Origin of the sequence: Streptomyces sp. NBC_01450 (assembly GCF_036227505.1) — a bacterium.
Classification (GTDB): domain Bacteria; phylum Actinomycetota; class Actinomycetes; order Streptomycetales; family Streptomycetaceae; genus Streptomyces.
Window position 1 is genome coordinate 2,630,477 of record NZ_CP109480.1, and the last position, 114,197, is coordinate 2,744,673.

The following is a 114,197-nucleotide window of genomic DNA, read 5'->3' on the forward strand; positions in this document are numbered from 1 at the left end:
TAGTCGACCAGTCGGCTAGTGAGAACGGCGGTCGGCAACGAAGCCCCGCTTCATCTCGAACCCCAGAATCCCGGAACACGGAGAAGATCATCGTGAGCTCTCAGAACCAGAAGGTCGCAGTCGTCACCGGAGCCTCGCAGGGCCTCGGCGCAGGCATCGTGGAGGGCTACCGCAAGCTCGGGTACGCCGTCGTCGCCACCTCGCGCACGATCGCCCCCGGCAACGACGCGGGCATCGTGACCGTCCAGGGCGACATCTCCGACCCCGCCACCGCCGAGCGCGTCATCGCCGCCGCCATCGAGCGGTTCGGCCGTGTCGACACCCTGGTCAACAACGCGGGCATCTTCCTCGCCAAGCCCTTCCACCAGTACACCCAGGACGACTACGCCGCGGCGACCGGAGTGAACCTCACCGGCTTCTTCCGCATCACCCAGCTGGCCATCGAGCAGATGCTCGCCCAGGGCGGCGGACACATCGTCAACATCACCAGCAGCCTGGTCGACAACGCCGACGCCAACGTCCCCTCCGTACTCGCCTCGCTGACCAAGGGCGGCCTGCAGTCCGCCACCAAGTCCCTCGCCATCGAGTACGCCACGCGTGGCATCCGCACCAACGCCGTCTCTCCGGGCGTCATCAAGACCCCCATGCACCCCGTGGAGACCCACGAGATGCTCGCCGGACTGCACCCGGTCGGCCGGATCGGTGCGATCAGCGACATCGTCGACGCGGTGATCTACTTGGAGAACGCCCCGTTCGTCACCGGCGAGATCCTCCACGTCGACGGCGGCCAGAGCGCCGGCCACTGACGGAACACGACGACAGAACAGGACGACGGAGAACTTCCATGAGCAGTACGACGGACAACGAGGCGGCCCTGCGGGGCGTCCTCGACCGGTGGAAGGCCGCGGTCGACGCGCACGAACCGGAGCAGGTCGCCGCCCAGTTCACCGAGGACGCCATCTTCCAGGGGCTGCACCCCTACAACGTCGGAAGGCCGGGCGTCGCGGCCTACTACGCCTCCCAGCCCATCGGCATGGCCGCCGCGTACCGGATTCTCGAAACCAGGCGCCTCACCGACGACCTCGTCCTCGGATATCTGAGCGTCGACTTCTCCTTCACGGACCGCCCCACCCTCAACGTCAAACTCGGCGTACTGGTGCAGCGCGTGCAGGGGACCTGGTACATCGGCCACTACCAGGTGTCCCGGCTCGAGTAGTCCGGCTCCCTTACAGCGAGTTCCCCACAGGAAGTTCCCTACAGGAAGTTCCCTACAGGGAGTTCACCCAAGCCGCGGTGTCGCCCGGGCGGCCGAAGCGAAGCGTGTCGAGATGCGCGAAGCGGGGGTCGCCGGTGCGGCGGGCGATCTCGCGGCGCCGGTTCGCGTGCTGGGACCAGGACCACCACAAGGGGTGTTCCCGGCTCAGCCAGCCGGTCCAGGTTTCCCTGTTGCCGCCGAACAGCGGCTCACGTGTGACAGTGCGGCGAACGGAACGGCGCAGGACGCGGGGCAGGACGACGCGTTTGGGATAGTCCAGCCATATCACCGTGTCGGCCCGTTCCCACATCAGGTCACGGACCTCCGGATAGCCGATGGAGTCGATGACCCAGCGGGGTTCGGCGGTGATCCGGAGGACGTCCTCGCTCAACTTCTCGTTCACGGCCCACCCGGCACCGGTGAAGTACAGCGCGTCCATCTCGTGGTACGGCAGGCCGAGGCGACCGCTCAGACCCCGGGCGAGCGTGGACTTACCCGCACCCGTGCTCCCCACCACCAAGATCCGCCGCATCCGGGCATCCTAGGCCCTGTCCGGCGGATCATGCCGGACAGGCCCTGACCACGGGGCACCTACGAGATGCGGGAGATCGTCAACGCGCCGCCGCACGACCGCCCCACAGCGGTGGCAACGCATCCAGGAGGAACCCCGTGCGGCTCACCGTCACCCGGTGTACGGCTGTCGCCGTCGCCCTCGGTGCGGTATCCGCCCTCGCTCTCCAAGGCCTCGCCCTTCCCTCCGCCCACGCTTCGACCCCCGCGGCGTCATCGGCGCCTTCCGACTCCGCCACGGTGGGCGGCATCGAAGCCGCCACCGCACGCGCCGTGGCCCGCTCCCTCGGCAACGCCGACTGGCGGGCGCAGGTACGCACCGCCGCGCTGGGTTCTGAGCGCCGGGCGGACGCCGAAGCAGCCGGTGTACGTCGTCGACATCGACGTGTCGAAGGCCGTGTCCCTCGGCCTCGCGCAGGTGAACAGGGCCTTCGAGAGGGCGGGCCTGCGGGCGCCGATGAAGGCCGCGGCCGGCAATGCCGGGTAGTGGACCACCAAGGTCGATTCGGTCTACCGCAACGACGACGAAGAGCCCTGGGTCCTCGGGGACGCCGAGATCTACTCGATCGTCAGCGGATTCGGCCTGGACGGGAATGTGCGCGTCGACACGGTCACCATGCCGTATCCGGACGACGACCACACCGCCTATGACCCGAACCAGATCCTCGTCAACTGGTCCAACTACAAGTACAACGAAGCCGACGTCGTCATGATGGAGGACGACGGCGACACCAACTACGCGACCTTGGCGAAGGCCCTCGCCGACGCGCTGCCGACCATCACCGACCAGGGTACGTACATCCCGCTGGTGGACGCGATCCCCGCCGCGCTCCCCACGTCCTGGTACACCAACGACGCGGACTACGTGGACTCCTGGTACGCCCTCGCGCGGTCCTCGTCCGGCCGCGTGAACGGTGCCCGCGGCAACGGCTGGGGCGGAGATCCGTATCGCTACGCGGGCAGACGGGCCCCGACCGTCGTCAGCGGATCTGTCGGGCGAACGCCTCGTACGCCCGCTCGTCGAAGAGGACGAACCTGACCTCCTCGACCGACGTCCTCGCGGCCCGTACCGTCTCCACCGCGATCCGCGCCGCGTCGTCCATCGGCCATCCGTAGATGCCCGCGGAGACCGCCGGAAACGCGACCGTACGGGCGCCCAGCTCGTCCGCCACCCGCAACGACTCCCGGTAGCACGAAGCCAGCAGCTCGGAACGGTCCTCCTCGTGGGAGAACCGCGGGCCGACCGTGTGGATCACCCACCGTGCGTCCAACTCGCCCGCGGTGGTGGAGACCGCGCGGCCCGTGGGCAGGCCCTTGCCGTAGTGGGAGGCGCGGAGCCTGCGGCAGTCGGCGAGGACGGCGGGGCCACCACGACGGTGGATGGCCCCGTCCACACCTCCCCCGCCGAGCAGCGACGAGTTCGCCGCGTTGACGATCGCGTCGACGCTCTGGCGGGTGATGTCTCCCTGGACCAGGGTGATGGCGGTCATGACGGCCTCGGCTTCCTCGTGTGCGGTCTTCGATCCTCGCCGCATCGCGCTCCGGCCGCCACGCCGATATCCGACCGTCAGACGACCACTCCGTCGATCTCGAAGGTCTGCACCGATGCGGCGGAGAAGGCCGCCGTCAGTGTCTTGCCGCTCAGATAGGTGTCCGAGTGGGCCGTGTAGAGGTCGCCGCTGCCGGAGGTGACGGTGTTCCAGCGTCGTACGAGTCCGCCGCTGCCCCCGGTGACCTGGCTGAACTTGGACAGGTCGAAGGTGAGGTTCTGCGCGGCGCCGGTGTTGACGGCCACGATGACCAGGCGTTTCGCGCTCGCGTCGTAGGCCGCCGCGGCGTATCCGACACCGGTGTCGATGATGGTCATGCCGGGACGGATGTGCCGGCTGAACTGGGCCATCACGTAGTACTTGGTCTGGACGGTGGTCGGCTGGAGGGTGCTCTGGTCGTAGGCGATCATCGCCCAGCCGGTGCTGGGGTCCATCACCTGCCAGTAGACCCACGCGGTCGGGTGCAGCCAGCGGAAGTCCAGGCAGAGGTTGCTCGCCAGGGTGAGGCCGGTGGCGTCGGCGTCGCCGGTCTCGGAGTTCCACAGCCGCTTGCCCGCCGTGGTGACGACATCGGTGTAGAGGAGGTCGCGGCGGCCGCCGGAGCCCTGGTAACCGTGCACGTTGACCCGGTTGACCTGAGCCTTCGTCGTCGAGCTGAAGGAGCTCCAGGTCGTACGGGCCAAGTCGTAGCTCGTCTCGTCGGACGCGGAGATCAGGGTGCCGGTCAGGCCGCGTTTGTCGAGTTCGCTGCGCAGATACGGGAGGACGGCCGCCTGGACGGTGGCGTCCATGTGGCAGCCCTCCTGGGTGCCCGTCGCCGTCCACCAGCTGGAGGAGGGCTCGTTGAACGCGTCGACGGAGCTGAAGTTCACACCCCAGTTGTTCTTCGCGTAGAGCGCCACCGCGGCCAGGTGGGAGGCGTGCTGACGGTAGTTCCAGGACTGGAGGTTGTTGCCGCCGCCGGACGCGCCGGACGGGTTGTGGTTGAGGCACATCCACCACATCGGCGAGTTGGCGAACAGCTCGCTGACAGCGCCGCGTTGGGTCGCCTTGACCAGGGCCGCCCGCTGGTTGGCGTCGGCCGTCCAGTCCCAGGCGGAGGAGGTGGGGTCCTCGTTGTTCCAGTCCTGCCAGTACCCCTCGATCTGCTTGAACGCCGGGATGTTGGCGGAGGCGACCATGCTCTCGCCGCTCACGGTGTTCCAGCTGCACGCGCCCAGGTTGTAACGGGCGATGTTGAGGCCCAGGCCCGGCAGCGTCTTGCCGCCGTAGGCGACGGACTTGGTGGTGAAGAAGATGTCGGCGAAGTCGTCCCGGGCGCCGAACACGTTGGCCCACCATGCGAGGGAGGTGCCCCAGCCCTCCCAACTACCGTACGAGGTACCGGGGTTGACCCCGATCGTCGCGTCGGCCCGAGCGGTGCCCGTGGCCAGCGCACTGCCGAGCAACGCACCACCCGCCGCGGCCAGCACCGATCTGCGCTTGATCATGTGGAAGTCTCCTGTCACGGTCATGCCACGGCCCCATCGCATGATCGGGCCGCGGCGGAACGTTGTCGAGACGCGTGACAGCGCTTTCTTCCTGTGAAACGAGGTACGGATGTGAGGGCTTGCGCCGCCCCTGGTCAGAACGGGCGGCCACCCTTGGTCACGACTGGCGGCCGCCCCTGCTCAGGACTGGCGCAGGCGCCGCCACACGGCCTTCGCCGCGTTGTGCCCCGACATGCCGTGCACACCGGGGCCCGGCGGGGTGGCCGAGGAGCAGATGAAGACGGCCGGATGCGGCGTGCTGTACGGGAACAGGGAGAGCTTGGGGCGCAGCAGGAGCTGGAGTCCGGAGGCGGCGCCGCAGGCGATGTCGCCGCCCACGTAATTGGCGTTGCGCGCGGCGAGTTCGCGTGGGCCGGCGGTGGCGCGGGCCAGCACGCGGTCGCGGAAGCCGGGCGCGAACCGCTCCAACTGCCGCTCGATCGCATCCGTGAGGTCACCCGTCCAGCCGTTCGGCACGTGTCCGTACGCCCAGAAGACGTGCTTGCCTTCGGGGGCCCGGGAGGGGTCGACGACGCTGGGCTGCACCGTGATCAGGAAGGGTGCGTCCGGCGCCCGGCCCTCGCGCGAGGCCGCGTGCAGGGCGGTGGCGATCTCGGCGCGGCTCGCGCCCACCTGCACGGTCCCGGCGGTGCGTGCCTCCTCGGCCGTCCAGGGGACGGGGCCGTCCAGGGCGTAGTCGACCTTGAAGACCGCCGCCCCGTAGCGATAGTCCTCGTAGTACCGCCCGAAGCCCGCGATCCGGGACAGCGCGGTGGGTGAGGTGTCGAAGACGTAGGCGCGCGCGGGCGGCAGGTCGTCGAGACGCTTGACCTCGTAGTCGGTGTGGACGGTGCCGCCGAGGTCCTTGAGGTACGCGGTGAGCGCGTCGGAGATGGACTGGGAGCCGCCGCGGGGCACGGGCCAGCCGCGGGCGTGCGCGGCCAGCGCGAAGACCAGGCCGACGGCGCCGGTGGCGAGGCCGTCGAGCGGGGCGATGACGTGCGCGACGAGACCGGCGAACAGCGCCTGGGCCCGCTCGTCGCGGAAGCGCCGCATCAGCCAGGTCGAGGGCGGCAGCCCGGTCAGGCCGAAGCGGGCCAGGGTGACGGGGTCGCGGGGCAGCGCGGTCAGGGGCAGCGACATGAAGTCGTGGACCAGCGTGTCCCACTTGGGGAGGAAGGGGGCGACCAGCCTGCGGTACGCACCCGCGTCGCGGGGGCCGAACGAGGCCGCCGTCTCAGCCACGGAACGGGCGAGCACCGCCGCGGTGCCGTCGGGGAACGGGTGTGCCATCGGAAGCTTCGCGTGCAGCCACTCCAGGCCGTACCGCTCCAGGGGCATCGCTCGGAAGGCCGGTGAGTTGATGCCCAGGGGGTGGGCCGCGGAACAGGGGTCGTGCCGGAAGCCGGGGAGTGTCAGCTCTTCGGTGCGGGCGCCGCCGCCGACGGTGTCCCGTGCTTCGAACACGGCCACGGAGAAGCCGCGGCGCGCCAGCTCCACGGCAGCCGTCAGTCCGTTCGGCCCCGCACCCACCACGACCGCATCGAGCATCGACGGCACCTTCGGACTCCTTTGTCAGCCGACGGCCACTGGACATCAGGATATGCCGGGGGACTGACAGCCTTGATGGCGCGGGGGGTTGGGAACCGGGGAGTCGTCCGACGGACGGGGGCTTTCGCCAAGGCACCGTTGCCCGACAGCACCGGGCTTCGCCGGTGGCGGCCCGCACCGGGTTCCTGGAACCACGGGGGCGGCGGGGCCTCCGGTGGGGTCAGAGGCCGGCGGTCAGCAGTCCCCGTACCCGTCGGGCCGTGGTCTCGTCACGGGCCGCGGTGAAGGGCAGCGCGTTGCCTCCCGTGATGCGGAAGGGTTCGCCCGTGAGGGTCAGGTGGGCGCCGCCCGCCTCCTCGACCAGGAGAAGGCCCGCCGCGTGATCCCAGGCCGCCTCCCATGAGAAGGCCGTGGCATCCAACTCACCGCGGGCGATGTCCAGATACTCCAGGCCCGCCGAACCGCAGGGGCGCGGCCGCACGCCCTCGGTGCGCAGGCCGAGGAGGGCGCGCTTCTGCTCGTCGGTGGTGTAGTCCGGGTGGGAGGTGGCTATCTCGAGGTCGCGGCCCGGCATGGGCGGACCCGGGCGCAGCAGCTCGCCGTCGAGGCGGGCGCCCCGGCCGCGGACGGCGACGGCGAGCTGGTCGCGGGCCGGGGCATAGGTCCAGGACGCGTGGACGACTCCGCCCACCGCGAGCGCGACGAGCGTGCAGAAACCGGTGTCGCCGTGCACGAACTGGCGAGTGCCGTCGACCGGGTCGACGATCCAGACCGGGGCCTGGCCCTGGATCGCCTCGTACGTCGCCGGATTGGCGTGGACCGCCTCCTCGCCGACCACGACCGAGCCAGGCAGCAGCTTGGCGAGCGCCTCGGTGAGGTAGGCCTCGGCCTTGCGGTCGGCGTCCGTGACCAGGTCGTGCGGGCCGCTCTTCTCGTCGATCTCGTCCGCGGTCAGCTGCCTGAAGCGCGGCATGATCTCGGCGGCGGCCGCCTGCCGGACCGCTTCTTCGACGTCGGACGTGCGGTGCGCGAGAAACTCGTCGATGGTTTCGAATTCTTCGATCATGGCTCCATGACAGCACGCGCCACTGACAATCCCCACCCCTCCGGTGCACTCCGGGTGGAATCGCCGTGAATTCCCGGAGTGCGCTGCTCAGCGTCCCACCGCGTACCCCTGCATCCCCCGCGGGTTCGCCGCCGCCGACAGCACACCGGTCTGCGGATCCCGGGCGACCGCGCACAGCCGGCCCTCGGACCAGGCCTCGGCGACCTGGACGTCATGGCCGCGACGGCGCAGCTCCTCGACGACCGCCTCGTCCGTGCGGGACTCGACGGTGAGGCTGCCGGGCCGCATGCCGCGTGGGTGGAACGAGCCAGGGAAGCTGTCGTTGTGCCAGTTCGGGGCGTCGATCGCGCCTTGGAGGTCGAGCCCGCCGCGTACCTCGGCGCGCAACGCCACGGCGAGGAAGAAGTGGGTCTGCCACTGGTCCTGCTGGTCGCCGCCCGGGGTTCCGAACGCCATGACCGGCACTCCGTCACGCAGCGCCAGCGAGGGTGTCAGCGTCGTACGGGGACGCCGACCGGGGGTGAGGGAGTTGGGCAGCCCCTCGTCCAGCCAGGCCATCTGGAGCCGGGTGCCGAGCGGGAAGCCCAGCTCGGGGACGACCGGGTTGGACTGCAGCCAGCCGCCGCTGGGGGTGGCCGCGACCATGTTGCCCCAGCGGTCGACGACGTCGAGGTGGCAGGTGTCGCCCCGGGTGCCGCCGTCCCGGGCCACTTCGGGTTCCCCGGCGGTCCTGGCGACGGTGGGCTCGCCCGCGCCCGGCGCCGCCGGCGCGTCGAATCCGGGCTCCCCGGCGGCCACCCCGCGCGCGTGGCCGCTCAGCACGGGGGTGCGCCCTCCGGGGCTGCCGGGGCGCAGCTCGCAGGAGGCCTTGTGTCCGATGAGGGCGCGCCGCCCGGCGTTGTACTCCGGCGACAACAGCTCGTCGAGGGGCACCTCGGCCGCGTCGCCGTACCAGGCCTCCCGGTCGGCCATGGCGAGCTTGCAGCCCTCGACGAGCAGGTGGACGTACTCCGCGGAGCCGTACCGCGGCAGCTGGGGCGGGAGCAGGGCGAGCTGCTGGAGGAGGACCGGGCCCTGGCTCCAGGGGCCGGCCTTGCACAGGGTCCAGCCGCGCCAGTCGTACGTCGCGGGGGCCTCGTAGCTCGCGGACCAGGAGGCCAGGTCGGTGGCCGTCAGGGTGCCGGTGTGGTGCTTTCCGCTGGTGTCCATGGTGGGTCGCCGGGCCTGCCGCACCAGGGCCTCGGCGATGAAGCCCGAGCGCCAGACGCGGCGCGCGGCCTCGATCTGCGCGACGCGGCCGGCCTCTTTGGAGACCTCGTCGAGCAGTCGGCGCCAGGTCGCGGCGAGGGCGGGGTTGCGGAACAGTTCGCCGGGGCGCGGCGCCTTCCCGCCGGGCAGATACACCTCGGCCGACGAGGTCCACTCGGTCTCGAAGAGTTCACGCACCGACTCCACGGTCTCGCCGACCCGCTCGACGGGCGGGTGCCCGTCCTGCGCGTATCCGATGGCGTACTTCATGACGTCGGCGAGGGACCTCGTACCGTGGTCGCGCAGGAGCAGCATCCACGCGTCGAAGGCACCGGGCACGGCGGCGGCGAGCGGCCCGGTACCGGGTACGAGATCCAAACCGAGTCCCCTGTAGTGGGCGATCGTCGCCCCGGCGGGCGCGACGCCCTGCCCGCACAGCACCCGCACCTCGCCGCCCGCCGGGGCGAGGATGATCGGGACCTCGCCGGCGGGTCCGTTGAGGTGCGGCTCGACCACGTGCAGCACGAAGCCCGCGGCGACGGCGGCGTCGTAGGCGTTGCCGCCGTCCTCCAGCACGGCCATCGCCGACTGCGAGGCGAGCCAGTGCGTGGAGGACACCATGCCGAAGGTGCCCTGGAGGGTGGGACGGGTCGTGAACATACGGCCTCTCACCTCGCTGTTTGCGCTCATCGGACGAATCGGTCGGCGCTCGGGACCGGTCCTGGGGTGAATCCGGGGAGTTCGGGGTCGGAAGTCTCCCCCCTCCGCTCCCCCGGCAGGCTACCGATCGCCCCGCGCCCCCTGTTCCCCGCCTCCGGCACACGCGAGGGGCCCGGAGAATCCGCACAAGAGTGCCACACGGGCTGCACACAGGCTTTCGAAAGCCTCGTTAGGTTGCTGGCTGTTCGATTCCACGTACGGACGTGACCCTGCCCCCGCAGGGCGACGGCATGCCAACTCAGGAAGACCGCAAATGGACTACTGCTCCTCGTGTCGCCGGCATCTCAATGGCGCTCTGGTGTGTCCCGGGTGCGGTGCCTACGCACCGGACATCGCACCGGCCACCGCCGACGATGGCATCGTCCCGACCTGGGCCGGCATGGCGACGACGGGCACGACGGTGAGCGCATCGGTGCCGTGGGAGTACACGGCCTCGGACATGTGGCACGACGGCCGCTTCCGTGACGAGGCAGCGGGCGAGGCCGGCCTGGAGGAGGCGCCGCAGACCGACCCGTACGGCGACTTCGAGGGCGCGACGCCCGCACCGCCAGGGCGGGCGGCGCGGCGTCGCCAGATGGCCCGCTGGAAGAAGAACCAGCGCCGGGCCGTGGTCGCGACCGCCGTCGCACTCGTCGGAGGCGGCCTGACCGTCGCCGGGATGGACCGGCACTCCGCCGGCCGGGCAGAGGCGGCCACAGCGCCGGACATCACGACCATGGGCACCGCGGACGAACAGGCGAGCGAGCAGCCCCCGGCGTCGCCGGTACAACCCGAACGTCACCGGTCCTCGCCCACTCCCCCCGCGCAGTCGCCCGTGGCCGAGCTCACGCGCCGGCAGCCCGCCGCCGCCCTGCCCCACAGCACGTCGCAGAGCGCTCGGCCGTTCGCCGCCGCCTCTCCCGATCCAACGGCGACGTCGGCGACGTCGGTGACCTCTCAGCCTCGGACCGTCTCCCCGTCCTCCGTCGCAGCGGTGCCCGACCACGCCGGTACGGGGGCGAACCAGACGTCCACGTCTACCGGCGCGGATGACACGGCGCCGGGAACACCGCAGGCGAGCCCCTCGCCGGCAGCGACTTCACCCTCGCACCTCTGCCTGCTCGTGGTGTGCCTCGGCTGACCGCGTCGAGCCGCGCATGCGGACGGTGCCTACGGGGACCGTAGGCACCGTCCGCATGCGCGGCTCGAACTCGGGCTCCTCAGAGCTTCCCGCCGATCTCGCATGCCTGGCACGGCGGCCGGCCGCAGGTGCACTGCGTGATGGCTTCGAGGACGTCGCGATCGTGGTAGAGGCACTCGTCCTTGCAGGTGTGACGCGGGATGAATCCCGCCGGGATCTCACCGGGCCACGGCTCGTGACCGTCCCGGCAGCGGGCGAACCGCTCGGGGTCGGTGGAGTGCAGGTCGTGCATGCTCGACCGCGCCTCGTCCTCCAGCTTCCGCACCCGCTCCACCAGACTCTTCAGCTCGGTGGCGATGCTGGAGTACCGGTCGGCGCCGGTCCTTACGTGTGCGGCCCGCAGTGCCATCGCCGCGTTGCCCAAAAACCGGCCGGCGTCCTGAAGATCGGTCACGTGATGCAACTGAATGCCGTTCACGCCCCGGACCCATACGGCGTCCATGCTGCTCACTGATCCACCTTTCCGACGTTCGCCTTGATTATCTTGCGAAACAGTATGCGTGGCACCGATGCCTCCGCATAGAAAAAATTTGTCTATTTAGCAAACTAAAGGTCCCGGTCGCGTCCTGCCAGCAGATTCGGGGTGAGTCCGCTCACAGGAGTCATGGGCTCACAACAGGCATGACACAGCCGAAGGTCCATTGCCCACTCAGTGATGGATCTTCGGCCGCGTCTTCCAATTGATCTTCTGCTGATTTCCTGACCGCCGTCCGTTATTGAGCCGGAATTATCAGGCTGCCTGTCGGTAAGGCGCTGATCAGAGGCGTCGCTGTTACTGGCGGCAACCGCTCCGCTCCGGCTCAATATGCGTTATCCGGCGACCGTGTAGGAGCGCGCTCCCGTCCCGGCAAGCCCACCACCGTCGACGATCAGGTACTCCGGGCGGATGGGGCGCCCGTCGAACCAGCATTCCAGGATCTCCCGGGTACCGGCCGCGTAGCGGGCCTGCGCCGAGAGGGTCGAACCGGACACGTGCGGCGTCATCGCCTCGTACGGCATGGTGCGCCAGGGATGGTCGGGCGGCGGCGGCTGCGGATACCAGACGTCACCGGCGTAACCGGCCAGTTGGCCGCTGTTGAGGGCCCGCACCACGGCGTCCCGGTCGACGATGAGCGCGCGTGCGGTGTTGACGATGTACGCGCCGCGCTTCATGGCGCCGATCAGGTCGTCGTCGAAGAGGTTCTGCGTCTGGGGATGCAGCGGAGTGTGGATCGAGAGCACGTCGACCGAGGAGACCAGCGAACGCACGTCGGGATGCCAGGTCAGCTCCAGCTCCTCTTCGACCTCCTTGGGCAGCCGGTGCACGTCGTAGTAGTGCAGCTTGACCTCGAACGGCTTGAGGCGGCGCAGTACCGCCTGGCCGATGCGGCCGGAGCCGAGGACACCGACGTCCATGCCTTCGAGGTCGTAGGCGCGCGAGACGCTGTCGGCGATGTTCCAGCCCTTCTTGGCGGTCACCCAGTCGTGGGCCGGCATGTAGTTGTGCACCAGGGTGAGGATCTGCATGACGGCGTGCTCGGACACGCTGATGCTGTTGCTGTAGGTCACCTCCGCCACTGTCATGCCGTGGGCGATGGCGCTCGGCAGGTCGACATGGTCCGACCCGATCCCGGCTGTGATCGCGAGTTTGAGCCGGGGGGCGGAGGCGATCCGCTCGGGGGTCAGGTACGCGGGCCAGAAGGGCTGCGAGATCACCACGTCCGCGTCGGGCAGCTCGCGGTCCAGGGTGGAGTCCGGCGCTTCCTTGTCGCTGGTGACGACATAGGTGTCGCCTCGGTCCTCCAGGAACCGGCGTAGTCCCAGTTCTCCCGAGACGCAGCCGAGGAGCTGTCCCGGGGTGAAATCTTTGGTTTGTGGGGTCGGCGCTGTCTGACCGCCCGGATATCCGGTGATGGCCGGAATCTCGTCGCGGGCGTAGTCGGGAGGATAACCGCCCACGGGGTCGGGATAGAGCACCGCAAGGATCTTTGCCATGGCCGTCCTCCATCGGTGGGGCCGTCGCTCCGGCTGAACCGGTCGGGTACCGATGATCTTGAATTTTAGTTGAGCATCCGTTGCCGCGGCAATCCCCGCGGATATTATCGAGGTGAGCCAGTGGATAAGGATGCGGATATTCGGCGAGGCCTGCGGCAGGAGTTCGGGCGGCAGCGTGTACCGACCCGTGTTCTGTACGGAGGCTTCTGATGCGGGCGAACGAATCCGGGCCCGAGAGGGAATCCCGAGGGCCTCACGTCGCCGAGCCCCAGCCGGGAGGCGATCCCACACCGTCACGCGAGCCGTTCCGCTCACGTCTGCGCAAGGGCGTCGTGGCGGCGGTCGCGGTCGGCGGCGTTCTGGGCGGGTCGGCCCGTTACGTACTGGGACTGACGTTTCCCACACCTCGGGGGACGTTTCCGTTGACGACGTTCGCCATCAACGTGTCCGGTGCGTTCCTGTTGGCGCTGCTGCTCGTGTACGTACTCAAGATCTGGCCGCCGACCCGGTACGTGCGACCGTTCGCCGGCGTCGGGTTCCTCGGCGCCTTCACCACTTTCTCGACGTGGATGGTCGACACCGATCGCCTTCTGGGTCACGGCCACTACGTGGTCGCGGCGTTGAACGTCTTCGGCAGTCTGTTCGCCGGCCTGGCCGCCACCGTTCTGGGCCTGACGATCGGCAGAGTGGCCCTGGCCCGGCGGGTGCGGCTCACCGCGCGGCACGGCCACGCCCGCCGGTACGGCTGGTGGGTCCGGTGATCACCCTGCTCGCCGTCGGTGCCGCGGCCGCGGTCGGGGCAGTCGCACGCTACGTACTCGACCAGTACGTGCAGTACCGACGCCCGGGCCTGTTCCCGCGCGGCACGTGGCTGATCAACATCACCGGTTCGTACGTGCTGGGCATCGTGATGGGGCTCGGCGCACGGCACGGACTCTCGGATCAGGCCGTACACATTGCCGGCGTCGGATTCTGCGGCGCCTATACGACGTTCTCCACATTCAGTTACGAGTTGGTCCACCTGCGCGAGAAGGGACAGGTCAGAAAGTCCCTGCTGTACGGCGCTTCGAGCCTCGTGGTGGGTCTGTCGGCGGCAGCGGCGGGGCTCGCCATCGGATCGTTCTGAGAAAGGACAGGCCCAGCCGTCAGGGACTTGACACGTGGATCTACGAGACGTCTCCTTGAATGTAGGAAACATGCCGTGGCGTACGCCTATCCGGGCACGCCACAGGCGCTCGGGTCGGCCAGCCACCGACATCCGGAGGCTGCTGATGGCAACCTACGAATATCTATGCAGCCGCTGCGGGCCCTTCGATGTGAAGTTGGAAATCGGGACGGCGCCCAAAGCTTATGGTTGCCCTGTTTGCGCAGGCGCTGCGAGACGTGTGTATTCCTCGCCCGGTCTCTCGCTGACCCCGAACGCGGTCGCCGCCCTCCATGTCCGGGAGGAGCAGGCGCGTGAGGCCCCGGCAGTAGTCTCCCAAGTGCCGCCACGCAGAGGGGTGCCACGGCACCCGCACCCCGCACTCCCGCGGCTGCCGCGTCTCTGAGGGCGGTGGTCGACAAGGCGGAACGTCTCATGCGGGTTTCGGCATCGGAACACGACGTCGTTCCCGTAGCGGTGCGCGGAATGCGGAATCACGCGACGCGGGCCGGGAGCCGAGCCGCGCGCTCGGCAACTCATCGACGGCCAGGGCGCCACGCGATTACGTCCCCCACGCGGACTTAGGAGGTGTGTCCCCGTGGGAAACGTGGGACTGCTCTTTGTCGGTGCTGTGCTGTTCGTGAACGGGCTGTTGCTGCTGGGGAAGGTCGACGCCAAGTCCGCAGCAGTGTTCAACCTCTTCGTGGGCGGACTGCAGGTGCTGACGCCGACCTACCTCATCTTCACGGCCGGTGACGACCAGATGAAGATTCTGGCGGCATCCGGAATCTATCTGTTCGGATTCACCTACCTCTATGTAGGTATCGTCCTGCTCGCAGGAATCGACAACATCTGTGTCGGTTACTACTCCCTCTTCGTGGCGATCGTGGCCCTGGGCTATTCGTTCGTCAATTTCCACCTCTTCAAGGATTACCCGTTCGGAGTCATCTGGCTCTACTGGGCCTTCCTGTGGTTCCTGTTCTTCCTGCTGCTCGGTCTCAAGAAGACGGGGTTGTCCGAATATACGGGCTGGGTGACGGCGATCGAGGGCTGGGTCACGGGTGTCATTCCCGCAGCGCTGCTGCTTTCCGGTTACTGGAAGCACACCACGGAGATCGCCATCGCCCTCGGAGCCTTCGGTGTCGTCGTGTTCGCGGCGCTGTGGCCGCTCACCAGGAAACAGCGGCAGTCGGCCCCGACGGAATCGGCCGGAAGTACAGGCACAACGTCCTGACCGGATCAAAAATGAGAGGCTGTCATGCCTGAAATTCTCTTCACTGTGGACCACAGCAAGTCGATGCGTGACCAGGCCGTGCCCGGCCACAACAGGTGGCACCCGGACGTCCCCACCGTCGCCATGGTGAAGCCGGGAGCGGAGTTCCGCATGGAGTGCCGTGACTGGACCGACTGTCAGGTCGGCAACAACGACTCCGCCAACGACGTACGCGACATCGACCTGACCATCCCTCACATGCTCAGCGGCCCGATAGGCGTGGAGGGCGCCGAACCCGGCGACCTGCTCGTCGTCGACATCCTCGACCTCGGCCCCGTGCCGCAGCAGACCGGGGACGCGGCAGGACAGGGCTGGGGCTACACCGGCATCTTCGCCAAGGCCAACGGCGGAGGCTTCCTGACCGACTACTTCCCGGACGCCTACAAGGCGGTATGGGACTTCCACGGGCAGCAGGCCGTCTCCCGCCACCTTCCCGGGATCCGCTTCACCGGAATCACCCACCCCGGGCTGTTCGGAACCGCCCCGTCCGCCGAGATGCTCGCCCGCTGGAACACCCGCGAGCAGGCGCTGATCGACACCGACCCGAACCGGGTCCCCCCGCTCGCCGTACCGCCGGACGCCACCAACGCGCTCGCCGGCACAGCCACCGGAGACCTCGCACGGCGCATCGGCGAGGAAGGCGCACGCACCGTGCCGGCCCGCGAGAACGGAGGCAACCACGACATCAAGAACTTCACGCGGGGATCGAGAGTCTTCTACCCCGTACACGTCAAGGACGCGAAGCTGTCCGGAGGCGACCTGCACTTCAGCCAGGGCGACGGAGAGATCACCTTCTGCGGCGCCATCGAGATGGGCGGCTTCATCGACTTCCACGTCGACCTGATCAAGGGCGGCATGGAGACGTACGGCATCTCCACCAACCCCGTGTTCATTCCGGGCAACGTCGAGCCGAGGTACACGGAGTTCCTCACCTTCATCGGGATCTCCGTCGACCACGACACGGGCACGAACTACTACCTGGACGCGACGCTGGCCTACCGACGGGCCTGCCTCAACGCCGTCGAGTACTTCAAGAAGTTCGGCTACAGCGGAGAGCAGGCCTACCTGCTGCTCGGCTCCTCCCCCATAGAGGGACGCATCAGCGGCATCGTCGACATCCCCAACGCCTGCTGCTCGCTGTACGTACCCACCGCCATGTTCGACTTCGACGTCCGGCCGACCGCCGCCGGCCCGATGAAGGCCGATCGGGGCAAGTGCGCACTGTCCACGGCCTGAACCGGACAGCGGGGGAAAGCGGCCCTGCCGACCGACACATCAGGGGCGTCACCGAAACCTCCGGTGACGCCCCTTCCACTCGGCTCCGAGCTGATCCTTCATCCCGTCACTCCTTCGTGGTCCCGCGGCCCGCAGCATGGCGGCCATCTCGGCCCGGTGGGCGACCCGTTGTCCGGTGCCGTGATCGACCGGGGCAGGATCGTGCTGCCGGGCGACCCCGGACTGGGCGCCTGCCCGCGCCCCGACAGCGAGAACACCTGGGAGAAATGACATGCGATTCCGATGCGCCGTACTCGACGACTTCCAGAACGTGGCGAGCACATGTGCCGACTGGTCGACGCTGAGCGATCGGGTCGAGGTCGTCTCCTTCACCGAGCACTTCGCCACCGAGGGCGAACTCGTCGCGGCCCTCGTCGACTTCGACTTCGTGGTCACCCTGCGCGAGCGGGTGCCTTTCCCTGAGTCGCTGCTGGACCGGCTGCCCCGCCTGAAGCTGCTGATCGCCTCCGGCATGCGCAACTCGGTGATCGACTACGCGGCCGCGAAGGCGGGCGGCGTCACCGTGTGCGGCACCCAGAGCTCCTCGACGCCGCCGGTCGAACTCACCTGGGCCCTGCTGCTCGGACTCGCCCGCGGCATCGTCCAGGAGAACAACGCCCTGCGCGACGGCGGCCCCTGGCAGTCCACCGTCGGCGCCGACCTGCACGGCCGCACGCTCGGCCTGCTCGGTCTCGGCAAGATCGGCAGCCGGGTGGCCCAGGTCGGACTCGCCTTCGGCATGGAGGTCACCGCCTGGAGCCAGCACCTCACCAAGGAACGCGCTGACGAGGTCGGCGTCGAACTCGCCTCCTCCAAGGAGGAGTTGCTCACGAACAGCGACTTCGTCTCCGTCCACCTCGCGCTGAGCGACCGCACCCGGGGCCTGCTCGGCGCCGCCGAGCTCGCCCTGTTCAAGCCCACCGCCTACCTGATCAACACCTCGCGGGCCGCGATCGTCGACCAGGACGCCCTGCTCGCGGCATTGCACGAGGGCCGCATCGCCGGCGCCGGCGTCGACGTCTTCGACGTCGAACCGCTGCCGGACAACCACCCGATGCGCACCGCACCGCGGCTGCTCGCCACCCCGCATCTCGGCTATGTGTCCCGCGCCAACTACGCGCGCTACTACGGCCAGGCCGTGGAGGACATCCAGGCCTACCTCGACGGCGCTCCGGTCCGGGTCCTCGGCTGACGTGCCGTCGTGAGACCCGGCGGTGTGGCGGAGTCGGCCGGTCGACGTGCTCACGGGCTCCGGGGCGGAGGAGGACGAGGAGATTCTCGCGGCGGCTCGCGTCCTGCTCGGCGCGGACCAGACCCAGGTCCTCGAAGGACGGCGGCGAAGCGTGGCGGACGCGGATCACACTGGGGCAAGAACACGCCCGACGGCTACCGGACCGGGCTGTCGGAAGGCCGACTCGTCATCACCCCGTCGCACTGGAACTGCCGCATGTCCGGGTGAGGCCGCACCTGCCGAACGGCCTACCTGAGTGGCCTCCAGCAGGCGCGGGCCTCCCTTGCTGCATACCGTCGCCAGAGGAACAACTCCCGGTCTCGATCGTTCCGGGTCGGAGGGGTGGACCGAACAAAGCGTTCGAAGACGAGCGGCACCGCCATCGGAGAAGGGTTCCGGGTGCCAAGGAGGTCGGCGATGGTGACGCGCGAGCCGGGGGTCCGCCGGACCCGGAGAAGGACCCGTCGCGCCGTCGGAGCCTGCGTGCTCGCGGCGGGGTGTCTCTTCGCGAACTGCGTGCCGTCGGCCACGGCGAGTCCCCAAGGGGGCGCGTCCCGCCGGTGCGCGACGAAACCCTTCCCTCCATCGGAAAGTACTCCACCCCCGATCCTGTCGGGCAGCGACGTGTGGAGCTTCGTCTCCGAACCGGGCCTTCACCCCATGCGGGTGACCGTGACCGCGAACAAACCGGGAACGGCTCACGGAGACATCTTTGTCGCCCCGTTCAGCGCGGACCAGATGGTCGGCCAGACGGGGGCACTGGTCAACGACGACTCGGGGGATCCGGTCTGGTTCCGCCCACTGCCTTCCACGAACCTCCAGAACGCCGACTTCAAGGTCCAGACCTATTACGACGGCCGCGGAGGCCGGGGACAACCGGTGCTGACCTGGTGGCAGGGGACTCTCGCCCTTCCCCCGGCGTATACGAACCTGCCGGCCGGTGCGCCGGAACCGGGCGGGTGCTACTACATCTACGACACCCACTACCGTCTGCTCAAAACGGTCTTCGCGCATCACGGCTACTACCCGGACGAGCACGAATTCACCCTGACCCGCAGGGGCACCGCACTGTTCATCGCCTCCAAACCGGTGCCCATGGACCTCACACCCTATGGGGGTCCGAAGAACGGAGCCATCGAGAACAGCGAGATCCAGGAGGTCGACCTCGCCACGGGGAAACTCCTCTACTCATGGAACGCGTTGGAGCACATCGACCCCGCCGATTCCGAGGAGGAAGCCTCCAGCGCTTCGTCGTCCGGCGGAGTGTGGGATGCCTTTCACATCAACTCCGTCGACGAGGGCCCTGACGGCCGGCTGTTGATCTCGGCCCGGAACATGTGGGCGATCTACGACGTCACCAAGAAATCCGGGAAGGTCCGCTATCAGATCGGGGGAAAGAAGAGCGACTTCACCTTCGGTCCGAACGCGGACTTCTATTGGCAGCACGATGCCAGATTCCGGCCAGGAAACCGGATCAGCATGTTCGACGACGGCTGCTGCGACCTTCCCGACGGCTCCCCCGAACAGCGTTCGCACGGCCTGATCCTCAACCTTGATCTCCGCAGCCACAAAGCGACGGTGGACAAGACCTACTACCACCAGCCGCCGTTGGAGTCACCGACCCAGGGAAACACCCAGGCCCTCCCCAACGGCAACGAATTCATCGGGTGGGGTCAGAGCCCGTACTACTCGGAGTACGCGGGTGCGGGCAACACCGAGGGCGACGGCTCGCGGAACCTGCTCTACGACGCGAAACTGCCGGGCTCCGACATCTCTTACCGAGCCTTCCGCGACAAATGGATCGGCACGCCCTACTACCCACCGAGTGCGGCGGCACGGTCCGCCGGCGGGCACAGCGTCGTCTACGCCTCCTGGAACGGCTCGACACAGACCGAAGCATGGCAAGTACTCGCCGGATCCGACCCCAAATCCCTGTCGGTCGTCGTCGGACACGCCCCACGGTCCGGATTCGAGACCGCCGTCACCACGCCCACGCCAGGACCGTACTTCAAGGTCAGGGCGCTGGATGCGAAGGGCGGGGTCATCGGGGAATCCCGCGTGCTGAAACTCTCCGGCTGACCTTTGACGGGGGGGGACATGGAGGAGTCACGGCATGACGGAGGTGAGAGAACTGCGCCCGGACCCCGCTCGCCGGCCCCACCTGGGAATGCACGCCGGCGAACTCGACGGCAAGTGGTACGCCAAGTACTGGAACCCGGTGATGGCACCAATGCCGGAGCACATCAAGGAGGCGATCGGTCTCGGCCCTCAGGCGCCCCCCTTGTGCCTGAGTCCGGACGACGCGGCAACGCTGAGCGACACCAGCTATCAGGAGTTCGAGAACGGATACAGCCTCTTCAGCGACGGATCCATGCACGTCGCCACACTGACCCGCATGCCGAGAGTCTCTCCGGTCATGGTGGACTGGTGGTTCTGGTGGCACGCCACGGAGACCCAACGGTACAAGCTGTGGCATCCGCGTGCTCACCTGTACACGGAATGGTCCGGAGGCACGGTGGACCAGAGTGCTCCCTACCGCGACAGGTATATCGGGGGTACATCGTTCGTCGACGAGTACGTCGGCAGTTCGCTCGGCGAGCTCGCCATCCAGTTCGTCCATCCCGGCAGGCTGGGATTCAGCGACAACAGCCTCGATCCGGACCAAGCCACCGCGATCTGCGCCACGGTCGGGTTGTCCAGCGTTCCGCTCGACTGGGGCCACCTGGTCCACTACGTACGCCGGGTGAAGGGCGGCGCCGAGATGCGTTCGCGCTTTTGGATGGGCGGGAAATACGTCGCACTCCGCGCGGGAGCCTCCCTCACCGACGAACTCGAAACAGTAGCAGAGGGTCTGCGGCGTCTCGGGGACGGACACGCCCGCGCCATGGTCGTGCATTGCTCGCGGGAGATGAACCATCTCGCAGCGTTTCTCCCGGATATTTTCGAAGAGTTCCAAAGATCCGAATAGGCTCGGCGGTCCGCAGGGCCTGTCCTGCCGCTCGCCGCGGTTCGGTCGGGTGCCTCGAACCGTCGGCATCTGATCCTCGTCCGAATTCAGTCCGTCACGGTTGCGCCGGTTCACGAGGATTCCCGAAAGGAGAGGGCATGTCGACCCGGATCGAGGGCAGGGTGTTGCGGCGCGGTGACTACCGTTACGAGAGTCGGCGCCGTGAGGCGTGCTGGCACGCGGGCGTGCCGGACCGCTACCCAGAGGTGATCGTGCTGGCGAACAACGAGGACGATGTCGTCGCGGCGGTGCGGCTCGCCAGGGAGGAGGGCCTGCGGATCGCGGTGCGGTCCGGTGGCCACAGCTGGTCCGGGTCGCACCTGCGTGACGGCACGGTGCTGATCGACCTGTCGAACCTGCGGCACGTGGCGGTCGACAGGGAGGCGATGACCGGCACCGCCCAGCCCGGAATCAAGGGGTCGGAACTCAACGCGATGTTGGCCGAGCAGAACCTGTTCTTTCCTACTGGCCACTGCACGGGCGTCTCCATCGGCGGGTACCTGCTGCAAGGCGGGTTCGGCTGGGCCGGCCGGGACTACGGACCGGCGTGCATGTCGGTGACCGGCATCGACGTGGTCACGGTGAGCGGCGAACGGATCCACGCCGACGAGACGCGGAACGCCGACCTGTTCTGGGCGGCCCGCGGCGCCGGTCCCGGCTTCTTCGCCGTGGTGACCAGGTTCTACGTCAAGCTGTACCCGCGCATGCGGGTCACGATGAACAGCGGCTACTTCTGGCCGGCCTCGGCCGCACAAGACGTCTACCGGTTCGTCCACGAGATCGGCCGTCAGACCCCGACCGAGATCAATCTCTTGTGCTACCGCGACCCGATGACGGACGGCGAGCCTCTCATCTCACTCAACGCGACGGCCTTCACCGATACGGAGGAGGAGGCCAGGGAACAACTGTCGATCTTCGAGTCCTGTCCCGCACGCCCTCACGTGCTCACGACGCGGCTCAACAAGGTGACGGACATCGGAACCCTCAGCCGATACGGCACTGATCCACATTGCGACGAGACCAAGCGCTACCTGGCCGACAACATGTGGACCCATGCCTCCTTCGATGACCTGTGGCCCAACTTCGAGGCCATGCTGAAGACCTGGCCGCCGGCGCCGTCGCACCTGGTGGTGTTCAACTGGGGAGGATACGAGAGACAACCCGAACGTCCGTCGATGGCGTACTCGGTGGAGGACGAGCTGTACTACGGGCTGTATGCGGCCTGGACCGATCCGGTCGACAGCCGGACTTACACGAACTGGGTGACCAACCACATGCGAGCGTGGGAGCCGTATGCCAGCGGCATCCAGCTGGCTGACGAGAACCTGGTCAACCGCCCGTATCGCTTCGTGACCGATGAGAACCTCCTACGGCTCGACGCCCTCCGCACCGGATGGGACCCCGACGGGCTGTTCGTGTCCTGGCTGGGTCGGCCTGAACTGCGTACCGATGCCGCTGCCGCTGATACCGAGGAAAGCCCGGTCGCCGGCCCGAGCAAATGATCGGAGCGGAGACCAACGGTCCCGGGGCGGGCACCGACTGCTCGCCCGGCTCGGAGCCGGCGGCATGGGCACGGTCCATCTGGCCCGCGCCGCCGACGGGGCGGTCGTCGCCGTGAAGATGATCCGCGCCGAGTACGCGGCGGATCCCGTCTTCCGGGCCCGCTTCCGTCGCGAGGTACGGCTGGCCGGCGGGCTCACCGCCCGCTGGGTGGTACCGGTGACGGCCGCCGACACCGAGGCGCGCCCCGGCGGGCTCACCGCCCGCTGGGTGGTACCGGTGACGGCCGCCGACACCGAGGCGCGCGAGCCGTGGCTGGCCACCGCCTTCGTGCCCGGCCCGTCACTGGCCGAGACGGTCGACGGACACGGTCCGCTCCCCGCGCACACCGTCGTCGTACTCGGTGCGCGGCTGGCGCAGGCGCTGGCCGAGGTGCACGCGGCGGGCCTGGTCCACCGCGACGTCAAACCCGGCAACATCCTGCTCGCCCAGGACGGGCCCCGGCTGATCGACTTCGGCATGGCCCAAGGCACCGGCACCACCACGCTGACCGCCCCCGACGCGATCATCGGCACCCCCGGCTACCTCTCCCCCGAACAGGCCCAGCCCCATGAGGGCGAGGTGGGCCGCCCAGCGACGTCTTCTCCCTCGGCTGCGTGCTGGCGTACGCGGCCGCGGGCCGACGGCCGTTCGGGATCGGCGACGCGGCCGCGGTCCTGTACCGCACCGTCCACGAGGGCCTCGATCCCTCAGGTTCGTTCCCGACCGGCTAAAACCCCTGGCTGTCGGCCAACCAGTGGTGACAGTATCCGCTGCATGACCTATGGAATCGAGTCCTACCCCACCCGATGAGCGCCCAGGCAGGCGGTGGAGTCCCCGCCCCTCGGCCCTCCCTGTACGCGTACGCGTTGCGCCTGTACCAGTCGAAGCCCGACGGTCGACCGCCTCACGGCGGCTACCCCTTGCCTGACCCGCCACCGCTGCGTGCACGTCCAGGCCGGCGCGAGGCCCAAGCAGGTGTGCGGGATGCTCTCGCGCCCCTGCTGTCCCGTCCGGACACGGTCCGTGCCGCCGACGAGATCCACCGCAGACTGCACACGCTGGGTATTCGGGATCTTCACGTCCAGGCCGCGATGGCCGATCTGCCCCTGGAAGACACAGCGGCAGCCCGTGCTCTCGGCCGCCATCTGACACGCACCGGCACCAGCACACTGACCGTGAACGTCGGCATCGCTCTCCTGGCTCGCCTCGGTGAGCCGGAGGACGTGCCCTACCTCAAGGTTCTCGGCCTGCTGAGGGCTCTCGCCCGTCCCTCGGTCGACGCGCTCACCGCCCTCCACTGCCCGACAGCAGCCCTGGTCTGGCTCGCCGACCACACCGAGAACCGAGCCCTGCACCACCTGATCGACGCGATCGCCGCGCGCGATGACCACGAGGCCCGCACATGGCTGATCAACGCCCCTCTCCACTCGGGTGCTGTCGGACCTTCAACCGCCCGCAGAATCGCCGAGGCCGTCCGACTCGCCGACATTCTCCGCGAGGAGCAGTCCGACACCCAGGCCGTAGCCCAGGCCGGGCGTCTCCTCTCCCGTATGACGGGACTGCGCGACTACCAGCCCGAGATTCTCAGCTACCAGCAGGCCACCACCACCTACAGCGCGTTCGTCGCACGCGCCTCCCAACTGCCCCCGACGCCGGACCACTACGCCATCCTGCTGTCCGTCGCCCTGGACCTGCACAGTGGCCCCAGCGTGCTCCTCGACTGGCAGTCAGGGCAGCGGCAAGCCCTCCTGCGCGCCCTGGAAGCCGTCCTGAGCACGCGGTCCTGGGAAGCCGTCGCACAGAGCGAGCCCGAAGAGCCCGCCGAACGCCGCCGGGTCCATTGGATACGGCGCACGGCACGGCAGCCTTTCCACCACGCGGCGGTCTCCCGGTTCCGGGTGGAGGCCACCGTGCGGGACCCGGCAGACCCGGACACGGTCGAGGTACGGCTGTTGATCGACGGTCGGCCCCTGGTACCCGAAGCGTTCGGCAAGGGCGCGGCCAACTCCCCCGAGTACCTTCTCGACAGCGGTCGCCTACGGGCCGCGGCCGAGCCCCGAGAGGTACAGCTCGCCGAGGCATACTGCACCGAGGGCTGCTGCGGCGCGCTCTACGTGACCATCCGCAGAGAAGGCGACCAGGTCGTGTGGAGTGACTGGCGTCGCCCTCCGACGCGGCAACCCCAGGTGGAACTCCCCGAGTACCGCTTCGACGCGGCCGACTACGACACGGAGATCGAGCGTGCCGAGAACGACCGGTCCCGGGCCTGGCCGGCTCGAAACACCGCCCGCTCGATAGCCGCGGGGCTACGCGAGCAACCGGATCTCCTCACCCGCTGGGACGGCCAGGTCGACTGGATCGGCACCGACTTCCACGATCAGGACACGACCGTGGTCTCCTTCACGTACTGGCCGGGCCTCGCCGCCGGGCAGCGGGACAAGGACGGCCCCTGGTTGCAGTTCATCTGGAGTCTCCCCGACGACGGCACACCTCCCGAGAACCAGGCTGCCGCGGCGCTGCGGCAACTCGCCGAGCAGGACCCGAAGACCTACGCACAGGTCAGGGGAGGCAGCCCCTCACACGCCGAGGCACTCGGCTTCCCATGGCCCGAACCGGCGGACCCGGAAGAGAGCGCCTGACCGAGCCCCGTAGAGACCCCTGACCCGGCCTTCGCGGCAACGGAGTGCGCGGACAAGCGGCTACTCGGGCAGGGGGCGGTCGTGGACGACGTTCTTCATGACAAGGGTGGAGGTCAGGCGCTGGACCCCGGGCAGCCGCGCGAGCCGCTGGTCGTAGAGCTGCTGGAAGGCGGCCAGGTCGCTGGTGGCGACACGGAGCAGGTAGTCGGGTTCGCCGAACAGGCGCTGCGCCTGAAGCACGTGCGGGACAGCGCTCACGGCCTCTTCGAAGGCCGTGACGGTGTCGGGGTCCTCCCAGCGCAGGGTGGCGAAGACGAGCGCCTCGAAGTTCAGGCCGACGGCCGCCGGGTCAACCACCGCTCGGTAGCCGCGGATCGCGCCCTCGCGTTCGAGGTCGCGCAGGCGACGGTGGCAAGGCGAGACACTGAGCTGCACGCGCGCGGCCAGCTCGGTGACCGTGAGACGGCCGTCCAGCTGCAGCTCGGTAAGAATCTTCCGGTCCAGGGCGTCCATGGAGAAGATTCTCCCTCGTATCCCGCGATCATGGGGTAAAGACGCAAACACCTTCGGGCAAATCAGACCTAGCCTTCCCTCTCGGAGCAAGAAATGCGAGAGGGAACGATCGATGGATACGACGACGCTGGCGGCCTTCCTGGCGGTGGACCTGCTTCTGGTGTTCACCCCGGGCGCGGACTGGGCCTACGCGATCTCCGCCGGACTGCGGGAACGCTCGGTCGTCCCGGCCGTCACCGGGCTGATCGCCGGACACGCGGCCTATGCGCTGGTGGCCGTCGCGGGCCTGGCGGTGATCGTCGCGAGCTCCCCGGCCGCGCTCACCGCCCTGACCGTGGCGGGCGCCGGCTACCTGATGTGGCTGGGCCGGGGTGTTCTCAGGCAGCCGGCCACACCGGCGACCGTTGGAGCGAGCACGGACGCCTCCCGCGTGCGGGTCATGCTCAAAGGGGCCGGGATCAGCGGCCTGAACCCGAAGGCGCTGCTGCTGTACTTCGCGCTGTTTCCGCAGTTCATCGACACCGCCGGCGGCTGGCCGGTCGCCGCGCAGACCGGGCTGCTCAGCATGCTGCACCTGACCGCGTGCGCCGTCGTCTACCTCGCCGTCGGCGTCCTGGCCCGCACGGTCCTGAAGACCCGGCCCTCGGCCGCCCGGGTCGTCACCCGCATCAGCGGTGCCATGATGATTGCCATCGGCGCTTTCCTGCTGGTGGAACGTCTGGCCGGCTGAGGAACCCGTCCCACTCCACCCCCGACGCTGACCCGAAGGAGAGCAGGTACGTGGACGACCGGACGCAGCAGGAACAGGCGAGCCCCGCAGTCCGGAAGCGCGTCCAGGACAGCTTCGACCTGCAGGGCCTGATGTCCCACCTCGGCGCGCGCCTCACCCACATCGGCCCCGGCCGTGTCCACGTCGTGCTCCCGGCCCGTCCCGAGGTGACCCAGCAGCACGGCTACGTCCACGCCGGCGCCACCAGCGCCATCGCGGACAGTGCCGGCGGCTACGCGGCGCTCACGCTGTTCGACGAGGACTCCGACGTCCTCACCGTCGAGTACAAGATCAACCTCCTCGCGCCCGCCGCCGGCGACCACCTCGAAGCGATCGGCACCGTCCTGAAGTCCGGACGCACCCTGACCGTGTGCCAGTTGGAGGTGTACGGCGTCCGGGAAGGAGGCGAACGGAAGCTCGTCGCCAACGGCCAGCAGACACTGATCCGCGTGAACCGGCTCGCCGAGTGAGCCCCCAGCCGTCACCGCCTGCGTGAAGAAGCGGTCAGGCGGGCTGCCACAGCTCGACCCGATTGCCCTCGGGATCGGTGACCCAGCCGAATCGACCGACACCCTCCATGTCCTGCGTTTCCTCAGCCACGTCCGCACCCTTGGCGCGCAATTGCGCGAGCATCGCGTCCAGGTCGCGTACCCGGAAGTTGAGCATGGTCTGCTGGGCGCGGGACCCGAAGTAGTCGGTCTCGGACTCGAACGTCGCGAACACCGTCGGCCCGGCTCCCTGACGCCACAGGCCGTTCTCATCGGCGTCCAGGCCCAGGCAATCGCGATACCACGCGCCCAGGGACACCGGGTCGGCGGTCCGCATGAAGTATCCACCGATTCCAAGCACACGTTCCATGCCGCTATCTTGCCAGGACGGCGATCGGGCGGGCCGGCACCACACCATCGCCCGCTTCACACCCCGCCTCGATCGTGGGGGAACTCATTCCGACTTCGCGCGGATCCGTGGACCGCGCCGGTCAACGGGTGGGCGGGCCGGGGCCCTCACGACACGGACGCCCACGCCGTCGTCCCGAGCGTGTTCTCCGGGCCGATGTCGAGGGGCTCGGCGGGTCTTACGTTCTGGGCCTCGCGTCCCCGCTCCGGGACGACCCGGAGATAGGTGCCGTCCTCGGCGGCCATGCGCCAGTACAGACCCGCCCGCGCGCTCTCGCCCGGGTCGAGGGTGAGCGGCGCGGCGCCGGGGTCGTCCGGCGCCATGGGCACCTGGTCCGTCCCCTCGACGGTGCGTACGCCCGTGAGCGGGGTGCCCTTCGCGTCGAGGACGCGGACGGCCGGGTAGCCGCTCACCTCGTACGGTCGCTCGGAGCAGTTGGTGAGGGTGAGTGCCATGGCCCGCAGCCCCATGGCCCCGTCGACGGGGCCGGTGGCGAGCCGCACCCCGGACGGCGGGCAGCCGCGCGCCTGCTGGACCGTGACGGCGGGTGAGCGGGCCGCCCTGGGCCGGTGTTCCGGTTCGGTGAAGAAGCCGCAGCCGCTCACCGCGAGCGTCAGCACACCGGCGAGAACGGCGTTGCGGGACAGCCTGGGACGTAACACGATCATCCGCTGATCATTCCACGCCATCTCCGCCCTTCCTGTCGCCGCGACCACCTCCGACGCGTCGCTCAGATCGCACTCCCCCGCGCCGTCACCAAGCCCGACTCGTAGGCGAACACGACCAGTTGGGCCCGGTCGCGGGCGCCGAGCTTCGTCATCGCCCGGCTGATGTGCGTCTTGGCGGTGAACGGGCTGATGACCATGTGCGCGGCGATCTCCTCGTTGGTCAGACCGCGCGCGGCGAGCGCGGTGACCTCGCGTTCGCGGCGGGTGAGGCACTCCAGGCCGGGCGCCGTGGCCCGGTCCGGTGGCCGGGCGACGAACTCGCTGATCAGGGTGCGGGTCACGGACGGGGACAGCAGCGCCTCTCCGTGCGCGACGACCTCGATGGCCTGGAGCAGGTCGGCGGGCTCGGTGTCCTTGAGCAGGAAGCCGCTGGCCCCGGCGCGCAGCGCCTCGAAGACGTACTCGTCCAGGCCGTAGTTGGTGAGCATGATGACGCGTACGGCGGACAGCTCCGGGTCGGCGGCGATGCGGCGGGTGGCCTCGATGCCCGACATCACCGGCATCTGTACGTCGACGAGGGCGATGTCCGGCACACAGGCGCGCACGAGTGCGAGGCCCTGCTTCCCGTCGGGGGCCTCGCCCACGACCTCGATGCCGTCCTCGGCGTCGAGCAGGGCGCGGAAGCCTGCGCGCATCAGTGCCTGGTCGTCGACGAGCGCGATCCTGATCACGACACCTCCTCCGGTATGCCCAGCGGCAGTTCGGCGCGCACCGAGAAGCCGCCCTGCGTGCGCGGTGCGGCGTGCAGGGTGCCGCCGAGGGCCGTGACGCGTTCACGCATGCCGGTGAGGCCGATTCCGGGGGTGGGCGGACAGGACGGGTCAGCGCCGCCGTCGTCGTCGACCGATATCGTCAGCTCGTCGGGGCTGTAGTGGAGTTGGACGGCCACCTTGGCGGGGCCCGCGTGGCGCGCGGCGTTCGTCAGGGCCTCCTGGACGATGCGGTACGCGGCACGGTCCACGGTCGCCGTGAGGGGCCGCTCGTCGCCGTTCACCGTCAGCTCCACGGCGAGGCCGGCCGCGCGGGCCCGCTCCACGAGCAGCGCGGGGGTGCCGGTCGGCTCGTCGGTGCGCAACACCTCGAGGGTGGCCCGCAGTTCGCGCATCGCCTCGCCGCCCGCCTCCTGGATGGCGAGCAGCGCGGGCGACACCTCCTCACCGCGTTTGCGGGCGAGGTGGACGGCGACGCCGGCCTGGAGCTTGACGATCGAGATGCTGTGGGTGAGTGAGTCGTGCAACTCGCGTGCGATCCGCAGCCGTTCCTCGCCCGCGCGACGCAGGGCGGCCTCCTCGCGGGTGCGTTCCGCCTCCATCGCGCGTTGTTCCGTCTGGCGCAGATAGGCCTGCCAGTTGCGGTCGGCGAGACCTGTCACCAGGGCGCACAGGAACCACCCTGCGAGCAGGAGCGATCGTTCGGCGCTTCCTCGCGCCGCGAGGTCCGTGGTCACGAATCCCGCGAGGAACAGGGCGCTCGCGAGGGCCGCCACGCCTCGGTGGCCCGCTCGGGCCGCCGTGTGGACGGCGCTCAGCACGGGGAGGGCGGCGAGGGTGCCGGGGTGGGCGTGCAGGACGTACGCCGTCGTGGCGACCGTGCTGACCGCGAGTACCCGGCGCGGGGCGCGGCGGTAGGCCGCCAGGGCGAGGGAGCCGACGGCGATCAGGGCGTAGTCGGCGGGGGTCGCACGGTGGTCGATCGCGGCCGCGGTCATGACGAGGGCGCCGACCACGACCGCGAGGGTGGTGTCGGCCAGGTGTCTGCGGGCGACCTGGTCCAGCATCATGTTCCGCACGATAGACGGCCGTTCGGGCAGTGGCGTCAGACCTGTGGAGGGGGACCGGCGTACTCCGGCTGGAGTAGATCGCGGCGTGCGGGGGCCGGGCGGGGGTAGCTCGGATTGCCTTCGGGTGGACGACGTCCGTGGACGCCTTCCTGAAGGAGGGTGGCGACGGCGGCCGAGCGGTGGCCCCGTGCACATTTCCCACGAGGAGGCGTCCCATGCCCACTCCCTTCCGTTTCACCACCCCGTCTCCGCCCAAGTCGGCCACCGGCCGGGTCGCGGGCGTCTACGCCCAGCTCGCCGACGACTTCGGCATCGAGCGCGCGGTGACCTTCGTCGTGCTCTCGTCCGCACCCGATCTCATGGCCTCCGCCTGGGCGTTGATGCGCGAGTCGCTGATCGCGGGCGAGGGAAGCCGGACGGGGAAGGAACTCGCGGCGCTCGGGGTGTCCGTCGCCAATCGGTGCCCGTTCTGCGTGGACGCGCACACGATGTTGCTGCACGCGACCGGGGACCACCGGCTCGCGGAGACGGTGGCGCGCGGTGAGACGCCCGCCGACGAGGAGCACGCGCGGGTGCTGGCGTGGGGCGGGGCGACCCGGAGTCCGGGGGCGCCGGGGTTGACGCCGTACCCCTTCCCCGTCGCGCACGCCCCCGCCTACATCGGCACCGCCCTGTCCTTCCACTTCATCAACCGTGTGGTGTCGGCGCTGCTCACCGAGAGTCTGCTGCCCGGCAACATGCAACGGTTCCGGGCGGTGCGGAGTCTGGCCGGACGGTCCGTCGCCCGGACGGTGCGCCGGCGCCCCGCGCCGGGTGCGGGCCTGGAACTCCTCGACGACGCCGGGCCCGGTCCGCACTGGGCGCGCGGGACCACCGTCGGCCCGGCCTACGCCGCGCTGCGGGCCGCCGCCACCGAGGGGGAGGGTCTTCTCGACGAGGCCGACCGGTTCCTCGTACGGGAGACGCTCCGGGACTGGGACGGCTCGCATCCGCCGCTCGCGTGGGACGGGCTTCCCGGCCGTTCGCGGCCCGGGGCACGTCTCGCGCTGCTGGCCGCGCTGGCCCCGTACCGGATCACGGACGAGGACGTGACGGCCTGGCGCAAACCCATGCGTACCGACCACTGCCTGGTGCGTCTCGTGGCGTACGGCGCGTTCGCCGCCGTCGACCGGATCGAGAGCGCGCTGCCCGTCCGCACGACCGAGGAGACCTCATGACACGGATCGCCAACTTTGATCAGGCACGGGCCTGGAACGGCGCTCTCGGCAACCACTGGGCGAGTCATCACGAGCGCTATGACACGCTCGTGTCGGGTCTGAACGACGCGCTCTTCGACGCGGCGGCGATCACCGCGGGCGAGCGGGTCCTGGACGTCGGTTGCGGGGCCGGTGCGACGACCCGGATCGCGGGCCGGCTGGCGGCGCACGGGCATGCCGTCGGGGTCGACATCTCGGCACCCCTGCTCGACCTGGCCCGGGCCACGACCACCGCGCAGGGGGTCACCAACGTCGCGTACGAGTTCGCCGACGCGCAGACCCACCCCTTCCCGCCCGCCGGATACGACGTCCTGATCAGCCGGGGCGGGGTGATGTTCTTCGCGGACCACGTGACGGCGTTCCGGAACCTGGCGCGGGCGCTGCGGCCGGGCGGGCGGCTCGCGTTCGTCTGTCCGCAGCCCGCCGGTCCCGAGGTGGAGGAGTCACGCGCCCTGAGTCTTTTCGGACAACTCCTGGACGAACCGGACGCCGCGACGGTCGCCGTCCAGGCCGCCATGGCATCCCTGTCCGACCCGGCGCGCATCCGCGAGGTGCTGCACGGGTGGGACGACGTGACGGTGGCCGCGGTCGCGGCGGAGACGACATGGGGGCGCGACGCCGCGGACGCCGTCGGCTTCGTCCTCTCCCGCACGCCCGGCCGGACGGTCGACGCCGCCACGCGCGCGGCCCTGGAGGACACCTTGCGTCCTTATGAGACGGATCGCGGTGTTCGGCTCCGGGCGGCGGTGTGGCTGGTGACGGCGAAGTGGGGCGGGGGCCCTCACCGGTGAGCCACTGTCACCGCACAGCCACGGAGCGAGTTGGCACTTCCGCCCCACAGGGAGTCATGTGACACTGGCGTTCCGTCCACAGTGTGGACTCGCTCCCCACCGTCCCCCACGAGAAGTGCGCCGTGCATTCTCTTCCTCTGCCACTCGCTCTCACCGCACGCCTGTTGCCGGTCGCGGTGCTCGCCTGCACGGGCTGGGTCATGTCGTCCAGTCCCTCGACGACGACTCCGGCCGCCACCGCCCCCAAGTCGCCGCAGAAGACGCAGGAGGCCACCTCAGGACCCTCGGCGACCGCGGTCGCGAGGAAGTACACCGTGGCTCCCGCGCCCTGCACCGGCGTGACGGAGAAGACGGTCAAGGCCCTTGTCCCGGGCGCCAAGACGGCCGGGCAGGAGATTCCGTCGACGGACAAGTCGGTGCGCCGCACCTGCTCCTGGAACGCGCTCAAGGGCTTCGACTACCACTGGCTGGACGTCTCGTACGAGATCAAGGATTCAGCCGAAGCGGCACAGAAGACCTATACAGGGCGCGTCGCGGACAAGAGCGGCGGAGGGGTGGTTCCCGGCCTCGGCGACTCGGCCTACTCCGTCGTGAACCTCACCACCACGGACAAGCAGCAGACCCGCGAGGGGGTGGTGATCGTCCGCGCGTCCAACGCGCTGGTGGTCGTCACGTACAACGGCAGCGACTTCGAGACGAAGAAGGCGCCCAGTACGGACGAGATCAACAAGGGCGCCATCAAGGCCGCCAAGGATGTGGTGGCGACGCTGGAGAACGGCCAGAAGGGCTGACCGTTCTCCCACCGCCGCGCCGCTCCGGCGGCCACTGTCGATCCGCCGTTGTCCGGCGGCTGTCCTGCCGCACGGGTCAGACGGCGGTCTTCTCCTTGCCTCGCAGCAGCATCAGCACCAGGTACAGCACCATCGACGTACCGAGTCCGACCGCCCAGCCGTAGTCGGCGAGCGACTTCAGCGCCGGGATGGGCCGCCCGTCGATCAGCGGGTGGAAGTCGGCGCCGCCGACCGCCAGGACACCGCCGGTGAGGAAGGCGACGACGGCCCGCCAGTTCCAGCCGCCGTCGTACCAGTAGCGGCCGCCCGTGCGGTACAGGTCGGCGAGGTCGAGCTTGGTGCGGCGCAGGATCCAGTAGTCGGCGATGAGGATGCCGGCGACGGTGCCGAGCAGACCGCCGACGAGGCCGAGCCAGGTGAAGATGTAGCCCTGCGGGTCGGAGTACAGCTTCCAGGGGAAGATCAGCACGCCGAGGACGCAGGTGGCGAGTGCGCCGGTACGGAAGTTGATCTTCCGTGGTGCGAGGTTGGAGAAGTCGAAGGCCGGCGAGACCAGGTTGGCCGCGATGTTCACGGACAGGGTCGCGACCAGCACGGTGACCAGCGCGTAGAGGAGGCCGAAGACGTTGTCGGTCTTGGCGGCCAGCTGGACCGGGTCCCAGACGGCCTCGCCGTACACGGCCTGCGAGCCCGAGGTGACCATGACGGACAGGAACGCGAAGAGCGTCATCGTGGTGGGCAGACCGAGCGCCTGACCCCAGGTCTGCGCCTTCTGGCTCTTGCCGTACCGGGTGAAGTCGGGGATGTTCAGCGACAGCGTGGACCAGAAACCGATCATGCCCATGAGCGAGGGCCAGAACAGCTTCCAGAAGTCGCCGCCCCAGCCGAGCTTCGAGGGCTGGTCGAGCAGCGGGCCGAAGCCGCCCGCCTTGCTGCTCATCCACCACAGCATCGCACCGGCGCCGACGAGCACGAAGGGCGCCGCCCAGTTCTCGAAGCGCCGGATCGTCTCCATGCCCCGGTAGATGATGGCGACCTGGAGCACCCAGAAGATCGCGAACGACAGCCACATGGTCCACGCGTAGCCGCCGATGTGCGAGGCGTTCTTCCAGCCGTCGCCGAAGAGCTTCCCGGCCAGGAAGTAGATCGCCTCGCCGCCGATCCAGGTCTGGATGCCGAACCAGCCGCAGGCCACCAACGCCCGTACGACAGCGGGCAGGTTGGCGCCGCGGACGCCGAAGGAGGCGCGGGCGAAGACGGGGAAGGGTATGCCGTACTTGGGACCGGCATGCCCGGTGAGCAGCATCGGGACCAGCACGATCAGGTTGGCCAGGGCGATGGTGAGCACGGCCTGCTTCCAGTCCATGCCGACGGCAATCAGGCCGGAAGCCAGGGTCCAGGAAGCGGTGTTGTGGGCCATGCCGACCCAGAGCGCCGAGAAGTTGTACGTGGTCCACGTGCGCTTCTCGACCGGGACCGGCAGCAGGTCCTCGTTGGCGTAGGGGCCGGTGGGCGCGGGCGCGTCGGGCGCGATCTCCACCCGGCCGTCGGCGAGCGTGACTTGAGCGACGGGCGGGCCCTCGCTGGGGACGGTCTCGGTCATGGGCAGGCCAATCAAGTGAGGAGTGTCGGGAGAGGCCGTGCGGGTGACGCCGTGGGGGGTTGTGCGGGTGCGGTGGTGCGGTGATCCCCTTCCCCGGACGGGGGGGAAGGGGACGTATGGGGAGGGGGAGCGGAGGCCTGGGTGCGGCCGGTGGTGCGGTGGGCGGCCGGGGGTCGGCCGCCCGGGGCGGCGCTGTCAGCCGTTGACGGCCGGGATGACCTTCGACCCGTACGCGTCGATCACGGCCTCCTGCGCGTCGTGCATGTCGTACACCGCGAACTGGTCCACGCCCAGCGCGCGCAGCGCCTTCAGCTTCTCGATGTGCCGCTCGGCCGTGCCGATCAGACAGAACCGGTCGACGATCTCGTCCGGCACGAACTTGGTGTCGGGGTTGTCGCTGCGTCCGTGGTGGGAGTAGTCGTAGCCCTCGCGGGCCTTGATGTAGTCGGTGAGTTCCTCGGGCACGGCGGCGGAGTGCTCGCCGTACTTGGAGACCAGGTCGGCGACGTGGTTGCCGACCATGCCGCCGAACCAGCGGCACTGTTCACGCGCGTGGGCGAGCGCCTCCGGCGAGTCGTCCTCGGTGATGTACGCGGGCGCGGCCACGCAGATCTTCACCTCGGAGGGGTCGCGCCCCGCCTCGACGGCCGCGTCCTTCACGGCCTTGACCATGTACTCGGTGAGATAGAGGTCGGCGAGCTGGAGGATGAACCCGTCGGCCTCCTCACCGGTCATCTTCAGGGCCTTGGGACCGTACGCGGCCATCCAGACCGGGAGTTCGGCGCCCGGCTTGACCCAGGGGAACTTGACGACGGTGCCGCCGAGGTCGGCCTCGTCGCCACGGCCGAGGGCGCGGATGACCTTCATCGCACCGCTGATCCGGGCGAGGGTGTTGGGCTTGCGCCCGGCGACGCGCATCGCCGAGTCGCCGCGCCCGATGCCGCACACCGTGCGGTTGCCGTACATGTCGTTGAGCGTCGCGAAGGTGGAGGCGGTGACCTCCCAGGTGCGGGTGCCCGGGTTGGTGACCATCGGCCCGACCGTCAACTTCTCGGTGTTCGCGAGGATCTGACTGTAGATCACGAAGGGTTCCTGCCACAGCACGGCCGAGTCGAAGGTCCAGCCGTACGTGAAGCCGTTGCCCTCGGCGCGCTTCATCAGGTCGATGACGCGGGAGGCCGGGGGGTCGGTCTGCAGGACGAGTCCGAAGTCCATGGCGCCACTCCTAGTCGCTCAGAGAAGGTACTGACAGGTGGAGCGGGGGGTGTAGACGCCGTGACCCGCGCGTCCGGTGAACTCCCGCTCGGTGATGACCGGTTCGCCGCGCGAGAGCACGGTCTCGACCTGCCCGGTGACGCGCTTGCCCTCGTACGCCGAGTAGTCGACGTTCATGTGGTGGGTCTCGACCGACATGACCTGCTCGGCGTGCGGGTCGTAGATGACGATGTCGGCGTCGGCGCCCGGCGCGATGGTGCCCTTCTTCGGGTACAGGCCGAACATCCGGGCCGGGGTGGCGCAGGCGATCTCGATCCAGCGGCGACGCGAGATGTGCCCGTCGACGACGGCCTGGTGGAGCAGGTCCATGCGGTTCTCGACGCCCGGGAGGCCGTTGGGGATCTTCGAGAAGTCGCCCCGGCCCAGCTCCTTCTGGCCCACGAAGCAGAAGGGGCAGTGGTCCGTCGACACGACCTGGAGGTCGTTGGTGCGCAGGCCCCGCCACAGGGCGGCCTGGTGCTCCTTGGGCCGAAGGGGCGTGCTGCACACGTACTTCGAGCCCTCGAAGTCCGGTTCCGCGAGGTTGTCGGTCGACAGGAAAAGGTACTGCGGGCAGGTCTCGCCGAAGACGTTCAGGCCCTCGTCACGCGCCCGTGCGATCTCGGCGACCGCCTCCTGCGCCGAGACGTGCACGACGTACAGCGGAGCACCCGCGACCTGGGCGAGCTTGATGGCCCGGTGGGTGGCCTCGGCCTCCAGGAGCGCCTTGCGCACCTCGCCGTGGAAGCGCGGGTCGGTCTCGCCGCGCGCCAGCGCCTGTTCCACGAGGACGTCGATCGCGATGCCGTTCTCCGCGTGCATCATGATCAGGCCGCCGTTCTCGGCGGAGCGCTGCATGGCGCGCAGGATCTGGCCGTCGTCGCTGTAGAAGACGCCGGGGTAGGCCATGAACTGCTTGAAGGAGGTGACGCCCTCCTGGACCAGCAGGTCCATCTCCTTGAGCGTCTCCTGGTTGACGTCGGAGACGATCATGTGGAAGGCGTAGTCGATGGCGCAGTTGCCGTCGGCCTTGGCGTTCCAGGTGTCGAGGCCCTCGCGCAGCGAGTGGCCGACGCTCTGCACCGCGAAGTCGACGATGGTGGTGGTGCCGCCCCAGGCCGCGGCCCGGGTGCCCGTCTCGAAGGTGTCCGAGGCGAAGGTGCCTCCGAAGGGCAGCTCCATGTGGGTGTGGGCGTCGACGCCGCCCGGGATGACGTACTTGCCGGTGGCGTCGATGGTCTTCTCGGCCGTCCACGACTCGGCCGCCGGGGTGCCGGTCGCGGCGAGGGCGACGACCCGGCCGTCCTCGATCAGGACGTCGGCGTGGATCTCGTCGGACGCGGTGATGACGAGGCCATTACGGATGACGGTACGGCTGCTCATGCTCCCTCTCTCTCCTGCCGTGCGCTGAAAACTGCGGGTCACTCGTGGCCGGTCGCGCCCACGCGGCGGAGCCGCGTAATGCCACAGCCCCGCGCCCCGTCCGGGGCGCGGGAAGCCCGGCGGACTCCAGAGCCCCGCCGGGCTACGGCGCGGTCAGCGGCTCGTACGCGTCGGGACGGCGGTCCCGGTAGAACTGCCAGCGGTCGCGTACCTCGCGCAGCTTGGCCATGTCGAGGTCGCGGACGACGAGTTCGGTCTCCTTGTCGCTGGCCACCTCCCCGACGAACTGGGCCTCCGGGTCGACGAAGTACGACGTTCCGTAGAAGTCGTTGTCGCCCAGCTCCTCCACGCCCACGCGGTTGATGGCACCCACGAAGTACTCGTTCGCGACGGCCGCCGCGGGCTGCTCCAACTGCCAGATGTAGGAGGACAGTCCGCGCGAGGTGGCCGACGGGTTGAACACGATCTCGGCGCCCGCGAGGCCCAACGCACGCCAGCCCTCCGGGAAGTGCCGGTCGTAGCAGATGTAGACGCCGATCTTGCCGACGGCGGTGTCGAAGACCGGCCAGTCGGCGTTGCCGGGACGGAAGTAGAACTTCTCCCAGAAGCCCTCGACCTGCGGGATGTGGTGCTTGCGATACTTGCCGAGGTACGAGCCGTCCGCGTCGATCACGGCGGCCGTGTTGTAGAGGACGCCGGGCTGCTCCTCCTCGTACATCGGCAGCACGAGGACGATGCCCAGTTCCTTGGCGAGCGCCTGGAAGCGCCGGACGATCGGGCCTTCGGGGATCTGCTCGGCGTACTCGTAGAACGCCTTGTCCTGGACCTGGCAGAAATAGGGCCCGTAGAAGAGCTCCTGGAAGCACAGCACCTGTGCGCCCTGCGCGGCCGCGTCGCGGGCCGCCTGCTCGTGCACCTGGATCATCGACTCCTTGTCGCCGGTCCAGGCAGTCTGGAAGACGGCGGCGCGGATCACTCTGCTCATCGGGACCTCCGGTCGCTCGGTGTGCTGGGGCGGGCGCCGGAAGTGCCGTCGTCCGCCCGGAGGGCGGGCCCTGCGGCGTCCGGTGCGTGCTCTCGGCGTGCCGGGCGCAAGTCCTCGTACTGGATGTACTTGGGCTTGTGCCCGGTGCGGCGAGAGTGCGTGCCGGGCGTCGTGGGGCAGACGGCACTTCCGGCGCCCGCCCCAGGAGCCTAGGAAGCCCGGACCACGGCTTTGAGTTGCACCGTGTCACGTCTGAGGCGCTGTGCCGTTCCACGGTGTCACCCCCGCGTTGTCGCATGTTTCACCTGAGTCGTCCCGTGTTTCACCGTTGTTGCGCGTCGTGTGCGAGCAGTGCGATGTGTACGGAGGCGGCCTGCTCGAAGTCGTCGAGGTCGACGCCGAGCCGGGCCTCTATGGCCTCCAGCCGGCGGTAGAGCGCGGGCCTGCTGACGTGATGGAGCTGTGCGGTGCGGGACTTGTTGCGGCCGGTCGCGAGATAGGTCCGCAGCACGGGCAGCAGCTCCGACTCGGCGTCGGCTCCGCACAGCAGTCCGTCCAGCTCCCGTTCGGCGAAGGACTGGACGTTCGGGTCGTCGCGCAACAGCCGTATCAGGCCCCGCAGATGGACGTCACGCAGCCGTACGAGCACCGGCTGGTCCTGGTCGGCGGGTGCGTCGGCGGCGGCCTCGGCGACGTGCAGGGCCTCGCGCAGGCCGCCGGGGACGTCGTCCCAGGCGGTACGGGGCGAGGCCGCCGCCACGGTCGCACGGATGCCGGTCTCATGGCGCAGCCGCAGCGCGAAGTGGGCGGCCAGCGCCTCCGCGTCCAGATCGCGGGCGAGGCTGAGCAGCACGGCGGTGGCCCCGTCGGCGAGCTCGGCGACCAGCCCAGGGAGCCCCAACAGACGGAGTACGCGATCGATTTGGCTCGGTTCGCCGTCCCGTACCACCAGCGGCACGAAGGCCCGTCGGTTGACGGGCAGCCCGGCCGCCCTGGCCCTCGGAAGCAGCTGCCGCGCCGGTACGACCCCGCTCACCAGGTCCGTCAGCAGACTCTGCGCGGACTCCTCCTCCCAGGTGTGCACGGAGCCGCCCAGCATCCTGTGCAGGACCAGGGCCTCGGCGGCGCGGTCGGCGAGCAGCCGCCCGGTGGCGGCGTCGCCCCGGTAGCCGCACAGCACGATGCGGCCCCATCGCTCGCCGCGCCCGCCCAGTTCGGCGCGGATCCAGCCGTCGCCCTCGCTGCCGCCCGCCTGCCGGGCGATGCGCTCCCAGTCACGCAGCACGTCGTCGACCGCGGACCGCTCCCCCGCCGTGGCGAGGACGCGGTGGGCGAGGTTGGTGACGACGACCGGGCAGGCGGCGTGCACGGCGATCTCGTCGAGCATCCGCTGCAGGGGCGCGCCCGTGGTGATGAGCCCGGTGAGCGCGGTCCGTACGGCCTCGGAGAGGCTCACGGCCGCGAACTTGCTGCTGACCAGCCGGCACTGGACCTCCTCCGTCAGCTCGGCGAACGGGAAGGGCCGGTGGAGCACCACCATGGGCAGTCCGCAGCGCTCGGCGGCCCGGCGCATCACGTCCGGCGGGGTCGGGAAGGCCCGGCCGAGTCCGAGGACCACGGCCGCCGCCTCCGCGCGGTGCAGCGACCGGATGTACTCGGCCTGCGCGTCCGGGTCGCCGGCGAGCAGGACCCCGGTGGTGAGCACCATCTCGCCGCCGCTGAGCATCACGCCCACGTCGGCGGCCTCGGCGACGTGCACCCAGCGCACGGACCGGTCGAGGTGGCCCGCACCGGCCACCACCTCGGGCTCTCCGGCGAGCACCCGGTCCAGGGCGAGGACCTGGCGTACCGACAGGGCGGGTTCCAAGGCGGTGGCGGTGGTCATGACACGTTCCCTTGCTCAGAACTTCTTACTGGAGACACCTCAGCGCGTGCTCGAGGATCGCCGCGCCCTCCTCCGCCTCCGCGACGGTGAGGGAGAGCGGCGGTGCGAGGCGCAGCACGCTGGTGTTGTGACCGCCGCCCTTGCCGATCAACAGGCCTTCCTGGCGGGCCGCTTCGAGCACGGCGGCGGCACCTTCGGGGTTCGCCTCGTCGGTGCCGGGCTTGACCAGCTCGACGCCGATCATCAACCCGCGCCCGCGTACCTCCCGTACGTGGTCGAGCGGTACGGAGATCGCCCGCAGCCGCTCGCCGAGCAGGCCGCCGACGCGCCGGGCGTTGCCCTGGAGGTCGTGTTCGAGGAGGTACGTGAGGTTCGCCAGGCCCGCGGCCATCGTGACCGGCGAGCCGCCGAAGGTCGAGATGGAGTTGGAGTCGAGGCAGTTCATGATCTCGGCGCGGGCGACGACGCCGCCGATGGACATGCCGTTGCCGATGCCCTTGGCGAAGGTGAGCATGTCCGGCGGACCGGCGGCGGCGTGCGCCTGCCAGCCCCAGAAGTGCTCGCCGGTGCGGCCCCAGCCGGTCTGCACCTCGTCGGCGATCCACAGGATGCCGTGCTGGTCCAGGACCTCGCGGAAGGCCGCGTACAGACCGTCGGGCGGAGTGGTGAAGCCGCCGACGCCCTGGATGGGTTCGGCGATGAGGGCGGCGGGCGGGCGGACGTGTCCGAGCAGGTCCTTGAGGTCGTCGACGCAGGCCGCGATGAACTCGGCGTCGCCGAGCTCGGCGTAGGGGCCGCGGGTGCGGACGCCGCCGTGGACGTACAGCGTCTGGAGCGGCGAGAGGGAGGTCGGCGACCAGCCCTTGTTGCCGGTGATGCCGACCGAGCTGAAGGAACGGCCGTGGTAGCTGTTGCGCATCGCCAGGATCTGGTTGCTCTGCCGGTAGGCGGTGGCGAGCAGCAGGGCCGTGTCGTTGGCCTCGGTGCCGGAGGTGGTGAAGAAGACGCGGGCGTCGGGGATGCCGGACAGCTGGGCGATCCGCTCGGCGAGGTCGACCATCGGCCGGTTGAGGTAGAGCGTGGAGGTGTGGATGATCCGTCCGGCCTGCTCGCTGACGGCCTTCGTCACCTCGGGCAGGGCGTGCGCGGTCATCGTCGTCAGGATGCCGCCGAAGAAGTCGAGGTACTTGTTGCCCTCGGCGTCCCAGACGTGGCGGCCCTCGCCGTGGGTGATCTCGATCGGGTTCTCGTAGTAGAGGGCCAGCCAGTCGGGCAGGACGGCCTTGTGACGTGCGTACAGGTCGCTCACGGCTGCACCAGCCCCTCGTATGCGTCGGGCCGCCGGTCGCGGTAGAACGCCCATTGTTGGCGGACCTCCTCGATCAGGTCGAAGTCGAGGTCACGGACGATCAGTTCCTCGGCCTTGTCGCTGGCCGTCTCCCCCACGAACTGGCCGCGCGGGTCGACGAAGTACGAGGTCCCGTAGAAGTCGTTGTCGCCGTACTCCTCCTGTCCGACCCGGTTGATCGCGGCGATGAAGTACTCGTTGGCGACGGCCGCGGCGGGCTGTTCCAGCTGCCAGAGGTAGGCGGAGAGGCCACGGGAGGTGGCGGAGGGGTTGTAGACGAGCTGGGCGCCGTTCAGGCCGAGCTGTCGCCAGCCCTCGGGGAAGTGGCGGTCGTAGCAGATGTACACGCCGATCCTGCCCACCGCGGTGTCGAAGACCGGCCAGCCCAGGTTGCCCGGTTTGAAGTAGTACTTCTCCCAGAAGCCCTTCACCTGCGGGATGTGGTGCTTGCGGTACTTGCCGAGGTAGGTGCCGTCGGCGTCGATCACGGCCGCGGTGTTGAAGTAGAAGCCGGACTGCTCGACCTCGAACACGGGCACCACGATGACCATGCCGGTCTCGCGCGCGAGCTCCCGCATACGAGTGACGGTGGGCCCGTCGGGAACCGGCTCCGCCCAGCCGTAGTGCTCGGGCTCCTGGACCTGGCAGAAGTAGGGGGCGTTGAAGACTTCCTGGAATCCGATCACCTTGGCGCCCTGCCGGGCCGCCTCGCGGGCGTGCTCCTCGTGCTTGGCGACCATGGATGCGGTGTCGCCGGTCCAGGTGGCCTGGACCAGAGCGGCGCGTACGACGTTGGCCATGAGCTGCTCCTTCGACGAGACGTCAGAGAGCCTCTACGCCCGTAGACAAAGGCGGTAGAGGCTCGAAAGTAAGCCCAGCGGACAGCCTTGCCAAGACCATCGCCGTTAACCCGCTGAGTCGATCACGTTTCGCACCCCTGTGGGTGAGCGGCCGATCCGGTGGGTCACGGCTCGACGGGCTCAGGAATGCCTTCCCGGATCACTCGGGCGGCGAAACCGGCCACGCCCCCACGCTCTCAGGCCGTGAACCCGGCCACCCTCAACGCGTGCACCAGGTCCCAGTGGCGCTCCTCGGAGACACCCTTGGCGGCCGCCAGCAGCAGCGGCACCAGACGCCCCGGGTCGGCCTCCGCGCTGCGGGCCGCCTCCTCCGGGGTGCGGACCCGGACGTACGCGTCGAGCAGCGCCCGGATCTCACGCTGCCGCCCCTCCTCCGCCAGGCTCAGCACGGCGGTCCCGATCTCGTGAGCCGGGCGGGCGACGCCCTGGCGCAGCATCTGCCGGCCGTCGGCGTCGCGGCCGGCCGCGACGAGCGCGTCCGCGGCGCCGACCAGCCGGTCGGCGGGGAGTGAGGCGGCCTCCCAGAGCAGGGTGGCCCAGTCCGCGTCGAGGCCCGCCCGGTGCAGTTCGGCGGCGAGCAGCGGGAAGCGGTCGGAGGGCCAGTACGCGGCCTCCACGAGCACGCCGTGCGCCTCGCCGCCGCGGCCCTCGCGACGCAGCCGGATCAGGGTCCGCACGGTCTCGGCGGTGGCCCGCCGCGCGTCCTCGTCCAGCGCCTCGGTGCGCGCCTCGGCCCGTTCCTCGGTCCGCGGCTGCGCCGGTGCCCCGGCGGCACCCGCGAAACGGGCCCCACGGGGGCTACGGCCGCCCGGCGCGGCCGGGGCGGACACGGGCGGGGTCGCCGTCTCCGGGACGGCCACAGGGGCCGCCTCGGCCTCCATCATCCCGGCGAAGCGGGCGCCGCCGCGGGGGCGACGCTTGGAACGCTGTCTGGGGACGGGGGTGGCAGTCGGGGTGGGTTCGGCGTCGCCCGGACCGAGGGCGGTACCGGCACTGATACCAGCACTGGTGCCGGTATCTGCCTGGTCGTACGGACCGGGACGGGCGGCTGCCGAGTCGCTTCTGGCCGATCGGGCGGCCGCCGGATCGTACGGCCCGGAACCGGGGGTCGCCGGGTCTCGCGGCGCCACGCGGACGACACCGCCGCCCGCGCCCCCGGAAAAGTCGAACGCGCCCGATGCGTGGGTACGCAGGGCGCGGCGGTCCAGGTTGTCCATCCGGTGGCGGAGTTCGACGCATCGGACGGTGGCCCGTTCGTGGTCGTCGTGGGCCCAGGCCAGGTCGAGCCGGACGGCGTCGGCCTCCTCGTGGGTGGTGGCCGTCTGGAGCTGCCGGCTCAGTTCGGCCTGGCGCTCCGCCGCGTAGCGCTGTTCGCGGAGCATGACGTCGAGACGGTCACCGAGGGCGTCCCGGCCGCCCGGGCGGCCGTCGTACGCGGCGAGCGAGGCGCCGTGCAGGGAACGGGCGCGCTGGGCCTCCTGGGCCGCGATCTGGGGGCCCTGCTCCGCGGTGAGGTCCTGGAGGAGCGACTCCACGACGTCCCACGGTGGCACTTCCCAACCGTCCAGACAGGCTCGCATGCCGTCGGGGTCACGCTGCCAGAACACCGCGCACCAGCCGCCGTCCTGATCGAGCCGTTTCATCAGCCCGTTCAGGTAACTCGCGAACTCCCGTACTTGACCCGGGAGTTGTTCCACCGCCATCACACAACTCCCCGCCCGACTGGAGTACTCCGGTCGGGTAGAAAACACCCTCCGTGTTACGGAATCGCTACGGGGAGTTTTCGGGCCGAACGCAGAGTCCTGTGATCCAGGTCATCCATGGACAGCCCGAGCGCCCTCGCCAGCGCCGCGACGGTGAAGAAGGCGGGGGTGGGAGCCCGTCCGGTCTCGATCTTGCGCAGGGTCTCGGCCGAGATCCCGGCGGTCGCCGCGACCTCCACCATGCTGCGGCCGCCGCGCGCCTCGCGCAGCAACCGCCCGAGGCACTCGCCGCGTTCGCGCTCTTCGGGGGTCAGGGGGTTACGTACCATGGACCCATTCTAATACCGGTATAGTAATTGGCATGGTGGAACTCAAGACGGACACGTCGATCGACGCGATGTACGAGGCGGGGCAGGTCGTGGGCCGGGCGCTCACGGCGGTGCGTGAGGCGGCGGACGTGGGCGTCTCGTTGCTGGAGCTGGACGGGGTCGCCCACCAGGTGCTGCGCGAGGCGGGCGCCGGCTCCCCCTTCCTCGGTTACCGGCCCTCCTTCGCTCCCACCCCTTTCCCCGCGGTCATCTGCGCCTCGGTGAACGACGCGATCGTGCACGGCATCCCGACCGGCTACCGGTTGCGGGACGGCGACCTGGTCTCCATCGACTTCGGGGCCGAACTGGACGGCTGGGTCGGCGACTCGGCGATCAGCTTCATCGTGGGCGAGCCGCGCGCGGCCGACGTGCGGCTCGTGGAGACCGCGGAGCGGGCCCTCGCGGCGGGCATCGAGGCGGCCGTCGTCGGCAACCGGATCGGGGACATCGCACACGCCGTCGGCACGGTGTGCCGCGCGGCGGGGTACGGCGTCCCGGACGGCTTCGGAGGCCACGGCGTGGGCCGCCGCATGCACGAGGACCCGCCCGTCCCGAACGAGGGCCGCCCGGGCCGCGGCCTCCCCCTGCGCCACGGCATGGTGCTCGCGATCGAGCCCATGCTCATCGGCGGTGGCAGCGACGGCTTCCACGCGGCCCCCGACGGCTGGACCCTGCGCACCGACGACGGCTCCCGCGCGGCCCACACCGAACACACCGTGGCCATCACCCGGACGGGCCCGCGCATCCTCACGGCCCGCTGATCCCCACCGGCGCACCGACGTCGACGAGCGCGCGGGCGCCGCTCACTACGACGCCGGTCGCACCACCATCGCCGAGCCGCCGCCGCGCCGCACCTTCTCGGCCGCTGCCAGCCACTGTCCGTTCGGGAGGCGTTGGACGCCTGTCGCGGCGCCGATCTCGGGGTTGAGCTTGAAGGAGTGGCCGAGGGACTCGAGCTGGGTCCGCAGGGCGCTGTCGTACAGGCCGGGTTCGAGTTCGGTCTGGGCCGCGTTGCGCTGGCTCGCGCGCGGGGCGGCGATGGCGTCCACCAGGGGCAGGCCCCGGTCCAGGAACTCCGTGAGCGTCTGCAGGACGGTGGTGATGATGGTCGCGCCGCCGGGCGAACCGAGCGCCACCACGGGCCGGTTGTGCCGGTCCAGGACGATCGTCGGGGAGATCGACGAGCGCGGGCGCTTGCCGGGGCCGGGCAGGTTCGGGTCATGGACGGCCGGGTTGGCCGGGGTGAAGGAGAAGTCCGTCAGCTCGTTGTTGAGGAGGAATCCGCGTCCCGGGACGGTGATCCCGCTGCCGCCGGTCTGCTCGATGGTGAGGGTGTAGGAGACGACGTTGCCCCACTTGTCGGCCACCGTGAGATGGGTGGTGTTCTCGCCCTCGTACGTCGTCGGGGCGGCCGTGCCGCCGGTGGAGCAGGCCGCCGGATGACGCGGGTCGCCCGGCGCGAGCGGGCTCGTCAGGACCGCGTCGTCCTTGATCAGGCAGGCGCGCGAGTCGGCGTACTTCTGTGAGAGGAGTTCCTTCGTGGGAACGTCCTCGAAGGCGGGGTCACCCACCCAGCGCCCCCGGTCCGCGAACGCGATCCGACTGGCCTCGATGTAGTGGTGCAGGTACTGGACCTCGCTCGCCTTCGAAAGGTCCGTCTTCTCAAGGATGTTGAGCGCCTCGCCGACCGTCGTGCCGCCGGAGGAGGAGGGAGCGATCGAGTAGACCTTCAGGCCGCGGTACGACGTCTCCGTCGGGGACTGCCGCTTCGCCCGGTAGGCCGCCAGGTCCTTCGAGGACAGCTTGCCGGGGCGGGCGTTGTAACCCGAACCCGGATCCACCGGGGGCTTGTTCACGGTGGCGACGATGTCCTTGCCGAGGTCGCCGTGGTAGATCGCGCCGACGCCCTCTTTGCCCAACTCCTCGTATGTGCGGGCGAGATCGGGGTTGGTGAAGGTCGAGCCGACCACGGGGAGCGAACCGCCGGGCAGGAACAGCTTCGCGGTGTCGGGGAAGTTCTTGAAGCGGGCCTGGTTGGACTCGGTCTGCGAGCGGAAGGTCGCGTCGACCGTGAACCCGTCGCGCGCGATCCGCTCGGCGGGCTTCAGTACGCTCCCGAGCCGCTTGCTGCCCCAGCTGTCCAGTGCCGTCTGCCAGGTGGCGGGCGTGCCCGGTGTGCCCACGCCCAGCCCGCTGGTGACGGCGTCCGCGAAGGCGAGCGGCTGGCCGTTCTCCAGGAAGAGCCCCGAGTCGGCGGTCAGCGGCGCCGTCTCGCGGCCGTCGATCGTGTGCACCGTACGGGACTTGGCGTCGTAGTAGACGAAGTAGCCGCCCCCGCCGACGCCGGAGGAGTACGGCTCGGTGACGCCGAGGGCCGCCGCCGTGGCGACCGCCGCGTCCACCGCGTTGCCGCCCTTCTTCAGGACCTCGATCCCGGCGGCGGAGGCGTCGGCGTCGACACTGGCCACGGCGCCGCCGTAGCCGACGGCGACCGGCACCTTCGCCGGGGTGGTACGGGAGGAGGCCGTCACGGCGGTGGGTGGCGCCGCCGCGCCGACCGACACCACCGCGGCCGAAACCGCCAAGACCGCCAGATTCCGCGCAACAGGGCGACGCATCCGTACCTCCAGTCAACAGCCGTCCGCGCAGCGTAACTTCACCGCCGCCCTCCCGTCAGGACCCCCTCGAACACCGGTCCGCACTCCCGCTACCATGCGCGCCCATGAATGACGACGTGCGCAACATCGTTCTCGGCGTGGTCGCCGCCGCCATCAGCGCCGCGCTCGGCTGGCTCGCCCGCACCTACCTCTGGAAACGGAAGCTCCGCCGAAAGCAGGCCTTCTTCGGGCTGCCCGACAACTCCGAGTCGCTGCTCGTCGTCAACCGAGACGCGGGCAGCCCCGACCTCGCGGTACACCGCTACGACGTGTTCGCACTCCTGGAACTCTCCGCGCTCATCAAGGACTGCGGCGCGCACGCCGAGGTGATCACCCAGGACGCGGCCCGACAGGGCTTCGGAGAGCGGACGGAGTTCTGCGTCGGCGGCCCGGGGTCGAATCGGCGCATGGCCGCCCACATGAACGCCATGCTGCCCGGGGTACGCGTGAACACCGACCCGGAACCGGGCCCGGACCGACTGGCGTTCCAGATCGGCAGCGAGCGCTACCGCATGGAGTCCGGCCTGATCGAATACGTGCTGCTGGCACGGCTCACAGCCGGGCAACCCAGCCTGACCCGTCCCGTCTTCCTCTTCTGCGGGCAGCGCGCGATCACCAACCAGGCGGCGACCCGCTATCTCGCCCGCAACCACGAGCGTCTGGCGCGCAAGCACGGCAGCAACTCCTTCATCTTGCTCCTGAAGGTCGTGAATTCACAGGCGTACGGACCCGATGTCGTCGAACTCGTCGCCGATGTGACCCGGGCCGCCCAGACCCCGCTGCCGACACCTGCGCCAGCCCCCAACTCCCACCGCGCCTCGTAGATTTCACCGCCCTCCGACAATCTTTACCCGTGCGTAACTTACCGACGGGTTACTTCCGGTAAGGCGGCGAGGTTACCGTCGGGTCACATTCTACTGACACGAGTGAGGAGTGGCCCGTGGGACAGCATCGCCATGCCCTGCGCACATCCGCCGTCGGTGCCGTGTCCGCGGCCCTGATCGCCGGTACCGCCCTCGGGCTCGCCCCCACCGCCCAGGCGGCCTCCGCCGGCGTCCGCTTCGTCGACATCGCCGGAGACGGCGGCACGGTCCTCAAGGCCAACGTCGTCACCCCCGCGGGCGCCGACGGCAGCCGCAGGTACCCGCTCCTCGTCATGCCGACGAGCTGGGGCCTGCCCCAGGTCGAGTACCTCGCACAGGCCCAGAAGCTCGCCGACTCCGGCTATGTGGTGCTCACGTACAACGTGCGCGGCTTCTGGCAGTCCGGCGGCGAGATAGAAGTGGCGGGACCGCCCGACGTGGCCGACGCCTCCAAGGTGATCGACTGGGCGCTGGCGAACACCCCGGCCGACGCCCAGAAGGTCGGCATGGCGGGCGTCTCCTACGGCGCCGGGATCAGTCTGCTCGCCGCCGCGCACGACAAGAGGATCAAGGCGGTCTCCGCCATGAGCGGCTGGGCCGACCTCATCGACTCGATCTACTCGGGCCGCACCCAGCACTCCCAGGCCACCGCCCTGCTCGGCGTCGCGGGGGCCATCACCGGGCGCCCGAGTGCCGAACTCCAGCAGACGCTTCTGGACTTCTTCGCCTCGAACTTGTCGAAGGAGCAGGAGATGATCGCCTGGGGGAAGAAACGTTCCCCCGAGACTTATGTCGACCAGCTCAACAAGAACGGCGCGGCCGTCTTCATGGCCAACGGCTGGGGCGACACGATCTTCCCGCCCAACCAGTACGCCAGGTTCTACGAGGAGCTGACCGGCCCCAAGCGGCTGGAGTTCCGCCCCGGCGACCACGCCACCGCCGAGGTGACCGGCCTGTTCGGGCTCCCCAACGACGTGTGGACGGACACCGGCCGCTGGTTCGACCACTACCTCAGGGGCGTCGACAACGGCATCGACCGTGAGCAGCCCGTCCAGCTCAAGCCCCGCACCACCGGCGCCTACGAGGGCTACCCGGACTGGAAGTCGGTCGGCGCGACCAGGAAGAAGATCGCCCTCGCGGGCACCACCACGATCCACACCAACGTCGACTCGGGCGCGGACGGCGGGATCATCTTCCTCTCCAGCATCCTCGACCAGATCGCCCAGGTGCCCCCGATGGCGTCGATCCCGCTGCTGCCGCGCCGCTGGGCGGCCGTCTGGCAGTCGGAGAAGTACCCGAGCGTCCAGCGAGTGCGTGGAACCACCACGCTGCACACCACGCTCACTCCGACCAAGGAGAGCGGCACCCTCGTCGCCTACCTCTACGACGTGGGCCCGCTCGGCCTCGGCAAGCTGGTCAGCAACGCGCCGTACACCTTCCACGGGCAGACGCCCGGAGAGCCGTTCGGCGTCGACCTGGAGCTGTACTCCACGGCCTACGACGTCCCGGCAGGGCATCGGCTCGCCCTGGTCGTCGACACGGTCGACCCGCTCTACATCGAGCACAACCCGTCCGGCGCGCAGCTGACCTTCTCCTCACCGGCGAACGACCCGTCCTACGTGTCCGTTCCCCTGCGCGAGCAGTGATCTCCGGCTGCTGTCGCCGGCCGGGACTGACCCTGTGAGCTGCTGGTCCCCCTACTGTCTCGGGGCTGTGGGGGGACCCCCACCCGGCAGCAGCGTCCCTTTTTCGGCCGGTGCCACATGCACGGCCTCGGTCTTGGGACTGCGCTGCTCCCGCCGGGACACCCACTGGGCGAACCAGGAGAGCAGCATGCACATCCCGATGTAGATCGGCGAGATCACCATCACCACGGGGATGAACGGCAAATCGTAGTCGAGGTTGGAGGCGATCAGTTTCCCGGCGTGGAGGAACTCCTCGTAGGTGATGAGATAACCGAGCGAGGTGTCCTTCAGGGCCACCACCAGTTGGCTGATGATGGCGGGCAGCATGGCCCGCACGGCCTGCGGGACGAGGACGTACGTCATGACTTGGGTCTTGCGCATACCGAGCGCGAACGCGGCCTCCCGCTGACCGCGTTCGACGGCGTTCACCCCGGAGCGGAAGACCTCGGCGAGCACCGAGCCGTTGTAGAGCGTCAGCCCCGCGACCAGCGCGGGCAGCGGCTGGACCTTCAGCGCCACGAAGATGAAGAAGATCATCACCAGTACGGGCATGGCACGGAAGAACTCGACGACCAGCGCGGCGATCCAGCGCACCGGACGGTGGTCGGACAGGCGTCCCGTCGCGAGCACGGTGCCCAGCGCCAGCGAGAGCACCGCGGCCATCACGAAGGCCTTCAGCGTGTTGCCCAGGCCCCGCAGCAGCAGTTCCTGAATGCCCTTGTACTCGAACGGCATCCACTTCGTGTACGTGAACTGGCCGGTGTCGAAGAGGAGATAGAGGATCCAGCCGACCAGGGCGAGGATCAGAACGGTGGACACGGCTGCGTAGAGCCGGTGCCGTTGCCGGGTCCTGGGTCCGGGGACGTCGTACAGGGCGGTGGATTCGGGGGCAGTGGCGGTCATCGGGCGACTCCCCAGCGCTGTTCGAGGTAGTTGAAGATCGCGCTGATGGTGAGGGTGATGATCAGATAGCCGACGGCGATCCAGATGAAGGTCCAGACGATGTTGTAGCCGAGTTCGCTCAGCGTCTTGTAGGTCCCGAGCAGTTCGTTGACGCTGAACGCCCCGGCGATCGCCGAGTTCTTGGCGAGGGCGATCAGCGTGGAGCCGATCGGCGGGATCACGGAGCGGAATGCCTGCGGAAGGACGACCACGGACAGCGTCTGGCTGAAGGTCATGCCGAGGCTGCGGGCCGCCTCGCCCTGCCCCTTGGGCACGGTGTTGATGCCCGAGCGCAACGCCTCGCAGATGAACGCGGAGGTGTAGCAGCCGAGCGCCAGGACCGCGAACACCTCGAAGGGCAGCACGAGTCCGAACCGGGGCAGCCCGAGCAGCACGGCGAAGAACAGCAGGGTGAGCGGGGTGTTGCGCAGCACGGTCACCCACACCGTGCCGAAGGCCCGCAGGGAGCCGACCGGCGCGACCCGGAACGACGCCATCAGGAAGCCGAGCACGAGGGCCAGCACGCTCGCGTAGACGGTGAGTTCGACCGTGCCGAGGAATCCCTCGGCGAAGGTGTGGAAGTTGTCGATCAGTACGTTCACATCGGCCTCGCTCAGCTCGCCGGGTAGCGGTCGATGGCGGGCGGGGTGGGCGCCGGCACTCCGGAGAGCCCGAGCGTCGCCTCGTACGCCCTCTTCCAGTCGCCGTTCTTCTCGCGGGCCGCCAGCGCGTCGTCGAGCGCGAACCGCAGCGCGTTGTCGTCGCGCGGAACGCCGATGCCGTACGGCTCCTTCGAGAACGGCTTGCCGACGACCTTGAGCTCGTCGGGCACCTTCGCCGCGTAGCCGATCAGGATCGCGTCGTCGGTGGTGACGGCGTCGACCTGGTACGTGAGCAGGTTGTCGACGCAGACCGAGTAGGTGTCGTAGGCGACGAGCGTCGCCTTCGGGTAGTCGGTCTGGATGCGCTGGTACGGCGTCGAACCGGCCGCCGAGCAGACGCGTTTGCCGGCGAGGTCCTGGGGGCCGTGGATGTCGTTCTCGTCCTTGCGTACGAGCAACGACTGACCGGCCATGTAGTAGGGGCCCGCGAAGCCGACGAGCTTCTTGCGGTTGTCGTTGATGGTGTAGGTGCCGACGTAGAAGTCGATCTGGCCGTTCTGCAGGGCGGTTTCGCGGTTGGCCGAGGCGATCGTCTTGAAGCGGATGGTGCTCGGGTCGAAGCCGAGCGAGGCCGACATCATCCTGGCGATCTCGATGTCGAAGCCGGAGTAGGTGCCGCTCGCCGGGTCCTTCTCGCCCAGGTACGGCTGGTCCTCCTTGACGCCGATGTTGAGGTAGCCGCGCTTCCTGGCCCTCTGCCAGGTGGGCGAGGAGGGGAGCTCGAAACCTTCTGCCACCTGGTAGTGGGGCAGTTTGCCGGCGGCGGGTCCCTTGGTGGGCGGGCTGCCCTCCTTGCCGCAGGCGGCCGTCAGCAGCGCGATGCACACGAGGACGGCCACGGCGAGGCGCGTACGTGTCGTACGGATCATGGTCGTACTCCCCCGCCTAGTGCTTGAGGATCTTGGAGAGGAAGTCCTTGGCGCGGTCGCTGCGCGGATTGGTGAAGAACTCCTCGGGGGCGCGGTCCTCGACGACACGGCCGTCCGCCATGAAGACGACGCGGTTGGCGGCGGAGCGCGCGAAGCCCATCTCGTGGGTGACGACGACCATGGTCATGCCGTCGCGCGCGAGCTGCTGCATGACTTCGAGGACCTCGTTGATCATCTCGGGGTCGAGTGCCGAGGTCGGCTCGTCGAACAGCAGGGCCTTGGGGTCCATGGCGAGGGCGCGGGCGATGGCCACGCGCTGCTGCTGGCCGCCGGAGAGCTGCGCCGGGTACTTCGGGGCCTGGGAGGCGAGGCCCACGCGGTCCAGGAGTTCGAGGGAGCGCCGGTCGGCCTCGTCCTTCTTGCGGCCGCGGACCTTGATCTGGGCCAGCGAGACGTTCTGCAGGACCGTCTTGTGGGCGAAGAGGTTGAAGGACTGGAAGACCATCCCGACCTCGGCGCGGAGCCTGGCGAGCGCCTTGCCCTCGTCCGGCAGCGGCTGCCCGTCGAGCCTGATGGCTCCGGACTCGATGGTCTCCAGCCGGTTGATCGCCCTGCACAGGGTTGACTTGCCCGACCCCGAGGGGCCGATGACCACGACCACCTCCCCCTTGCCGACGGTGAGGTTGATGTCCCGGAGGACATGGAGCTCGCCGAAGTGCTTGTTCACGTCCTGCAGTTCGATCAAAGGATCGACAGCCATGCCCGGCCCTACCCACTCTCAGCTGTGTCGCAGAAGCCGCAAACTATCCGGGTGAGGAGTAGCCAAATACACGACACGCACTTTTCGGGCATTAGCCGTATTTATAAAGTTTATGTTTTATGGCGTCACGGTCGGCGGGTTATCCCTCCGCCACCTCCGCGTACAGCTGCGAGAGTTCGGGGACGCCGCTGGACGCCCAGGTGTGGCCGGAGGCGACGACATCGATCTCCCGGCCGGAGGCCAGCCGCACCGCCGGGTGGCCGTTGGGCCAGATCTCCCAGCGGGCGCCGGTGACCGTGCGCACGATGACCGAACCCAGATAGAGCCCCGCGTCGTTGCCGAGCCACGGCAGGCTCTCCTCGTCGTCGCGCCAGCGCGGCAGCAACTGGTCCAGCGCCTCCAACGAGGCCACGGAGTCGTCGAGTTCGACACCCGCCTGATTCGCCTGCGAGCGCAGCAGCTCGCATTCGGAGAGGAGTTCGGCGACGCCCTCGGAGTCATGATCACCGTCGGAGAACACCGCGACGCCGAAGGCGGGACCGTGCTTCTTGCGCCAGGTGCCCAGGAAAGGGATGTTCATACGCCCAGCGTGACATTCGCACTCCAGGTCGCACCACAGGCGCGCCCCGACGGGCCCTCACACGTCGAGGTCCACCACGACGGGCGCGTGGTCCGACGCCCCCTTGCCCTTGCGCTCCTCACGGTCCACATAGGCGTCGGTGACCGCCTTGGCGAACGGCTCGTTGCCGTAGACCAGGTCGATGCGCATGCCGCGGTTCTTGGGGAAGCCGAGCTGACGGTAGTCCCAGTACGTGAACGGGTGGTCGTACTTGAGGGGCCGCGGAACCACGTCCGACAGGCCCGACTCACGCAGCGAGGCGAGGGCGGCGCGCTCGGCCGGGGTGACGTGGGTGGCCCCCTCGAAGAGGGAGATGTCCCAGACGTCGTCGTCCGTCGGCGCCACGTTGTAGTCACCCAGCACGGCGAAGGGCCGGCTGCCCGCCGCGTCGCCCGCGACCGCGGCCTTGAGGGCCTCGAACCACTGAATCTTGTAGGCGTAGTGGGGGTGGTCCACCTCGCGTCCGTTCGGCACGTACACCGACCAGACGCGGACCGGGCCGCAGGTGGCGGAGACCGCCCGGGGCTCCTCGACGCCCTCGTAACCGGGGCCGCTGGGCAACCCCTTGACCACGTCCTCGAGGCCGACGCGGGAGATCACCGCCACGCCGTTCCACCGCCCGGTCGCGTGGACCGCCGTCTCGTAGCCCAGCTCACGCAGCTCGTCGACGGGGAACTGCTCGGCGGCGACCTTGGCCTCCTGGAGGCACAGCACGTCCGTGCCGCTGCTCTCCAGCCAGGCCAGCAGCCTCGGGAGGCGAGCGGTGATCGAGTTCACGTTCCAGGTCGCGATGCGCATGCCTCACAACCTACCGGGCGGGTACGACAACGGGTCGCCGTGCCCGCCCGGTGCCCCCATCCGCGGATGCTCAGAGCTCCGCCGACGCCCCCGGTGCGAGCCGCAGGTGCTCGGAGCCGCCCAGGGAGCCGATCTGGTGGTCGTAGATCGGGCGCGCGAGGTCCGTCAGGAGCGCGTCGTGGATGTCGTAGGCGCGCTGCGGCTTCACCTCGCGGACGTAGTCGATGACCTCGGCGATCTTGTTCCACGGCGCCATGACCGGGAGCATCAGCGTCTCGACCGGCTGCTCCGGGACGGTGAGGGCGTCGCCCGGGTGGAAGACACGGCCGCCGTCGATGAGATAGCCGACGTTCGTGATGCGCGGGATGTCCGGGTGGATCACGGCATGCAGTTCGCCGTGCACCTGGACGTCGAAGCCCGCGGCGGTGAACGTGTCACCGTGGCCGACGGTGTGCACCCGGCCCGGGAAGGCCGCGGAGATCTTCTCCGCGACCGACTTCAGGGTCCAGATCTCGGCACCCGGGTTGGACTCCAGCCCTGCCCGGAGCCGGTCCTCGTTGAAGTGGTCGAGGTGCTCGTGCGTGACCAGGATCGCGTCCGCGCCGACGGCCGCGTCCTCCTCGGTGAAGGTCCCCGGGTCGATGACGAGCGTGCGCCCGTCCTTCTCGAGGCGGATGCAGGCATGCGACTTCTTCGTGAGCTTCATGGGTCCATCCTCCCCCTCCCGGTGCCACCGAGGGCCGCTGAGACAGGTGCTCCCGGTACCAGGCTCAAGATCACTCCTGGGGGGTCGTCTCCTCCCGGATGACCTGCTGCGCCACCTTGAAGGCGCTGTTGGCGGCCGGGACACCGCAGTAGACGGCCGCCTGGAGGAGCACCTCCTTGATCTCGTCCGGGGTGAGGCCGTTACGGAGGGCGGCGCGGGTGTGGAAGGCGAGCTCGTCGAGATGGCCGCCCGCGACCAGCGCCGTGAGCGTGACACAGCTGCGCGCACGCCGGTCGAGGCCGGGCCGGTCCCAGATCTCGCCCCACGCGTAGCGCGTGATGAACTCCTGGAAGTCCCCGGAGAACGCGTCCGCCGAGGCCAGCGCCCGGTCCACATGCGCGTCGCCCAGCACCTCGCGGCGCACCTTGATCCCGGCGTCGTAGGGGTCCGGCCTGCCCAGGGCCTCGGGCTGTACGACGGCCGGGGCGATCTCGGCGACAGGCGCGACCGGCGGCGGCGCCGTGAGCACCGGCTTGACCGGGGCGGCGAGGATGGCCATCTGGCCTGTGGTCGAGTCGTAGGCGGGCTGCCAGGCGGTGGAGAAGTGCCGTACGAGCAGGTCGGTGACCGCGGCCGGCTGCTCCACGGGGACCAGGTGCGAGGCGCCGGGTACGACGGCGAGGCGGGCGTCCGGTATCCCCGCGACCAGCGTGCGGGCCTCGGCGGGCCCGGTGACCTGGTCGTCGGAGCCGACGAGGACGAGAGTGGGCACGCCGATGCGGCCCAGTTCGGCGCGTACGTCGAAGGCGGCGAGCGCCTCGCAGGCGGCGATGTAGCAGCCGGGGTCGGTGGTACGCACCATCTGTACGGCCCACTCGGTGATCGCGGGCTGCGCGGCGGCGAAGCCGCTCGTGAACCAGCGCTCGGGCGAGGATCGCGCGATCGGGTCCAGCCCGTTGCTGCGCACGATCACTCCGCGCTGCCGGAACTCGTCGGCCGAACCGAAGCGGGGCGAGGCGGCGATCACGGCGAGCGAGGCGATCCGCTCCGGATGACGCAGGGCCAGTTCGATGCCGATGGCGCCGCTGAACGCGCAGCCCGCGTAACCGAAGCGCTGCACGCCGAGCGCGTCGAGGGTGGCGAGCAGCCGGCCCGCGAGTTCGGTGATGGAACCCGTCGGGTAGGCGGGGGCGCCGCCGTGGCCCGGCAGGTCGAACCGGAAGATCCGCCAGTTCTTGGACAGCTCGGGTATCTGCCGGTCCCACATGTGCCATGTGGTGCCGAGGGACGGTCCCAGGACCAGGACCGGGGCGTGGTCCGGCCCGTCAAAGCGGTATTGCAGGTTTTCGGCGTTCGTGTCACTCACCTGCCCACGCTCCCACATCTCACCATTTCCCACGGGAGGGGGTCGCGACGCTTGCCAAACCTCCCCAGGGTCTTGTACGCCCTCACACGCAACCGCCGACACCAGTAGTGACCCACGCCACGACAGTGTGGGACCTGAGGAAGGCACTTCGAGCCCTGCGGCTCCGAAGCGCCTGTGCGTGCGGATCAGAGCGGTAGCTTCGATTTCAGCAGTCAGCCCTCCCGGCAGGGAAGGCGTGTCCACGGCCGAGACCGCGGACCGTCCGGCTGAAGTCCAGGCCCGTGAGGTGAACGACAGGAACCTCACCGCCCGCCGCCGTCACCTTGAAGGAGTTCCGCCGATGAAGACCGTCACCCACTGGATCGGTGGCAAGCCCTTCGGAGGCGCCGCGGGCGCCTCCGGCACCTGGGGCCCCGTGACCGACCCCGCGACCGGAGAGGTCACCGCACAGGTCGCGATGGCCGGCGCCGACGAGGTCGACGCCGCGGTCGCCGCGGCGAAGGAGGCCTACGCCACCTGGCGCACGTCCTCGCTCGCCCAGCGGATCGCGATCCTCTTCCGCTACCGGGAGCTGCTGAACGCGCGCCGCGACGACCTCGCCGCGCTGATCACCGCCGAGCAGGGCAAGGTCCACGCGGACGCGCTGGGCGAGGTGGCCCGGGGCCTGGAGATCGTCGAACTGGCCTGCGGGCTCGGCATGGCGCTCAAGGGCGACACGTCCACGGAGGTCTCGAGCAACGTCGACGTGGCGTCGATCCGCCAGCCGCTCGGCGTGATCGTCGGCATCTCACCGTTCAACTTCCCCGCGATGATCAGCATGTGGATGTTCCCCATGGCGATCGCCTGCGGGAACACCTTCGTCCACAAGCCGAGCAGCAAGGCCCCCTCCGCGTCCATGCTCCTCGCGGAACTCGCGGCCGAGGCCGGCGTGCCCGACGGTGTGCTCAACATCGTGCACGGCGACGAGGTCGCGGTGAACGCGCTGCTCGACCACCCGGACGTGGCGGCCGTGTCGTTCGTGGGCTCCACGCCGGTCGCCCGCCACGTCTACACCAGGGCGTCCGCCGCCGGCAAGCGCGTCCAGGCCCTCGGCGAAGCGAAGAACCACATGCTGGTGCTGCCCGACGCCGACCTCGACGCGGCGGCCGAGGCCGCCGTGACGGCCGCCTACGGCTCCGCGGGCCAGCGCTGCATGGCGGTCTCCGTGGTGGTCGCGGTCGGCTCGGCGGGCGACCCGCTGGTGTCCCGGATCGCCGAGCGGGCCAAGAAGGTCAAGATCGGCCCGGGCAACGACCCGACGTCCGAGATGGGCCCGCTCATCACCAAGGCGCACCGCGACCAGGTCGCGGACTACGTCGCGGGCGCGGCCGCCCAGGGAGCCGACGTGGTGCTCGACGGCAGGGACTTCACCGTCGAGGGCCTGGAGAACGGGCACTGGATGGGCGTCTCGCTCCTCGACAGGGTCCGCGCGGGCTCGGACGTCCACCGCAACGAGATCTTCGGCCCCGTCCTGTGCGTGCTCCGCGCGGAGACCTACGAGGAGGCCATGGACATCATCAACGGCTCCCCGTTCGGCAACGCCGGCTCGATCTTCACCCGCGACGGCGGCGCGACCCGCCGGTTCCAGCTGGAGGTCGAGACCGGCATGGTCGGCGTGAACGTGCCGATGCCGGTGCCGGTGGGCTACCACTCCTTCGGCGGCTGGAAGGACTCGGCCTTCGGCGACCACCGCATGTACGGCAGCGAAGCCGTCCACTTCTACACGCGCGGCAAGGTCATCACGAGCCGCTGGCCGGACCCGGCCGAGGTGGCGGCCGGTCCGGACCTGGGCTTCCCCGCGTCCCGCTGACCGCCCCGGGCCCGCCCGCGCGGACTCCCCTGGGGCGCGTCAGAGCTCGCCGGGAGCGCCAAGGCCCGTGAGGGCGCCGACCGGGTCGAGATCGGGGGTTCCCCGGGGCCACCAGTCCTCCTGGCCCGGTTCCGATTCGTAGGCGTACCAGAGGCCGTCGTGGCCCAGGCGCAGCTGGACGTGGCCGCGGGGGTGGGTGAGGTGATTGCGCCAGGGGCGGAAGGCGGGCAGGTCGGCAGCCAGGAGGAGCGGGCGGGCCCGGTCGAAACGGCCCGCCGGAGGGTCCCAGGGCTCTTCCAGGACGCAGAGCCCTTCGAGTCCGCCCTGCCGCCAGGCGGCGACCGCGCGCGCCAGGTCGGCGGGGGTGCGTCCGGCGGCGGAGGCCAGCGAGGCGTAGAGGGCGCGGGTGGCGCCGGTGAGACCGGAACCCGGGCGGGCGGCGGCGAGCCGTACCGCGTCCTGCCAGAGCGTCAGCTCCGCGACCGGGTCGCGGCCCGTGGTCAGCAGCGCGTGCGCGCGGGCTGCCGCGTCCGTGGCCAGCTGGTCCAGCGCGAAGGGGTCCGGGCCGCCCGGCGCGCCCGGGTAGGCCGGCGGCTGCTCGGGGTGCGCGGGGGCGGGCAGCGGTGCCGGGAGGAGCGGCAGCGTCCGGAGCGCAAGGGCGTCACGGGCCCGTACGCCGGGCAGCGGCGCCGACGGCTGTTCCTGGGCGGCGCGGGCCGCGCGGGTCGCGTTGCGGCGGGACAGCGCGTCGAGCAGCTCTCGCTCGCCCCGGCCGCGCAGCAGAAGCAGCACGAAGGGGTCCTCGTCGAGCAGACGTGCCGTCTGGTAACAGAGGGCGGCCACGTGTTTGCAGGGATGGCCGTAGTCGGGGCAGCTGCACTGCGGTGCGAGATCCCCGGGGCCGGGGAGCAGATCGACTCCGCAGTCCGCGAGCGACTTGGGCATCTCCTTGTCGAGCAGCGCCGCGATGTGCCCGGGGCGCTCGGCGGCCGCGTCGAGGAAACGGTCCCAGTCGGCGTCCTCCAGCGTCCGCAGTCTGACCTGTACGCGATACGGCCGTGGACGGCTCCCGTGGACATAGGCCAGCACCAGTCCCGGTGTGACCGTGATGGCGTCGACATGCCCCCGGTCGGCGTACGCCCGTCCGCGCGCCAGCCGCGCCGCGTCCAGGGCGCCCTCTTCAAGGGCGCTCACCCAGGCGTTGCCCCACCACGTCTCCGCGAAGGCGTCCGGGGCCGTGTGCGAGGTGCGGGCGGGGAGGGCTTCGAAGGTGCGGCGCAGCTCGCCGTCGCGGCGCGGGGATGCCATGGAGCGTGGCAGGGCGGCGGGGGGCGGGTCCGCGAGGGTCTTGGGTGACTCGGTCGGCTCAGACGACTCGCGTGACTCGTCCGGGTGCGCCGAACGGTGGCTTTCCCTCTCCGTGCCGGTCTCAAGATCGGTCTCGACGTCGATCCTGGCGTCGGTCCTGGCGTGGGCGTACGCCGGACGTCCGGTGACGGTTTCCTCGCGCGGCGTCCTGGAGGCGGGCAGTTCGAAGGCCTCCGCGAGCACCTCTCCTACGTCGCGGACCCGGCCTCCCCGGTCGGGGTCCGGTCGGCCGCGCCGGGCCCGCGAACCGGCCGACGCGCGGTCGGCGGACCGGTGTGCGGTCCCGACTCCCTTGGTCTCGGCCGCGGTCCGCGCCTGTCTGGCCTCCGTACGCGCCACGCGCAGTGCCTCGCGGGCGATGTCACCGGGGCGCGCGCCGGTCGCGGGCGCGTCGGCGGACGGCGCGTCCGCCGTCTCCGCCTGGGCGGGCGGCCGTACCGCGTCGGGTTCGGCATCTGGGTCGGTCTCCGGATCCGGCACCGCGTCCATACCCGCACTGGGGCCCGGGTGTGTGTCGCTCCCTCTCCCGGCGGCGCGACGCAGGGCTTCCCTGGCCGCGTCGCCCGGTCGGGCCGCCGGGGAGGCCGTCCTGTCGGACCGCGAACCCGGCTCGTCCCCGGCCGCCGCACCCCGATTGTCGCGCTCCCGCGCGGCCCGCAGCGCGCGACGCGCCTCGTCGGCGGGGCGCGGCCCGGCCGCAGGACGTGACGCCTCGGCATCCGGCGCGTCAGCGTCCGGCGCGTCGGCATCCCCGTTCACCGGCCGCGTCTCCTCCTCCGGCCCGCTCACGACGACCTCCGCAGTGACACCAGGTCCGACAGCTCGCGGTCGGTCAGTTCGGTCAGGGACGCCTCTCCGGAGCCCAGGATGGCGTCGGCGAGCGCCCGCTTCGCTTCGAGCATCTCGGCAATGCGGTCCTCGATCGTGCCCTCGGTGATGAGCCGGTGGACCTGGACGGGCTGGGTCTGGCCGATGCGGTAGGCGCGGTCGGTGGCCTGTTCCTCGACGGCCGGGTTCCACCAGCGGTCGAAGTGGACGACGTGGCCCGCCCGGGTGAGGTTCAGGCCGGTGCCCGCGGCCTTGAGGGACAGCACGAGGATCGGGGTGGCCCCGCTCTGGAAGCGGTCCACCATGTGTTCGCGTTCGGCGACCGGGGTGCCGCCGTGCAGGAGCTCCACCGGGACGGCGCGCGTGGTGAGGTGGGCGGTGATCAGCCGGGCCATCCCCACGTACTGGGTGAAGACCAGCGCCGAGCCGTCCTCGGCCAGCAGCGTGTCCAGCAGCTCGTCGAGCAGGGCGAGTTTGCCGGAGCGGGCGGAGGGGCCGTGGGCGGCCGCCCTGGCGTCCTCCTTCAGGAAGAGCGCCGGGTGGTTGCAGATCTGCTTGAGGGAGGTGAGGAGCTTCAGGACGAGGCCGCGGCGGGCGATGCCCTCGGCGGTCTCGATGGCGAGCATCGACTCGCGGACCACGGCCTCGTAGAGGGAGGCCTGCTCGCGGGTCAGCGGGACCGGGTGGTCGGTCTCCGTCTTGGGGGGGAGTTCGGGGACGATCCCGGGGTCGGACTTCTTGCGGCGGAGCAGGAAGGGGCGGATCAGCCGGGCCAGACGGGCGACCGCCTCCTCGTCCTCGCCGTTCTCCACCGCACGCGCGTGCCGGGCGCGGAAGGACTTGAGGGGGCCGAGCAGGCCGGGGGTCGTCCAGTCCAGCAGGGCCCACAGCTCGGAGAGGTTGTTCTCCACAGGGGTGCCGGTGAGGGCCACGCGCGCGGGGGACGGGATGGTGCGCAGGGCTTTCGCCGTCGCCGAGTAGGGGTTCTTGACGTGCTGGGCCTCGTCCGCGACGACCATGCCCCATGTCTGCTGGGCGAGCCGGGGCGCGGCCGAGCGCATCGTGCCGTAGGTGGTGAGGACGAAGCCGCCGTCGAGGTCTTCCAGGGTGCGGTCGGGGCCGTGGAAGCGGCGGACGGGGACGCCGGGCGCGAACCGGGTGATCTCCCGCTGCCAGTTGCCCAGCAGCGACGCCGGGCAGACGACGAGGGTGGGTTCGCTGTGGGCCCGACGCAGGTGCAGGGCGATGACGGTGATGGTCTTGCCCAGGCCCATGTCGTCGGCGAGACAGCCGCCCAGGCCGAGCGAGGTCATGAGGTCCAGCCAGGCGAGGCCCCGCAGCTGGTAGTCCCGCAGCCGGGCCTGGAGTCCCGGGGGCGGCTCCACGGGGGTGACGCCGGCCGTCAGGCGGTCGCGCAGCGCGGCGAGGGCGCCGACCGGCACCGCCTCGACCGTCTCGCCGTCGACCTCGGCGGTGCCGGTGAGCGCCACGGACAGTGCGTCGACCGGGTCGAGCAGACCCAGCTCCCGCTTGCGGGCCTTGCGGACGAGGGCGGGGTCGACGAGGACCCACTGGTCGCGCAGCCGGACGACCGGGCGGTGCGCCTCGGCGAGGGCGTCCATCTCGGCCTCGGTGAGCGGATCGCCGCCGAGGGCCAACTGCCAGCGGAACTGGAGTAGTTCCTCGCTCTCGAAGAAGCCGGTGCCGTCCGTGGCCGAGCCGGGCGCGGGGCGCACCACGGCGGCGGCGCTGAGGTCGTGGGCGAGGTCGCGGGGCCAGTGGACGGCGACGCCGGCCGCGCCGAGGCGGGTCGCGGCGATGCCGAGCAGGTCGGAGAGCTCCTCTTCGGTGAGTGCGAGGACGTCGGGCACGTCCTGTTCGGACAGCCGGTCGAGGGGCGGCCAGACGCGGGCCGCCCGGCGCACGGCGAGCGCCGCGTCGACGCGCGCGCGGGGTCCGAAGGTCGCGTCGGCCTCGCCCGCCCACAGGGCCGCGGCGTCGACGACGAGGGTGGGGTCGGCGAGGCTGTGCACCTGGACGACGGCGGCGCCCGCGCGGTGCGCGCTCTCGCCGTCGTCGAAGAGCTGGTACGCCGAAAGATCCAGACGGAGCGAGATCCGTACGCCCGCGTCCATGCCGGCGGCGACCTCGGCGGCCCAGTCGTGGGCTCCGGGCAGTCGCTGCGGCTCTCTGGCCGCGAACGGTTTCCCGGAGGTGTGGGGAGCGGCGGGGGTGCGCGGCAGGGTGTCGGCGACCGCGTCGAGGAAGGAGCGCATCAGCGCTTCCGGGTCGGGCAGCCGGAGAGGGCCCTTGCCGGGGAGCGGGACGGCATGCCCTTCGTACGGGAGGGCGGCGGCCACGGCCCGGAGGTGGGCGATGTCGTCCGGGTCCAGTGGGCCCGCGCGCCAGGCGTCGTGGCCCTCCGGGGTGAGTCCGGGCAGCAGCCGGCCCCGCGCGACGAGCCGCAGCGCGTGCAGCGCGGCCGCGCCCCAGCAGGTCGTGGCCGGATGCGCGGCGCGGTCGTGACGGGCCCCGGCGAGCAGCGGCAGGGCTTCGGCGATCGGCAGGGTCAGCGCGGGGACGGTGCCGCGGCGGGCTCCGGAGCCATGCGCTCGTACCACCGTCAGCTCGACCGGCTCGACGGACGACGTGCTCTCGGCGGGCGACGCGCTCCCGGCGCCGTCGCCGGACGGCAGCGGCCCGCCGTCCGGGTCCCAGAAGGCGACGCGCCCCTCGCGTGGCAGGGGGGCGGGCAGGAAGACGGCGGCAAGCCGCACCGGCACAGCCGTATCGGTCCTCACGGCCTCGTCGCCCATACGTCCGGTCACCTCCGCCCCTCGGTCGAATCAGTCGCCTTCGACTCTACGGGCGGCCTCTGACAATCGGTCCCGGCGGTGGCCCCGGCGCGGGGCCGGGGCGTCTCAGGGGACCGTGCGGGAGACGACGTAGACCATGGCGCGCCCGGGCTGGGGCCAGTTCACGAGGATGTCCTGGGTGGGCGCCGGGTCCTTCTGTGCGTGGGTGAGACCCCACCACGAGCCGGGGCCCGTGAACTTCCAGCCGACGACCTTCTGGTCGCGGGTGCCGATGGCGATGTCGTTCTTGCGCAGTTTGTCCCTGCTCGTGCCGATCTCCGAGAGGAACTGCTCCAGGCCCGGACCGTTGGTGGCGAACTGCACGTAGAGGCGGCTGGTCTTCCAGTTGTTCGTCTCGTAGTAGGCGACGGAGACGCCGTTCAACGGGATGGGCACCTGGTAGAGGCGGCGCTGGACGCGCGAGGGCCAGCCCACGGTGAGGCCGGTCGCCGAGTACTTCTCCTCCTTCAGCTTGCCGCTGTCGCGGCTCTGGTTGGCGGAGATCACCAGGTAGCCGGCCGGGACGCCGATGAGCAGCACGATGATCAGCAGGGTCAGGGCACGGCGGCGGAACTTGTGGCGCGGGTCCTCCGGCGGCCGCCGGGGCTCGTCGGGAGGTGAGGCCTGGCGCGGCAGCGAGGCCGTCACAGCGTCCCCTGGGTCGTACGACGGGACTCGGTGTAGCGCTCGTACCGCTCGTAGCGCTCCACTCGGCGGCGCTTGGCGCGGCGGAAGCGGCGTGCGACGAGGCGGGCGAGGTCAGCGGCGCCGACCATGCCGGCCTCGGGGCCGAGCTGCGCGCGGGCGATACGGGCCTCGGGCCGGTAGCCGCGGCCGGTCAGGTGGCGGCGGAAGGCGTCGCGCGCGGGGCCGATGAGGAGGTCGTCGGCCGCGCTGACGCCGCCGCCGATGACGAAGCAGGAGGGGTCCAGGGCCGCCGCCAGGTTGGCGATGCCGACGCCGAGCCACTGACCGATGTCCTGGAGCAGCTCGATGCACATGGCGTCGCCCTCGCGGGCCAGCTCGGTGATCATCGGGCCGGTGATGTCGCCGATGTTGCCCTTGACGTGCTCGATGATCCCGTACGCGACCGGGGAGTCCGCGGCGGCGAGTTCCCGGGCCTCGCGGACCAGCGCGTTGCCTGAGCTGTACTGCTCCCAGCAGCCGCGGTTGCCGCACGGGCAGCGGTGTCCGCCGGGAACCACCTGCATGTGACCGAACTCGCCCGCGACGCCGAACTTGCCCCGCTTGACCTGGCCGTCCTCGAGCAGCGCGCCACCGATGCCGGTCCCGAGCGTGATCATGACGAGGTTGTCCTCGCCGCGGCCCGCGCCGAACCGCCACTCCGCCCAGGCGGCGGCGTTGGCGTCGTTGTCGACCAGAACCGGGACGGCGAGGCGCCCGGCGAGACGGTCGCGCAGCGGCTCGTTGCGCCAGGACAGGTGGGGGGCGAACAGGACGCGGTTGCGCTCGGCGTCGACCCAGCCGGCCGCACCGATGCCGACGGCGTGCACGTCGTGCCGGTCGGAGAGGTCCAGGACCAGCTCCACGATGGTGTCCTCGACGACCTTGGGGCTCTTGGACTTGTCCGGCGTCTCGGCGCGGAGCTTCTCCAGGATGTTGCCGTCGGCGTCGACGACGCCCGCCATCACCTTCGTGCCGCCGATGTCGATGCCGACGGTGGGGACGCGGGGAGCCGTCAGGTGGGAACGCCGTTCACGCGTCCCTACGGTCCGCAGGACAGTGGCCCGCGCGGAGCCGCGGTGTGCGAGGTCGCGGTAGGTGCTCATCGGGCCGATTCTGCCTCACCGTGCCAGGGGGGCGCATGGCGGAGTCCCCCTGAGCTCTCCGGAACGCTCCGCTGGAGCGCCCCGGAGAGCTTTGGGACATATGTGAACTGCGGGCCGTGCGTGGCCGGTCGCGCCCACGCGGCGCAGTCGCGAATGTCACGGCCCCGCACCCCTCAGGGGGCGCTCCGCTCCAGCTCGTGACGGAGATCGTCCAGCTCGCTGCCGCCCGCCATCTGGCGGGTCAGCTCGTCGAGAGTGATCTCGTCGCGGGTGTGGCTGCCGAACATGGCACCGCGCTTCAGGAGGACGAACCGGTCACCGACCAGGTACGCGTGATGCGGGTTGTGCGTGATGAGGACCACGCCGAGGCCGGCGTCCCGAGCGGCCGCCACGTACTTGAGGACGACGCCGGACTGCTTCACACCGAGCGCCGCGGTGGGCTCGTCGAGGACGAGGACCTTGGCGCCGAAGTAGACAGCGCGGGCGATCGCCACGCACTGGCGCTCACCGCCGGACAGGGTGCCGATGGGCTGGTCGACGTCACGCAGGTCGATTCCCATGCGCAGCAGCTCCGCGTGGGTGATCCCGCGCATGCGCTCGACGTCCATGCGCTTGAAGGGGCCCGTGCCCTTCGACAGCTCGGAGCCGAGGAAGAAGTTCCGCCAGACCGGCATCAGCGGGACGACGGCGAGGTCCTGGTAGACGGTGGCGATGCCCCGGTCCAGGGACTCGCGCGGCGAGGCGAGCCGGGTCTCCTCGCCCTCGATGCTCAGGGTGCCCCCGTCGTGCTGGTGGAGACCTGCGATGATCTTGATCAGCGTGGACTTGCCCGCGCCGTTGTCGCCGAGCACACAGGAGATCTCCCCCGCGTGCACCACCAGCGAGACGCCCTCCAGGGCCCGGATGTTGCCGTAGTACTTGCTGACGTCGTCGAGCTCGACGAGCGCCGTGCGTTCCGTGGCGGCCGCGCCGGTCGTCTTTCCCGCGTCCGTCGTCATGCCGTCGCCGTCCGTCGTCATGCCGTCGCCTCCGCGCGCTTGCGGACCCAGTGGTTGAGCAGGGTCGCCAGGAGCAGCATCACTCCCAGGAAGAACTTGAACCAGTCCGGGTTCCACTCGGCGAACACGATGCCCTTGCTCACCATGCCGAAGATCAGCGCGCCGACCGCCGCGCCGACCGCGGAGCCGTAGCCGCCGGTGATCAGACAGCCGCCGATGACGGCCGCGATGATGTAGATCAGCTCGTTGCCGACGCCCTCGCCGGACTGCACGACGTCGAACGAGAACAGCAGATGCTGCCCGGAGATCCAGGCACCGAAGGCGACGCCCATGTAGAGGCCGATCTTCGTCTTGTTGACCGGGACGCCGACCGCGCGGGCCGCGGCCTCGCCGCCGCCGACGGCGTAGATCCAGTTTCCGAAGCGGGTGCGCAGCAGGATCCAGGTGGCGACGACGACCAGGGCCAGCCACCACAGGATGGTGATCTTGAAGTCGACGCCACCGACGGTGAGTGTCGAGGCGAAGACGTCCCTGGCCGAGGAGAAGCCCTGCATGTCGGAGATCGACTTCGTGGACACCGTGCCGCTGATCAGCTTGGTGAAGCCGAGGTTCATACCGGTCAGCATCAGGAAGGTGCCGAGCGTGATGATGAAGCTCGGCGGGTCCGTACGGGTCAGCATGACGCCGTTGAAGACGCCGATCGCCAGCGTGACGATCAGCGAGACGACGACACCGACCCAGACGTTCGCGGTCATCTGGTAGCTGAACATCGAGGAGATCAGCGCGGAGCTGGTCACCATGACACCCGCGGAGAGGTCGAACTCGCCGCCGATCATCAGCAGCGCGACCGGTACGGCCATGATGCCGATCGTCGAGGAGGCGTACAGGACCGTGCTGAGGCTCGCGGCCCGTACGAAGCTGTCCGCGAAGATCGCGAAGAAGAGGAAGACCGCGATCGCGCCGACCACGGAGCCGAGCTCGGGCCGGCCCATGAGTCTGCGCAGCGGCGAGGTCTTCAGGAGACGCTCGTCGACCTTGGTGTCGGGCGACGGCGCGGGTGCGGGCGCAGTGGCGCTCATCGGGTCCCCCGCTTGGTGTACTCCTCGAGCGCGGCGGCCTGATCCTTGGTGATGATCTGCGGGCCGGTGAGGACCGGCTTGCCCCCGCCGAGGACATCGTCGTTGTACTTGTAGAGCCAGAGCAGGTCCACGGCCTCGTAACCCTGGAGGTAGGGCTGCTGGTCGACCGCGAAGCCGAGCGTGCCGTCCTTGAGCTCCGAGGCCACCTTCGCGTTCAGGTCGAAGGTGTCGATCTCCGCCTTGCTGCCCGCGTCGTTCTTCGCCTTCACCGCGGTGTCCGCGTACGGGGCGCCGAGCGTGACGACCGCGTCGATGGACTTGTCGGCCTGCAGCTTGGCGCCGATGGAGGACTGCACGTCGGGCATGCTGGTGCCCTGGACGTAGAGGTTCTCCACGGTGCCGTGGAAGGTGCTCTTGACGCCCGCGCAGCGCTGCTCGTGACCGACGTTGCCCTGCTCGTGCAGGATGCACAGGGCCTTCTTGCGGCCCCGCTTGTTCAGCTCGTCGCCGACCGCCTCACCGGCGATCGTCTCGTCCTGCCCGATGTGGGTGAGCGCGCCGAACGCCTTGGACTGCTCGGAGCCGGAGTTCACCGTGATCACGGGAATTCCGGCCTTCTCGGCGCGCGCGACGGCCGCCTTCATCGCGTCCGGCTTGGCCAGCGTGACGATGATGCCGTCGACCCGCTTGTCCACCGCGGCGTCGACGAGCTGCGCCTGCTGCTGCGCCTCGGCGTTGTGCGAGTACAGGAAGTTGATGTTGTCCTTGACCGCGGCCTGCTTCGCGCCGTTCTGCACGATGTCCCAGAACGTGTCGCCATCGCCCGAATGGGTGATCATCGCGAAGGTCCACTTGGGCGTGTTCACCGCGGCCCGGCCCTGGGCCGCCGCCGCCTTACGGGCGTCCTCGGCCCGCTTCCCGCCGGTGCTGCTGCATCCCGCGAGGGACACCCCCAGCGCCCCTGCGAGCGCGATGCTTACCCAGGTCCGAGTCCGTGCCACGAGGCCGTGCCCTTCTTGCTGTGTTCTTTGGTGCGCCGGGGCTCGCGAAGCGGCCCGGAGGGCCGTTCCGCAGGCCCCGGGGGCCGACCTCTCGTCGGCCCCAAACGTCCCATTATCGAACACGGGCATCGTGCACCCCACCAGCGGGTCCCGCGCGCGGTGTGTTTCTCGAGGGTCGAGGCGTCCTTCTCAGTGATGACAGCGGGGCTGGTCAGGAAGTCGATGTTGCCCTTGTCGCCGTCTGCTTGGCGTTCAGGGCCGCACGAGGAGCTGGAATTCGAAGGAGTAACGCGAGGCACGGTACATATGGCTGCCGAACTCCACCGCGCGTCCGGTGTCGTCGAAGGTGGTGCGCTGCATGGTGAGCAGCGGTGCCCCCTCCGGCTCACCGAGCCGCTCCCCCTCCTCCGCGGTGGCCGCGCGGGCGCCGATGGACTGGCGGGCACTGTGCAGCGTGATGCCCGCGGCCCGCATCAGCCGGTACAGGCCGGTGGCCTCCATCTGCTCGCTGTCCAGCTCCAGCAGCTCCGGGGGCAGATAGTTGCAGAGGTACGCCATCGGCTCCCCGTGGGCGAGCCGCAACCGCTCCACCCGGTGTACGTCACTGCCCTCGGCCACGCCCAGAGCCGCCGCGACCTCGGCGGACGCCGGTACGACGGTGTTGACGAGCACCCGGGTCGCGGGGCGCTGCCCGGCCGCCTCCAGGTCGTCGTACAGACTGCTGAGCTCCAGGGGCCGCTTGACCTGGCTGTGCACGACCTGGGTGCCGACACCGCGGCGGCGCACCATCAGACCCTTGTCGACGAGGGACTGGATGGCCTGGCGGACCGTGGGCCGGGACAGCCCGAGCCGCCCGGCGAGCTCGATCTCGTTGCCGAGAAGGCTGCCCGGGGTCAGGGTCCCGTGCTCGATCGCGGCCTCCAGCTGCTGGGACAGCTGGAAGTACAGCGGGACCGGACTGCTGCGGTCGACACTGAGCTGGAGCGACACGGTCAGATCCTCATCTGGTTTCGGCACGCGCCGAGCGTAGCTCCGTGAGATGTTGACGGGAAGTTGTGAAGTTTGGTTGTCCGGACAAAGCATTGACAGCGCACCTGGCGGGCCCTCAGCTTGTTCCCATGCGCATCGGACTTATCGGAACGGGCCGTATCGGCACATTTCATGCGACCGTTCTCAACCGCCACCGTGAGGTCGGCTCCCTCATCGTCACGGACGCGGACTCGGTGAGGGCACATGCGGTCGCGGACCGGCTGGGCGCGACGGCGGCGCCCAGCGTGGACGAGATCTTCACCTGGGGCGTGGACGCCGTGGTCATCACGGCGGCCACCTCGGCGCACGGCGAACTGATCGGTCGGGCGGCACGCCTGGGACTCCCGGTGTTCTGCGAGAAGCCCATCGCCGTCGATCTGCCGGGCACGCTGTCCGCACTCGCCGAGGTCGACGCGGCCGGCACGGTCCTGCAGCTGGGTTTCCAGCGCCGCTTCGACACGGGCTACACAACCGCGCGCGAGGCGGTGCGCTCGGGGCGGCTCGGACGGCTGCACACCATCCGCGCGATGACCTCCGACCAGTCGCCGCCCCCGGCCTCGTACCTCCCGATCTCCGGCGGCATGTACCGCGACTGCCTCGTCCACGACTTCGACATGCTGCGCTGGATCACGGGCCACGAGGTCGTCGAGGTGTACGCGATGGGCTCCGACGCCGGACCCTCGATGTTCCGCGAGGCACACGACATCGACACGGCCGCCGCCGTCCTCACCCTGGACGACGGCACGCTCGCCACGGCGACCGCGACCCGGCTGAACGGCGCGGGCTACGACGTGCGCATGGAGCTGGCCGGCGAGCTGGACCAGATCGCCGTGGGCCTGGACGACCGTACGCCGATCGCCTCCACCGAAACGGCCGGACCGCCGCCCGCCGACAAGCCGTGGACCGGCTTCCTGGAGCGCTTCGGCCCCGCCTACGAGGCCGAGCTCGGCGCCTTCGTCGATGTCGTGCGCGGCGAACGCGCCAACCCCTGCGACGGGCAGGAGGCCCTGCACGCGCTGCGCATCGCCGAGGCCTGCGAGCTGTCGCGGCTGGAGCGGCGCCCGGTGTACCTGGCGGAGATCCCCGGCAGACGGGACTGAGCGGACACGGTGGTGCGGCTCCCCGCCCGACGAGCCGCACCACCGCTCACCAGCGCACGGGCAGGCTGCGCCGACCGCGCATCAGCATCCCGGGCAGCCAGTCGCCAGGGGGTCCGTCGAGGGCGAGGTCCGGGCATCTCTCCAGCAGGGAACGCAGCGCGACCCGGGCTTCGAGGCGGGCCAGCGGTGCGCCCAGGCAGTAGTGGATGCCGTGCCCGAAGGAGAGATGGCCCTGTGGGGCGCGGTGGATGTCGAAGCGGTCCGGATCCGGGCAGCGCGCCGCGTCACGGTTCCCGGCGTCGAGCCCGATCATCACCGGGTCACCGGCGGCGATGACCCTGCCACCGATCTCCAACGGCTCCGCCGCATAGCGGTACGTCGCCGTCGCGACCGGTCCCTCGAAGCGCAGCACCTCCTCCACCGCGCCGTCGAGGAGCGTCATGTCGGCCCGCAGTGCCGCGAGTTGCTCGGGGTGGGTGAGCAGAGCATGCACACCGTTCGTGATCAGATTGACCGTGGTCTCGTGGCCCGCGACCAGCAGGATGAACGCCATCCCGCGCAGCTCGTCACGGGAGAGCCGGTCGCCGTCCTCGGCCCGGGTGCGGATGAGGCCGCTGAGCAGGTCGTCGCCGGGTGCCGTGCACCGCTTGTCCTCGATCAGGTCATCGAGATAGGCGGCCATCTGCCGGAAGGCGGCCCGCTCGGAATCTCCGTCGGTCGGCGTCACGATCTCGTTCGACATCGCCCGGAACGCCACCCGGTCGATGTCCGGGACGCCGAGCAGCTCGCAGATGACGGTGAGCGGCAGCGGATAGGCCAGCGAGTCGACGAGGTCGGCGCCCCCCTTCGGCAGCATCTCTTCCAGCAGTTCGTCGGTGATCTGCTGGACGCGCGGGCGCAGCTCCTCCACCCGCCGCATCGTGAAGGCGCCCGTGACGAGGGAGCGCAGCCGGGTGTGCTCGGGTGGGTCGGTGCTCAGCACATGCCGGCCCATCAGCTCCTCTTCGGGTGAGCTCGGCCCCGCTTTCCTCGCGTCCTTGGAGAGCCTCGGGTCGGCGAGGGCCGCCCGCGCCTCCTCGTACCCGACGACGAGCCAGCCCTCGAACGCACCCGGTTGCGGCGTCCGCACCCAGTGGACCGGGCCGCGCTCGCGCAGCGCCGCGTAGACCGGATACGGGTCCCTCGTGAATCCCGCGCCGTACTCCCCCAGATCGATCATGGTCCCCCTCCCGTTGTCCTTTCAACGCGCGGGCCCCGTGCTCAGTGCCCGTCTCCTTCCAGAAGTCCCGCGTCGTACGTCAACAGGGCGATCTGTACACGGTTGTTGAGGCCGAGCTTGGCGAGGATCCGTGAGACATGGGTCTTGACGGTGGCGACGCTCATGTACAACTCGGCGGCGATCTCGGCGTTGGAGGAGCCCCGGCCGACGGCCACGGCGACCTCGCGTTCACGCTCACCCAGCGCGCCGATCCGCTCCCGGGCGCCGGTGCGCCGCCCGCCCGGCGCCCCACCGGCCGCGTGCTCCATCAACTGGCGGGTGACGGCGGGCGAGAGCACGGGATCACCGGCCGCGACCCGGCGTACCGCGTCGAGGATCTCGGCGGGCGGGGTGTCCTTGAGGACGAACCCGGCGGCGCCCGCGCGCAGGGCCCGCAGCACCAGGGAGTCGGCGTGGAAGGTGGTGAGCACGACGACCTGCGGCGCGTCCTCGCGCCCCCGCAGCCGTTCGGTGGCCGTGAGCCCGTCGACCACCGGCATCCGGATGTCCATCAGGACGACGTCCGGGCGGGTGCGGTCGACGAGTGCCTCGACCTCGCCCCCGTCCGCCGCCTCACCGACGATCTCGATGTCGTCGGCGCCGCCCATCATGAAGGACAGGCCGGCCCTGACCAGCGGATCGTCGTCGACGAGAAGCAGCCGGATCGCATTCATGGTGCCTACCGTAGGTGCCCACCGAGGCATTACCCACGCCCCGGCCGCGACGAACGACTACCGTCGGCCGACAGGACGATTTCGACGGGGTCTCTCCCGGGGGTGAGGAGTTCAGTGCGCTATCGGCTCTTGGGCAGGACCGGCCTGCGTGTCTCGGAGCTGTTCCTCGGCGCCATGACGTTCGGGGAGCAGGGCGGTGTGGGAGCGCCGAAGGAGGAGTGCGCGCGCATTCTCGACGCATACGCCGAGGCGGGCGGCAACGTGGTGGACACCGCCGTCAACTACCGCGGCGGCGCCAGCGAGGAGATCGTGGGCGAGCTGCTCAAGGGCCGACGCGACCGTTTCGTCCTCTCCACCAAGTACACCGTCTCCCGCGACGGCACCGACCCGAACGCCGCCGGGAACCACCGCAAGAACCTCACCCTCTCCCTGGAGACGAGCCTGCGGCGCCTCGGCACGGACTACGTCGACGTCTACTGGGTGCACATCTGGGACCGGAACACACCGGTCGAGGAGACCATGCGCGCCCTGGACGACGCCGTACGGTCCGGCAAGGTCCTGTACGTGGGTATCTCCGACGCGCCCGCCTGGGTGGTCTCACGGGCCAACACCCTTGCCGAGTGGCGGGGCTGGTCCCCCTTCGCCGCGCTCCAGGTGCCCTACAGCCTGCTCAGCCGCGACGCGGAGCGCGAGCTCCTGCCCATGGCGGAGACCTTCGGCATGTCGGTGGCCGCGTGGAGCCCGCTGCAGAACGGCGTCCTGTCGGGCAAGTACACGCGTCCGGGCGGTGTGGCCCCCGGCACGGCGACCCGCCTCTCCCCCGAGGCGATCGGGGAACTCGAACGGACCGTGGCCCAAGCGGTCCAGTCGGCGGCCGACGAACTCGGCGCCTCCCCCGCCCAGGTGGCGATCGCCTGGACCATGGCACACTCCCCCACCGTCCACCCCATCGTGGGTGCCCGCCACGTCACCCAGCTCACCGACAACCTGGGCGCGAGTGAACTCACCCTCCCCGACCACATACTGACCCGCCTGGAGGAGGCCACGGCCTTCCGCACAGGCTTCCCCACGGACTTCATCGACGAGACATCGAGCTGGGTATACGGCACCGCGGGCCACCGGGTGATCCCCCGCAAGCCCTGACACACCCGCGGGCGCACCCCGCGGTCACCCACCCCACGGCAGCCATGCCCGCACCGTGAAGCCCCCATCCCCGTCGGACCCGTGCTCCAGACGTCCGCCGGCCAGAGTGGACCGCTCGGTCAGCCCGATCAGCCCCTGCCCGGAACCCGGCACATGCGGCACCTCCCCCGGCGGGGCGGGGTTGCTCACGGACACGCTCAGGCCGTCACCCGGGGCACCCGAGACATCGACCGTGACCTCGGCGCCCGGAGCGTGCTTGCGAGCGTTCGTCAGCCCCTCCTGGGCGATGCGATACACGGTCCGCCCGACGGACGCGGGCACGGCGGCGGCATCGGTGACCCGCAGGTCGAAGGCCACCTTCATCCCCGCCTCACGCGACTCGCAGACCAGCGCGTCCAACGCGCCGAGCGTCGGCTGCGGCCGCCCCGCGTCATCGGAGTCACCCGTCCGCAGCACCCCGATGATCTCCCGCAGATCCTGCAGCGCCTCGTGCGCGCTCTCCCGGATCACCCCGGCGGCCCGCGCGACCTCCTCGTGGGGCGCGTCCGGCCGGAACTCCAACGCCCCCGCGTGCACGCTCAGCAGCGTCAGCCGGTGCGCGAGCACATCGTGCATCTCACGCGCGATCGCCTCGCGCGCCAGCCGCTGCGCCTGCTCGGCCCGCAGCTCGGCCTCCGTCTCGGCCCGCCGTGCCCGGTCCCGCAGACTCAGCATGAGCTGCCGTTTGGACCGTACGAACATGCCCCAGCCGACGACCGCCACGGTCAGCAGCGCGCTGACGGCGATGGCGGCGGCGTAGGGCAGTTCGGGGTCGGGGCGCAGCCAGAAGTAGACCGGAAGCAGTGCGAGCTGGAGACCGCCGACCCAGCCCACGTACTTGAGGGGCCGGTGCACGGCGAGCGTGAAGAGGGCGACCAGGCCGGCGCCGCCCGCGGTGTTCGAGAGCACTCCGACGGGGATCATCGCCACGGCCAGCCCCAGCGGCCGGCGGCGGCGCGACCACACGGCGAGACAGGCGAGTCCGCCGAGCCACTGGTCGACGACGGCGAGCGCGTGCGGGGTGTTCGGGTCGCGGGTCAGTGTGTGGGCGGCCATCGCCCCGATGACGACGGCCAGCAGAAAGCACCCGAAGTCGACCGCCCAGTCCCGTGCGGTACGCCGGGGCCGTCCACCCCGCCCCGTCCGTTCGGGGTCGAGCTCCGCGACCACGGCGGACGGCAGCAGCCAGCGCCGCCCGGGCAGAACGGGTGCCATAGGCACCGGATTGTCAGCACTCACGGTCGACAAATCTACGAGGCCCGGGCCGCCGGCACCTCCCCCTGGCCGGTATCACCGACGAAAGTAGCGGCGCCGCATACTTTGGTCGCGGGTCGCGGGTCGCGGGCCGCGGATCGCGGATCGCGGATCGCGCGGAGCACCTGTGGGCCTCCGGCCCTCCGAGGACCGGACCGCGCCGACGACCTGCGCCAAGGGCTCCAGCGACCGAAACACGCAGCCGCCATGGAGCCGTCACACACCAGGTTAACTCCACGAAAACTCATCGGACTTGACGGGAAAATCTCCGAAGTTGTCATTGACATGCCACTGTCTACGCGCGTCATCATGGGTCCATGAGATTCCCCCCACGCGCAACACGCATCGGCGCCACGGCCGCCCTCCTGTCCGCGCTCATCGTGGGCGGCACGGTCACCGCCACCACGTCGCAGGCCGCGGCCACCTCGGTCGGCAGCATCTGCTACGGCGACCTGCCGTCCCAGGCGTACGACACGCTCGACCTGATCGCGTCGAACGGCCCCTTCCCGTACTCGCAGGACGGGATCGTCTTCCGCAACGCGGAGGGCGTCCTGCCCAGTCAGCAGTCCGGCTACTACCACGAGTACACGGTCAAGACGCCTGGTTCGTCCACGCGCGGAGCTCGCCGCATCGTCACCGGCAAGAAGTCCGAGGAGGACTACTACACCTCGGACCACTACGTCACGTTCGACCTGATCGACTTCGACTGCTGAGCCGACCGATCAGGCACGACCACTGAAGGAACGGCGCGACCAGCCAGAGGCCCGGTCCGTGCTCACCCGGACCTCCGGCTCCGACCAGCTGCTCCATGGTTCCACCCTCGCCCCGCGGCTCTCCTCCCCCACGATCATGGGCCGCGGGGCGAGGCACGTCGTGCCGTCGCCGACGGTCTTGTCGGTGCGTCAGGGCAGTCAAGTGACGTGGTTCGTACCGCGGCTACGGAGCGAGCTGCCACTCCTGTGAGCCGTCCGTCACCGCGTTCTGCAAGGTCAGCGGCGCCCCGGCGGACGCACCGGTCAGGTACAGGTTCTTGTTCTTGACCGACTGCAGTGTGAAGAACCCGTTGTCGGTCTTGACGAGGTTCCAGCTGCCCGTGGAACTGTTGTCGACCCACTGGCCGATCCGCTGACCCGCCGTCGCGTTCCCCGTCCAGATGGCCGCCGCACGGCCGCCCGACTTGTTCAGCAGCGTCACGCCGCCGTTCGGCTCGGTCACCACGTGCCAGTACTGGGTGTCCGGGTTCGCCGCCGAACCGGGGGTCTCCAGGACGACGTCAGGGACGTCTCCGTTGCCGATGTTCGCGTCGTTGGTCTTGTTTCCGGTGCCGATCGCCTGACCGGTCCTGCGGTTCACCAACCGGTAGTAGGCGCCGTCCGATCGACCCAGGTCGACCTCGGCGTAGGCGAGCGTCGATGTGCCCTGGTTGTTGAGGATCGCGATACGGCCGGTGCCCTCGACGTACTGCAGGTTGCGGCTGTAGCCGGCCCGCGAGGTCGTCTGGTACTCCTTCCACGTGCCGTCGCTGCGTCCGCTCTCGTTGACCCAGACGTTGCCGCTGCCCGCCGCGTTGTAGACCAGGCGTCCGTCAGGAAGCCTGATGACGACGGGGCTGCCGCCCGTCGCGAGCGCGTGGGAGCCGGTGTCGACGGGCAGCGAGGTGACGCCGTTGCCGGTGGCGGAGCCGCGGTAGAACTCCAGCGGGTTGTCGGCGACCACGTACCTGGTGTTGGCTCCGCCGCCCCAGTACTCGAAGGTGAGCAGCCACTTGCCGTCCGCGGTCGGGACGACGTTCGCCATGCCCGGCCGCCCGCCACCGATCTCCGTCTTGCCGCCTCCCATGCTCTGGGTCAGGCCCGCGATGTCGACGACGGGGGCGCTCCACTGCGCACTGCGGCCGTCCCAGGTCTTGTGGGCGAGGATCTGGCCGTGCGAGTCCGTGGCGGTGCCGTTCGCGGGGTCCGGTGTCGGGACGCCGGTGGTCGCGTTGAAGCCGGTGTAGTCGTTCTCGTCGGAGTAGTAGCAGACGAGTTGGCCCTTGTAGACCATCAGGTACGGCTCCCAGACGGGGTCCACCTGCTTGTAGGTGTTGGCCGCGGCGACGTTCTGGCCGATCGCGCCCGCGCTGCCGCCCTGCCAGCCGCCCGTCGCGACGACGTTGACGACCTTCCACGACGTGCCCTCGTCGGTGCTGGAGTACAGCGCGATGGCCAGGTCGCCGCGGTCGCCGTCGTTGGAGGGCGTCCAGTTGGGGTCGGCCGCCTTGTGCTCCCTGTAGTACTGGTCGTCGCCCGACACGACACTCGCGAGGAGCAGCGTGCCCTGCTTCAGGTTCCCGACGTCCTGCGGAAGCGTGTAGAGGTACGGGTTGGTCCAGTTGCTCTTGTACTTCGCGTACTGGGGATCGCCGGACAGGTACGCGGGAGCCTTGACCTCGGACAACGGCTGCCATGTCGTTCCGTGGTCGTCGCTCTTGTAGACCGGGAGGGTCTGTCCGTCGGCGCTGCCCGTCGCCGGTACGACGGTGGACTTCTCGAACGACGCGACAAGGCGCCCGCTGGGCAGTTGCGCCGACTTCGGGTAGACCGCGCAGTTGCCCCGCCCCTTCAGGCACGGTTCGCTGCCGAGCTGGTAGAGGATCCCGCCCGTCGGGTTGTACGCCTGCGCGCTGGTCATGGGTATCGCCAGTATCGCGGATGCCGCGAGGAACGTACCCAGCGCCTTCATCGCTCTGCTTCGTTGCACGGCTACTCCTTCGGGGAGACGAGTACGCGTACGTCCCACGGGCCGAGGTCCAGCGCCGTGCCCGCGGGCAGGGACGTGCCGTTCAGGGCGTCGGAGAGGTCGACCGGCGCGTCCACGCGGACGGGCTCCCAGCTCCAGTTGTGGACGATGTGCACACGGCGTCCGTCGGGCGCCGTGCCGGTGGTCGTCGTGACGGACGCCGGCAGGTCACGCCAGCCGCTGCGGGCGGCCGGCGCCAGCCACTCGGCCAGCGTGCGGGCGAGGTCGCGACCTGGCACGGTGCCGACGTACGTGACGCGGCCCTCTCCGTGGCGGCGGGTGGTGACGGCGGGCCAGCGGCCGAAGTGCGGGTGCTCGTACGTGGCGAGGACCTCGGCGTCGGTGACGGTGAGGCCGTCGGCCCAGCACGTCGCCGTGGCGTTCTCCGGGAGAGTCAGCGCACTCCCGGGCGCCGCGCGGACCGGGATGTCACGCGCCAGGTTGCTGAACTCGTCGTAGCTGACGCCCGCGGCGTCGACCAGGCGCGCCGGAGCCGGTTCGTGCCGGGCCCGTGCCTCGTGGTCGGCGTAGCCCGTGCGGGGGCCGAGAACCAGGTGGCCGCCGGCATGGGCGTAGGCGGCGAGCCAGTCGAGCGTGGTGTCGTCGGCGATGTACAGGGCGGGGACGACGAGGACGGGGTGGCGGCGCGCGGCCTCCTCGGGCGCCACGCCCTCCTGTTCGCCGCGCGGGTCGTGCAGCTGGCGGGCGTGGACGACGCGCACCTGGCGGCCGGCGTCGAAGGCGCCGCGGTAGAAGGGGTCGAGGATGCGGTGGTAGGCGGCCGGGTCCGGTTCGCCGTCGCGGGTCGCGAGCGGCGGGTGCTTCTGCATCAGCCACTTGCTGGGGGTGGAGTAGACGATCGTGATGTCGGCGTCCGGCTCGAGACCGGCGACGAGCGGTCCCACGGCCTCGAACTCCTCGCCCAGCCGGGCGAGTTCGGCGTAGGTGCGCCCCGGTCGGCCGCTGTGCGGCAGGACTCCGCCCCAGTAGGTCTCCGCGCCGAAACGCAGGGTCTGCCACTGCCAGTACTCGATCATGCGGGCCCCGCGGCCGACGAGAGCCCAGGCGGCCTGGCGCCACTGGCCTTCGTAGGCGGGGCGGTTGTCCCACGCGAAGCCGATGGACGACGCGTTGGTCTCGGTGACCAGGAACGGCTCCTGCCGGGAGGAGAACATCCAGTCGGCGGTCTGGTACATCGACCAGACGCCGGTGGTCTTCCACTTCTGCTCGTGCCCGTCCGGTGTGGGGTCGGGCAGGAGCAGGCCGTCCTGCATGTCGTAGTACGGGTTGCCGGTGGCGATGTCGAGGCGGTCGGTGAGCTCGTCGTCCTCGACGGCGGGGCGGGTGTAGGAGATACAGGTCGTGACGAACTGCTCGGGGCGGGCGTACTCGCGGACGATGTCGGCCTGCCAGCCGATGAACTCCGTGCACTGGCGGGCCTGGAACTCCCGCCAGGCGACGTCGTACTGCGGCTGCGCGTTGCCGTCCGGGGTCCACAGGTCGGCCCACGTGGACAGCCGGTGGGACCAGTAGACGAGGCCCCATTCACGGTTGAGGGTCTCGACGTCGCCGTACTTGGCCCGCAGGTGGTCGACGAAGCGCTGGAAGACGCCGTGGTTGTGGAAGAGCTCCAGCCCCGGTTCGTTGTCGACCTGGAAGCCGATGACCGCCGGGTGGTCGGCGTACCGGGCGACGACCTTCCGGATGATCCGCTCGGCGTGGAAGCGGAAGGCGGGGTGGGTGAAGTCGGCCTCCTGCCGGGCGCCCCAGCCGATGCGCTCACCGGTGCGCCGCTCGCCGGTGATCTCCGGGTACTGGCGGGCCAGCCAGGGCGGTACGGCGTACGTGGGGGTGCCGAGGATGACGGAGATGCCACGTTCGTGGGCGCCGTCCAACACCGGTTGGAGCCAGTCGAGTTCGAAGCGGCCGTTCTCGGGTTCCCAGGTCGACCAGACCGACTCACCGATCCGGATGACGGTGAAGCGGGCATCGGCCATCAGGTCGAGGTCGGTCTTGAGCTGTTCGTCGGGCCGTACGTCCGGGCCGTAGCCGGGCTGGTACTCGTGGTAGTAGGCAGCGCCGAACAGAACGCGGGCGGGTAGCTCCGCCATGGACAAACCTCCGGAGTGCAGGGGGTGTTGGGGGGGGTTACTGCTTCACGCCACCGGTGGCCAGGCCGCTCTGCCAGTACCGCTGGAGCATCAGGAAGGCCAGGACGAGCGGGACGATCGAGATCAGGGAGCCGGTCACGACGAGGGCGAGCATGTCGCTGCTGGATCCGGCGCCGCCGTTCTGGGCCTGGGCGGCCCAGGAGGAGAGCCCGACCGTGATGGGGTACAGGTTCGGGTCGTTGAGCATGATCAGCGGCAGGAAGTAGTTGTTCCAGGTCGCGACGAGCGTGAAGAGGACGACGGTCACCAGGCCGGGAGCCAGCAGCCGCAGTGCGATCGTGCAGAAGATCCGGAGCTCTCCGGCTCCGTCCATGCGGGCGGCCTCGATGAGGCTGTCGGGGACGGCGTCCTCGGCGTAGATCCGCATGAGGTAGAGGCCGAAGGGGCTGATGAGGGAGGGCAGGATCACCGCCCAAGGGGTGTTGACCAGGCCCGCCTTGGCGAAGAGCAGGTAGGTGGGGATCGCCAGGGCGGTGGTCGGGATCATGATCGCGCCGAGGACGAGGTTGAAGGCCGCGCCGTGACCGCGGAAGCGGTACTTGGCGAACCCGTACCCGGCCGCCGCCGCGAGCAGCGCGGCGCCGAGCGCGCTCACCCCGGCGTACAGGACCGTGTTGAGCAGCCAGCGCCCGAACACTCCGTCGTCCTGGGTGAAGGTGGCCTTGATGTTCGACAGCAGCCGCGGCGCGTGCGAGAACCACAGGCCGAAGCTGTTGAACAGGTCCTGGGTGCTCTTGGTCGAGGCGACCAGCAGCCAGAACAGCGGCAGCAGGAAGTACGCCAGGACTGCCAGCATGGCGATCGTGAGCGGGGTGCTGCGGCAGTGGGCCGGCGACCTGCGCCGCGAGCGTGCCTCGGCGGGCAGCCGCTTCACCGTCGGCGTGGCGGAGGCTGTGGGTGTCACGGTGGTCATGAGGTCCTCCTGCGGTTCGCCGTGAGCAGGAAGGCGTACGACACGATCACGATGACCAGCCCGAGGATGAAGGACACCGTGGCCGCGTAGTTGGTCTGCTGGCTGATGAACGCGACGGAGTAGGCGTAGAGGTTGGCGGTGTAGGAGCTGTCGATGACGGCCGGGGCGACCTTCATCAACAGGCTCGGTTCGTTGAACAGCTGGAAGCTGCCGATCACCGAGAACAGCAGGGTGAGGGTCAACGCCGGGCGCAGCGCGGGGAGTTTGATGGACCAGGCGATCCGCCAGGCTCCGGCACCGTCCATGGCGGCCGCCTCGTACAGCTCGGCGGGGATGGTCCGCAGGGCGGCGTACAGGATGATCATGTTGTAGCCGACGAACTCCCAGGTCACGATGTTCGCGAGGCTGCCGAGCATCCAACTGTCGCTGAGGAAGTGCGGGGCCGGCAGGTGGAGATCGCGGCTGATCTGGGCGAAGGGGCCGAAGTCGGGGCCGTAGAGGTAGCCCCACATGAGGGTGGCGATCACGCTCGGGACGGCGTACGGCACGAAGATGCCGAGCCGGATCACCCGGGCGAGCCGCAGCAGGCCGCTGTCCAGCGCGAGCGCGAAGAACAGGGCCAGCAGCAGCATGACGGGGACCTGGATGACGAAGAACAGTGCTACGCGGCCCAGGCCCTTGAGGAGTTGAGGGTCCTTGAGGGCCGTCACGTAGTTGTCCAGGCCGACGAACGTCGAGCCGCCGATCAGCCGTTCCTGGAAGAGGCTCAGGTAGGCGGCGTAGCCGAGCGGGGCGAGGAAGAGCAGGAGGAACAGCGCCATGAACGGGGCGATGAAGAGTGCTCCGGCCGTGCCGTGGCGGCTACGGGGGCGGGACTTCGTGCGGGCAACCGCTGTGGGGGTGGCCGCTGCGGGGGTGGCCATCGTCAGCCTCCCTTGACCGTGAAGCCCTGGCTCTTGGCGAAGGTCGTGATGCGCGACTGCCACGTACCGAGCGCGCTGACGGTGTCGGACTTGTCGGCGAGGGACTTGCCCACGGTCTCGGTCCAGTCCGTGGCCACCCGGTCGAGGAACGGCGGCCACTGGAAGGCGGGGTCGACCTGGGCGCTGATGTCCGCGAAGACCTGGTTGACCTTCTGACCGCCGTAGAAGGCGGGCGCGTCCCCGAGGAAACTCGTCTCGGCGAGCAGGGCCTTGGTCGCCGGGAAGAAGAACTGCTCGGTGGCGAACATCTTGGCGCTGGCGGGGTCGCTGTTGAGGAACTGCGCGAACACCGCGGCCGCGATCGGGTTCTTGGTGGAGCGGATGACCGCGGTGGTCGAGCCGCCCCAGTTGCCCGAGCTGGGCTTCGCGGCGTCCCACTGCGGGAGCGGGGCGGCGCGCCACTTGCCCGAGGTGGCCTTGGCCGAGCCGGAGAGGAAGGCCGGGCCCCAGGCGCCGGTGAGCCAGGTGGCGTACTTGCCCTTGTTGAGGGCGGCGTACCAGGAGTCGGTGAAGTCCGGCTCGACGCCGATCACGCCCTCCTTCGCGAGGGCGCCCCAGTACTGGCCGAGCTTCTTGGAGACCGCGTCGTCGACGCTGACGGTGATGTCGCTCTTGCCGGAGGTCACATACGGCTTGGCGCCCGCCTGCCAGAGCAGGCCGTGCCAGGCGGCGACCTGGTTGGCGGCGAGGTTGGTGAGGTAGACGTCCGGGTCGGCCTTGTGAAGTCCCCGTGCCGCGGCGGCGAACTCGTCCCAGGTGCCGGGGACGTCGATGCCGTGCTTGTCGAAGATGTCCTCGCGGTACAGCATGCCCATCGGGCCGGTGTCCTGAGGAATCGCCCAGATCTCGCCGCCGCTGCCGCTGACCTGCCCCCAAGTCCAGTCCACGAACATGGACTTGAGTGCGGAGGCGCCGTAGGGCCGAAGGTCCAGCAGGCTGTCGCTGATGGTGAACGTCGGGATGGCCTGGAACTCGATCTGCACCATGTCCGGGGCGCCGCTGCCCGCCTTGAGCGCGGTGCGCAGCTTGGTGTACTGGGGCGTGCCCTGGCCGGCGTTGACGACCTTGACCTTGACGGCCGGGTACTTCTTCTCGAAGAGCGCGACCTCCTTGTCGATGTTCGGGACCCAGGTCCAGAACGTCAGCTGGGTCGGGGTCTTCATGGCCTTGTCGACGTCGGCCTGGCTGACCGGCTTGGCGGAGGAACCGCTGGTGCCACCGCCGTCGCCGCCACAGGCGGACAGCGTGGCGGCCAGCGACAGCGCGCCCGTGGCGGCGAGGAAGCCCCGACGGCTCAGGGGTGACGGGGAGAAGGTGCGACTGGAGAAGGGTCCGGACATGGTGAACTCCCGCAGAAGGGTGTAGAGGACCGGCACACCGGGCGACGGCGTGCTGAGGCTGCGTTCGGGTGGTGTCAGGCGCTGTGTGGCGTGACGGGCGGGGCCGGGAGGGCGGGCCTGTCAGAGGTCGCGCCGGGGAGGGCGCGAGGGGAACGGCGACCGATGCGGGGCCTGATCGAGGCCCGGGGAGCGGCTGCGAGTACTGCTGTGACTCAGGTGCGCGAAGAGCCTGGGGACCGGGTGCGGCCCGGGGTCTTGCGGGGCGGCGGCGCGGACGAGGAGCGGACGACGAGTTCGACCGGTGGGTCGGTCATCGGCATCGGATGCGCCTGCGGGTTCTCGATGGCGTGCACCAGGAGTTTCAGGCCGTCCTGCGCCATGGCGTCGAACGGCTGACGCACCGTGGTCAGCGGTGGGGTCACATAGGCGGCGACCGGGATGTCGTCGAAGCCGACCACGCTGACGTCCTCCGGCACGCGCCGTCCGGCTTCCGTCAGCGCGCGGATCAGACCGATGGCCATGTCGTCGTTGGCGGCGAACACCGCGGTCACGTCGGGATCGGCGACCAGTTCGCGGCCGGCCGCGTAGCCGGAGGCCGCCGACCAGTCGCCCTCGACGACCGGCGGCTCGGCCCGGCCGTGGGCGGCGAGCGCCGTGCGCCATCCGTCGAGACGGTCCCGGGCCGAGTACCAACGCTGTGGACCCGCCAGGTGGTGGACGGTGGTGTGGCCCAGTTCCAGCAAGTGCTCGGTGGCCGCTCGCGCCATCTGGCCGGAGACGATCCCAGCCGTCACCACGTGGGGGGCGGCGAAGGGCGGGGGTGCGCCGAGGACGAGGACCGGCACGTCGACGCGGGCGGAGCGATCCGTGCCGTCCTCCTCGTCGATCGGCTCGGAGATGACGATGCCGTCCACGCCCTGGTCCAGGAGCGAGTTCACCGCGCCGGCGATTCCCGCCGTCTCGCCCTCCATGGTGTTGACCACACGGAGCGCGTAGCCGGTGTCTCTTACGGCACGCTCGACGCCCATGAGCAGCGAGGCCGGACCGTACAGGGCCGTGCCGAGCGTCACCACACCGATGGACCGGGTGCGTCCCGAGGCGAGGGCGCGGGCCGCGTTGTTCGAGCGGTAGCCGAGCTCCTCGGCCGCCGCCAGGACACGACGCCGTACGTCGTCGGAGACGTACGGCTCGTCGTTCATCACCCGGGACACCGTCTTCTGCGACACGCCCGCCAGGCGTGCCACATCCACACTGCGCGGCGCGGCCCCCGCGCCGCGTCCTGCCACTGGTGTCATCGACTCTCCCGATCTCCGGCAGCCGCATCCTAGCCCCAGTCCGCTCTATGACTGCGCTGTCATGACTGCGCTGTCATATCTACGCAACGGAACGGGGCGCGTCAAGACTTCGCGCAACATCTCCGTCGCACAGGCCGGGGCTGTGTCTGCCCTTCGGATCAGTCCCTGTAGTCGGGGGCGATGCGCTCGACCAGGCGGAGCAGTGCCGACCAGGCGAGATCGTAGGCCTTGTCGTCCTGGAGGTCCGAGCTGTCGTCCTCGCCCGTGAGTTGGCGTGCGGTGAGTTCGCAGATGTCGGGGCCGGGGGTGACGAGCCCGGTGCCCGCGGCCATGGCCGCGGTCTGGATCTCGCACGCCTTGTCCAGGTAGTACATGCGCAGGAACGCCTGGGCGGGGGTCTCGCCCACGGTGAGCAGGCCGTGGTTGCGCAGGATCATCGCGGGGTGAGAGCCGAGGTCGGCGACGAGGCGCTGCTGTTCGTCGAGGTTGAGGGCGACGCCTTCGTAGTCGTGGTAGCCGAGCCTGCCGTAGAACTCCATGGAGATCTGGTTGAGCGGAAGCAGGCCGTGTTCCTGGGCGGCGACGGCGCAGCCCGCCTTGGTGTGGGTGTGCAGGATGCACCGGGCGTCGGACCGGGCGGCGTGGATGGCGCCGTGGATGACGAAGCCGGCGGGGTTGACCGGGTGGGGGCTCTCCTCGACGGGGTGGCCGGCCAGGTCGATCTTGACGAGGTTCGATGCGGTGATCTCCTCGAAGAGCAGGCCATAGGGGTTGATCAGGAAGTGGTGCTCCGGACCGGGAAGCCGGACGGAGATGTGCGTGAAGATCAGGTCGGTCATCCTGAAGTGCGCCACGAGGCGGTAGACCGCGGCGAGTTCGCGGCGCAGCCGCAGTTCCTCGCCGGTCGCGATCGGGGTGGTGCGGTCCGGGCGCAGGGACAGCTCGGTCATCAGGGGCTCTCCTTCCGGCGCGGGGCCGGTGGTTGGGGGTGAGTGCGTGCCCCGCGCCGGAACGAGGCGGGGCCGCTAGGGCCGGCGGTCGCTGCGTCAGGCCGCACTGAACTCCGGTGTGGCGGGGGCCGGTTCACCTGTCAGGCGGCGGTGCCACGCCTCGACGACGGCTTCTTCGGTCGGCTCGGTCAGGAGACTGACGGCCACGTAGGCGGCGAGGCCGGCGAGCAGGCCGTAGTAGATCGGCTCGTTGGCGAGGAGTCCGTCGGTCACCATGAAGGTGATCACCGTGGTGCCGCCCGCGATCATCGAGGCCATGGCGCCGGGCAGGTTTCCGCGCTTCCAGACGAGGCCGCCGAGGATGGGCACGAGCAGGCCGCCGACGAGCAGGTTGTAGGCGACGGTGAGGGCTTCGATGACATCGCCGAGGACACAGGCGATGGCCATGGAGATCACCCCGAGAACGACGATGGCGAGCCGGTTGGAGCCGATCTCGTCCCCGTCCTGCGCGCCGGCGGCGGGGCGGGTGCGGTGGCGCAGCCGGGCCCAGATGTCGTTGTTGGCGACGGTGGCGGAGGCGATCAGGGCGCCGCTCGCGGTAGACATCATCGCGGAGAGGGCGGCGGCCAGGACCAGGCCCCTGACACCGGTGGGCAGGGTGTGCCGGACGATCGTGGCGAACGCCTGGTCGGCGCCGTCGAGGTGGGGGTAGAGGGTCTTGGTGGCCATGCCGATGACAGCTCCGGCCAGGGCGTAGACGAGGCAGTAGACGCCGGCGACGGTGCCGCCCCAGGCGGCGACCTTGTCGGAGCGGGCGGTGAAGACCCGCTGCCAGATGTCCTGCCCGATGAGCATGCCGAAGGTGTAGATCAGGACGAAGGTGAGGATGGTCTGACCGCCGATGGAGGTCGGGGACAGGTAGCCGTGCGGCAGCTTGTCGGCCATGGCGGCGAAGCCGCCGGCCCTGACCACGGCGATGGGCAGCAGCAGGACGAGTACGCCGAAGCTCTTGACCACGAACTGCACCATGTCGGTCAGGGTGATGGACCACATACCGCCGAGCGCCGAGTAGCCGACGACGATCGTGCCGCCGATGACCACCGCGGCCCAGCGAGGTACGTCGAACAGGACGTCGAAGACGCTGGCGTAGGCGATCGTGGAGGTCACGACCAGCATGAGGGTGTAGATCCACATCACGATGCCCGAGATCACGGCGGCGGTGTCGCCGTAGCGCAGGGAGAGCATCTCGGCGACGGTGTAGACACGCAGGCGGGCGATGCGGGCCGAGAAGAAGATGCTCAGGGCCAGCAGTCCGAGTCCGATGGCGAAGACCATGGCGGCGCCGGAGATGCCGTAGGTGTAGCCAAGGCGTACGCCGCCGATGGTGGAGGCGCCGCCGAGGACGACGGCGGCCATCGTGCCGGTGTACATGAGCGGGCCCAGTCTCCTTCCGGCGACGAGGAAGTCGCTCTTGGAGGCGGCACGTTTCTTGCCCCACCAGCCGACACCGATGATGCCCAGCAGGTATACGGCCATGACGAGGTAGTCGACGGTCATCGGGTCCTCCGATTCACTGCGGCCGGCGCCTGCTGCGCGAAACCGCCAAACGGCTGCTCAAGGGGAGGGGAGCAAGGGAGAGGAGAGGCGGCGACCGCGCGCAGGGCAGGGCAGGGCGGCGCGACGGTGCCGGGGTGAGACGAAGTGTGCACGTGCTGCGAGGGCGGGGGTGGTGCCCGGTGGGTGACACGACGATATCGGCGGTTCGTACTGGCGCCGAAGTGGCGGTTCTGTCCAATATGGAATCGCCCGTTGGATGAATCCAGCACTCCCGCGTCATGCCGCTGGGCTGGGAGGATGCCTCCTGATGACCGATGCCGAGCAGCCGTCCGTGCCCCTGAGCGCGTTGCTCGCCAACCCCGCCCTGGGCCTGCGCCAGATCGCGGGCCCTGCCGGGGACCACCGTGTCAGTACGGTCGGCACCACGGAGATCGAGAACCCGACGCCGTATCTGGTGGGCGGCGAACTGCTCCTCACCGCGGGTGTGCGTCTTCCTCACGACGCGGAGGGCATCGACACGTATGTGCGGCAGGTCGTCGCCGCCGGGGTGAGCGCGCTCGGGTTCGGCGTCGCCCCCGTGCACCAGGAGGTTCCACGCGAGCTCGTCGCCGCCTGCGACCGCCACGGGCTCCCGCTGCTGCGGCTGCCGCCGGCCACCCCGTTCGTGGCCGTCGGGCAGGCCGCGTACGCGGCGATCGCCGAGGCCCGCAACCGTGAGCTGCGCGAGATCTCCCGAGCGCAGTCGGCGCTGGCCACAGCCGCCGCCCGGCCGGACGCGCTCCAGGCCGTGCTCGACCGGCTCAGCGCGCACACCGGCGCCTGGACGGTCCTCTACGACGCGCAGGGCAACGAACTGTTCAGCGCCGGTCCCCGACCCTCGTCCCCCACGCCGGGACGCGTACGTGACCTGGCCGTACGCACCACCGCCCGTCTCCGCACAGGCGCCGCCGGACGGTCCGCACCGGCCGCGGCGGCCGATCATCACGGCGACACACACCTGACGGTCCACACCCTGCCCGGAGCGGACGGCAGCATGGCGCTCACCCTGGGCCAGGCCGCCACCACGGCCCCGACCCTGGTCCACCGCCAGGTCACCAGCACGGCAACCGTTCTGCTGGCCCTGCTCACCAGTCCCCGGCACGCCCTGGGCACCGACACCCACAGCGCCGGCGCTCTGGTACGGCTCATGCTCGGGGCCACGCCTACCGAAGTCGCCCCCGCCCTCGCGTCCGCCGGCACGACGAAGGCCGGACACTGGATCGTGGTCCACGGCCGACACACGCCCCCGCGCTCCACGTCGGCACCGCACCCGGGCGACGACCCGGCGCAGCTCGCCACCCTGGGTACCGCTCTGGGCACCCCCTACCTGCACGTCGACGGCCGCGAACTGAAAGCGCTGGTCCCCAGTGCGTCTGGCGCTCGCCCCGAGGCTCCCGCGCAAGCCGCCGACCTGGGCTGGGTCCTCGGTTTCAGCTCACCCGCGCCGACGGCGGACCTGCCGTACGCCGATCGTCAGGCCGAACGCGCCCTCCGCCGCGCGATCGCCGCCCAAGTGCCCGCCGTCGTCCACACCAAGGACCCGCTCACCATCCACGGGATCGTCCCCCGTGCCGACGCCCGGGATCTGGCCCGCACCCGCTTCGCCCCGCTCGACCAGGCCGGCGCGCCGGGCGCGCCGGTCTTCCTCGACACTTTGCGGACCTGGCTGACCCTGCACGGCAGCTGGGACCGCACCGCCGCGGCCCTGCACGTCCACCGCAACACCGTGCGCCACCGCCTGGCACGGGTCGGCGAACTCCTCGACGTCGACCTGCAGGACCCCGGCGTACGCATGGAACTCTGGTTCGCCCTGCACTGGCTGCCCGGCGAGACCGACGAGGCCGACGAGGCCGACGAGGCCGACGAGGCCGACGAGGCCGACGAGTAAGGCGCCCGTTCCCTGCACGGGGCCCGCCGCGGTGGGTTCGGGGTCAGGATGCCGCGTTCAGCAGGTCGAGGGCGGACTGCTGGCGCGCGGCGTCGGTCGTGTCGACGGGGCCGGCCCAGTGCAGGCCGTAAGTGTCGAGGGGGGTGCGGTCGTTGGCGTAGGCGGAGTCGGCCTGGCGGCGGATGTAGGAGGTGTACGGGCTGTCGGAGAGCTGGGCGTTGAAGGCGCTGAGGCCTCGGATGTAGGCGCCCTTGAAGGAGGGTCCGTCGGCGCCGCAGCCCCCTGCCTCGCAGGGCTCGCGCAGGATGCCCGCGGCGTTGAGCGAGGTGGAGGTGGTCGAGGCGTCACCGATCTGGCGGCCCGTGGTGAGCAGCGCGGAGTTCCCGGTCGCGCGATACAGCTCCGCGAGGCCGCCGAGGAGAACGCCTTGGTTGTACGACCAGGCCGTGTCGCCGTTGTTGGTGCAGGTCGCGAGGTTGATGCCGTCGTTGACCAGATGGGAGCTGTTGATCATGCCGGTGCCCTGGAACCACGACCACTCCGCGTTCGCACGGGCGAGATAGGTCGTGTCGCCGGGGACGCGGTTGTGCAGCGCGGCGTTCAGTTCCAGATAGAGGGAGTTGGCGATGGCGTTCTTGTAGGTCTTGGCGGTGCTCCACCAGACTCCGCCGCCGCAGGTCGAGTCCCAGTACCGAGCCATGTGGTCGGCGTCGGCGCGGGCGGTGTTCAGATACCTGCTGTCGCCGGTCAGGTCGTAGGCGGCGACCCAGGCCAGGCCCCACCACCCGGTGTCGTCGATGTAGTCGTTGGTGAAGTTGCCGCCCTGGGCGGACAGGTTGAGGTCGTAGGTCTTGGCGATGGCGTACTTGTAGCTGCCCATGCCGGTGACCTCGATGTTGTTGATGAGGGCGGTCAGTGCGTTGGCCGAGTTCCACCAGCCGGTGGTGTCGAACAGGCCGGTGCCGAGGTTGTACGACTGCATCAGCGCGGTGGCCGTGGCGGTCGGGCGGCTGCCCGCGTTCCAGGTCGTACGGGCCCAGGCCGTGCAGGCGATCTCGGTGCGGTTGCCCGCCTTGCCGCAGGCGCGGAGGGCGCCGACGCCGAGGTTGTTCCAGTCGTCGACGTTGTACATCAGGGTGCGCCAGCCGGTCTGTCCCGAGGGGATCGTGGTGTCGCCGAGCTTGCTGCCGGAGGTCCAGGTGCGGCCGCCGTCGAAGGAGCGGTCGAGCCAGACCTCGTCGGTGGGGCTGCCGCCTGTGATCGAGGCCCAGCCCATGGCGTCGGTGTCGTCGAAGTGCAGGGCGATGGTGCGGGAGTAGATGGTGGTGGTCACCGGCCGGCGGTCCTGCGGGGACAGGGCCGGGTCACGGCCGTCGCAGTACTTGTTGCAGACGGTCGCCTGCGCCGCGATGGTCGCTGCTTCGGCGCTTGCGGATGCCGGGATCAGGAGAGCCAGGGACACCGCGGTCGCGAGCAGACCGGCCCCAAGCATGCGTATTCTTCTCATCTTTGAGTGCATGTCAGCTCCGTCGAGGTCGGTCAGCCCAGGCGCCACTGCTGGTTGGCGCCGCCGCCGCAGTCCCAGATCTCGATCTTGGAGCCGGGGGTGGTCTCGTTGTCGTAGGCGTCGAGGCACCATCGTGAAGGCGGCGCTCAGGGGTCTCATGAAGGGTGACGGGACGGTCATCTCGATGTCTCCCGCTTCGCCGTGTGGGGCCGGACGAACTCACCGTTGGAAACGTAACCATCGAGAAGATTCCATCAGCCGAGTCCCAACGTCAATGGTCCGGACCAGGGTGTCGTGGAACCGAACTACCGATGCTGTCAGAGGCGTTGACGACCTCATGGGTCGATGACAACGTTTCCATACCCGCATCCCAGGAGGCCCTCACCATGCCCATGCATCCCTCTCGGCGCGTGATGGTCGGTTCCGGCCTGGCCGCGATCACCGCGATGGCCACGACGCCGGCAGCCGCAGCGCAACGATCGGGCCCGGAACGGGCGTTGTCCCGCGCCACGGCCGCATACTCCGCGTTGAAGAGACACTTCGACACGAACGACGGCTCCGGGCTGGTCCGCGAGCAGACTCCGGCGGCGGCCGGCGACAACCCGTACTCGTACGAATGGCCCTTCTCGCAGGTGCACATCGCCGCGCTCGACCTCACCGTCGTGGACGCGACGTACGAGCCGGAGCTGGCCCGACGGGCGGCGGCGCAGGAGCACTTCTGGAATTCCGGCGGCGGCACGACCGGGCTTCCCGGTTACGCCTCCTACCCCGTCGCCCCGTACGGCTCGGGCGGCGACATGTTCTACGACGACAACGAGTGGGTCGGTCTGGCGAAGGTCCAGCGCCATCTGCAGACCGGGGACACCGCCGCCCTGGCCCGCGCGAAGGAGATCTTCGCCCTGGTCAGGTCCGGCTGGGACACCGACACCACCCATGCCGCACCCGGCGGTGTCTTCTGGACCCAGGCGACCTGGAGCCACGATCGCAACACTGTCTCGAACATGCCGGGCGCCCAACTGGCCCTGCGCCTCCACCAGATCACCGGCGAGGCCGACTGTCTCGACTGGGCGAGACGTTTCCACGACTGGACGAACGCGCATCTGCAGAGCCCCGGCGGCCTGTACTGGGACCACCTCGACCCGCAGGGCACCGTCGAGAAGACCTTCTGGTCCTACAACCAGGGCGTGCCGGTCGGCGTCGACGTTCTCCTCTACGAGATCACCCGCGACCGCGCCCATCTGCGCCGGGCCGAGCGGATCGCCGAGGCCGCGTACGACTACTACGTCACGCAGGGGCGGCTGTTCACCCAGCCCGTGTACTTCAACTCGATCTTCTTCAAGAACCTGCTGCTCCTGGAGTCGGTGACCGGGAAGGACAGGTACCACCGGGCGATGGCCGACTACGCCGACCAGGTGTGGTCCACGATGCGCGATCCGGCCACCGGCCTCGTGCACTTCGACACGGCCGGCGGTACGCAAGCGATCCAGCAGGCGGCATTGGCGCAGATCTACGCCGTGCTCGCATGGCCCCGCGCCAAGTGGCGGACGCTCTACTGACTGGATGCTCTACTGACTGGATGCTCCGCTGACTGGACGCTCCGCTGCCTACGGGTGCCCGATCTCTCCCGTGCCGCGCGCGATCAGGTGGACCGGGAGGACGATGCGGCGGGAGGGCGCGTCGTCGCCGTTGATGCGGTCCAGCAGGAGGTGGGCGGCGTGGCGGCCGAGTTCCTCGGTGTCGGAGGTGACCACGGTGACCGGTGTGGGGAGCATGTCGGCCAGTTTGAAGTCGTCGAAGCCGACGACGGCGATGGGGGCCTGGAGCTGTCGGCAGGCGCGCAGGACGCCCTCGGTGAGGAAGCCCGTGGTGGAGAAGACCGCGGTGGGCGGACGGTCGGAGGTGAGCAGGGTGTGCGTGGCGGCGGAGGCTTCCTCGGTGGTGCCGCGGCGCAGGGTGACGACCAGGTCGTTGTCGGGGGTGAGGCCGCTGCGACGCAGCGCCTTGCGGTAGCCGCGCAGCCGTCGGCCCGTGCTGTAGTAGGAGGGGGCGACGAGTATCGCGATCCGGCGGTGGCCCTGGTCGATGAGGTGCTGGGTGGCCTTGCGTCCGCCGTCCTCGTTGTCGACGAGGACGACGTCGGCCTCGGCGCCGGTGGCCGGCCGGTCGACGAAGACGATGGGCACGTGGTCGTGGCCGTTGATCTCGTTGAGGAAGGCGTGGTCGCCCTGGTCGGGGACGATGATGAGCCCGGCGACGCGCCGTCCGATGAGCTCGCCCACGGCGCGGCGTTCGACCTCCGGGTCCTCGTCGGCCGTGCTGAGGAGGACCGCGTAGCCGGCCCGGTTGGCGACTTCGACGGCGGCCTTGGCCAGGGACGCGTAGAACGGGTTGGTCAGGTCGCCGAGCAGCAGCCCGATGGTCATGGAGTTCTGTCCGGGACGCAGCGAGCGCGCGATCTCGTTGCGCTGGTACCCGATGGCGTTGATCGCCGCCATCACGCGCTCGGCCGTCTCCTCGCGGACCGTTCCGATGCCGTTGACGACGCGGGAGACGGTGACGACGGCGACTCCGGCCCGCTCCGCGACATCGCGCATCGTGGGCCTGGCGTTCTGGTGGTGCGGGGGACGACTGCTCACGTGAGTCGAAGACCAACCTTCCATCGCGTACCGGGGCCGGGACCGCCCTCAGGATACGTTTCGGGTCCCGGCCCGCCGCTCGGCCCGGGTGGCTAACTGTTGCTCTTGATCACTTCGTTGATCTTGTCGGTCATCGTCCGGAGGTCGGAGAGCGGCTTCTTGCCGTTGAGGATGTCCGGCCAGTAGGCGGTGATCAGGTCGTTCGACTGGCTGGCCCACTGGGTGGTGAAGCGCACGCCGATGGTGGACGACGTGTTCAGTCCCGCCTTGACGGTGGACGCGACGGTCGTCAGACCGGCCTTGTCGAGGGCACCGAAGTAGGCACTCTGGGCCGAGAGATAGGCCGGGGCCGCCACCGGGGAGCCGGGCAGCACCTTGGTCCACACGGTGGAGTCGAGGTAATTGAGGACCTTGTACGTCGCGTCCGCGTTCTGGGTGTACGACGGGGTGCAGATGCCCACGGCGTCGTACAGGGTGGCCGGCTTGTTCACCTGCGGGATGGGCGCGAACCCGTACTTGATCTTCGGTTTGTCCGTGAGGAAGCCGGCGGCCAGCCACTGGCCGCTCCACAGCATCGGGATCTGCCCGGCGGCGAACAGCGCCTGCTGGTTGCTGATGTCGTAGCCGGGAGGTGCGATGGCGCCGCTCTTGATGCCGGCCACGAGCTTGCGGACGCCTTCGGTGTACGTCGCGTCGATGGTGGTCTTGGTGGGCTGGTGAACGGAGTCGGCGAAGGGCGCGCCACCCGCGGACAGCGAGTACGTGCTCAGGGAGAAGGGGCCGTCCGTGGAGGTCATGGCGTCGGCGACCAGGCCGTACTTGGCGCCCTTCGCGTGCAGCTCGGCGGCGGCGTCGAACATCTGGTCCCAGGTCCATCCGGCGGCGGGCACGGCTATTCCGGCGGCCTTGAAGGCGTCGATGTCGTACCAGATGCCGTAGGTGTTGATCAGTGAGGGAACACCGCCGATCTTTCCGTCGGCTGTCTTCCAGTTCTTCATGGTGGAGGAGACGAAGCTGCTCGCGCCGAAGTCGCCGGCGCCGGAGAGCCGGGAGGCCCAGTCGGTGAGCAGGCCCTGGCCGGTGTACTGCTGCTCGGTGTCGTTGCCGCACCAGAACAGGTCGGGCAGTTTCTTGGCTTGGGTCAGGGCCGCGAGCTTGTCGCTGTAGTTGCCGTTGGGTGTGTCGATGCGCTTGACCGTGATGTTCGGGTCATGGAAGCCGGTCAGCGCCTGGTCGATGGCCTTGTTGGTGGCGGCGGACTCCCAGGTCATGAGGGTGACCGTCGCCTTGCCGTCGGACGACTTCCCGGACGAGCCGCCGCAGGCCGCCGTCGCGAGCAGTCCCCCGCCCGCCAGCAACACTCCGGCGACACGGATCAATCGTTTCATCATGGCCTCCTGATACCTGGCTGGTACATGGCTCGTACGTGGGTCGTGGCGCGGGTCAGCGCTGGTTGACGGTGCCCAGGGCGCTCAGGCCTTGGATGAAGTAGCGCTGGGCGACGAAGAACACGGCCAGCGGCGGGAGCATGTAGAGCAGGTTGGTGGCCATGTAGAGGTTCCAGTCCGGGGTCTGGCCGGCGAACTGGGTGACGAAGGAGGCCATGCCTACGCTCAGCGGCCACTTCTGCGACGAGTACAGGTAGATGAGCGGGTTGAGGTAGTCGTTCCAGGACATCTGGAAGGCCAGGATCGACATCGTTATCCAGGCCGGCTTGGTGATCGGAAGCATGACGCTGACGAAGATGCGGACGTGTCCCGCGCCGTCGACCTTGGCCGCTTCGTCGATGGAGTGTGGGATCGACAGGAAGTACTGGCGGGCGAGGAAGATGAAGAGCGGATTGCCGCCCAGGAAGGCCGGGACGATCAGCGGCAGCCAGGTGTCGTACCAGCCGATGTCCTTGAACAGCTGGAACAGCGGGATGATGCCGACCACCGGTGGCAGCAGCATGCTGCCGACGAAGACGTAGAACCACACCTTCCGGCCGGGGAAGCGCAGCCGGGCCAGGGCGTATCCGGCCATCATCGAGGTCATCACGCCGCCGATCACCGACAGGCCGGTGATGACGACGGAGTTCAGCAGCAGCCGCGGGAAGTGGATCACCTTCGGCCCATTGACGAAGTTCTCGAAGTGGAACTGGTGGGGCAGGAGTCGGGGCGGGACTTCGAAGACCGCCGAGGGGCCCTTCAGCGCGACGGTGAGCATCCACAGGATGGGCAGGATCATCACCGAGCTGATCAGCAGCGCGACGGCGTACCAGGACGCCGTCCGTACGGCCTTGCCGCGCGGCTTGGCTGCCGGGGCTGTCGTCGGCGCCGTCGTCGGCGCCCTCGTGACGTCAGGAGACGTGGTCACTGTAGGTCCAAATCGACGAGAAGCGGGCGGTGGCGGCGATCACGACGACGATGACGAGGAACAGCACCCACACCTGGGCGGAGGCGTAGCCGAACTGGGAGACCTGCCCGAGTCTGGGGAAGCCGTTGTTGTAGATCGACAGCATCATCGTCCGGGTGCTGAACCCGGGACCGCCCTGGTTGTCCGGCGAGAGGATCTTCGGCTGGTTGAACGCCTGAAGGGCCGTCACCATCTGCAGCACCACCTGCAGAATCATGATCGGGCTGATCAGTGGCAGGGTGATCCTGAAGAACACCGTGCGGGGGCCGGCGCCGTCGAGCCTGGCCGCTTCGTAGAGCTCGGTGGGGACCGCCTGGAGCGCGGCGAGGAAGATGATCATCGTGGAGCCGACGCTCCACAGCATGACGATCACGATCGAGGGCATGGCCGAGTCCGCCCCGGACAGCCATTCACTGGTGGGCAGGTGGAGCCAGTTCAACACCTGGTTGGCCAGGCCGACTTGGGGGTTGAAAACGAACTTCCAGAGCGTGATCGTGGCCACCACGGGCAGGACGACCGGCAGGTAGCACAGCGTGCGCAGCAGGCCGACACCCCGCATCCGCTGGTTGCAGAACACGGCCAGGGCCAGCCCGATGACCAGCGACAACGGCACATACAGGACGACGAGCAGCAGCGTGGCGCGCACCGAGGGCCAGAAGGACGGGTCGGTGCTGAACATCCTGCGGAAGTTGTCGAAGCCGATGAACTTCGGGTCCGACAGGCCGTTGTAGCTGGTCAGCGCGGAGTAGGCCGACCGGATCAGCGGGTAGACGACGAACCCCGTGAAGCCGATGAGAGCCGGCGCCAGGAACACGTATGCGGCCAGAGTGTCCGAGGACCTCTTCCGTCGCCAGGGTCGTCCGAGACGCCCCGGGCTCCCCCGGTCCGGCGGCCGGTCCACGGGCGGTACGGCGGTTCGCGTCTCGTGGTGCGGAGCGGCTGTCACACGCGCTCACCTTCTTCCTCCGAGGAGTTGGCGAAGACCCGGACCGGAGCCGACCCGACCGTCTGGTGGTCGCCGGCCCGCTCAAGGTAACGTTTCCATTCCCTGGCGATCACACGGTGGCGCACGCCACATGAGGGAGTCAAGAGGCGCGATGGTAACGTTTCCCGGATCAACATCCGGAAGAATGTGGGCAGTTCCGGAGTCGCTGAGGACGCTCGGACGACGGCTCGCCACCGGACTGCGGGGCGGCCCGGCAGCGGACATCGTCGAGAGTTGCCTGACCAACACATGGACCACGTCAATGAGTTGGGGTACCGCGCCGTCGGAGGTCCCGGAGGTCTTCGTCAAGACCGGAGACATCCCGGCGATGTGGCTGCGGGACAGCACGGCCCAGGTCCGCCCGTACCTCGCCGTGGCCACGGATCCGGAGGTCGGCGACGTCCTGGTCGGTGTGTCACGCCGTCAGATCCGCTGCGTCCTGCTGGACCCGTACGCCAACGCCTTCAACGACGGCCCCACCGGCGCGCACGGCGAGCCCGTCGACCGGCCCACGCCCGGGGCATGGGTGTGGGAGCGCAAGTACGAACTCGACTCCCTCTGCGCGCCGTTGCAGTTGGCGTACGCGATCCGGCGGGCGACCGGTCGCGAGGACCACCTCGACGACGCCTTTCACCGCGCCGCCTGGACGATCGTACGGCTGTGGCGCACGGAGCAGTCCCACACGCACTCGCCCTACTGGTTCGTCCGGCCGTCCGGCCCCTTCGCCGCTGACAGCCTTCCCCAGGGCGGCCGCGGAGCCAGTGTCCGGCGGACCGGAATGACGTGGTCGGGCTTTCGGCCGAGCGACGATCCCTGCCGGCACGGCTACCTCGTCCCGGCCAACGCGCTGGCGTCGGCGAGCCTGCACGGGCTGGCCGAACTGGCCTCGTCCGCCCTCCGCGACGCGGAACTCGCCCGTGAATCAAGGAAGTTGGCCGCCGACATCGACGCCGGAATCCTGGCGCACGCGGTGGTCGAGGCCGACGGCGTATCCGTCCTGGCCTACGAGGTCGACGGCCTCGGGGCGGAACTGCTCGGCGACGACGCCAACCTCCCGAGTCTGCTGAGCCTCCCCCTGAGCGGCTGGTGCGCACCGCGGGACCCGCTCTATCAGGCCACCCGGCGTCTCGCGCTCTCCACGGCGAACCCTTCGTACTTCAGCGGCAGTCACGCGTCCGGCGTCGGCAGTACGCACACGCCGGACGGTCATGTCTGGCCGCTGGCGATCGCCACCGCCGGCCTCACCGGCGACGAGAACGCCGCCGCGCGGGCGCTGGAAACCCTGGCGGCCACGACCGCGGGCACCGGCCTGATGCACGAGAGCTTCCATGTCGACGCCCCCGGCCGGTTCACCCGGGACTGGTTCGGCTGGGCCAACGCCATGTTCTGCGAACTCGCCCTCGATCTGTGCGCGGACGGCGTACGGCACCTGTTTCCCGTGCACCCGCGGACGCTGCCCGCCGGGGCGTGAGGGCCACACGGCTTCGGAGGCCGCCTCAGAAGCTGCCGTACGCCGGGCGGCCGTCGAGTTCGTACGTGTGGATCGCCACGCCCGCGCCCGTGACGCTGCCGGAGACGTGCCGGAACGCGGTGGGGACGGCGCCCTCGGCGAAGAGACGGCGGCCCGCGCCGAGTACGACAGGGAAGGTCAGCAGGTGCAGGGTGTCGACCAGGTCGAGCGCGAACAGGGACCTGGCGAGGGCGGCGCTGCCGTGGACCTGGAGCTCGCGGTCGGTGCGCTCCTTGAGGGCGGTGACCTCCTTGGCGAGGTCGCCCCCGATCACCGTCGTCCCCTCCCAGGCGGGATCCGTGAGGCTCGACGAGGCGACGTACTTCGGCAGGGAGTTCAGCTTGGCGGCGATCAGGTTGGCGGGGTCGGTCACCTTCGGCCAGTAGCCGGCGAAGATCTCGTACGTACGCCTGCCGAGCAGGAACGCGTCCACGCGGGAGAAGACGTCGATCACGAACCCTCCGAAGTCCTCGTCCCCGTAGGGGGCGCTCCAGCCGCCCTGCTCGAAGCCGCCGCCGCGGTCCTCCTCGGGGCCGCCGGGAGCCTGGTGGACGCCGTCGAGGGTGACGAACGCGGTGAGGGTGAGCTTGCCCATGACGGGTGCCTTCTTCCTTCGGTGGGGTCTGCCGTCATCAGGTCAGACCCCGCCGGCACCCACAACTCATCGGTGTCCCGAAAACCGGTGGCCGAGCGCCCATGGGCCGGGGACACGGCGCGGTGCGCGGTCAGCTGCTCGCGGGGCCGTCGGCGGTAGTGTGCCGAGGGACGTCGCAGTGTGCGCACGACGCCATCCACGGTGAGGGGCGATGATCGTTACGGTGGTGTCGATGCCGGAGGGCGTCGTCGTACGCACGGGGTTGGCACAGGCCCGGGAGCGTCTCGCGGTGACCTCCGGCTTCGTGATCGTGGACATCGACCTGGAAGACGAGCCCTCGCCCGTCGACGAGCCGCTGTCCCGTCGGCTCGGGCTGGACGACGCGGCCGGTGAGTGGCTCGGCAGAGCGGAGGAGCACGTCCGGGCCGAGTACCACGACGGCACCGCCGTCGGCGTCGTTCCAGTGGTCTGCGGGAACGAGGTCACCCATATCCATGTCCTCGCCGACGAGCGCCGCTTCGTCACGGTGCATCACGGGCCCGTCGAACTGATCGAGACCTTCATCGACCAGTTGCCGCAGGAACTGCCCCCCGACGCGGTGACGACGATGTTCCTGTTTCTGCAAGGGGTTCTGGAGACCTTTCGCCGGGCCGTCACACAGGCCCATCTGGAGGTCGAGGACCTGGAGGAGGCGATGTTCGAGCGGCGGCAGCCGGAGCATGTCCATCGGCTGGCCCGGCTGCGGCGGCGCGCGGCCCGTCTGCATCGCGCGTTCCTGCCGTACGCCGCGGTCGCCCAGGAGATCCTGGTGCGCCGCAGGCTGGCGAATCACGCCCTCCCGAAGGAGCGGCAGGAGATGAACCGGCTGCACGAGCACACCGTGCAGCTGGTGCTCGTGGAGATCGAGGCGGTGCGGGACGCGGCCCGGCGGGCCGCGACCAGCTACGCGTCGCTCGTCGCCGATCAGCAGAACGTCGTGATCAACAGACTCACCATCGTCTCGATGGTCTTCTTGCCGCTGTCGTTCCTGACCGGCTTCTTCGGCATGAACTTCGGCTACCTGACCAACCGGCTGACGAGCGAGGACTCCTTCCTGGAGTTCGGCCTGGGCCTGCAGGTGGGTGCCGTGGCCGTCGCCCTGTACTACGTGCTGTACCGCACGCACTGGCGGCAGCTGCGCGACAGCCGTGCCCGCGACGCCGCCGACGACCAGCCCTGATCGCGTCCCGCCGGGGCCCCGCGCGGCAGCGCGGTCTCAGCCGAGCTCCTGGTACCTGGCCGTCAGGGCCGTGGCGCCCTCCTTGGTGAGGGAGCCGAACAGGCGCAGGCGGGAGATGCCTCCGTCGGGGAAGATGTCCACGCGCGCGTGGGTCCCGGTCACCGACGCGGCGAGGACGAAGCGGTGGTTGGTGTCGGGCTGGAGTCGGGTGCGCGGCAGGATCTCCGTCCAGTCGCCGTCGTCGCCGTTCTTCACCGACACCGACGCCCAGCCGGCGCTGTTGCCCTTCAAGTACGCCGTGTCGATCTCCAGGGCGCGGATCTCGGACTGGGCGACCAGCTGGTAGCGGATCCAGTCGTTGCCCTGGTCGCGGCGGCGGCGTGTCTCCCAGCCGTCGTCCATCTTGCGGGAGCGTCCGGGCTGGATGGTGTTCGTGGCGGGCGAGTAGAAGAGGTTGGACGCGTCCTCGACCCGGCCGCCGTTCTCCAGGGCGAGGACGTCGAAGGTGCCGAGCGCGGAGAGCCACTCGGGGTCGGCCACGACCTCGCCGTACACGCGCAGCCGGGCGATGCCGCCGTCCGGGTGCTGGTTGACGCGGAGGTGGGTGAAGCGCTGTTCGACGGAGACGGTGAAGCCGTTGGCGGCGTGGCCGCCGACCGCCGTGCGCGGCAGGAGCGTCGTCCACTTCACGTCGTCCGCGAGGAGTTCCTCCGGTGACGGGGAGCCGGGGACCGAGGCGCCCTCGACGGACACCGCCTGGGGGTAGTTGCCGCGGAAGTGGGCCGTGTCGACCACCACCCCGCGTACGACACCGGGTGCGCCGAGCCGGACGAGCGCCCAGTCGTGGTCCTGGGCCGTCGGCCACGGGTGCTCGGCCGAGGCGCCCCGGCGCCGCCGTGTCTCCCAGCCGTCCATGACCTTGCCCTTGTGCCCGAAGTGCTCGGGGTCGAACTCGGCCCGCCCGGGCAGCAGGAGGTTCTCGCGCTGGGCGAAGAACTCGTCGTTGGCGGCGATGACCCCGGCGCCGAGCTGCCGGTCGGCCAGGTTGGCGTACTGGGTGAAGGGGAAGTCGGCGGTGCGATGGTCCGCGTACGGGTCGCCGCCTGCGTAGGGGTTCGCGTCACCGGTGAAGTGAGGAATCGCCGTCACGTTGATCAGGTCTGCCTTTCGAGGTCGGCCGCTGCGGGTGCGAGGCGCTCGCGGGTGCGTTCGAGGACTACGGGGTGCGCGTCAGGAGTTCGCCCCTGGGGGCGCCGAACTCGCCGTCGGCCACGATGCGCTCGCCCCGCAGCCAGGTCGACTTCACGACGCCGCTGAGCGTCCGGCCGGCGTAGGCCGTGACCCGGTTGCGGTGCTGCAGCGCGGCGGGATCCACGGTGAAGGTCTCGTCGGGGGCGAGGACGGCGAAGTCGGCGTCACGGCCCACGGCGATGGCGCCCTTGCGGGAGTCCAGGCCGACCAGTCGGGCCGTGCGCGTGGACATCCAGCGGACCACGTCCTCCAGGTCGTGGCCGCGCCCGCGGGCCTCCGTCCAGACCGCCGACAGGCTCAGCTGGAGCCCGGAGATGCCGCCCCAGGCGGTCGCGAAGTCGTCGGTCTTCAGGTCGGCCGTGGACGGCGAGTGGTCGGTGACGACGCAGTCGATCGTGCCGTCGGCCAGCGCCTGCCACAGCAGGTCCTGGTTGGCGGCCTCGCGGATGGGCGGGCAGCACTTGAACTCGCTCGCCCCGTCCGGGACTTCCTCGGCCGTCAGGGTCAGATAGTGCGGGCAGGTCTCCACCGTGATCCGCACGCCCGCCCGCTTGGCCTCGGCGATGAGGGGCAGCGCGTCGGAGGACGACAGGTGCAGCACGTGCACACGCGCGTGGAGGCGTTCGGCCTGCGCGATGAGGTGGGTGATGGCGGTGTCCTCGGCGTCGCGCGGGCGCGAGGCCAGGAAGTCGGCGTACTTCCGGCCGCCCTTCTGAGGGGCTGCTGCGAGGTGGTGCGGGTCCTCGGCGTGCACGATGAGCAGGCCGTCGAACGCGGCGATCTCGGCCAGGGACCGCGCCAGTCCCTCCTCGTCAAGCTCGGGGAACTCGTCCACGCCGGACGGCGACAGGAAGGCCTTGAAGCCGAAGACTCCCGCGTCGTGCAGCGGGCGCAGGTGCTTGACGTTGTCGGGGAGGGCACCGCCCCAGAAGCCGACGTCGATGTGCGCCTTGGAGCGGGCGACGTCCCGCTTCGTACGGAGGTGGTCGACCGTGGTCGTCGGCGGGAGGGAGTTGAGCGGCATGTCGATCAGGGTGGTGATGCCGCCGGCCGCGGCGGCGCGCGTCGCGGTCCAGAAGCCCTCCCACTCCGTGCGGCCGGGGTCGTTGACGTGCACGTGGGTGTCGACCAGGCCCGGCAGGAGGACGTCGTCCCCGAAGTCCTCCAGACGGGCGCCGGGCGGCACCTCGGCGTCGTACGCGAGCACGGCCGTGATCCTGCCCGCGGCGACCGCGACCGTGGCGGCGCGCGTCCCTTCGGGAGTGATGACGCGCGTCGAGCGCAGCATCAGTTCGACCCATCCGACGTCGGACACCCGGACCCCTCTCTCTGCCGCTGTCGAGTCCCGCTGCCGCTGTTAACTTCCGCGTAACGGAATTCAACGTTCTGTTGAAGGAGTCTTCACTCAAGCCCTCACGCCGTCAAGGGCTCACCCCTCCACCCTGCCCCTGAATCCAGCCCTCTGGATGTTTCCGCAAAACGGAATTAGAATTCCGCGAAGCAGAACTTAGTTATGTACCCCCAAGGAGTCAACCAACAGCCGGGTAGGCTGCATCACTGCCTGTCAGTCGTGAAAGGACCGCGCCGTGCCTGCGTCCAGCGCCAGCACCACCGACGCCGCCAAGTCATCCGCCCCGAGCGGTGGTGTCCAGTCCCTCGAGCGCGCCTTCGACCTGCTCGAGCGCATGGCCGACGCCGGCGGGGAGGTCGGCCTGAGCGAGCTCTCCGTGAGCAGCGGGCTGCCCCTGCCCACCATCCACCGCCTCATGCGCACGCTGGTCGCCTGCGGTTACGTACGCCAGCAGCCGAACCGCCGCTACGCGCTCGGCCCCCGGCTGATCCGCCTGGGCGAGTCCGCCTCCCGGCTGCTCGGCACCTGGGCGCGCCCCTATCTCGCCCGTCTGGTCGAGGAGACCGGCGAGACCGCGAACATGGCGCTGCTCGACGGGGACGAGATCGTCTACGTGGCCCAGGTGCCCTCCAAGCACTCGATGCGCATGTTCACCGAGGTGGGCCGCCGGGTGCTGCCGCACTCCACGGGCGTGGGCAAGGCCCTGCTCGCGAACACCCCGGCGGACGAGGTGCGCGCGCTGCTCGCCCGTACCGGCATGCCCGCCGCGACGGAGAAGACGATCACCACGCCGGACGGCTTCCTCACCGCGCTGGAGGAGGTGCGCCGGCTCGGCTACGCGGTCGACGACAACGAGCAGGAGATCGGCGTGCGCTGCCTCGCCGTCTCGGTGCCCGACTCCCCCACGGCCGCCGCCATCTCGATCTCCGGCCCCGCGGGCCGGGTCACGGACGCGGCCACGGAGAAGATCGTGCCCGTGCTCCAGCAGGTCGCGGTGGAGCTGTCGGAGGCACTGGCCAGCTCGGGCCCGGGGGCCTGACCGGAGCGCGCCCCGGGCCATCAGGACTCACCCCGGCGCGGCACCGCGAACCCCCCACCGGCACGGGCGGCGGAGCGCCTCGCGACCAGTCTGCGCACCCACTCCCGCACGGGCACCCCCGGCATCCGCTCCTCCTGGCGCCGCTGCATCTCCCGCTCCCCACGATCGGTGAGGCGGCGGTCGCTTCCCTCGGCGCTGATGCTTCCCTCGCCGCCGATGCTTCCCTCGGCGCTGATGCTTCCCTCGGCGCTGATGCTCCCCTTGGCGCTGATGCTCCCCTTCTCGCAGACGTCTCCGGCGTCGATCGACATCGCTCCGCTCCCCTTCCCAGGCCAATACGGTTGGACGATTTCCCCTGGTCCTCGGAGTCTGTAGGCTGATTGGCCTGCCCTACAGGGCCAATGCGAGGGAGTTGGCATGGTGAACGGACCGGTGGTCCACGGAATGGACAGGACGCTGGGAAGCCGGCAGCTCGCCGCGCTGCTGTCCGCCGTGCCGCACGCCGACGGCCGCCCCGGCTATCGCGCGCTGGCCGACGGCGTACGCAGGCTGCTCCTCGACGGCCGGATCGCGCTGCACGTCCGGCTGCCCGCCGAGCGCGAACTGGCCTCGGCGCTCACGGTCAGCCGGGCCACCGTGACAGCGGCGTACGACCTGCTGCGGGAGGACGGGTTCGCGCGGAGCCGGCGGGGTGCGGGGACGTGGACGGAACTGCCCGCCGGCCACCGCCCGGCCAATGTGGCCTCCTTCCTGGCCGACGAAGGCGTGATCGACCTGGCCATCGCCGCGCCCGGCGCGCCCGAGCCGGAGCTCGCCGCGGCCTTCGCGGAGGCGGGCGTCCTGCTGGCCGGGCGGGCCTCGACACCGGGCTATCACCCCTACGGGATCCCTGAGTTGAGGGCCGCCGTCGCCGAGCGGTTCACCCGGCGCGGGCTGCCGACGCTGCCGGACCAGATCCTCATCACGAACGGGGCCCAGCAGGCTCTCTCGCTCACGCTCGGTCTGCTCGGACGGCCCGGTGACCGGATCCTGGTCGAGAACCCCTCGTATCCGAACGCGCTCGACGCGATGCGCCGCGCCGGACTGCGCACCGCTCCCGTTCCCGTCACGGCGGAGGGCTGGGACCCGGGGCTGATCGACTGCGCACTGCGGCAGACGGCGCCCCGGCTCGCGTATCTGATCCCCGACTTCCACAATCCGACGGGGCATCTGATGCCCCCCGAACAGCGCCTGGCCGTACTCGAGTCGGCGCGCGCGACCGGCACCTGGCTGGTGATCGACGAGACGATGACGGACATCGCGCTGGATGTGCCCGGGGCCCCGCCGTTCGCCTCGCTCGCGCCGCGCGGGATGGGCGAACAGGTCGTGACCGTGGGGTCGTTGAGCAAGACGCACTGGGGAGGGCTGCGCCTCGGCTGGGTGCGGGCGGGATCCCGGCTGATCACGGAGCTGGCGACCGCGCGGGTGCCCGCGGACATGGGCGGTTCGGTCCTGGACCAGCTGGTCGCGCTCGGACTGTTGGCGCGCACGGACGAGGTGCTGCGCGAGCGGCTGCCGCGACTGCGCGCCCAGCGGGACGCGCTCGCCGACTCACTGGCCCGTCATCTTCCCGACTGGCGCTGGCAGTTGCCGCCCGGCGGGCTGACGCTGTGGATCGACCTGGGTCGCCCGATCGCCTCGTCGCTGGCCCGCGCGGCCCTGGCGCAGGGCCTGCGCATCGAGGGCGGTTCCCGGTTCGGCGCCGACCCGGGCACCCATGAACACCGGCTGCGCTTCCCCTACACCCTGCCGTCCGAGGTGCTCGAGGAGGCCGTACGCCGGCTCACGACCGCTCTGGACAGCGGGCTCAACGCGGCCAAGGCGGAGGCGGCCCGCCCGCATTGGGTGGCGTGAGCGGCACTCCGGAGACACACCCCGCGAAGGCTCCGGCCCCCTCAGCGGCGCCGGGGCGGCTCCCCGAACAGCTCCACCGCGCTGCGTACGTCCGCGAGGCCGGTCGACAGCGCGCTGACCGAGCCGATCGCGCCCGCGATCAGCAGCAGGGAGCGGCGCAGCCGGGGGATCTCGGGCATACCGCTGAGAGCCATCGCGGCGAGGGCCGCGAGCTCGTCCTCGGCGATCCCCCGGTCGGGGAACTCGGCCGGATGTGTGGCGAGTTCACGGCGCAGCCGGGAGACGGCGGTCCGTAGTTCCGCCACCCTCGGATCCTCGTCGCTGCCGGTCACTGGCCTCTGCCCCAAGCTCCGCAACACAGCTCGCCCCCTCGCACGTCCTTGTGCGCACGCCCTTCGCCTGTCTGTCCCGGACCCCATGGCGATGGTCGGGCGCCGGGGGACGCGGGCCAGTAAACGCCACCCGATGCGGCGGCGCCACCGGGTGGACCGAAATTCAGCCTCACGAAACCGTGCCGTCGGCGCCGGGTCAGGTATGCAGGAGGTATGACGGACAGGGAAGACGGCGTATGACGCACGGAGAAGACCAGGTGGCCGGGCTGCTCCTCGCGGCCGGCGGGGGGCGACGGCTCGGTGGGAGGCCCAAGGCGCTGCTCGAACACCGGGGGCGCCCCCTGGTGGAGTACGCGGTGGGGGTGCTGCGCGCGGCCGGGTGCTCACGCGTCCACGTGGTGCTGGGGGCGCGCGCCGACGCCGTCCGGGAGCGGGCGCGGCTCGACGGGTGTGTGCTCGTGGACAACCCCGAGTGGGAGCGCGGCATGGGCTCGTCGCTGCGGGCCGGGCTCGGCTCGCTCGCCGGCACGGGCGCGCGGGCGGTGCTGGTCTCGCTCGTCGACCAGCCCGGCATCGGGCCGCGGGCGGTCGCCCGGGTCCTCGCCGCCTACCGGGACGACACCTCGCTGGCCTCGGCCGCGTACGACGGCGTGCGCGGCCATCCCGTGCTCTTCGGCGCCGCCCACTGGGCCGCTGTCGCGGCGAGTGCGACCGGTGACCGGGGGGCGCGCGCCTATCTGAAGGAGCACGAGGCGGCGATCACGCTCGTCGAGTGCGGCGACGTGGCGCAGCCGTACGACATCGACACGGAGGACGATCTGGGACACCTTGAGTGAGCGGCGTGGCACTGAGCGCCAGCTTGCCTCGACCTGGAGAATCTCGACATCAACAAACCATTGAACTTCCACTATGAGGAAACTACTATCCACACTTCAGAAGCGCCGGGCTGCTCCCCAGGCGCCGATCGCCCTACCCGGGTCGTCTGGCACCCGGTGCCACGCTCGCTGAAGGAAGTGACAGCTCATGTCCGCACCAGCGCCGTCCCCGCTGGCCATCGTCGACGCCGAGCCCCTGCCCCGGCAGGAAGAGGTCCTCACCGACGCGGCCCTCGCCTTCGTGGCCGAGTTGCACCGGCTGTTCACGCCCCGGCGTGACGAGCTCCTCGCCCGCCGCGCGGAGCGCCGCGCGGAGATCGCCCGCACCTCCACGCTCGACTTCCTCCCCGAGACCGCCGCCATCCGCGCGGACGACTCCTGGAAGGTGGCCCCCGCCCCGGCCGCCCTGAACGACCGCCGCGTCGAGATCACCGGCCCCACCGACCGCAAGATGACCATCAACGCCCTCAACTCGGGCGCGAAGGTGTGGCTCGCGGACTTCGAGGACGCCTCGGCCCCCACCTGGGAGAACGTGGTCACCGGCCAGCTCAACCTGATCGACGCGTACACCCGCAGCATCGACTTCACGGACCCGAAGTCCGGGAAGTCGTACGCCCTGAAGGCGGAGAACGAGCTCGCGACGGTCGTCACGCGGCCGCGCGGCTGGCATCTGAACGAGCGTCACCTCGTCGACGCGGACGGCACGCCCGTCCCCGGCGCGCTCGTCGACTTCGGCCTGTACTTCTTCCACAACGCGCAGCGCCTGCTCGACCTCGGCAAGGGCCCGTACTTCTACCTCCCGAAGACGGAGTCGCACCTGGAGGCCCGGCTCTGGAACGACGTCTTCGTCTTCGCGCAGGACTACGTCGGCCTCCCGCAGGGCACCGTCCGCGCGACCGTCCTGATCGAGACGATCACGGCGGCGTACGAGATGGAGGAGATCCTCTACGAACTCCGCGACCACGCCTCCGGGTTGAACGCGGGCCGCTGGGACTATCTCTTCTCCATCGTCAAGAACTTCCGTGACGGCGGCCAGAAGTTCGTGCTGCCGGACCGCAACGCGGTGACGATGACGGCCCCGTTCATGCGCGCCTACACCGAACTCCTCGTCCGCACCTGCCACAAGCGCGGCGCGCACGCGATCGGCGGCATGGCGGCGTTCATCCCCTCCCGGCGCGACGAAGAGGTCAACAAGGTCGCCTTCGAGAAGGTCAAGGCCGACAAGGACCGGGAGGCGGGCGACGGTTTCGACGGCTCATGGGTGGCCCACCCGGACCTGGTCCCGATCGCGATGGCCTCCTTCGACGCCGTCCTCGGCGACAAGCCGAACCAGAAGGACCGGCTGCGCGAGGACGTGTCCGTCGCCGCCGGGGACCTGATCGCCGTCGACTCCCTCGACGCCAGGCCGACGTACGACGGTCTGGTCAACGCCGTCCAGGTCGGTATCCGTTACATCGAGGCCTGGCTGCGCGGGCTCGGCGCGGTCGCCATCTTCAACCTCATGGAGGACGCGGCCACCGCCGAGATCTCCCGCTCGCAGATCTGGCAGTGGATCAACGCGGGCGTCGAGTTCGAGCACGCGGGGAAGACCGTGAGGGCCACCCCGGAGCTGGCCCGCGAGGTCGCCGCCCGGGAGCTGGCGAACATCCGCGCCGAGATCGGCGAGGAGGCCTTCGCGGCCGGTCACTGGCAGCAGGCCCACGACCTGCTCCTGGAGGTCGCGCTCGACGAGGACTACGCCGACTTCCTGACACTGCCGGCGTACGAGCAGCTCAAGGGCTGACCTCCGAGGCGGCTCACTTGTCCGAGTGGCCCAGGGACCTTCCCGGGGCCACTCGGTCGCGTACGAGCTTCTTCACGGCCGTCGGTTCCGGGAAGCCCTGCTCGCGTCGGTCCCAGACCACCTCGTCGTTCACGCGGACGACGAAGACGCCGCCGGTGCCGGGCTTCAGGGACAGCTCGGTGAGTTCCGTCTCGAAGGTGGTGAGCAGCTCCTGGGCCAGCCAGGCCGCGCGGGGCAGCCAGCGGCACTGGGTGCAGTATTCGATCTGGACCCGCTGGGCGTCTGTCATCCGAGGTGCACCGACCAATCCTGTTCCGCCGCCGGTTTGCCGTGCAGGTCGGGGACCCGCTTGAGCCAGTTCGGGCGGCCCTGCTGGGTTTTCGCCGCACGGTCCGCGTCCTCGGCGGCGAGCTGTTCGCGGCTAGGGAAGTCCGTGGGGAGCCAGGCCGCGGACGCCTTCACACGGGCGAGGAGATAGCGGACGTACGCCTCGCGCGCCTCGTCCGGGGTCGCGAAACCGGGTTCCTCCGCGAGCCAGGCGTCCGGCACCTCGGCGAGGACCTCGCGCAGCAGCTCCTCCGTCACCTTGGGCGCGAGCTCGGCGTCGGCGGCGCGGGTGTCCGGGGCGTAGCCGCCGAGGGCGTGGCGGCGGAAGTCGTACGCCTTCTCCGGGGCCGAGGCGTCCCAGCGGTGGTGGAAGACGAGGGCGGCACCGTGGTCGATCAGCCACAGCCGCGGGGGCGCGATGCCGAGGGTGGGCCAGATCATCAGGTTCGAGCTGTGCACCGTGCGGTCCACATTGACCGTCAGTGAGTCCAGCCAGATCACCTTGCCCGCCTCCAGCGGGTCGACGGGGAACGTCTTGGCGATCTCCGGGGTGAAGTCCCTGGCGCCTGGCAGAAAGTCCATGCCCAGGTTGACGCCGGCGCTGGCGCGCAGCAGGTCCTGGACCTCCTGGTGCGGCTCGTGCTCGGCGACGGCCGGGTCGAAGTGGACGAGGACCAGCTCGGGGAAGCGCAGCCCGAGGGCGCGCGCCAGCTCACCGACGATCACCTCGGCGACCAACGCCTTGCGGCCCTGCGCGGAGCCCGTGAACTTCACGACGTACGTCCCGAGGTCGTCGGCCTCGACAAGACCCGGCAACGAGCCGCCCTCGTGCAGGGGGGCGATATAGCGGGTTGCAGTGACCTCAGTTAGCACTTTCCCAGGCCACCTGACTCTCTAGCCTTACATTCCACGATCCACTCCAGACGCCGATCTCCCCGCCCTCCGGGCATCCCGTCAATGACGGTACGCCCCTCGCTCCCGGCCTCCGGCATGAAGTGAGCATAGTAACCGAGCGTTACCACTGGTTTCTTCCGCCCGATGCAGCGGTGAACGCGGCCCAGCTCACGACGGCCCGGAATCAGGCCCGCCCCCCGGGGGGCCGCGGTGCGCGGCTCCACCCGGGGGGCGGGGTGAGGGTGGTTACTTCAGCCCGAAGGCGCGAGTGATGCTCTGGGTCACGCTGTTGCCCCGGTCGTCGTGCGCGGAGGCACGCAGGGTGGCGTACGCGGCACGGGCGGGGGCGTGGAGCATGGTCGCCCAGCCGTCACCGCGGTGGGTGAGGGTTGCCTTCTGCCAGGTGGTGCCGTCGTCGTAGGAGACGTCAAGGGAGACGGCCTTGATCGCCTTGGAGCTCGGTCCCCCGGGGATGTGGGAGGGAGTGATCACGAGATCGGCGTTCCGGTGTGCCTTGCCCGCGGTGTCGGTGTCGACCTTGTAGTCGAGCTGAATCAACGGCAGGACCGCGGCCACGCCAGGCTCACCGGCCGCCGAGGTGAAATTCCACTCGGTCCGTGTGCTGGTGGAGTACGGGTTCGTCCACTCGCCCCGGGAGTTCTCCGAGACCAGCCGGTACGGACGTCGCTCGGAGCTGAGGTCCCCGACCTGGAGATGGTCGGTGAAGGCCTGGGCCACGAGATCGGTTCCCTGGTACAGGGACAGCCCGTTGCGGACGAGCGGGTTGTCGAGGGTGCCGCCCACGTGGCCGCCGCCGGAGTCGCCCCAGCCGTTGACCTCGATGGTGACCTCGTTGTCGATCCTCTGCTGCGACCCCGACTGGTTGTTGAGGCGGGGACGCTCGATCGGGCCGAACCAGTCCACGTGGCTGGTGCTGCCGGCCTGGTAGCTGACCCTCGGCCCCGCCTCCTGGATCTCACCCGGGATCTGGTTCCGTTCGATCCACTGGTTGCCCTTGCCGGCGGAGACCCAGTCGGTGCGCTCGCCCTGGGCCGGAGTCTCGTGGAGGTAGGAGTAGCCCAACTCGAGTCCCCCGAAGGTGACGTCCGAGCGATATTCGGCCGTCCTGTCCGGCTGGTAGTTGCGGAAGGAGACGTCGACGCGGGCCAGGTCGCTCTTCTTCGGCCGGTAGGTCGGGTCGGTGGGTACCCCGTCGGCGTACTGACGGACCAGGTCGTAGAGGTAGTCCGTGGTGCGGCTGGTGACCACGGTCAGCGGGGTCCTGCCGTGCTGGATCCGGGCGATCAGCTCCTCGCCCTCGTCCTGGGTGAGGGTGGCCACCGAGAGGGGCGGCACCAGCCCGAAGGACTGGAAGCCCACCGGCCAGGGGCGCAGCCGGCCCACTCCGTCGTTGACGACGAGCAGCAGCCGAGCGCCCGCCTGTACGGCCGCGGCCGCCTGGTCCTCGGCCGAGACCGTGTCGCTGCGGCGCACCACGGCGACCTTGCCCCGGGCCCGCAGCCCCGTGTAGTCGGACGCGGCGCCCTCACCGGCGAAGACGGCGTCGAGGGTGGCCCGTCCGTCCGGAAGCTGCGCCGAGCCCCGCTGCACCCTCAGGTCGTCGAAGTTCTGAGAGCCCGAGGACACGGCCAGTGCGGGCTCCTCCTTGCGCCAGCGCGCGCTGAAGGAGAACTGACCCTTGGTGACCTTCTTGCCGGTCGGCAGCGCCCACATGCTGTCGTACTTGTACGCCAGCATGTCCAGGGTGCTCATCGAGTAGTGGTTGGCGTCGAAGACCCGTTCGACGTCCATGTGGAACTCGGAGTCGGTGGTCGCCTGGGGAACGACGGCGCTGACCAGTCGGGCGGCCCTGGCATCCAGCACGACCGAGCGGTCCCGGTCCAAGTTGATCTCAGGAGCGCTCAGCAGGGCCTTGCCCAGCGAGTGCGGGCCGTGCGTGCCCTGCACGTCGGCCTTGAGCCACACGGAGTAGGTACCGGGCGGCATCCGCAGGGTGGTCGTGCCCGACGCGCCGATCTCGAAAATGCTGTAGACGTCCTCCCCGTAGACATCCTTCCCGGTCAGGGTCACCTCCCCGCCCAGCGGTTTGCCGCTGCGGTCCTTCGGGGTGAGGGAGAGGTTGTAGCGCTCGGCCTCCTTGCCCCCTCCGACGAGGGTGTGGGCGAGGATCCCGCCCTTGGCATCGGAGGCGTTGATCATGCCGCTGTAGTGGCTGTCCAACGGGGCCTTGTCCAGGTTGACCGTGTAGGTGACCTTGCCGGTGCCGTGCGCGGGCACGGTGACCCGCGGGGCGGACAGGGAGAACACACCCGCGGGCGCGCCAGGGACGTCGACGGCCAGGTCGAGCGTGACGGGTGCGTCGGCGGTGTTGGTGTAGGTCACCTCCTTGGTCTCCTTCTCACCGGGCTGGTGGGGCCACGGCTTGAAGCCGGCGTAGGCGCTGCCGGTCGCGAACAGCGTGTCCCGTACCGCCGCCGCGACGTCCAGGCGGCCGGAGCCGGCCTGGTAGGGGGTGTACTGCGGGGTGGCCTTGGTGGAGCTGATCAGGGCGTCCTTGAGCTGCCGGCCGGTCCAGTCCGGGTGCGCGGCGGCCAGCAGCGCGGCGGCGCCCGCGACGTGCGGGGTGGCCATCGAGGTGCCGCTCAGCGTCCGGTAGTAGCCGTCGCCCTCGGACAGGTGCGAACGTGCCGCGAGCACGTCGACTCCCGGTGCGGTGAGCTCGGGCTTGAGCCCGTAGTCGCCCACCCGCGGACCCTGGCTGGAGAAGTCGGCGAGCTGGTCGGCGCCGTCCACGGCGCCGACGGTGAGCGCCGCGTCCGCGGCGCCCGGTGAGGCGACGGTGTCCGGGGCCCCGCTGTTGCCGGCCGCGATGACGAAGAGCGCGCCGGTCTCCGCGCTGAGCGCGTCGACGGCCTGGCTCATCGGGTCGTTGCCTTCGGACGGGGCACCGCCGAGACTCATGTTGATGATCTTGGCGTGCTGGTCGCGGGCGGCCCACTCCATGCCCGCCAGGATCCACGACTCCTGGCCTGAGCCGCCGCAACCCCCGATGTCGCACACCGTGCCGAGCACCTTGCCGATGTGCAGCCTGGCGCCGGGGGCGACGCCCTTCTCCTTGCCGTCCGAGGCGGCGCCGGTACCGGCGATGGTGGACGCGACGTGCGTGCCGTGGCCGACGGGGTCCTCGAAGACGTTCTCGTCGGGCACGAAGCTGGCCGAGCCGGCGATGCGGTCCGCCAGGTCCGGGTGGCTGTTGTCCACACCGGTGTCCAGCACGGCGACGTCGACGCCCTTGCCGGTGTCGCCTCCCGCCCACACCTCCGGGGCGCCGATCTGCGCGGTGGAGTCGGCCAGATCGGCCTTGACCTTCCCGTCCAGCCACACCTTGGCGATCCCGCCGGCGAGAGTCGGCTTCCCACCGGCGGCGCGGGCGCCGACGCCGGCGCCCTCGGTGAGCGCGGACCAGAAGTCCGCCGAGCGCTCGTGCTTCTCGGTCAGTGCGGCGCCCTGGATGCTGCCGAGGGTGCGGACCTTGGACGCCCCGGAAGGCACCGCCTGGGTGCGCTCGCGGGCAGCGGCCTTGGTGTAGTTGACGATCAGCGGGAGTTGGCTGCTGTGCGCGTTGTCGTAGCCGTCGGCGAGGAGCTGCGTGACATTGAACAGGTTCTTGTCGAGGACCCCGGCGGAGACGTACGGCAGAGCGGAGTCGGGGTAGACGTAGGTGTCCTTTCCGACCTTGTTGACCTCGAAGTCAATGGCTTCACCGTGTGGTCCCTTGACCTCCGTGACCTCCGTGGTCGCGGCGGCGGTGGTGACGGTGTCTCCGGTGATCAGAGTGACGGTGCGAACGGCGCCGGGACGGGCTCCGGCGGTGTCCGCGGCGTTCGTCGCCCCGGACGTGGTGGCCGACGCGTTGGCGAATGACGGCGGGATGACCGTCAGGATCGCCAGGGCAGACCCGAGAGCTATCAGCCTCGATCTGCGGGGGTATGGGGTTGACAAAGGGAACTCCTGTCACGAAGAGGGGACGAAGCGCCGAAAGAGCGTCAAAAGGCGTTCCGGAGGCTGCCGTTGTAGGTTTTGGTCGCGGTGGTCCGATCAACCGCCCTGGTGGCCACCACGTCATGGGCGGTGCTACCGCTCTCGGTGACGCGGTTGTGCGGCCACCGGGCCGGACGACGCCTTGCGACCCGCAAGGACGGTCACCGAATTGACGGCGTTACCGGGAGGACGCCGGAGGCCGTCGTCGACAGTGTCGACAGTGTGAACAGTGTGGTTCCGCTCCCGAACCCATCGTTGGTCACGAGAGACGCGACCACCGGCGGCAGGGACCGTCTTTCTTGAGTTGAGGCACCTTCAACTCCCTTTACGCGGGCGCGGCACAGTCTTCGCGGCAGACAAATCGGGTGAAGTGACGAATCGGCGGAGGATCGGACGGCCGACGCCGTGGACCGATCACGGAGGTTCTGGGATCGCGCAGCAGGATGGTGTGGACGATCACAGTTAAAGCTTGTGGCCGGGAGATGTACAGATCACAATCGTGTCGGAAATCGCCAGCTGGCGAATCGCGCCATGACCGGCCCGACGGCCCGCCGGGCGGAGACGACCAGGAGGACCCCCGGTGCTCGGTACCCTCGGGATCAGCGAGTTCGACGAACGGCTCTACCGCGCCTATCTGGCCAAGCCGGACCGGACGGCGCGGGAGATCGCCGAACACCTGGGCACCACACCCAGCCGGATACAGCACGCGGTGGCCCGGTTGGTGGAACTGGGCCTGCTGCGAAGAGAACGACACGGCCAGTACCGGCCGGTCAGCCCGCGGACCGCGTTGAGCGCGCTGCTCGCCAAGCGTCGAGCCGAAACCGAGGCGGCGTTCGCCGCGGTGGGGGACACGGTCGATGACCTGGCAAGTGAGTACCGTGCCAACCGGCTGCAGGGGAATCCGAACGAGCTGGTGGAAGTGATCACTGGTGAGGCGGCGGTCACCCTGAGGGTGGCCGAGCTGACCCACTCGATCCACACCCACTTCTGGGTGCTTGACCGACCCCCGTACCTCGGCCCGTACAGCAATGAGTTGGAGGAGACCTTCACGATGGACCTGCTGGGCCGCGGCGTCGACATACGGTCCGTCTACACCCCCGAGGCGCTGGCGCAACCCGGCCGATTCGAGCTGATCAGCCGCCTGTCCACGCTCGGCGAGCAGGCCCGGCTCCTGCCGTCCCTGCCGTTCAGGCTGCGGATCATGGACCGTCGTGTCGCGCTGGTCGCACTGATCGCAGGACGGTACGACAGAATCGTCGTCGTCCATCGGTCGGGTCTGCTCGATGCAATCCTCGAACTGTTCGACACCTACTGGCAGCGGGCACAACCCATCGCCTCAACGGCCCCGAACACCCCCGACCAGCCGAGCGCGGAAGATCTCCTGCTGCTGAAAATGCTCCAAGCGGGCTACAAGGACCAGGCGATCGCCCGACAACTCGGCACGAGTGCACGCACCGTGACCCGCCGGATCGCCGCGATCGCGTCCCAGCTCGGCCTCGACACCCGCTTCCAGGTGGGCGCCGAAGTCGTCAAGCGCGGCTGGATCTGAGAGGGCTCAAGTGGCGCCGGGACGCCGCAACCCGCCAGCGACCCGGGCTCGACATCGCCGAAGACCCCGGCCTGCTCAAAGCGGCCACTCCCGAAACCTGTCTACCTACCTGGCACTGCGAGCGGACGACCTCCCACACACCAGTGCCGCCGGCCAACTCGTGCGAAGTGGCCCTCAGTCGGGCAACTGAGGGCCACCTTTCACCGTCGCGCGATTCT

The 114,197-nt window shown here is 70.0% G+C and carries 99 protein-coding genes and 3 pseudogenes; 38 read left to right on the forward strand and 64 right to left on the reverse strand.

The features are described 5' to 3' along the window. The first annotated feature begins 92 nt into the window (after positions 1-92). Both OG568_RS12055 and OG568_RS12060 read left to right on the forward strand, forming a co-directional pair. On the forward strand, positions 93-806 hold the full coding sequence (locus tag OG568_RS12055) for an SDR family NAD(P)-dependent oxidoreductase (RefSeq protein ID WP_329531469.1): 714 nt from the start codon (positions 93-95) through the stop codon (positions 804-806). 38 nt (positions 807-844) lie between these two features. Then, positions 845-1,216 (forward strand): YybH family protein, encoded by a 372-nt coding sequence (locus OG568_RS12060; protein ID WP_329531470.1) that lies wholly within the window; start codon positions 845-847, stop codon positions 1,214-1,216. A gap of 52 nt (positions 1,217-1,268) precedes the next feature. Here the strand turns inward: OG568_RS12060 and OG568_RS12065 are convergent, their stop codons facing one another. Continuing rightward, positions 1,269-1,787: an adenylate kinase gene (locus OG568_RS12065; protein WP_266428644.1), complete on the reverse strand. Its 519-nt coding sequence runs from the start codon at positions 1,785-1,787 to the stop codon at positions 1,269-1,271. 402 nt (positions 1,788-2,189) lie between these two features. On the opposite strand from OG568_RS12065, the gene OG568_RS12070 reads away from it, so the two are divergent. Further along, positions 2,190-2,312 (forward strand): hypothetical protein, encoded by a 123-nt coding sequence (locus OG568_RS12070; protein ID WP_329531471.1) that lies wholly within the window; start codon positions 2,190-2,192, stop codon positions 2,310-2,312. Positions 2,313-2,327: 15 nt separating this feature from the next. After that, positions 2,328-2,864: pseudogene (locus OG568_RS12075) on the forward strand (DUF3103 family protein); the annotation flags it as partial. Here OG568_RS12075 and OG568_RS12080 read toward each other — a convergent pair. The 5 genes from OG568_RS12080 to OG568_RS12100 all read right to left on the reverse strand — a co-directional run bounded on the left by OG568_RS12080 (position 2,806) and on the right by OG568_RS12100 (position 9,429). After that, the gene (locus OG568_RS12080; protein ID WP_329531472.1) at positions 2,806-3,315 is read right to left on the reverse strand and encodes an O-acetyl-ADP-ribose deacetylase; all 510 of its coding nucleotides are present in this window, start codon (positions 3,313-3,315) and stop codon (positions 2,806-2,808) included. The pseudogene OG568_RS12075 and the gene OG568_RS12080 sit on opposite strands and share 59 nt — an antisense overlap. Positions 3,316-3,392: 77 nt before the next feature. Continuing rightward, positions 3,393-4,865, reverse strand: a complete 1,473-nt coding sequence (locus OG568_RS12085) for a beta-1,6-galactanase (RefSeq protein WP_266630670.1) — start codon at positions 4,863-4,865, stop codon at positions 3,393-3,395. A gap of 180 nt (positions 4,866-5,045) precedes the next feature. Continuing rightward, the gene (locus OG568_RS12090) at positions 5,046-6,455 is read right to left on the reverse strand and encodes a phytoene desaturase family protein (protein WP_329531473.1); all 1,410 of its coding nucleotides are present in this window, start codon (positions 6,453-6,455) and stop codon (positions 5,046-5,048) included. A gap of 220 nt (positions 6,456-6,675) precedes the next feature. Further along, positions 6,676-7,521, reverse strand: coding sequence for an inositol monophosphatase family protein (locus OG568_RS12095; RefSeq protein ID WP_329531474.1), 846 nt, complete (start codon positions 7,519-7,521; stop codon positions 6,676-6,678). A gap of 87 nt (positions 7,522-7,608) precedes the next feature. Continuing rightward, a complete protein-coding gene (locus tag OG568_RS12100) occupies positions 7,609-9,429 on the reverse strand; it encodes a gamma-glutamyltransferase family protein (protein ID WP_329531475.1) in 1,821 nt (606 codons plus the stop codon). Between the two features lie 313 nt (positions 9,430-9,742). Here OG568_RS12100 and OG568_RS12105 point away from each other — a divergent pair, with 313 nt between their 5' ends. Further along, positions 9,743-10,609 (forward strand): SCO2400 family protein, encoded by an 867-nt coding sequence (locus OG568_RS12105; protein WP_329531476.1) that lies wholly within the window; start codon positions 9,743-9,745, stop codon positions 10,607-10,609. Between the two features lie 79 nt (positions 10,610-10,688). Here the strand turns inward: OG568_RS12105 and OG568_RS12110 are convergent, their stop codons facing one another. Next, on the reverse strand, positions 10,689-11,111 hold the full coding sequence (locus OG568_RS12110; RefSeq protein ID WP_266431847.1) for a hypothetical protein: 423 nt from the start codon (positions 11,109-11,111) through the stop codon (positions 10,689-10,691). Positions 11,112-11,479: 368 nt separating this feature from the next. Beyond that, positions 11,480-12,643 (reverse strand): NAD-dependent formate dehydrogenase, encoded by a 1,164-nt coding sequence (locus tag OG568_RS12115; RefSeq protein ID WP_329531477.1) that lies wholly within the window; start codon positions 12,641-12,643, stop codon positions 11,480-11,482. 209 nt (positions 12,644-12,852) lie between these two features. Between OG568_RS12115 and OG568_RS12120 the strand changes: the two genes are divergently transcribed. From OG568_RS12120 to OG568_RS12170, 12 genes and pseudogenes are all read left to right on the forward strand, one after another. Beyond that, complete coding sequence (locus OG568_RS12120; RefSeq protein ID WP_329531478.1) at positions 12,853-13,404, forward strand: fluoride efflux transporter FluC; 552 nt, start codon at positions 12,853-12,855, stop codon at positions 13,402-13,404. Beyond that, complete coding sequence (gene crcB, locus OG568_RS12125) at positions 13,401-13,769, forward strand: fluoride efflux transporter CrcB (RefSeq protein ID WP_266587768.1); 369 nt, start codon at positions 13,401-13,403, stop codon at positions 13,767-13,769. The genes OG568_RS12120 and crcB overlap by 4 nt, the downstream gene beginning before the upstream one ends. Before the next feature lie 145 nt (positions 13,770-13,914). Further along, the gene (locus OG568_RS61425) at positions 13,915-14,193 is read left to right on the forward strand and encodes an FmdB family zinc ribbon protein (protein ID WP_353961899.1); all 279 of its coding nucleotides are present in this window, start codon (positions 13,915-13,917) and stop codon (positions 14,191-14,193) included. A 192-nt stretch (positions 14,194-14,385) separates the two neighbouring features. After that, positions 14,386-15,021 carry an AmiS/UreI family transporter gene (locus OG568_RS12130; protein WP_329531479.1) on the forward strand — a complete coding sequence of 212 codons (636 nt, stop codon included), beginning with the start codon at positions 14,386-14,388 and terminating at the stop codon, positions 15,019-15,021. A 24-nt stretch (positions 15,022-15,045) separates the two neighbouring features. Next, positions 15,046-16,296 (forward strand): formamidase, encoded by a 1,251-nt coding sequence (gene fmdA, locus OG568_RS12135; protein ID WP_266428679.1) that lies wholly within the window; start codon positions 15,046-15,048, stop codon positions 16,294-16,296. A 63-nt stretch (positions 16,297-16,359) separates the two neighbouring features. After that, a complete protein-coding gene (locus tag OG568_RS12140; RefSeq protein WP_329531480.1) occupies positions 16,360-16,566 on the forward strand; it encodes a hypothetical protein in 207 nt (68 codons plus the stop codon). A 1-nt stretch (position 16,567) separates the two neighbouring features. Continuing rightward, complete coding sequence (locus OG568_RS12145) at positions 16,568-17,527, forward strand: D-2-hydroxyacid dehydrogenase family protein (RefSeq protein ID WP_329531481.1); 960 nt, start codon at positions 16,568-16,570, stop codon at positions 17,525-17,527. Between the two features lie 711 nt (positions 17,528-18,238). Continuing rightward, positions 18,239-19,645 (forward strand): arylsulfotransferase family protein, encoded by a 1,407-nt coding sequence (locus OG568_RS12150; protein ID WP_329531482.1) that lies wholly within the window; start codon positions 18,239-18,241, stop codon positions 19,643-19,645. Between the two features lie 34 nt (positions 19,646-19,679). Then, entirely contained in the window at positions 19,680-20,534 is an 855-nt protein-coding gene (locus tag OG568_RS12155; protein WP_329531483.1) for a DAPG hydrolase family protein, read from the forward strand. A gap of 137 nt (positions 20,535-20,671) precedes the next feature. After that, entirely contained in the window at positions 20,672-22,075 is a 1,404-nt protein-coding gene (locus tag OG568_RS12160; protein WP_329531484.1) for an FAD-binding oxidoreductase, read from the forward strand. After that, positions 22,023-22,828, forward strand: a pseudogene (locus tag OG568_RS12165) (serine/threonine-protein kinase); the annotation flags it as partial. The gene OG568_RS12160 and the pseudogene OG568_RS12165, both read left to right, overlap by 53 nt. 264 nt (positions 22,829-23,092) lie before the next feature. Then, on the forward strand, positions 23,093-24,754 hold the full coding sequence (locus tag OG568_RS12170) for a hypothetical protein (protein ID WP_329531485.1): 1,662 nt from the start codon (positions 23,093-23,095) through the stop codon (positions 24,752-24,754). Positions 24,755-24,814: 60 nt separating this feature from the next. Here OG568_RS12170 and OG568_RS12175 read toward each other — a convergent pair whose 3' ends face one another. Then, positions 24,815-25,267 carry an Lrp/AsnC family transcriptional regulator gene (locus OG568_RS12175; RefSeq protein ID WP_266431848.1) on the reverse strand — a complete coding sequence of 151 codons (453 nt, stop codon included), beginning with the start codon at positions 25,265-25,267 and terminating at the stop codon, positions 24,815-24,817. A gap of 112 nt (positions 25,268-25,379) precedes the next feature. Between OG568_RS12175 and OG568_RS12180 the strand changes: the two genes are divergently transcribed. Further along, entirely contained in the window at positions 25,380-25,997 is a 618-nt protein-coding gene (locus OG568_RS12180; protein ID WP_329531486.1) for a LysE family translocator, read from the forward strand. Positions 25,998-26,047: 50 nt separating this feature from the next. Next, entirely contained in the window at positions 26,048-26,506 is a 459-nt protein-coding gene (locus OG568_RS12185; RefSeq protein WP_329531487.1) for a PaaI family thioesterase, read from the forward strand. Between the two features lie 34 nt (positions 26,507-26,540). On the opposite strand, the gene OG568_RS12190 is transcribed toward OG568_RS12185, so the two are convergent. The 4 genes from OG568_RS12190 to OG568_RS12205 form a co-directional block, all read right to left on the reverse strand. After that, a complete protein-coding gene (locus tag OG568_RS12190; protein ID WP_266692195.1) occupies positions 26,541-26,894 on the reverse strand; it encodes a VOC family protein in 354 nt (117 codons plus the stop codon). A 146-nt stretch (positions 26,895-27,040) separates the two neighbouring features. Further along, positions 27,041-27,622, reverse strand: a complete 582-nt coding sequence (locus OG568_RS12195) for a DUF4232 domain-containing protein (RefSeq protein ID WP_329531488.1) — start codon at positions 27,620-27,622, stop codon at positions 27,041-27,043. Between the two features lie 41 nt (positions 27,623-27,663). After that, on the reverse strand, positions 27,664-28,332 hold the full coding sequence (locus tag OG568_RS12200) for a response regulator transcription factor (protein ID WP_329362468.1): 669 nt from the start codon (positions 28,330-28,332) through the stop codon (positions 27,664-27,666). Next, positions 28,329-29,441, reverse strand: a complete 1,113-nt coding sequence (locus OG568_RS12205; protein WP_329531489.1) for a sensor histidine kinase — start codon at positions 29,439-29,441, stop codon at positions 28,329-28,331. The genes OG568_RS12200 and OG568_RS12205 overlap by 4 nt, the downstream gene beginning before the upstream one ends. A gap of 215 nt (positions 29,442-29,656) precedes the next feature. Between OG568_RS12205 and OG568_RS12210 the strand changes: the two genes are divergently transcribed. The 3 genes from OG568_RS12210 (at position 29,657) to OG568_RS12220 (ending at position 32,279) form a co-directional block, all read left to right on the forward strand. After that, positions 29,657-30,658: a carboxymuconolactone decarboxylase family protein gene (locus OG568_RS12210; protein WP_329531490.1), complete on the forward strand. Its 1,002-nt coding sequence runs from the start codon at positions 29,657-29,659 to the stop codon at positions 30,656-30,658. After that, entirely contained in the window at positions 30,655-31,488 is an 834-nt protein-coding gene (locus OG568_RS12215) for a class I SAM-dependent methyltransferase (protein ID WP_329531491.1), read from the forward strand. The genes OG568_RS12210 and OG568_RS12215 overlap by 4 nt, the downstream gene beginning before the upstream one ends. Before the next feature lie 122 nt (positions 31,489-31,610). Then, positions 31,611-32,279, forward strand: coding sequence for a hypothetical protein (locus OG568_RS12220; RefSeq protein WP_329531492.1), 669 nt, complete (start codon positions 31,611-31,613; stop codon positions 32,277-32,279). A 76-nt stretch (positions 32,280-32,355) separates the two neighbouring features. On the opposite strand, the gene OG568_RS12225 is transcribed toward OG568_RS12220, so the two are convergent. From OG568_RS12225 to OG568_RS12265, 9 genes are all read right to left on the reverse strand, one after another. Beyond that, positions 32,356-33,882: an NCS1 family nucleobase:cation symporter-1 gene (locus OG568_RS12225; protein WP_329531493.1), complete on the reverse strand. Its 1,527-nt coding sequence runs from the start codon at positions 33,880-33,882 to the stop codon at positions 32,356-32,358. A gap of 195 nt (positions 33,883-34,077) precedes the next feature. Further along, positions 34,078-35,097 carry a TIGR03842 family LLM class F420-dependent oxidoreductase gene (locus OG568_RS12230; RefSeq protein WP_266587734.1) on the reverse strand — a complete coding sequence of 340 codons (1,020 nt, stop codon included), beginning with the start codon at positions 35,095-35,097 and terminating at the stop codon, positions 34,078-34,080. An 18-nt stretch (positions 35,098-35,115) separates the two neighbouring features. Next, the gene (hydA, locus tag OG568_RS12235; RefSeq protein WP_266428728.1) at positions 35,116-36,519 is read right to left on the reverse strand and encodes a dihydropyrimidinase; all 1,404 of its coding nucleotides are present in this window, start codon (positions 36,517-36,519) and stop codon (positions 35,116-35,118) included. A 142-nt stretch (positions 36,520-36,661) separates the two neighbouring features. After that, positions 36,662-37,504, reverse strand: a complete 843-nt coding sequence (locus OG568_RS12240; RefSeq protein WP_266428731.1) for a nitrilase-related carbon-nitrogen hydrolase — start codon at positions 37,502-37,504, stop codon at positions 36,662-36,664. A 322-nt stretch (positions 37,505-37,826) separates the two neighbouring features. Further along, positions 37,827-39,389: a PucR family transcriptional regulator gene (locus tag OG568_RS12245; protein WP_329531494.1), complete on the reverse strand. Its 1,563-nt coding sequence runs from the start codon at positions 39,387-39,389 to the stop codon at positions 37,827-37,829. A 25-nt stretch (positions 39,390-39,414) separates the two neighbouring features. Continuing rightward, the gene (locus OG568_RS12250) at positions 39,415-40,698 is read right to left on the reverse strand and encodes an aspartate aminotransferase family protein (protein ID WP_266587729.1); all 1,284 of its coding nucleotides are present in this window, start codon (positions 40,696-40,698) and stop codon (positions 39,415-39,417) included. Next, positions 40,695-41,537, reverse strand: a complete 843-nt coding sequence (locus OG568_RS12255; RefSeq protein WP_266428739.1) for a nitrilase-related carbon-nitrogen hydrolase — start codon at positions 41,535-41,537, stop codon at positions 40,695-40,697. The genes OG568_RS12250 and OG568_RS12255 overlap by 4 nt, the downstream gene beginning before the upstream one ends. A gap of 236 nt (positions 41,538-41,773) precedes the next feature. Then, positions 41,774-43,300 carry a hypothetical protein gene (locus OG568_RS12260; RefSeq protein WP_329531495.1) on the reverse strand — a complete coding sequence of 509 codons (1,527 nt, stop codon included), beginning with the start codon at positions 43,298-43,300 and terminating at the stop codon, positions 41,774-41,776. Between the two features lie 56 nt (positions 43,301-43,356). Then, complete coding sequence (locus OG568_RS12265; RefSeq protein WP_266587725.1) at positions 43,357-43,629, reverse strand: helix-turn-helix domain-containing protein; 273 nt, start codon at positions 43,627-43,629, stop codon at positions 43,357-43,359. Positions 43,630-43,661: 32 nt separating this feature from the next. Between OG568_RS12265 and map the strand changes: the two genes are divergently transcribed. After that, positions 43,662-44,429: a type I methionyl aminopeptidase gene (gene map / locus OG568_RS12270; RefSeq protein ID WP_329531496.1), complete on the forward strand. Its 768-nt coding sequence runs from the start codon at positions 43,662-43,664 to the stop codon at positions 44,427-44,429. 45 nt (positions 44,430-44,474) lie between these two features. Here the strand turns inward: map and ggt are convergent, their stop codons facing one another. Further along, the gene (ggt, locus tag OG568_RS12275; RefSeq protein ID WP_329531497.1) at positions 44,475-46,286 is read right to left on the reverse strand and encodes a gamma-glutamyltransferase; all 1,812 of its coding nucleotides are present in this window, start codon (positions 46,284-46,286) and stop codon (positions 44,475-44,477) included. Positions 46,287-46,390: 104 nt separating this feature from the next. Here ggt and OG568_RS12280 point away from each other — a divergent pair, with 104 nt between their 5' ends. Beyond that, complete coding sequence (locus OG568_RS12280; RefSeq protein WP_329531498.1) at positions 46,391-47,149, forward strand: hypothetical protein; 759 nt, start codon at positions 46,391-46,393, stop codon at positions 47,147-47,149. A 116-nt stretch (positions 47,150-47,265) separates the two neighbouring features. Next, the gene (locus OG568_RS12285) at positions 47,266-48,834 is read left to right on the forward strand and encodes a CocE/NonD family hydrolase (protein ID WP_329362500.1); all 1,569 of its coding nucleotides are present in this window, start codon (positions 47,266-47,268) and stop codon (positions 48,832-48,834) included. Between the two features lie 51 nt (positions 48,835-48,885). Here the strand turns inward: OG568_RS12285 and OG568_RS12290 are convergent, their stop codons facing one another. The 8 genes from OG568_RS12290 to pcaDC form a co-directional block, all read right to left on the reverse strand. Continuing rightward, positions 48,886-49,776 carry an amino acid ABC transporter permease gene (locus tag OG568_RS12290; protein WP_329531499.1) on the reverse strand — a complete coding sequence of 297 codons (891 nt, stop codon included), beginning with the start codon at positions 49,774-49,776 and terminating at the stop codon, positions 48,886-48,888. Beyond that, positions 49,773-50,417 (reverse strand): amino acid ABC transporter permease, encoded by a 645-nt coding sequence (locus OG568_RS12295; protein ID WP_329531500.1) that lies wholly within the window; start codon positions 50,415-50,417, stop codon positions 49,773-49,775. The genes OG568_RS12290 and OG568_RS12295 overlap by 4 nt, the downstream gene beginning before the upstream one ends. A gap of 11 nt (positions 50,418-50,428) precedes the next feature. Continuing rightward, positions 50,429-51,346, reverse strand: coding sequence for a glutamate ABC transporter substrate-binding protein (locus tag OG568_RS12300; RefSeq protein WP_266630610.1), 918 nt, complete (start codon positions 51,344-51,346; stop codon positions 50,429-50,431). A 16-nt stretch (positions 51,347-51,362) separates the two neighbouring features. Then, the gene (locus OG568_RS12305) at positions 51,363-52,106 is read right to left on the reverse strand and encodes an amino acid ABC transporter ATP-binding protein (RefSeq protein ID WP_266428765.1); all 744 of its coding nucleotides are present in this window, start codon (positions 52,104-52,106) and stop codon (positions 51,363-51,365) included. A gap of 139 nt (positions 52,107-52,245) precedes the next feature. Continuing rightward, complete coding sequence (locus OG568_RS12310) at positions 52,246-52,686, reverse strand: DUF6278 family protein (protein ID WP_329531501.1); 441 nt, start codon at positions 52,684-52,686, stop codon at positions 52,246-52,248. A gap of 57 nt (positions 52,687-52,743) precedes the next feature. Beyond that, positions 52,744-53,523, reverse strand: a complete 780-nt coding sequence (locus OG568_RS12315; RefSeq protein WP_329531502.1) for an exodeoxyribonuclease III — start codon at positions 53,521-53,523, stop codon at positions 52,744-52,746. Between the two features lie 70 nt (positions 53,524-53,593). Further along, positions 53,594-54,229: an MBL fold metallo-hydrolase gene (locus tag OG568_RS12320; protein ID WP_266428772.1), complete on the reverse strand. Its 636-nt coding sequence runs from the start codon at positions 54,227-54,229 to the stop codon at positions 53,594-53,596. A 70-nt stretch (positions 54,230-54,299) separates the two neighbouring features. Then, positions 54,300-55,613: a bifunctional 3-oxoadipate enol-lactonase/4-carboxymuconolactone decarboxylase PcaDC gene (gene pcaDC, locus OG568_RS12325; protein WP_443075166.1), complete on the reverse strand. Its 1,314-nt coding sequence runs from the start codon at positions 55,611-55,613 to the stop codon at positions 54,300-54,302. A 322-nt stretch (positions 55,614-55,935) separates the two neighbouring features. Between pcaDC and OG568_RS12330 the strand changes: the two genes are divergently transcribed. After that, entirely contained in the window at positions 55,936-57,444 is a 1,509-nt protein-coding gene (locus OG568_RS12330; RefSeq protein ID WP_329531503.1) for a CoA-acylating methylmalonate-semialdehyde dehydrogenase, read from the forward strand. A 39-nt stretch (positions 57,445-57,483) separates the two neighbouring features. On the opposite strand, the gene OG568_RS12335 is transcribed toward OG568_RS12330, so the two are convergent. The 8 genes from OG568_RS12335 to OG568_RS12370 form a co-directional block, all read right to left on the reverse strand. After that, on the reverse strand, positions 57,484-59,601 hold the full coding sequence (locus OG568_RS12335) for an SWIM zinc finger family protein (protein WP_443077620.1): 2,118 nt from the start codon (positions 59,599-59,601) through the stop codon (positions 57,484-57,486). Beyond that, entirely contained in the window at positions 59,598-62,456 is a 2,859-nt protein-coding gene (locus tag OG568_RS12340) for a DEAD/DEAH box helicase (RefSeq protein ID WP_329536336.1), read from the reverse strand. Before OG568_RS12340 ends, OG568_RS12335 begins: the two co-directional genes overlap by 4 nt. 105 nt (positions 62,457-62,561) lie before the next feature. Then, positions 62,562-63,143 (reverse strand): sugar kinase, encoded by a 582-nt coding sequence (locus OG568_RS12345; RefSeq protein WP_266587704.1) that lies wholly within the window; start codon positions 63,141-63,143, stop codon positions 62,562-62,564. Beyond that, on the reverse strand, positions 63,140-64,285 hold the full coding sequence (locus OG568_RS12350) for an ROK family glucokinase (protein ID WP_266428782.1): 1,146 nt from the start codon (positions 64,283-64,285) through the stop codon (positions 63,140-63,142). Before OG568_RS12350 ends, OG568_RS12345 begins: the two co-directional genes overlap by 4 nt. Positions 64,286-64,458: 173 nt before the next feature. Then, on the reverse strand, positions 64,459-65,283 hold the full coding sequence (locus tag OG568_RS12355; RefSeq protein WP_266591544.1) for an ATP-binding cassette domain-containing protein: 825 nt from the start codon (positions 65,281-65,283) through the stop codon (positions 64,459-64,461). 17 nt (positions 65,284-65,300) lie between these two features. Continuing rightward, a complete protein-coding gene (locus OG568_RS12360) occupies positions 65,301-66,362 on the reverse strand; it encodes an ABC transporter permease (protein ID WP_266428785.1) in 1,062 nt (353 codons plus the stop codon). Next, positions 66,359-67,363: a sugar ABC transporter substrate-binding protein gene (locus OG568_RS12365; RefSeq protein WP_329531505.1), complete on the reverse strand. Its 1,005-nt coding sequence runs from the start codon at positions 67,361-67,363 to the stop codon at positions 66,359-66,361. Before OG568_RS12365 ends, OG568_RS12360 begins: the two co-directional genes overlap by 4 nt. Positions 67,364-67,615: 252 nt before the next feature. Beyond that, the gene (locus OG568_RS12370) at positions 67,616-68,353 is read right to left on the reverse strand and encodes a GntR family transcriptional regulator (RefSeq protein WP_266591542.1); all 738 of its coding nucleotides are present in this window, start codon (positions 68,351-68,353) and stop codon (positions 67,616-67,618) included. Positions 68,354-68,481: 128 nt separating this feature from the next. Between OG568_RS12370 and OG568_RS12375 the strand changes: the two genes are divergently transcribed. After that, positions 68,482-69,492, forward strand: coding sequence for a Gfo/Idh/MocA family protein (locus OG568_RS12375; protein WP_266587699.1), 1,011 nt, complete (start codon positions 68,482-68,484; stop codon positions 69,490-69,492). A gap of 46 nt (positions 69,493-69,538) precedes the next feature. Here the strand turns inward: OG568_RS12375 and OG568_RS12380 are convergent, their stop codons facing one another. Both OG568_RS12380 and OG568_RS12385 read right to left on the reverse strand, forming a co-directional pair. Then, positions 69,539-70,711, reverse strand: coding sequence for a cytochrome P450 family protein (locus OG568_RS12380; RefSeq protein ID WP_329531507.1), 1,173 nt, complete (start codon positions 70,709-70,711; stop codon positions 69,539-69,541). Between the two features lie 41 nt (positions 70,712-70,752). Further along, a complete protein-coding gene (locus OG568_RS12385) occupies positions 70,753-71,424 on the reverse strand; it encodes a response regulator transcription factor (RefSeq protein ID WP_329531508.1) in 672 nt (223 codons plus the stop codon). A gap of 114 nt (positions 71,425-71,538) precedes the next feature. Between OG568_RS12385 and OG568_RS12390 the strand changes: the two genes are divergently transcribed. Next, complete coding sequence (locus tag OG568_RS12390) at positions 71,539-72,567, forward strand: aldo/keto reductase (protein WP_329531509.1); 1,029 nt, start codon at positions 71,539-71,541, stop codon at positions 72,565-72,567. Between the two features lie 24 nt (positions 72,568-72,591). Here the strand turns inward: OG568_RS12390 and OG568_RS12395 are convergent, their stop codons facing one another. Further along, on the reverse strand, positions 72,592-73,821 hold the full coding sequence (locus OG568_RS12395; RefSeq protein WP_329531510.1) for a sensor histidine kinase: 1,230 nt from the start codon (positions 73,819-73,821) through the stop codon (positions 72,592-72,594). A 356-nt stretch (positions 73,822-74,177) separates the two neighbouring features. On the opposite strand from OG568_RS12395, the gene OG568_RS12400 reads away from it, so the two are divergent. Next, positions 74,178-74,573: a ribonuclease domain-containing protein gene (locus OG568_RS12400; protein ID WP_329531511.1), complete on the forward strand. Its 396-nt coding sequence runs from the start codon at positions 74,178-74,180 to the stop codon at positions 74,571-74,573. A 223-nt stretch (positions 74,574-74,796) separates the two neighbouring features. On the opposite strand, the gene OG568_RS12405 is transcribed toward OG568_RS12400, so the two are convergent. The 8 genes from OG568_RS12405 to OG568_RS12440 all read right to left on the reverse strand — a co-directional run bounded on the left by OG568_RS12405 (position 74,797) and on the right by OG568_RS12440 (position 85,850). Continuing rightward, positions 74,797-76,584 (reverse strand): RICIN domain-containing protein, encoded by a 1,788-nt coding sequence (locus OG568_RS12405; RefSeq protein ID WP_329536337.1) that lies wholly within the window; start codon positions 76,582-76,584, stop codon positions 74,797-74,799. A gap of 20 nt (positions 76,585-76,604) precedes the next feature. Further along, entirely contained in the window at positions 76,605-78,752 is a 2,148-nt protein-coding gene (locus OG568_RS12410; protein ID WP_329531512.1) for a beta-galactosidase, read from the reverse strand. A gap of 37 nt (positions 78,753-78,789) precedes the next feature. Beyond that, the gene (locus OG568_RS12415) at positions 78,790-79,725 is read right to left on the reverse strand and encodes a carbohydrate ABC transporter permease (protein ID WP_329531513.1); all 936 of its coding nucleotides are present in this window, start codon (positions 79,723-79,725) and stop codon (positions 78,790-78,792) included. Further along, a complete protein-coding gene (locus OG568_RS12420) occupies positions 79,722-80,648 on the reverse strand; it encodes a carbohydrate ABC transporter permease (RefSeq protein WP_329531514.1) in 927 nt (308 codons plus the stop codon). Before OG568_RS12420 ends, OG568_RS12415 begins: the two co-directional genes overlap by 4 nt. A 2-nt stretch (positions 80,649-80,650) precedes the next feature. Beyond that, complete coding sequence (locus OG568_RS12425) at positions 80,651-82,048, reverse strand: ABC transporter substrate-binding protein (protein ID WP_329531515.1); 1,398 nt, start codon at positions 82,046-82,048, stop codon at positions 80,651-80,653. A 212-nt stretch (positions 82,049-82,260) separates the two neighbouring features. Beyond that, positions 82,261-83,343 (reverse strand): LacI family DNA-binding transcriptional regulator, encoded by a 1,083-nt coding sequence (locus OG568_RS12430; protein WP_266587681.1) that lies wholly within the window; start codon positions 83,341-83,343, stop codon positions 82,261-82,263. 158 nt (positions 83,344-83,501) lie between these two features. Then, positions 83,502-84,293, reverse strand: coding sequence for a class II aldolase/adducin family protein (locus tag OG568_RS12435; RefSeq protein ID WP_329531516.1), 792 nt, complete (start codon positions 84,291-84,293; stop codon positions 83,502-83,504). 96 nt (positions 84,294-84,389) lie between these two features. Then, positions 84,390-85,850, reverse strand: coding sequence for a sodium:solute symporter (locus OG568_RS12440; protein ID WP_329531517.1), 1,461 nt, complete (start codon positions 85,848-85,850; stop codon positions 84,390-84,392). Between the two features lie 307 nt (positions 85,851-86,157). Here OG568_RS12440 and OG568_RS12445 point away from each other — a divergent pair, with 307 nt between their 5' ends. Next, positions 86,158-87,777: a PucR family transcriptional regulator gene (locus OG568_RS12445; protein ID WP_329531518.1), complete on the forward strand. Its 1,620-nt coding sequence runs from the start codon at positions 86,158-86,160 to the stop codon at positions 87,775-87,777. A gap of 43 nt (positions 87,778-87,820) precedes the next feature. Here the strand turns inward: OG568_RS12445 and OG568_RS12450 are convergent, their stop codons facing one another. Continuing rightward, positions 87,821-89,284 (reverse strand): glycoside hydrolase family 76 protein, encoded by a 1,464-nt coding sequence (locus tag OG568_RS12450; RefSeq protein ID WP_443077622.1) that lies wholly within the window; start codon positions 89,282-89,284, stop codon positions 87,821-87,823. Positions 89,285-89,316: 32 nt separating this feature from the next. Next, a pseudogene (locus OG568_RS12455) lies at positions 89,317-89,409 on the reverse strand (hypothetical protein); the annotation flags it as partial. 261 nt (positions 89,410-89,670) lie between these two features. On the opposite strand from OG568_RS12455, the gene OG568_RS12460 reads away from it, so the two are divergent. Continuing rightward, the gene (locus OG568_RS12460; protein ID WP_329531520.1) at positions 89,671-90,840 is read left to right on the forward strand and encodes a glycoside hydrolase family 76 protein; all 1,170 of its coding nucleotides are present in this window, start codon (positions 89,671-89,673) and stop codon (positions 90,838-90,840) included. A 48-nt stretch (positions 90,841-90,888) separates the two neighbouring features. Here the strand turns inward: OG568_RS12460 and OG568_RS12465 are convergent, their stop codons facing one another. From OG568_RS12465 to OG568_RS12480, 4 genes are all read right to left on the reverse strand, one after another. Beyond that, a complete protein-coding gene (locus OG568_RS12465) occupies positions 90,889-91,920 on the reverse strand; it encodes a LacI family DNA-binding transcriptional regulator (RefSeq protein WP_329531521.1) in 1,032 nt (343 codons plus the stop codon). Positions 91,921-92,012: 92 nt separating this feature from the next. Beyond that, positions 92,013-93,308, reverse strand: coding sequence for an ABC transporter substrate-binding protein (locus tag OG568_RS12470; RefSeq protein WP_329531522.1), 1,296 nt, complete (start codon positions 93,306-93,308; stop codon positions 92,013-92,015). A 55-nt stretch (positions 93,309-93,363) separates the two neighbouring features. Beyond that, the gene (locus OG568_RS12475; RefSeq protein ID WP_266428836.1) at positions 93,364-94,275 is read right to left on the reverse strand and encodes a carbohydrate ABC transporter permease; all 912 of its coding nucleotides are present in this window, start codon (positions 94,273-94,275) and stop codon (positions 93,364-93,366) included. Beyond that, positions 94,259-95,260 carry a carbohydrate ABC transporter permease gene (locus tag OG568_RS12480; protein ID WP_329531523.1) on the reverse strand — a complete coding sequence of 334 codons (1,002 nt, stop codon included), beginning with the start codon at positions 95,258-95,260 and terminating at the stop codon, positions 94,259-94,261. The genes OG568_RS12475 and OG568_RS12480 overlap by 17 nt, the downstream gene beginning before the upstream one ends. A gap of 184 nt (positions 95,261-95,444) precedes the next feature. On the opposite strand from OG568_RS12480, the gene OG568_RS12485 reads away from it, so the two are divergent. Then, entirely contained in the window at positions 95,445-96,770 is a 1,326-nt protein-coding gene (locus OG568_RS12485; protein ID WP_329531524.1) for a glycoside hydrolase family 125 protein, read from the forward strand. 25 nt (positions 96,771-96,795) lie between these two features. On the opposite strand, the gene OG568_RS12490 is transcribed toward OG568_RS12485, so the two are convergent. After that, positions 96,796-97,404, reverse strand: coding sequence for a dihydrofolate reductase family protein (locus OG568_RS12490; protein WP_329531525.1), 609 nt, complete (start codon positions 97,402-97,404; stop codon positions 96,796-96,798). 211 nt (positions 97,405-97,615) lie between these two features. Here OG568_RS12490 and OG568_RS12495 point away from each other — a divergent pair, with 211 nt between their 5' ends. Then, positions 97,616-98,623, forward strand: coding sequence for a magnesium transporter CorA family protein (locus OG568_RS12495; RefSeq protein ID WP_329531526.1), 1,008 nt, complete (start codon positions 97,616-97,618; stop codon positions 98,621-98,623). Positions 98,624-98,659: 36 nt separating this feature from the next. Here OG568_RS12495 and alc read toward each other — a convergent pair whose 3' ends face one another. Continuing rightward, on the reverse strand, positions 98,660-99,772 hold the full coding sequence (gene alc, locus OG568_RS12500; protein ID WP_329531527.1) for an allantoicase: 1,113 nt from the start codon (positions 99,770-99,772) through the stop codon (positions 98,660-98,662). Between the two features lie 67 nt (positions 99,773-99,839). After that, the gene (allB, locus tag OG568_RS12505) at positions 99,840-101,162 is read right to left on the reverse strand and encodes an allantoinase AllB (protein WP_329536338.1); all 1,323 of its coding nucleotides are present in this window, start codon (positions 101,160-101,162) and stop codon (positions 99,840-99,842) included. 298 nt (positions 101,163-101,460) lie between these two features. On the opposite strand from allB, the gene OG568_RS12510 reads away from it, so the two are divergent. After that, complete coding sequence (locus OG568_RS12510) at positions 101,461-102,264, forward strand: IclR family transcriptional regulator (RefSeq protein ID WP_266428853.1); 804 nt, start codon at positions 101,461-101,463, stop codon at positions 102,262-102,264. A 20-nt stretch (positions 102,265-102,284) separates the two neighbouring features. Here the strand turns inward: OG568_RS12510 and OG568_RS12515 are convergent, their stop codons facing one another. Continuing rightward, positions 102,285-102,575 (reverse strand): hypothetical protein, encoded by a 291-nt coding sequence (locus tag OG568_RS12515; RefSeq protein ID WP_329531528.1) that lies wholly within the window; start codon positions 102,573-102,575, stop codon positions 102,285-102,287. 106 nt (positions 102,576-102,681) lie between these two features. On the opposite strand from OG568_RS12515, the gene yczR reads away from it, so the two are divergent. Then, on the forward strand, positions 102,682-104,157 hold the full coding sequence (gene yczR, locus OG568_RS12520; RefSeq protein ID WP_266587655.1) for a MocR-like transcription factor YczR: 1,476 nt from the start codon (positions 102,682-102,684) through the stop codon (positions 104,155-104,157). A gap of 41 nt (positions 104,158-104,198) precedes the next feature. On the opposite strand, the gene OG568_RS12525 is transcribed toward yczR, so the two are convergent. Beyond that, complete coding sequence (locus tag OG568_RS12525) at positions 104,199-104,516, reverse strand: DUF5955 family protein (protein WP_266428859.1); 318 nt, start codon at positions 104,514-104,516, stop codon at positions 104,199-104,201. Between the two features lie 209 nt (positions 104,517-104,725). Here OG568_RS12525 and OG568_RS12530 point away from each other — a divergent pair, with 209 nt between their 5' ends. Both OG568_RS12530 and aceB read left to right on the forward strand, forming a co-directional pair. Continuing rightward, entirely contained in the window at positions 104,726-105,325 is a 600-nt protein-coding gene (locus OG568_RS12530) for a nucleotidyltransferase family protein (RefSeq protein WP_329531529.1), read from the forward strand. A 187-nt stretch (positions 105,326-105,512) separates the two neighbouring features. Next, positions 105,513-107,147 (forward strand): malate synthase A, encoded by a 1,635-nt coding sequence (aceB, locus tag OG568_RS12535; protein WP_329531530.1) that lies wholly within the window; start codon positions 105,513-105,515, stop codon positions 107,145-107,147. A gap of 13 nt (positions 107,148-107,160) precedes the next feature. On the opposite strand, the gene OG568_RS12540 is transcribed toward aceB, so the two are convergent. The 3 genes from OG568_RS12540 to OG568_RS12550 all read right to left on the reverse strand — a co-directional run bounded on the left by OG568_RS12540 (position 107,161) and on the right by OG568_RS12550 (position 112,391). Next, positions 107,161-107,436, reverse strand: a complete 276-nt coding sequence (locus OG568_RS12540) for a SelT/SelW/SelH family protein (protein ID WP_266428868.1) — start codon at positions 107,434-107,436, stop codon at positions 107,161-107,163. Next, positions 107,433-108,347 (reverse strand): HipA family kinase, encoded by a 915-nt coding sequence (locus OG568_RS12545; RefSeq protein WP_329531531.1) that lies wholly within the window; start codon positions 108,345-108,347, stop codon positions 107,433-107,435. The genes OG568_RS12540 and OG568_RS12545 overlap by 4 nt, the downstream gene beginning before the upstream one ends. A gap of 267 nt (positions 108,348-108,614) precedes the next feature. After that, positions 108,615-112,391: a S8 family serine peptidase gene (locus OG568_RS12550; RefSeq protein ID WP_329531532.1), complete on the reverse strand. Its 3,777-nt coding sequence runs from the start codon at positions 112,389-112,391 to the stop codon at positions 108,615-108,617. 619 nt (positions 112,392-113,010) lie between these two features. Here OG568_RS12550 and OG568_RS12555 point away from each other — a divergent pair. Beyond that, positions 113,011-113,979, forward strand: a complete 969-nt coding sequence (locus tag OG568_RS12555; RefSeq protein ID WP_329531533.1) for a winged helix-turn-helix transcriptional regulator — start codon at positions 113,011-113,013, stop codon at positions 113,977-113,979. Positions 113,980-114,197: the final 218 nt, after the last annotated feature.

What these genes read in the sequence shown, in the direction of transcription:
- OG568_RS12060 (WP_329531470.1), top strand. Translation starts at nt 845, where the DNA reads ATGAGCAGTACGACGGACAACGAGGCGGCCCTGCGGGGCGTCCTCGAC.
- OG568_RS12065 (WP_266428644.1), bottom strand. Translation starts at nt 1,787, where the DNA reads ATGCGGCGGATCTTGGTGGTGGGGAGCACGGGTGCGGGTAAGTCCACG.
- OG568_RS12080 (WP_329531472.1), bottom strand. Translation starts at nt 3,315, where the DNA reads ATGACCGCCATCACCCTGGTCCAGGGAGACATCACCCGCCAGAGCGTC.
- OG568_RS12085 (WP_266630670.1), bottom strand. Translation starts at nt 4,865, where the DNA reads ATGATCAAGCGCAGATCGGTGCTGGCCGCGGCGGGTGGTGCGTTGCTC.
- OG568_RS12090 (WP_329531473.1), bottom strand. Translation starts at nt 6,455, where the DNA reads ATGCTCGATGCGGTCGTGGTGGGTGCGGGGCCGAACGGACTGACGGCT.
- OG568_RS12095 (WP_329531474.1), bottom strand. Translation starts at nt 7,521, where the DNA reads ATGATCGAAGAATTCGAAACCATCGACGAGTTTCTCGCGCACCGCACG.
- OG568_RS12100 (WP_329531475.1), bottom strand. Translation starts at nt 9,429, where the DNA reads ATGTTCACGACCCGTCCCACCCTCCAGGGCACCTTCGGCATGGTGTCC.
- OG568_RS12105 (WP_329531476.1), top strand. Translation starts at nt 9,743, where the DNA reads ATGGACTACTGCTCCTCGTGTCGCCGGCATCTCAATGGCGCTCTGGTG.
- OG568_RS12110 (WP_266431847.1), bottom strand. Translation starts at nt 11,111, where the DNA reads ATGGACGCCGTATGGGTCCGGGGCGTGAACGGCATTCAGTTGCATCAC.
- OG568_RS12115 (WP_329531477.1), bottom strand. Translation starts at nt 12,643, where the DNA reads ATGGCAAAGATCCTTGCGGTGCTCTATCCCGACCCCGTGGGCGGTTAT.
- OG568_RS12120 (WP_329531478.1), top strand. Translation starts at nt 12,853, where the DNA reads ATGCGGGCGAACGAATCCGGGCCCGAGAGGGAATCCCGAGGGCCTCAC.
- OG568_RS61425 (WP_353961899.1), top strand. Translation starts at nt 13,915, where the DNA reads ATGGCAACCTACGAATATCTATGCAGCCGCTGCGGGCCCTTCGATGTG.
- fmdA (WP_266428679.1), top strand. Translation starts at nt 15,046, where the DNA reads ATGCCTGAAATTCTCTTCACTGTGGACCACAGCAAGTCGATGCGTGAC.
- OG568_RS12145 (WP_329531481.1), top strand. Translation starts at nt 16,568, where the DNA reads ATGCGATTCCGATGCGCCGTACTCGACGACTTCCAGAACGTGGCGAGC.
- OG568_RS12155 (WP_329531483.1), top strand. Translation starts at nt 19,680, where the DNA reads ATGACGGAGGTGAGAGAACTGCGCCCGGACCCCGCTCGCCGGCCCCAC.
- OG568_RS12160 (WP_329531484.1), top strand. Translation starts at nt 20,672, where the DNA reads ATGTCGACCCGGATCGAGGGCAGGGTGTTGCGGCGCGGTGACTACCGT.
- OG568_RS12175 (WP_266431848.1), bottom strand. Translation starts at nt 25,267, where the DNA reads ATGGACGCCCTGGACCGGAAGATTCTTACCGAGCTGCAGCTGGACGGC.
- OG568_RS12180 (WP_329531486.1), top strand. Translation starts at nt 25,380, where the DNA reads ATGGATACGACGACGCTGGCGGCCTTCCTGGCGGTGGACCTGCTTCTG.
- OG568_RS12190 (WP_266692195.1), bottom strand. Translation starts at nt 26,894, where the DNA reads ATGGAACGTGTGCTTGGAATCGGTGGATACTTCATGCGGACCGCCGAC.
- OG568_RS12195 (WP_329531488.1), bottom strand. Translation starts at nt 27,622, where the DNA reads ATGGCGTGGAATGATCAGCGGATGATCGTGTTACGTCCCAGGCTGTCC.
- OG568_RS12205 (WP_329531489.1), bottom strand. Translation starts at nt 29,441, where the DNA reads ATGATGCTGGACCAGGTCGCCCGCAGACACCTGGCCGACACCACCCTC.
- OG568_RS12210 (WP_329531490.1), top strand. Translation starts at nt 29,657, where the DNA reads ATGCCCACTCCCTTCCGTTTCACCACCCCGTCTCCGCCCAAGTCGGCC.
- OG568_RS12215 (WP_329531491.1), top strand. Translation starts at nt 30,655, where the DNA reads ATGACACGGATCGCCAACTTTGATCAGGCACGGGCCTGGAACGGCGCT.
- OG568_RS12225 (WP_329531493.1), bottom strand. Translation starts at nt 33,882, where the DNA reads ATGACCGAGACCGTCCCCAGCGAGGGCCCGCCCGTCGCTCAAGTCACG.
- OG568_RS12230 (WP_266587734.1), bottom strand. Translation starts at nt 35,097, where the DNA reads ATGGACTTCGGACTCGTCCTGCAGACCGACCCCCCGGCCTCCCGCGTC.
- hydA (WP_266428728.1), bottom strand. Translation starts at nt 36,519, where the DNA reads ATGAGCAGCCGTACCGTCATCCGTAATGGCCTCGTCATCACCGCGTCC.
- OG568_RS12240 (WP_266428731.1), bottom strand. Translation starts at nt 37,504, where the DNA reads ATGAGCAGAGTGATCCGCGCCGCCGTCTTCCAGACTGCCTGGACCGGC.
- OG568_RS12245 (WP_329531494.1), bottom strand. Translation starts at nt 39,389, where the DNA reads ATGACCACCGCCACCGCCTTGGAACCCGCCCTGTCGGTACGCCAGGTC.
- OG568_RS12255 (WP_266428739.1), bottom strand. Translation starts at nt 41,537, where the DNA reads ATGGCCAACGTCGTACGCGCCGCTCTGGTCCAGGCCACCTGGACCGGC.
- OG568_RS12260 (WP_329531495.1), bottom strand. Translation starts at nt 43,300, where the DNA reads ATGGCGGTGGAACAACTCCCGGGTCAAGTACGGGAGTTCGCGAGTTAC.
- OG568_RS12265 (WP_266587725.1), bottom strand. Translation starts at nt 43,629, where the DNA reads ATGGTACGTAACCCCCTGACCCCCGAAGAGCGCGAACGCGGCGAGTGC.
- map (WP_329531496.1), top strand. Translation starts at nt 43,662, where the DNA reads ATGGTGGAACTCAAGACGGACACGTCGATCGACGCGATGTACGAGGCG.
- ggt (WP_329531497.1), bottom strand. Translation starts at nt 46,286, where the DNA reads ATGCGTCGCCCTGTTGCGCGGAATCTGGCGGTCTTGGCGGTTTCGGCC.
- OG568_RS12280 (WP_329531498.1), top strand. Translation starts at nt 46,391, where the DNA reads ATGAATGACGACGTGCGCAACATCGTTCTCGGCGTGGTCGCCGCCGCC.
- OG568_RS12290 (WP_329531499.1), bottom strand. Translation starts at nt 49,776, where the DNA reads ATGACCGCCACTGCCCCCGAATCCACCGCCCTGTACGACGTCCCCGGA.
- OG568_RS12300 (WP_266630610.1), bottom strand. Translation starts at nt 51,346, where the DNA reads ATGATCCGTACGACACGTACGCGCCTCGCCGTGGCCGTCCTCGTGTGC.
- OG568_RS12305 (WP_266428765.1), bottom strand. Translation starts at nt 52,106, where the DNA reads ATGGCTGTCGATCCTTTGATCGAACTGCAGGACGTGAACAAGCACTTC.
- OG568_RS12310 (WP_329531501.1), bottom strand. Translation starts at nt 52,686, where the DNA reads ATGAACATCCCTTTCCTGGGCACCTGGCGCAAGAAGCACGGTCCCGCC.
- OG568_RS12315 (WP_329531502.1), bottom strand. Translation starts at nt 53,523, where the DNA reads ATGCGCATCGCGACCTGGAACGTGAACTCGATCACCGCTCGCCTCCCG.
- OG568_RS12320 (WP_266428772.1), bottom strand. Translation starts at nt 54,229, where the DNA reads ATGAAGCTCACGAAGAAGTCGCATGCCTGCATCCGCCTCGAGAAGGAC.
- pcaDC (WP_443075166.1), bottom strand. Translation starts at nt 55,613, where the DNA reads ATGTGGGAGCGTGGGCAGGTGAGTGACACGAACGCCGAAAACCTGCAA.
- OG568_RS12330 (WP_329531503.1), top strand. Translation starts at nt 55,936, where the DNA reads ATGAAGACCGTCACCCACTGGATCGGTGGCAAGCCCTTCGGAGGCGCC.
- OG568_RS12340 (WP_329536336.1), bottom strand. Translation starts at nt 62,456, where the DNA reads ATGGGCGACGAGGCCGTGAGGACCGATACGGCTGTGCCGGTGCGGCTT.
- OG568_RS12350 (WP_266428782.1), bottom strand. Translation starts at nt 64,285, where the DNA reads ATGAGCACCTACCGCGACCTCGCACACCGCGGCTCCGCGCGGGCCACT.
- OG568_RS12355 (WP_266591544.1), bottom strand. Translation starts at nt 65,283, where the DNA reads ATGACGACGGACGCGGGAAAGACGACCGGCGCGGCCGCCACGGAACGC.
- OG568_RS12360 (WP_266428785.1), bottom strand. Translation starts at nt 66,362, where the DNA reads ATGAGCGCCACTGCGCCCGCACCCGCGCCGTCGCCCGACACCAAGGTC.
- OG568_RS12375 (WP_266587699.1), top strand. Translation starts at nt 68,482, where the DNA reads ATGCGCATCGGACTTATCGGAACGGGCCGTATCGGCACATTTCATGCG.
- OG568_RS12380 (WP_329531507.1), bottom strand. Translation starts at nt 70,711, where the DNA reads ATGATCGATCTGGGGGAGTACGGCGCGGGATTCACGAGGGACCCGTAT.
- OG568_RS12385 (WP_329531508.1), bottom strand. Translation starts at nt 71,424, where the DNA reads ATGAATGCGATCCGGCTGCTTCTCGTCGACGACGATCCGCTGGTCAGG.
- OG568_RS12395 (WP_329531510.1), bottom strand. Translation starts at nt 73,821, where the DNA reads ATGGCACCCGTTCTGCCCGGGCGGCGCTGGCTGCTGCCGTCCGCCGTG.
- OG568_RS12400 (WP_329531511.1), top strand. Translation starts at nt 74,178, where the DNA reads ATGAGATTCCCCCCACGCGCAACACGCATCGGCGCCACGGCCGCCCTC.
- OG568_RS12405 (WP_329536337.1), bottom strand. Translation starts at nt 76,584, where the DNA reads ATGAAGGCGCTGGGTACGTTCCTCGCGGCATCCGCGATACTGGCGATA.
- OG568_RS12410 (WP_329531512.1), bottom strand. Translation starts at nt 78,752, where the DNA reads ATGGCGGAGCTACCCGCCCGCGTTCTGTTCGGCGCTGCCTACTACCAC.
- OG568_RS12415 (WP_329531513.1), bottom strand. Translation starts at nt 79,725, where the DNA reads ATGACCACCGTGACACCCACAGCCTCCGCCACGCCGACGGTGAAGCGG.
- OG568_RS12420 (WP_329531514.1), bottom strand. Translation starts at nt 80,648, where the DNA reads ATGGCCACCCCCGCAGCGGCCACCCCCACAGCGGTTGCCCGCACGAAG.
- OG568_RS12425 (WP_329531515.1), bottom strand. Translation starts at nt 82,048, where the DNA reads ATGTCCGGACCCTTCTCCAGTCGCACCTTCTCCCCGTCACCCCTGAGC.
- OG568_RS12430 (WP_266587681.1), bottom strand. Translation starts at nt 83,343, where the DNA reads ATGACACCAGTGGCAGGACGCGGCGCGGGGGCCGCGCCGCGCAGTGTG.
- OG568_RS12435 (WP_329531516.1), bottom strand. Translation starts at nt 84,293, where the DNA reads ATGACCGAGCTGTCCCTGCGCCCGGACCGCACCACCCCGATCGCGACC.
- OG568_RS12440 (WP_329531517.1), bottom strand. Translation starts at nt 85,850, where the DNA reads ATGACCGTCGACTACCTCGTCATGGCCGTATACCTGCTGGGCATCATC.
- OG568_RS12445 (WP_329531518.1), top strand. Translation starts at nt 86,158, where the DNA reads ATGACCGATGCCGAGCAGCCGTCCGTGCCCCTGAGCGCGTTGCTCGCC.
- OG568_RS12450 (WP_443077622.1), bottom strand. Translation starts at nt 89,284, where the DNA reads ATGAGAAGAATACGCATGCTTGGGGCCGGTCTGCTCGCGACCGCGGTG.
- OG568_RS12460 (WP_329531520.1), top strand. Translation starts at nt 89,671, where the DNA reads ATGCCCATGCATCCCTCTCGGCGCGTGATGGTCGGTTCCGGCCTGGCC.
- OG568_RS12470 (WP_329531522.1), bottom strand. Translation starts at nt 93,308, where the DNA reads ATGAAACGATTGATCCGTGTCGCCGGAGTGTTGCTGGCGGGCGGGGGA.
- OG568_RS12485 (WP_329531524.1), top strand. Translation starts at nt 95,445, where the DNA reads ATGTGGGCAGTTCCGGAGTCGCTGAGGACGCTCGGACGACGGCTCGCC.
- OG568_RS12490 (WP_329531525.1), bottom strand. Translation starts at nt 97,404, where the DNA reads ATGGGCAAGCTCACCCTCACCGCGTTCGTCACCCTCGACGGCGTCCAC.
- OG568_RS12495 (WP_329531526.1), top strand. Translation starts at nt 97,616, where the DNA reads ATGATCGTTACGGTGGTGTCGATGCCGGAGGGCGTCGTCGTACGCACG.
- allB (WP_329536338.1), bottom strand. Translation starts at nt 101,162, where the DNA reads ATGCTGCGCTCGACGCGCGTCATCACTCCCGAAGGGACGCGCGCCGCC.
- OG568_RS12515 (WP_329531528.1), bottom strand. Translation starts at nt 102,575, where the DNA reads ATGTCGATCGACGCCGGAGACGTCTGCGAGAAGGGGAGCATCAGCGCC.
- yczR (WP_266587655.1), top strand. Translation starts at nt 102,682, where the DNA reads ATGGTGAACGGACCGGTGGTCCACGGAATGGACAGGACGCTGGGAAGC.
- OG568_RS12530 (WP_329531529.1), top strand. Translation starts at nt 104,726, where the DNA reads ATGACGCACGGAGAAGACCAGGTGGCCGGGCTGCTCCTCGCGGCCGGC.
- aceB (WP_329531530.1), top strand. Translation starts at nt 105,513, where the DNA reads ATGTCCGCACCAGCGCCGTCCCCGCTGGCCATCGTCGACGCCGAGCCC.
- OG568_RS12540 (WP_266428868.1), bottom strand. Translation starts at nt 107,436, where the DNA reads ATGACAGACGCCCAGCGGGTCCAGATCGAATACTGCACCCAGTGCCGC.